Raw genomic sequence first — 90,199 nt, 5'->3', positions numbered from 1 at the left:
ATGGACAAATTCCGATATCGGAAACGTTGCCGCCAATGGCGAGGCCTGTTTCGACAACGGTCGTTTCGAGGTCAAAGCCTCGGGCGCGGACATCTTTGGCAGTGCCGACGAGTTCCACTATGTCTATCAGGAACTACAGGGCGACGGGGAGATCATTGCACAGTTAATGAGCCTGGAACAGACCAACATTTGGGCCAAGGCAGGGGTGATGATGAGGAGCGACCTTGATGCGAACTCCGCAATGGCGATGATGATCATGGCTCCGAACCCGAACAATACAGGGGTACCGGCATATAGCTTCCAATACAGATCTACCAAAGGAGCCACCTTGGGCAGCGGTAACTACACCGCCCCTGCACCGGCTCCGGGAGGATTCCCACATTACCTCAGGTTGGTACGCTCGGGCAATACCTTCACGGCTTACGTATCCGAAACCAATGGAAGTTGGGTACAGGTAGGAAGTGCTTCCATACCTATGGGACAAAGCATCTTTGTAGGTCTGGCGACAACATCACATAACGATGGCGTACTTGCCAATGCAGTGTACGAGAATGTTCAGGTCATTGGCAACACAGAGGAAAACGAAGGCTTTGCCCTAAGAATAAATGCAGGTGGACCTGAATTGACCTTTGAAGGAAATGTATATGCTGCGGATCAGAACTTTACTGGTGGCAAGGTGTTTACAAACCCAAGTGCAACAGTGCCAACATTGTACCAGACCGAACGTAGTGCTCTACCGCCTACCTTTGGTTATAATATACCACTGGAAAACGGTGAATACAATGTAATCCTACATTTCGCCGAAATCTATTGGGGTGCAACTGGAGGCGGTGCAACTGGTACAGGAAAACGTGTCTTTGACGTTGTGATGGAAGGTACAACGGTGCTGAATAATTATGATATCAACGCAGAAGCTGGACCACAGACGACAGTAACCGAAACTTTTGCTGTCACCATTGTAGATGGAGTCTTAAATATGACCTTTGATGCAAGTGAAGGCGTGGATCAACCTAAGTTATCCGCGTTGGAAATCATTGCCATCCCCGGGTCTGGCACTTTAACATTGAAGGATTCCGACGAGGAAGTTACCGTGGCAGATTCCGTGGTCCCTTCCAACAAGTTCAGTATCACACCTAACCCTTCATCGGTCGAAACATCATTAAGTTTTGAATTGCCTACCACCATAGAAATAATACATATCTATGACATATCAGGCAAATTGGTTCAAACAATTAATGGAGGTGTCATTGATCAAAATGGTAGACCATTGAATGTACAAGAACTACCTGTTGGCGTCTATATTGTAAAAGCAAAGGATAAAAATGGAACCGAGTATCAACAAAAACTGCTCGTAACCAGAAATTAATTTTAATAACTGTTATTAATATGGGGCCGGCTGCAAAAATGTAGCCGGCCCTTTTATTTTAAACAATTAATTGAAGATTATCCCTTCCAAAGAAATGTCATTAATGTCTTGTTCAAAATTAGACCGTTAGACATGAATCTATTCGTTATTGTCCATTCATCCATCGGAAATATTAGAACAAGAGAACTTAGCATTCTATATAACAAATACTAACCGGCCACAACTCTCCTTTATTTTTATAACTTTGGCCGCATGGATAATATAACCCAAATTCCGGCTAGTTTTATAGAGCAAAACACCCATTTCCCCAGTCTTATCAATGTACTAAAGGCCGCATTTTCCGACCAGGATACCATGGTGCCCATGAGACATCATCACGATTTTCCAAATCCTGAAGTAAAAGAGGATTCAACCTTGTTATTGATGCCTGCTTGGAAGCCTGGAAAACAGGCAGGAGTAAAAATCGCTACTGTGAGTCCTAAAAATGGCCTGTTTAACCTTCCGGCCATTCAGGGTACGTATATTTATCTGGATGCACTAAAGGGCGGCATCCTTGGACTTTTGGAGGCCAAAAGCTTAACCGTAAAAAGAACGGCCGCTGCCTCTGCTTTGGCCTCACAATATTTATCAAGGGAAAATTCCAGCTCCTTATTAATGATCGGCACGGGAGCCCTTTCTCCCAATTTAATATTGGCCCATGCCAGTGTACGTCCAATAAAAACGGTCTATATATGGGGAAGGGATTATTCAAAGGCCATGAGCATATGCGAGAAACTAAAGAATGTACCCTTCCATATTCAACCCATAAAAGCAATTGAGGATAAAATTACTGAAGTCGATATTATATCCTCGGCCACCTTATCCAAAACACCCCTTGTTTTGGGAAAATATCTACAACCCGGGCAACATGTGGATTTGGTAGGAGCATATAAGGTAGATATGCGGGAGGCTGATGATGAAACGGTTACAAAAGCGGAGGTGTATTTAGATACTTATCAAGGCGGTTTAAAAGAAAGTGGGGACATTGTTATTCCATTAAAAAGTGGAGTTTTGAAAGAGACGGATATCAAGGCCGATTTGTTTGAACTCACTTCCCAAAAAAAACATGGCAGGAAGAACGATGAGGAAATTACGATGTTTAAGTCGGTAGGGCATGCCTTGGAAGATTTGGCCGCTGCCACCTATTATTACAATATGTTCCAAAATAAACAATAATGGCATAGGCAAGAGTTCGCAAACATTAAAATTGATCAAACTTGAAATATGTGAGAGGTTTTGGAACCTAAAAATTTAGAGAAAACAAACTCGTAAATACGACTATCCAGAAATGAACAACCCTTCTTATTCGGCATTAAACAAGTCAGCCGTCATGCTTTTACTTTTAGCAATGGGCGTTTCGGGGATACTTAAGGCTCAAAAACTACCCCTTCCCCCTCGTGCCAATGATGCCATTGCCGGTAGCACTTTTAAAAATTGGATAGAAACCCTAAGCGTGGAGGACAGGGAAAAACAGATTTACCAAGAGGTTTTGAAGGGAAATGTCCCCAATTTTTTAGGTGAACTGACTCCCATTTCATTTTCAAAAAGCATCAAGGATTCCACTTATGTTGTAACTTATTTTGTTCTTCCGGATTATTTGGCTGTTGGCTCCGATGCCGATTATTTCCTGATGCCAATGACCCCTATTTTAGCCCAGAAAATTGCGAAGGCTATCGGTTTCACCCTTCCAACCAAACAAATGGCAGATCAAATATGGAGCAACGCTTCATTAAAATTGGCCCCCTCCCCCATTCCTCCTAGCCCCAAAATGACCACAATTCCTGTTATGTGGGAACATAATATGCTACTACAAAGGCAAAGGAAGAAAGCCCTTAAGCAGGCGTCTTTGGGAGTTTTGGTGGCCGGACATAAAAAGGATGTTATTATCTCCAACAAAATCTATGAAAATTCGTCCAAGCCGGTTGTAATCTATGGCTGGCATTACCAAAATGGAACCCCAATCCAGCCTGTTTACGCTCGTCACAGCGAAACATACGCCGATTACAGCCACGGTATCCGGTTAGTTCAGGATAGTGCCTTGATCAATCATAAAGTCCATCTTATAACATCGGTGCTTCAAGATGCTGATAAATCTGCTTTATTCAGTGATGAAGGAGTAATAGACAAACCGTTCTACCCTTTGGATTAAGAACAGCAAGGAATTTGCAAAATTCCACTTATCCGCAAAAACTGGATTATTGGACACTTCTTAAAACGAAAAAAACCCTCAACTTGCGTTGAAGGCTTTTAGCGGTCAGGACGGGACTCGAACCCGCGACCCCCTGCGTGACAGACGATTAAAATTGCATTTCATTTAACGCTTTTAACTTTCATTTAGATTGATTATCAGTTAGTTATAATTTGTAGTTTTATATCGGTCGTCATCAAATATGGTTCTAAAATCCAATTTGTTGTACCTATGTTGTACCCATTAAACTAAATGCCATGTCCAGTATCAAGATTGTTTTGAGGAAAAAAGGCCTTGCCGATGGCACTTATCCTGTCTGCCTAAGAATCACTAAAGATAGAAAAACAAAATATTTCAACACCATTTTTAAAAGCTCTAAAAGGGAATGGGATTCCCCTTCAGGTTGTTTTAATAAAAACAATGCCAACTACATCCAAAACAATAGGCTGCTGTTGAAGATAAAAGCACGTGCATTAAAGGTCTATGCAGATCTTGAATTTGAAAAGGAATCTTTCAACCTTGCTGAATTTGGTCAGCGCTTCCGGGTGGACAGCAATCCTTCAAACGATGCTGTTTTTTCTTTTTGGGAAGAAATAGTTTCTGAATTGAAACTCGCAGGAAGAATGGGAAATGCTGCGATGTATGAAGAGACCATGAAATCGGTCAAAAACTTTTGCGGACATAGAAAAATAACGTTTCAAGACATAACAAATACCTTTTTGAATAAATATGAGGCATGGCTAAGATCCAGGGGCGGAACGGATGGAGGAATCAGCATTAAGCAACGCACTTTGAGAGCTATGTACAATAAGGCCATAGAACGCAACATCATAAAGGACAACGACCATCCTTTCAAAACCTATAAGATATCAAAGCTAAAAGGTCAGGGTATTAAAAAGGCCTTGGACTTTGATCAAGTATCCAAAATCATCAACTTCAATATATCCAAATTTCCCCACCTAGCAGATGCCAGAAATTATTTTATATTCAGCTTTTATACGAGGGGAATGAATTATACCGATATGATGGTACTCAAATGGCAGGATGTCGATGCAAAAACGATTTCTTACATTCGAAACAAAACCAAGGGTAGGTTTGTTATAACCATACTTCCACCGGTACGTGAAATTTTAAACTATTACCAAAAACATTCGTTGCCTACCAAATATGTATTCCCCATACTTTTAAGGGATGGACTTACCCCTTCCCAAATCGCTAATCGCAAAAAGAAGACCTTGGCTAAATATAACCGGGACCTAAAGGAAATTGCTGGCATATGCGGCATAAAAAAATCGTTGTCCAGTTATGTAGCCCGACATAGTTTTGCCAATTGTTTAAAACAAAAAGGTGTTGCGACGGATGTTATCGGCGAATCTTTGGGGCATAAAGATTTGACCACGACCCAAGTGTACTTAAAGGAGCTAGGAAGCAATGTCTTGGATAAAGCTGTCGAACTTCTGCTATAAGAACTTATGGTTGACCCTACCTTTAAAATTTGAGGTAATTAAAGCGAAAAATCAATTTGGTACCACGTTCTCCTGACAATTTCAGTTTTTATATAAGCATTATTATGTTCAATGTCCCAATTATATTGATTTTTGGGAAGAGTCCATATAATCCTGCCAGATTACCAGAATATACTTATCCTTTCCATTATGCCTTTTATTCAAAAAACCATACTCGTAAACAAAGAGGTAGACATCGCCCTTTTGGTTCTTCCAATAATGGGTGAAAAATTGGGGGTCAAATCCCTCCATGATCAATTCAGATTTTCTTATGGTAGTAATCCCGGACCTATTATATTTCTTGAGTAGTTTTCTGTTTATTTCCAATTACCTATCCACCCTAATATAAAAAGTTTCGGTTTCCTGACGTTGTTCATATTGGCCTATAGATCTGCATTTTGGAGAACAAAATATCTTGTCAGATCATCCTTTTACCACTATACCACATACGGGACACGTTCTATCATTATTCATTTGTAAACGAATATTACAGGTATAATATACCGTTTAAATCGAATTCTACACTAAACTTGTTATATGAATCCGGTTAAATCCATAACGCTTTACCATTTGATGATCAGGAATGAAAAAATGATCGGCATTAAATTTTTGCCGGATAAGCTCATACAAGGACTGGTCAGGGGCCTTCCTGATCCAAAATGGAGCAAGGAACATAATATGGCCTATATCCCCAATACCAAGAACAATCTCGGTATAATTTTCAATACTTTCAAAGGAACCGTATGGATCAATTATAATAGGTTTTTGTCGAATAAACCTATAAACACCCATAATGATGCCGTAGATGTCGAGTGGTTCAGGAAAAGAAATCCTATACCGCAATACAGACTATGTCCTGAGTTGCTTTGCAAACAACTTTTTCAAGGGTTTTAAGCTAAGTTTATTTTTTAGATAATCCACAAGGTAACGGTCGTGTGGATGGGTTGCGCATCCCTTTGTGCCTGTTTCATTTCCAAACGTATTTCATAGGTTCCAGGCATAAGTTTCCCTTTATTGCCATTGATAGCATTTTGAAGGAGCGGACTAAAATCAAAGGCTTCCACGGGCACATTCATATCGCCCGGAAACCACGGCCGATCGGAATGTTGGCGGCTCCCTATGGTTTTTCCGTTGTGAACAAGGGTCGTTTTCATCTGGAACAGCATAATGTCCTTATCTCCTGAGTTGTTCTTTAATCAAAACGGGATCTTGTGTTTGCCATCCCTAAAGTTTTTGAAAGGGAATACCGGTTCCTGTGATTTTAACCCGGTGACCCTATTCCATCATTCCCCTCTCAATTTTCGCGAAAGGGATTGGCAGATATCGTTGGAAACAGCAAAGCAACATATAAAGAACAAGATACAACCAAAAAATTTTATGTGTATTTATATTGTTCAAGTTTCCTGTGTCTCCTCGCGACCCAACAGGCCATATCATGACCGTGTTCAATCCAAAAACATCTGCCAAATCAAAAATAAGGTCATTTTCATTTGGGCAGATGCTTTCTTCCAATTTTACTCCACCGCGGTCACGGTGAAGGTATAGGGCGTGATCCAAGTGTCCGGCAAAGGTTCGCCAAGGTTGATGTCCGCTGTTTTGCCATTGTTCATAAAAGTACGTGCCCGAACATAGTACGTGCCCGCTTCAAGCGTGGAATTGGTGATCTTAGAGTACAGTGCCCCATCTTCCTTATCTCCCGGCATACCTGAAATGGGTGTCAACGTGGTCACGATCTCTCCTCTGCCTTCCCTGTATAAATTGAGGTCGATGAAATCATCGGAAGGGCTTTGCAGCAATTGTACCTGTAATCTGGCAGGTCGGAACAAAACCACCTTGTAATAATCATCCTGTTCTTCCTGGATACCGTAGCCCTCATTGTTCTTGTTCGCAAAGGCCTCAATGACTTCATCCTTTGGAATGAACTTGGCCTCATCAAAATTGTCATTAGGTTCATAGCAGTCCATGATGCCCAAATATTCCCATGATATTTTATACGGTTCAGGATAAACATCCGATGATGGTGATGCATTGTAAAAAGGTTTTGCCATGACGTCATAGGCAATGCCGGGATGCGCCGAAAAGGCCACTTTTCTTGTAAGGGGGGTATCGGTTCCAGCGGACGTTCCGTTGATGACGGGCACCTCTTCGCCAGAAACCGAAATATCTATCCACGGTTGGGAAGGTAGGGGCCCTGTTGATTCCAAGGTAACGATATAATATCCCCCCGCCGGATCCGTCGATGCCGGGAGTAATCCGGGAAACTCATCCTCTTCGCCGGCCTCCACCCATAGGTCATCCTTTCCCATTGAAAAAGCATCTGGTTCATAAGGCTCACATTCGTGCAGTTCGGCAATGGGAGCGATAAATGTCCTAACCCATTTTTGAACATTGCCAGCACCGGGGCTATTGACCCTGATCCTCAAGGTGTCGTCAGAGCCCAATTCCATGAACCCGTTGTAATAATTTTGATCAGAACCCAGCTCGCCGTGTTCATAATTGGTTTCCCCAGTAGCCTCAATGTCCTTCCATTTGATGTTGTCCACCTGTAAGCTGGTGTTCGCCGGGTCGGTCAGCACACCCTGATCATTTGTGACAGTGACTTCCATACCGTTGGCATCTAGGTTGTTGCCGCCTACCCTGTACCATTTTCCCTGCAGCGCATCTAGGTTATATTGCGGTTGCGGGTCATCATTCCCGTCAGATGAACAACTGCCCACTATCAAGGCCAAGGTGAACAAATACATGATTTTTGTTGAGGTTTTCATAGATATACTAATTAGTGATGTTTCCGTTGTGATAAAAATTGGCATCCACATGATGGTAATACTGGGATGCTTTAAATGTTAAATGGATCAGTCCGAAAGGCCCAATATTTCCTTGACCTCGTCATAGCCCATTTGTTGCAATGTTTTTGCATCCATAAACTCTTTTTCCCCCGCTTTGGCAACAGTTATCTGGGTACCGGCGGGAATGAGCACATAGCGAATTTTTTTGCCGTTGGACAAGTCTATTAGGGATGGCGTTAGAGGTGTGGAGTCAAGGGATTGTAAAGCAAAATAGAAAGTATTATAGTTCCCATTTCTGATAAACCAGAAAACCTGATAGTCACCATCACTTCCGATAAATGGTGTTGGGATTTGATTAAACCCATTCTCATTGGTGAAATATACCAAGAATACACCTCCATCGGTCAGCATGTTCCCCAATGAACTATACCCAACAGCATTCAGTATTGGCGCTGGAATATCATACGCCGCTGAATAATAGGAATTTTGACCAAGTATAGTGTCCCATGTTTTCCAATCCATCCAAGTACTGGCCACTACATTGGCCGTGCCCTTGAGGTTGATGGGAGTGCCCCACCCGGAAGCCGACTTTGGACCAAAAAGATCACCGGATTCTTGGTTGAGGAAGTAATCCCCCTCGGCGCCTTGTCCAGTTGAGGGATCGACCGCACCACTGAGAAACTGGCTCCCCGGCTCCCCGGCATCGCCCTGATCGCCTTTTTCCCCTGTCAATGGGAGCGGTGTACCCCAACCGGTATCGTTTTTGGGCCCGTATAGTTCACTGCCCGCCCTGTCCAGGTACATATCGCCGTCTTTGCCCAAACTTTCCGTGGGAGCACCATTGCCAAATAGGATGAGTGACCCATCCTTTCCGGGAATGCCCTGGGGGCCCATGGGACCTGTTTCCCCGGTTTCCCCTTTGGGACCTGTCACAGTTTCTTCGCTACATGATAAAAGGAGCAATACAGCCATACACATAAATAGGGTGTAAAATCGTATTATTTTCATGTTAAGTTTTTTTGAAATGCCTAAGTGAAAACAAACTTAGCGGTTCACACTTTCCTTAAAAACCCAGATTTAGAATTTGGTCGGTTCGACTTAGAATTTGGTAAGGCGCCTTAAATACCAAATTCTAGTTCATAATTGTCAAACCCTAATTTTTGGTGCAGGACACAAAATCATTTTATATATTGGAGGAATCATTGGAGGTCTTGGCAATCGGTTCTTTCGTGCCGATGCGATTTCAAACATGGAAAAATGAAAAAAATAGCTTCGGTCATTGTTTTTCTCCTTGTGGGGCTGTGTTCCCTTTCAGCCCAGATCAGGGCCGATTCCCTTCCTACCCCAGTGGATCTTGTGAGCCATCCGGAAGTACAAGCTATGCGGAGCAGTCGGGATGAATCCCTTGAAAATATCATGAAAACCGATGGTTGGAAAGCGTATGATTCCTCTTTTGCCACCACCTCGGAATCGGCGATATGGATCAAGTTTCCGCTTGAAAACACTACTCCAGACACGCTTAGCACCTACCTCTTTTACAGTGGTTTCCACATGGATTTGTACCTACACAATGATTGGGAATTCGAAAGTTTTCAAAATGGTTACCTAGTGCCCTTGGGAAAACGTTCCGAGCCCAAATGGTATTTTTTCTCAGAGCTGGAACTATTGCCCTTGCAACAGTACCAATGTTATATACGCATCACCAATGATTACACATCAGGCCGCTCCAATGCCCCGACCTTATATTCCAGGCTCGACTATTTGAATTTCATGGACAGGGTTAGGGCAAAGGAAGCCTCATCCATTGCCTTTATTTATACCTACCTTATAACACTCTGCTGTATTCTTGTATTTGCCTTGGTGTTTTGTTTTCACTTGCGCAGCCCTGTTTATCTGTATTATCTCGGCTATCTGTTTTTTCAAATTTTATATGCTTTTGTGATATTAAGAACTACTTTGGCAAAGGTAGGGAATCTAGCTGCCCATGTACCTTACCTTTCATTAGTGGCTACTGAAACTATACAGTTTTGCTTTATCGGTTTTTACATTTTTTTTATCCTGCATTTGTTGGAAATTAAAACATTTAGCCAGCGTCTATCTAATGTACTGGTAGGGTTCGGGATATTTTGTTTTGTATATGCCTCGTCTAAATTTATTTTCAGTTATTATGAAGGTTTATATAGTGATAATAGAGTTTTGATATCCTATATTATTCGAATTATTGTGCTGCCTCTGAACATGGCCCTGTTCATTTGGATACTGGTAAAGGTGAGACATCCGCTCATGAAATATTTTATAGTGGGACATAGTTTGTTTTTTGTAGGGGCATTTCTTTCCTCATACATTTTTTATACCAATTTGCATTTGGTCCCGGACGGCATTTTCAATTTTCCATACGCACAACATATTATTTTCCAGGTAGGGCTTTTGGGCGAAGTATTCTGTTTTTCCATAGCGATTGGAGAAAAAATGTTCCTCATCCAGCGAGAAAAGGATATGGCTAACCATAAATTGATCGAACAATTGCATCGGAACCAGATCATGGAGGAAAATATGCGCAAGGAACTGGACTATCAGGTACAGCATAAAACAGAAGAACTGGTCAGGCTTTATTCTGAAATGGAAAAGCAAAAGGAAGAACAGATCAAAAAATCTTTCGCAGAACGCCTCCGTGACATGAAAATGCTCGCCTTGCGCTCCCAGATGAACCCTCATTTCATTTTCAACAGCCTAAATGCCCTCAAAAATCTTGTTATGTTGTCACGAGAGGAGGATGCCATCCAATATTTAGATAATTTTTCGATTCTACTCCGCACCATATTACAGAACAGCGGCAAAAACATTATTTCCGTGGAAGAGGAACTGGAAATGTTGGAACTTTACCTCTCCTTGGAAAAAAGTCGTTTGGGCGATGATTTCTCCTATACCATCCAGTATGACTCGCGCGAGGCGCTCTCACAATTTACCATCCCTCCCCTATTGTTGCAGCCTTTTGTGGAAAATGCCATTTGGCATGGGTTGCATCCAAGCGGAAAGCCAGAAAAAAAACTTTCGGTCACGTTCGACACCTCAAAGCAACTTCAAATCATCATAGAGGACAATGGTGTTGGGCGAAAGGAAAGTGGCAAAGCCAAAAAGACACATCCATCTGCGGGGACACGAATCACCCAAGAGCGATTGTTCCTCTATAACCATATTAGTGAGGCCAAAATGCACATGAGTGTTTTGGATCTTGAAAATGAAAAGGGAGTGCCGGAAGGTACGCGCATAACTATAAAATATAACGGATAACTATGGCCAATATTATTATAATCGATGACGAAATGCACTGCGTGAACGTATTGAAAAACCTGATCAAGAAAATAAGCCCCGACTACAAGATAATGGGGACATTCTGCAATTCCATCCAAGGTTTGGACTATCTTCAGGCCCATTCACCCGATCTTTTGTTCCTGGACATTGAGATGCCCAACCTGAACGGTTTTGCGCTACTTGACAAAATCCTGCCCATCGACTTTGATATTATTTTTACGACGGCCTATGACCAGTATGCCATTCGGGCGTTTCAGTACAGTGCCACTAATTATCTGTTAAAGCCCATTACCGAAAAAAGTATAGTGCAATCATTGTCTAATTGGGAAAAACGCCGCAAAAAAACCAATCCTGAACAGTGGGACCTTTTGCGGCACAATTTAAAGGGCACGGTCAAAGATCTGCCAAGGATTGCTCTACCCACTAGTGCCGGCTACCATATTGTTGAAATCAAGGACATTGTACGCTGTGAATCCGACAACAACTACACGAACTTTTTCTTCGATGATGGGAACAAACTGCTCATTTGTAGGACACTAAAGGAAATCGAGGAAATGTTACGGGATTATAGTTTCCTGAGAATGCACCAATCCCATTTGATCAATCCCCAATTTGTCAAGGGCATTTTGAAAAGGGACGGGGGTACGGTTATGATGAAAGACGATAAGGAAATCCCAGTCTCTAGACAGAAAAAGAACGAAATAAATAACATCCTGGAGTCCATGTTGCGGTTTAAATAAGTCACTTTTGGTTTTTATAAGATTAATGAGTTGCACAGGTCTTATATTGCTAGATTAGGTGTGATTTTCCTCTTGCTATATAAGAAAATAAGAAATCAATTGAACAAAAACATAATGGCATAAAGGTCCAATGGAGGGCTGTTTAGTTATATTTAGATTGTTTTTGTAGCCAAAAAAATAATCTCGATTATAGCCCGATGGTCCAAAAGTGGATGCTTAATGTTTAAAGAATAAAAACCTTTAGCGATTCCCACAAATCGCTATTAAAGGAGATAATTTTTTTTAGATATATTATTGGGCAATCCAGTGAAGTTCAGAACCATCAAAAATTGGTCAGGTAAAGAATACAACAACCTTTACTTTGTTACAAAAAAGTCTAAAATCATCCCTTACTTTGTTACAAACAATGATACATTTATCCATGATTTATTATAAACATCCAGCCAGTTAAAGTGATGATTATTGGAATCACAACGAAAATAGAGTATGAAAGGTAAAAGCAATAATTAATAAAGAGGCTAACGAAAAAGTTTTATTAGATTAGACCTCTAAGAAAATAGTTAATAAAAATACCCAATTGTAACCAATTTTAACAAATGAACTCAAGAATACTTTTTATAGTGCTATTTACAATCTTTATTTCTTACTCCACAACAAAAGGAATTAAAGAAAATGAAACTTCCAAAAACACATTAAACGGAATTGTAACAGAATTCCATGAGAATGGAGATTTAAAATTTGAATGGAATTTCAAAAACAACCAGTTGAATGGAATTTCAAAAGAATACCATACATGTAGCCTTACCCTTTTTGTAGCCTTCCCTAAAAATAGGTCGGTATAAAAATAGAGCCTATCAATATTATCGTATCCAAACCCAAATCTTACAAGAACTTTGCGCACGGATCCTGATTCGATTTTATAGTGTTCGGGTTGATAAGCGTAAAGTAAAATCGAATCAGGGCGCAACCTACTTTCGATTTGGAACGTTATCCTTTTCTTTGAGCCAATTCCGGTAGGTTAGATAATGTTTGGGATATTGGTCAAAATACCCCTTCAGCTCCGAGATTGCAGTTTGCTTCCCTCTCAAGAATGCCCTCTCCTTGTGTACTTCCATTTGGGATCCCTGGAATCCCAAATAGCCGATAACTAGAAGGAAAAAAGTCCAAATAGCATACTGGACCCATAGCTGTAGCTTAGGTGTCACCTTGGCTTTGGACAGCTCTTTTTCTATCTTCTCCAATGCTCCTCGGATCCTTGAACTTTTATATTCTTCAGCATTTAAGTGCTCTTTTAATAAATGTTCGATCCCTGAAGTGTCGGGCATTATTTTTATATTCTCAACATTGCTTGTAAGTTCCCGTAGTTTGGCCAATGCCTTATTGAACCCGTCCAGCTCATCATGGAGCAGTTCCATTACTTCATCCAATTTTTTATATCCCATGGTTTTACTTTTAATATCCGATTCCTGTATCGATTGCTCTACTCATTACTTTTTTCAATGCGTTCTTGGCCAAACTCGCCGCTAGGTTGGCGCTCATTTCTACGGTCTTCCCCAATAATTGGACCGAATTGCCACCTGTGATTTGTGTTCCAACACCCCTATTCTGGGAAAGCTGACCAATAATCTTTCCCCCGGACATGGAGCGGTGCACTTCGCTTGCCTTGAAGCTCTGGCCCCTATATTCGAACCGGAAGCCCTGTAACCTATTGGCCTTGTTGATACATGGAACAACCTTTACCTCTTCGGCTTTCATAAACTTTATGTAACCGTCAAGTGTTTTCGGTGATCGATCGTTCATTACCTTGTGGTGTATGGACATAATTTCCATTCGCAGATGAATGGAATCCAATTCCTTTTCCAATTGTACTTCCCTTACCGTGGTCAGGCCCATTTCCTTGGCTACATTTTCAGCGGCCAATTGGCTGCGTTTTCCAATGAAACTATCGTTGTACGCCCTGCCATCAAAACCGATCCTATTGGCGTAAAGGTGCACATGGGTGTGCGCCCTGTCCCTGTGCACAAAAGCAATGGCCTGTTGCTCCTTCAAATGCATTTCCTTGACGAACCTTTCGGTCAGCTCTTTTAGTTGCTCTTTGTTCAGCCTCTTGCCCTCTTCGGGGGTCGGACTTAGGACAAAGCTCAGGGTATTGTTAGTACACCTGGCATTCTGTTCCTGGATGATCTTGAATTCCTCCGTAATCTGTTCGGGGGTTTCCCCTGCCAGATGTTGGGAGAATACGATCTCGGCATCCTTCTCCTGGTTCCAGCCATATGCCATACTCGCGCCAGTGTGTGCTATCGACTTGCCCTTGCCTATCATTTTCCAAAATTGTTAAGGTGCTGCCTTATGTCCTCCGCCAGTAGTGCTACCTCCTTCGCAAGGGAAGGGTTACGTTTTTTGAACATGTTCCCGATATGGGTAAAGTTGTTCTTATACTTCACCAAAGTTTTATAACACTCCAATTGTTCCGCTGTCAGTCTTTCGACAATAGCATTTTCAAAGGCCGAACTCCTACAATATTCCGAAAGGGAAATACCGGCCCTCTGTGCCCTTTTTTTCAGCAGCTTTTTCTCGTAGATGGAACACCTGAATCTGATATAGGTCCTTTTCATTTTTTATTTTCTTTGCAACCATCGGGAGCAAAGCAAGATCGTTTTTTTGGCAACAAAAACACATCTTGAATTTGCTGCCCACCTAAATCCTTTGATCCCGAAATGAGCCATTCGTTCATATCCTTAAATCCTGTGTACAAACCAGATCTATCCACAATGTTCTTGGAATGGCCGATTAAGGTTTGGGCTATCTTTTTACCGTTCCTGTCATTGTCCAAATACAGTTCTATATGGTCATACCCATCCAAGATCTTCTTCGCCCGTTCAACAAATGCGATCGAGTTCAATACTAAAAAATCAAGCCCGTCCTCTAACTTTTTATTGATCTCCGCAATAGACAATAGGTCGAACATGCCCTCGGTAACTATAAGTTTGGCACTACCATTATTGATATGTGTGACATCTTTGGGTGAACTCGAATTCTTCATATAACGGTTCCGAAGTTCCCAACCGCCCGAATCGTTTTTCAATCCAATGGCAAAGTATTTCCTCCCTTTAAATAGGTAATGAACCTCCTTGCAATACAACATTGCTGTGGCAATGGATATTTTCCTTTTATATAAATAGTTGACCAACCCGGGATGACAAATAGTGACTGCATAGTGGATCATAACCCTGGACCGGGCCTCCTTTTTAAAAGATGGTTGCTGTTGAAAAGAAAAAAAGATTTGGCCCTGTTGGATGAGGCTCAGTGCTTCTTTGACGGTCCCATCGGTCAATAGGCATATCAGATCGATCACATTGCCCCCTTTCCCCGCCCCATGGTCGTACCATCTATTGAGTTCTTTGGATACCTTGAAAGAGGCTTGGGCCTCTGGCCTGAAAGGACTCAGGAACCAAGCTTCTTTCTCCGTTGATCTGGTCGGAAAGTGCCCGAGTTTTGCCAGCGCTTTCTCGATGGGAAAGGCTCGGGCTCTTTCGCACGATAGTTTATGGAATCTTTTTCTTTTCATTAGCAATACTTTTTAACCATTTTTTTGATGTTTTGATGACAATCCGTCCCAAAGCCCCTATTCACGGTGCTTTTCCGGTCATCAAAACATTCATCGATTCATCACTATTATGGTTTTAGGTTTTCCTGGTCGTCATCACTTTTTATTTTGATGAACAAATGATGATATAATGATGAGCGCACCAACATCGACGGGCATTGACCTCCCATCAATCTGTCATCGATTCATCAAAATTTTCCAGCAGAAAGGATTTGTCCACCGTAAAATAGCGTCCCTTGGCTTCCATCAAATGCATGGTGGCATCCTGCCAGATTACCAATTTGTAGTAGCTGAGGGTATTGTCCTTGTTCTCCAGTTTCCAATCTTTTTTCAGCATTCTTCTTAAATGGGTAATATCGGTCTTGATTCGTGTACGGCTCAATAACTGAAGTGCATCCAAGGGACATATGTTTATTTCCGTAATATCAAAATGCTCCATGGCTCCCAGTAACAGTGAGGCCAATTCCTTTTCCACCCGGTTACGGTTGTGCCTCACCAGGTTCCTCAGGGCAGGTGTTTTGATCTGCCCGGGAGAGAACCACATGCGGGTGATATGCCGTGTGGTCAGATTACGACCCTTCAGAAAATATAGGAAAGCGGGAATTTCTTCAATAAGGGCTTCTAAAAAATGGGTATTCTCTTTCTGCAGATGGGGTATCTTCAATACCCAGAACCTGGTCTCGTTCCCATCTATCTTAATAAAGTTGTTCTCATTGTTGCTGCAAAGGATAAACTTGCCAAAGAATTCCACTTCCCTTTTGTCCTTCCCCTTGGCCTCCAACTTATTGATATTGGTGGTGCTCAGGTATTTGATCCGTTCGGTAAGCTCTTCCTTATTGAACAGCACTTCGTCGATACAGATTAGTAGTTTGTTGGCCCAATCGGCATTGAACTGGCTACCAAAACTGTCATTGGTCAGATAGGTAAGGTTGTTCTCAAAAATAGCCTTTAACCATTTCAAAAAGGTACTCTTCCCAGTGGACCGCTCCTTGGAGACCAGGCACAGTATGGGCAACATCTGAACCGGTTTGGTGTAGAGCAATTGAAAATAGTCCAATCCCAGCTCATAGTGCCTCCCGAAAATATGACGGATAAATCCCAGGGAGGTTGGGATGCCCCCCTCTTTCGGTTCTTTGCCCAATGGGGAGTAGGTATTATAAAATTTTTGGTATTCCTGTTTGAAGTCGATGTGGTTCGGTATACAGGTGAACCCATCGTACTTGGGCACCTTGCTCAGGTAATCCTTGCCATGGTCTTGGCGAATGGTCTCAATGTTCCAGTGGGTGAGCACTTCATTGAAATGGCCGGAGATGGTGGGCACCTTGACCATTTTATAATACGCAGTGCCCACCCGGATGTAGGGTATATCCATCATAATAAACAGTTTAAGAAAGATGGGGCGGGTTAACGCCTTCTGTTTTTCAAGAGCTGCTCATTGAATTTTTGTTCCAGATATTCATCCGAAACGTCAGGTTTCCCCAATAACCAATCATCTATCCTATCCTTTTCAAAGAAGAGTTTGCGAATTTCCCTATTATCGCCCTTGGGGATCAAATTCAGCCTGGAAAGTTTGTAGATGGTGCTTTCGGACATCCCTGTGTATTGCACCAGGTCCTCCAGATTAAGGACCTTTTTATTGAAGGCCATCAGACCCTTTATTTCTTTTAACAGTTCAACGACCGTTTTGTCCGCGTCTGGATCGGACATAACATTTATTGGCTCATTCATGATTTCAGGTTTTAGAAATTAATGATGAGTAAAAGGCCCTTTACAATTTTGAATTCGAAGACCAATATAGCTGGATGACAGGCAAAGACAAAACAAAAGGGGACATGCACCCCTACAATTTGCAAACACACCCTTGTTTACTTTGGAAAACAGTTATCGATCTTATCAGTGAAGTATTTGGCCGGGTGCTTTCTTAGACCATTGTTGGACAGTTTCCTGGCAGTAACGGGCTTTCCCTCCAGGAACAATTTATTGGATCTCTCAAAAGTTGAATATTCCACACCACATTTTTCCTTGAACTTTTCCAATAGGTATCGTACCTCCGCCCAGCTCATATCCGTGAAATGTATTTCCGAGTCCGTCTCCTCAAATCGCTGGGTAAGCACGGAATGGAAATTATCGATTCCGGTCTTTTCAACATCGATTTTTTCATAGCCCCTAAGGACATAGTAAATATTGTCCAGAACCATCCGGTTAAAATCCAGCCCAATGGTTTTAATGGGTTCTACGGCCACCGTTCCAATATTTTTCCTTTCCTTTTTGGTAAACCGGACTAACAAATAAAATATACCAATACATAATGAGCAAACAAAGATCAGGGACCAATACCAGGGAAGGCCTACATCGAAAATAAAATAAAGGACTGCTCCGATCAGGATCAAAAACAGAACGATCGCCAGTGCTACTTGGGTATCTCTGAAGAAATACCAGGTTTTGACCCGCTCTTTAAATTTATCCAAAGCGTCCAGCCGATCTATTATTTCATCTATTATGTTCAAACCTGAAGAAGTGTATGCCTGAACTAAATTTAATAAATTAAAAATAATATTGTTGTACCTATGTTGTACCCGTAAAAAAGAAAAAGCTTTCCAATTTCTTGAAAAGCTTATCTTTGTTGGCGGTCCGGACGGGACTCGAACCCGCGACCCCCTGCGTGACAGGCAGGTATTCTAACCAACTGAACTACCGAACCGTGGCGTTTAGCGAGTGCAAATATACACCCCTTATTTAATTGCACAAACAATTTTTTAAAAATAATGCAAGTTTCTACATAAATTTTTGGCGCTCCACCATAAACGTGTTCATTATCAGGGAGAAACTATCTTTTACATCTACCTCCACATATTTAATTTTATATTGGGCACATTTTAGTCGCAATTCAGCAAAATAAGACCCCACCTCTTTTTTATAGGCCTCTTTTACAGAATCGGCATAAAGATCAATATGGGTCCCTGTCTCCACATCCAGAAAACGCTTGGGGGTATTTTCAAAATCAAAGGAGTATTCTGTTTCTTTGTCCATGATATGAAAAAGAATTACTTCATGTTTATTGTACTTTAAATGCCGTAAGGCCTCGAACAACTGCCCATCTTCACCAGAAGATTGAAACATGTCCGTAAAAAGTACAATTAAACTTCTTCTTTTTATTTTTTCGGCAATCAGGTGCAAATAGGTATAGGTCTCGGTCTGCTTGGCAGGTTTTGTTTCCTGACTAATCTCACTTAATTTGGCCAACAACATCTGGTGATGCCTTTCACTACTCTTTTCCGAAGAATAGAAATTATATTGGTCGCTATAAACACTTAAGCCAACTGCATCCCGCTGTCTTTTGAGTATATTCATCAACGAGGCAATGGCCAAGACCCCAAAACCAATTTTATTTAGGTTGTCAAGACTTAGGGTACCAACCTCCGGATAATACATGGAGGCCGAATTATCCAAGATCATATGACATCGCAAATTGGTCTCCTCTTCGTATCGCTTGGTATATAACTTGTCCGTCTTGGCAAACAGCTTCCAATCTATATGCTTGGTACTTTCCCCATTATTATAGATCTTATGCTCTGCAAATTCCGCGGAAAATCCATGAAAGGGACTTTTATGAATGCCACTGATAAATCCTTCCACCACCTGACCTGCCAATAATTCCAAGTTTTGGAACAAACTTGCCTTATGTAATTCCGATTGTAGCTCCATAGTGCTAAGATAATGAAGATATGGTCGGGTTAAAAAATAGAAATGCCAAAAAAAGGGAGGCCAAATAAAATAAGCTGCAATCAACCTCTATTTTTAGAGTTTTGCTATATACTTCATTAAAAATTAGGCATAAAAAAATCCCGCTAAAAGCAGGATCTTTTTATCTTTTATATTCCCCTTCGGGAATCAGTGAAGGCTATAGTAATGCATCAATTGCATCGGTATACACCTTTTTAGGGGAAACACCAACCTGTCTGTTAACGATTTCACCATTTTTAAACACCAATACCGTAGGAATATTTCTTACGCCATATTTCGCGGCAAATTCTTGATTGGCGTCCACGTCTACCTTACCAACAACGGCTTTACCATCATACTCGGTACTTACCTCATCGATAATAGGACCTACCATTCTACAAGGACCACACCACGCTGCCCAAAAATCCACTACTACTGGTTTATCACTTTTTAAAACTACCTCATCAAAAGTAGCATCTGTTATTTCTAATGCCATGTTTCGTTATTTTTAAATATTATACAAATTTAGACAATTATTTTGCCTTTTCCTTACTAAGATTATATTCGTTTTGACTATGGCTAAATTGATAAAACCTATTCTTTTAACACATTTGACTCTCGTGGGACTCCCAACCATTTAACCCACTCCATAACAATTAGTTCAACTTGTAATGTACGTCTTTTTCATTGAGCTGAAGGAGTAATTCACTCGATATTTGAATTTTTTGTTTTCTAGAGGTCATGTTTACTTTTATCTGCTCTTCCATCTCATATACCACAAAACTTAAGGGATGATTGCCCTGATGCGAAACCAAAGTATCCTTAAGGTCCAATATACTTTCCTCCTTCAATTGGGATATATCCAATTTAATGGTGAGTTTTTTGGCAAAGGTTTCCATAACGTCCTGCAACATCATGATCATATTAAACTGCATCCTGGGCTCTCCTTTTTTTCCGGTATCACGGTTTACCCAGCCTTCGCGCACAAACACCTTGACATAGGCAAAAGAATTGATCATCAGGAAATGACGGTACTTTAAATACTCTTCCCCGAACATTCTAAACTCAAAGGTATCCGTATAATCTTCCATGGTGAACATGGCCCATCCCTTGCCATTTTTAGAAACCCTATGCTGCACATCGGTAATTACCCCTGCAAAGGACACCTCTCTATTTACAATTGCCTCCAAATCATTTAAATTGGAAAGGCTCGCATTACAGAAAGCCTTTATCTCTGCATTAAAATCGTCCAGGGGATGACCGGAAATGTAGATTCCGACCACTTCCTTTTCCCTGCGCAATTTTCCCATAGTACCCCATTCCTCACAGGGAGGCACCACAGGTTCCGGAATCTGCACATCACTGGCTTCACCAAACAAACTTACTTGTGAAGAATTTTCATTCTCCTGAAATTTGGCCCCATACTTCATGGCTTTTTCCAAGAAGGTAATTCCGTCCCCTTCATCATAAAAATACTGGGCTCTATGGGTATCCCCAAAGGAATCGAAGCCACCGGCCACTGCCAGATTCTCAAAAGCCTTTTTATTGGCTGCCCTTAGGTCGATGCGTTTGGCCAGATCAAAAACAGATTTAAATGGTCCGTCTTTCTTTCTATTCTCAACAATGGTCTCCACCGCGCCACGTCCAACCCCTTTTACGGCTCCCATACCAAAGCGCACTGCGCCGGCATCGTTTACCGCAAACTTATAGTAGGATTCGTTAACATCTGGCCCCAATACTTCCAGTCCCATACGTTTACACTCTTCCATAAAGAAGGTGACCTGCTTTATGTCGTTCATGTTATTCGAAAGTACTGCCGCCATATATTCTGCCGGGTAATGTGCTTTGCAATATGCGGTCTGGTAAGCAATCCAAGCGTAACAGGTAGAGTGCGACTTATTAAATGCATAGGCTGCAAATGCCTCCCAGTCTTTCCAAATTTTCTCCAGCTTGTCAACGTCATGACCTTTTTCCGAAGCCTGCTTTATAAACTGCGGCTTCATTTTATCCAGGACATACTTCTGCTTTTTCCCCATCGCCTTACGCAAAACGTCGGCCTCACCCTTGGTGAAATCTGCCAGTTTTTGCGAAAGTAGCATCACCTGCTCCTGATACACCGTAATCCCGTAAGTTTCCGCTAAATACTCTTCACAGGCATCAAGGTCATATATAATTTCTTCCGTACCATGTTTACGGGCAATGAAACTGGGAATATATTCCATTGGACCGGGACGGTACAAAGCGTTCATGGCAATAAGATCGGCAAAAACGGTAGGTTTTAACGCCCGCATGTGTTTTTGCATCCCGGGAGATTCATATTGAAACACCCCAACGGTTTCCCCACGCTGGAACAGCTCGTAAGTCTTTTCATCGTCCAAGGGAAAATTCTCCGGATCCAATTCTATACCGTGTTTGGCCTTTACTATTTTTACGGTATCCTTGATCAGGGTCAAGGTTTTTAACCCCAAGAAATCCATTTTTAGCAAGCCTGCACTTTCCACCACAGAGTTGTCGAACTGAGTGCAATACATCTCGGAATCCTTTGCCAAGGCTACCGGGACAAACTTGGTAATATCATCGGGCGTAATGATTACCCCACAGGCATGTATCCCGGTGTTACGCACAGAGCCTTCCAAAATATAAGCCTGGTTAAGGGTTTCCGATTCCAGGCCATCGCCTTCGGAAATAGCCAGCAACTCGTTGATCTTGATCAGTTCCTCGCTATTGAATTTTTCTTTTAAGGTTTTTTCATCGACCCCAATAATCTTTTTCAACTTGGACATATTGGGAATCAGCTTGGCCATACGATCCGCATCCCCCAGGGGTAGATCCAACGCCCGTGCCGTATCCCTGATCGATGACTTTGCCGCCATGGTACCATAGGTGATGATCTGGGCCACCTGGTTGGCACCGTATTTATCGATTACATAATCCATTACCCTACCACGGCCTTCATCATCAAAATCAATATCGATATCGGGCATGGACACACGGTCCGGATTCAAGAATCTCTCAAAAAGTAGATCGTACTTAATAGGATCCAAATTGGTTATCCACAAACAATAGGCAACTGCAGAACCTGCTGCGGAACCCCGACCAGGACCAACCGACACATCCATACTCCGTGCCGCCCTAATAAAATCCTCTACAATTAAGAAATAACCCGGATATCCGGTCTTCTCAATTACCTTAAGCTCAAAATCGAGTCGCTCATCAATTTCAGGGGTAATTTCGCCATATCTCTTTTTCGCCCCTTCATAGGTTATATGGCGTAGATATTTATTCTCACCCCGTTTACCGCCATCCAATTTATCCTCTTCGAACCTAAACTCCTCCGGAATATCAAAAGCAGGCAATAACACGTCACGGGCAAGGGTAAAAGTTTCTACCTTGTCTATAACTTCCTGAATGTTGGTAATGGCATCCGGAATATCCTTAAAAAGGTCCTTCATTTCATCTGAGGACTTAAAGTAATATTCCTGGTTTGGCAAGCCATATCGGTATCCACGACCACGACCTATAGGCGTGGCCTGTTTTTCACCATCTTTTACACACAGTAAAATATCATGTGCATGCGCATTCTCCTTTTCCAGGTAATACGTATTATTGGTAGCAACCAATTTTACATTGTGTTTTTTGGCGAATTGTATCAATACTTGATTGACCCGGTCTTCATCCTCCTGACCGTGACGCATAATTTCCATATACAGGTCATCACCAAAAGTCTCTTTCCACCAAAGCAAGGCTTCCTCTGCCTGGTTTTCCCCCACATTCAAAACCTTACTGGGCACTTCCCCGTATAGATTGCCGGTAAGCACAATGATATCCTCCTTGTATTGCTCTATGACCTTCTTATCTATACGCGGAACATAGTACTTCCCATCCACGAAGGCTATGGACGACATTTTTGCCAAATTTAAATACCCATTTTTGTTTTTGGCAAGCATTACTATTTGATACCCGTTATCTTTCTGGGATTTATTGGTATGATCTTCACAAACTTGAAATTCACAACCTATAATCGGCGTAATCTCCACCTCCGGCTCTGGAAGTTCCTGCAAGGGCTCCTGCCCTTCTTCCAAGGTTCCGTTTATGGTGGCCTCATAGCGCTTTAAATTTTCTTCGTTCCTGGATACAACTCCCTTGTTATGGTTAATGACCCCATTAACAAAATGAAACGCTCCCATCATATTCGCGTGGTCCGTCATGGCTACCGCTGGCATTTTAGCCTTTGCAGTGGCCGAGATCAAGGCAGGAATACTAATGGTCGACTGCAGAATGGAAAACTGTGTATGGTTATGGAGATGGGCAAAATTTGCCGTTTCCAAAGTGGCCAGATTTTCCTTTATTTCCTCCTTGGAAATCCCACCTGTATCCTTCTCCCACAAGGCATCGGCTATTTTTTTTGATGCCTTTTTTAGGTTGATATGCTTTAGACCTATTAATTGTATTTCTTGCGGATTGGCCTCGGAGAAATTCTTAAAATAATCGGGCTTAACATCCAATTGCTCGGCCGTATATTCCTTTTTACGGACCAATTCCAAGAAGCAACGCGTAGTGGCCTCAACATCGGCAGTGGCATTGTGTGCTTCTCCGAAAGGCTCGCCAAACAAGTATTGATGCAGCTCCGTTAAGGTCGGTAATTTAAACTTGCCACCACGTCCACCAGGAATCTGGCATAATTGCGCCGTATGTTCGGTACAGGTATCCAACACTGGCAATTCCTGTAACGAATTTTCAACTTGGTACCGATGGAATTCAGCCCCCATAATATTAAGGTCGAAACCCACATTCTGTCCTACTACAAATTTTGTTTTGGAAAGTGCTGCATTGAATTTTTCCAATACCTCCCCAATTGGAACCCCTTTTTGCTGGGCCAGCTCCGTAGATATGCCATGAATTTGTTCCGCATCATAAGGAATATTAAATCCGTCCGGCTGCACCAAATAATCCTGACTCTCCACCAAGTTGCCCATGGCATCGTGCAATTGCCAAGCTATTTGTATACAGCGCGGCCAATTGTCGGTATCCGTATAAGGTGCATCCCAACGTTTGGGTAATCCTGTGGTTTCCGTATCAAAAATAAGGTACATAGAGCGGGTTTAGGTGATGGGATTGGAAGTGGTAAAAATAAGGAAATAGCACATAAAGGGAAAGGGCTTTTATTAGGAGTTATCAACGTTCCAAAAGCAAAGAACCATATGCTTCCATCTAGTTCTTTTATTTTATCAATAAACTATTGGGTCCTATGCTATTCGCTCATGGATATTGGCCACGGTCAAAGACGATTTTATAGCATCCCTATGCCTTTTCAGCATACTTTCCGTAGATGGCGGAAGTACAACGTTCTTATCATATAAAATCTCATTATACTCCTCAAGACTTGCCTTTTCCCCTCGCTCTACTTCTTCAAGTAGTTGTTCCTTTTCATTGGAGGCCACGGCCGCTTTAAGATTCATCCATGCTCTGTGCATATCTCCTTTTAAGCTTCCGTCCTTTTCTGGCAATTCCCCATATTGCAATATTTCACTTTTAAGCTCTTGGGCAAATTCTCCACGTTGTGCGGCCCTATCCTTTAGAAATGTATTGATCGTTGGATTGTCTATTTTATCCATTGCCAATTTAAATCCTTTTTCGGCATCATAATTCTTTACCAATAGATTGTTCAATCCGTTTGAAATTTTTTCTGAATACTTCATGTTATCTCTCTTCATTTTTAATTAGTTATTATGGGTAGCGACTTTCGCCAACCCTAGTAATAAACTATAATAATTGTACATAACTCCAAATCCGAAGGCGGTTTTAGCCCAAGTTTAACAGCTTTTCTTAAGAAATGTTAAGCCATTTGCACACAATAATTGAATTTTAGTCCAAATATTTGATAACCACATAAAAAGAAATATTATATTTGCACCCGCTTAGGAAGAACCTAGCGAAAAAAGAATTAATAACCAAGGGTCGGGCACCCTACAAATTAATGTGATATGCCAGTTAGAATTAGATTACAAAGACACGGAAAAAAAGGAAAACCTTTTTATTGGGTAGTAGCTGCGGATTCCCGCGCTAAAAGAGACGGTAAATACTTGGAAAAATTAGGTATTTACAATCCAAATACCAATCCTGCAACCATAGAATTGGATGTTGACAGTTCTGTAAAATGGTTAGAGAACGGTGCACAGCCTTCTGAAACTGCAAAAAGAATTTTATCTTACAAAGGAGTACTTTTGAAGCACCATTTATTGGGTGGTGTTCGTAAAGGTGCCTTGACCGAAGAGCAAGTTGAAGAAAAATTCAACGCTTGGTTGGAAGAAAAAGCAAGTATTGTTGGCTCTAAGGTGGATGGTTTGGCTAAGGCAGAAGCCGATGCTAAAGCTAAGGCCCTAAAAGCTGAGAAAGAGGTAAACGAAAAACGTATGGCCGCTGCTGCCGAAGCAGAAGCCCCTGCTGCTGAAGAAGTAATTGAAGAAGCTGCTCCTATAGTAGAAGAAGCCGCTCCTGACGCAACAGCAGAGGATGCTGCTGCTCCAGCTGAAGCTCCTGAAGAGACTAAAGAAACAGAATAGCTAATAAGAAACGATGACAAAGGAAGAGTGTTTCTACCTCGGTAAAATCGTTTCTAAACATAGCTTTAAGGGTGAGGTACTCATTAAATTGGATACCGACGAACCCGAATTGTACGAAAAATTGGAATCAGTATTCGTTTCCCTCGGAAACAATCTGGTTCCTTTTTTTATTGAAAAAAGCCAACTTCACAAATCCAGTCTATTACGAGTGCGATTTGAGGAAGTTGCCAATGAATCGGACGCAGACAAGGTAATGGGCTCCGAAATATATCTCCCCCTTGAATTTTTGCCCAAACTAAAAGGCAACAAATTTTATTACCACGAGGTAATTGGTTTTACCATGGAAGATAAGGTCCATGGAAATATAGGAATTATCCAAAGTATTAACGACACTACTTCCCAAGCTTTATTTGAGGTTGAAAAAGGCGATAAACAATTGCTTATTCCGGTCAGGGATGAGCTAATAGTTAAGGTAGACCGAGAAAACAAAACTATTTTTGTTGACACACCCGAGGGATTGGTCGACCTCTACTTATCCTAAAACACCCCATTTATATTTTTTATCCCGCTATAAAACGGATGATAATTTTACCTATCTTTCTTTATTGCATTTCTTATTGATCGGGGTCAAATCCAAAAACACTTTAGCCACTATTTTTAGCTAGGCTAGTTGTTTATAAGATGTTACTCTTAAAGGCATTATGACATGTAAATGGAAATAACTATTCAGTATTCACGAGATTATTTTATGCGTTAAAATGATTCATCCTAAAACAGAATTACAATTCATCAATAAGGAGGTCGGCTATGGCGTAGTAGCCACAGAATTTATTCCTGCCGGAACCATAACCTGGGTATTGGATAAGTTGGACCGCGAATTTACTCCGGCCGAACTTGAATCCCTGGAACCCCTTTATCAGTCCATATTGGACACTTATACCTTTAGGGACAATAAGGGGAGATTTATACTTTGTTGGGACAATGCCAGATACGTAAACCACAGTTTTAACTCCAACTGCCTTACCACAGCCTATGACTTTGAGGTAGCCATACGGGATATCCATGTAGGGGAACAACTAACGGACGACTATGGATATCTGAACATTCCACAACCCTTCAGGGGAATTGATGAAGGCACAAAGCGAAAGGTTGTATACCCGGATGACCTATTAAAATATCACAAAGTCTGGGACAAAAAACTGCAACTCGTATTTCCAAAAATCCCAAAGTTGGATCAACCATTAAAACCATTGTTTTCCGATAATCAATGGAGCATGGTTACCTCCATTTCCGAAGGTAAAAAAATGATGGATTCCATTAAGAACAACTATTACAACGGGAATTAGCGGAAACAACAACCCAACCTAGCGGTGCAGTACAAAATTTTGGTTATGGCACTTTCAACTATTAGACCATAACATTTCAAAATATTATTTTAGCTTTATCAAAATCTGTACTACGGACTTACATCAAAAACTAAAATAATGCTCAGAAATCTACCCTTGCTACTCCTTTCATTGGTTTTATTTTCCTGTGCTGAAAAGAAAAAAGAATCAAAACCCGAAATTTCACCCAATGTAATTTTGATTTTTACCGATGATCAGGGATATCAGGATGTAGGTACTTTTGGTTCGCCCAATATTGAAACCCCCCATTTGGACCAAATGGCAAAAGAGGGGGTAAAACTCACCAGCTTTTACTCAGCACAACCCATATGTTCCGCTTCAAGGGCAGGTATATTGACCGGCTGCTACCCCAACCGAATTGGCATACACAACGCCTTGGGACCAGGTAGTCCCATAGGAATAAATGCATCCGAGATGACTATAGCGGAAATGCTAAAAAACATTGGGTATAAAACCGCCATTTTTGGAAAATGGCATTTGGGAGATAGCCCAAATTTCTTACCTACGAGACATGGTTTTGATGAATTCTTTGGCATCCCCTACTCTAACGATATGTGGCCCTACCATCCTCAGCAAGGCCCAGTATTCAATTTTGGGCCCCTGCCGCTTTATGAAAATGAGACGGTTCTGGATACCCTTACGGAACAATCACAACTTACCACCCAAATAACGGAAAGGAGCGTGGATTTTATCAATAGAAATAAAAACAATCCTTTCTTTCTATATGTACCCCATCCACAGCCACATGTACCGCTATTTGTATCCGATAAATTTAGAGGGAAATCAAAGAGAGGATTATACGGCGATGTTATCATGGAGATCGACTGGTCCGTGGGCCAAATATTGGCTGCCCTGAAAAAGAACGGCCTAGAGGACAACACCGTGGTAATCTTTACTTCGGACAATGGACCCTGGCTTTCCTATGGCAACCACGCGGGTAGTGCACTGCCCTTTAGGGAAGGTAAGGGAACGGCTTGGGAGGGGGCACAGCGCGAGCCTTTCATTATGAGGTACCCCAACAAGATAATCCCCGGAAAAACCATAGATATACCCGTCATGGCCATAGATATTTTACCTACCATCGCTGAAATAACAGGAGCCCGTTTGCCCAATTTAACTATCGACGGAAAAAGCGCCTTGTCCCTGCTCACTGGGGAAAGCCAAGAGAGTCCGCAAGAAGCTTATTTCTTTTACTATAGAATAAACGAACTCATGGGGGTACGCTATGGAAAATGGAAAATGTACTTCCCCCACACTTACAGAACCATGGACGGACAAGAGCCTGGCAAGGATGGGCTTCCAGGGGAATACCGAATGGTCGAAATGGAAGAAATAGAACTTTATGATGTTACTACGGATATAAGTGAGACCAACAACGTGGCCGAAGAATACCCGGAAGTGGTAGACCAAATAAAGATTTTAGCCAATGAGATGCGCCATGAACTAGGGGATTCCCTACTAGACCTGGAAGGCACCAAAAATAGGGAGGCAGGAAAAGCGGAGTAAGAATAGTTATCTCCTTTAAGCAAAAGCAAGATTTATCATGAGCAAACCCTTCCTATTTAAACAATTCCAAATACATCAGGATCGCTGTGCCATGAAAATTGGTACCGATGGAGTTTTATTGGGAGCTTGGATCTCTCTAGAGCACCAACCCCCGTCCATTCTGGATATCGGGGCGGGAACGGGAGTGGTTGCTTTGATGCTGGCACAAAGGAGTGATGCTGAAACCATAGACGGCATAGAGATAGATGAAGATGCCTATGAGCAATGTGTAGAGAATTTTGAAGCCTCTGACTGGGCCGATCGATTATTCTGTTACCACGCATCCCTAGATGAATTTGTAGCCGAAATAGACGACAAATACGATCTCATCGTATCCAATCCACCATTTTACGCTGAAATTGTACCTAGTGGCAATGAATCCAGGGATATCGCTAGACAGAGTCAATCCTTGCCCTTTGAGGACCTTTTGAGCGGCGTTGCGAAACTCTTGGCGAAAAATGGCACCTTTTCCACCATCATCCCGTTTAAAGAAGAGGAAAGATTTTTGGATTTGGCTGCCGCAATTAACCTTTATCCCAAGCGGCTTATGCGCATTAAAGGGAACCCTAATTCTGAGATTAAGCGAAGCTTGTTGGAATTAAACATTGGGAAGACTTCTGTTGAAATTGAAAATCTCACTATAGAATTAGCCCGACACCAATACACCAAGGAATATATAGGTCTGACAAAAGATTTTTATTTAAAAATGTAACAATCATACTTTCTTGTGTTATATTTTTAAACAAATCCTTAATTTGTTTATTTTTGAATCTAAAATTAATTCTATGCGACCCGATTTGTTTGAAGCACCTGATTATTACAATTTAGACGACCTTTTATCCGAAGAACATAAATTGGTACGCGATGCTGCCAGACAATGGGTAAAGCGGGATATCTCCCCGATCATAGAAGAATATGCCCAAAAAGCAGAGTTTCCAAAACAGATCATCAAAGGCCTTTCTGAAATTGGGGCCTTCGGACCCTATATCCCCGAGGAATATGGAGGTGCCGGATTGGACCAGATAAGCTACGGGTTAATAATGCAGGAAATAGAACGGGGCGATAGCGGGGTACGTTCCACTGCCTCGGTACAATCATCTTTAGTAATGTATCCTATTTTCGCCTATGGCAGTGAGGAACAGCGAAAGAAATACTTGCCTAAATTGGCCTCCGGCGAATTTATGGGCTGTTTTGGGTTAACAGAACCCAATCATGGCTCCAACCCCAGTGGTATGGAAACAAAGTTTAAGGATAAAGGCGATCATTTTCTACTAAACGGCGCCAAACTTTGGATTTCCAATTCGCCTTTTGCGGATATAGCGGTGGTCTGGGCCAAGAACGAAGAAGGACGTATCCACGGACTAATAGTAGAACGGGGCATGGAAGGCTTTTCCACGCCGGAAACCCATAATAAATGGTCCTTACGGGCCTCGGCGACAGGCGAATTAATCTTTGATAATGTAAAGGTTCCCAAAGAAAATCTACTGCCGGGTAAAAATGGGCTTGGTGCACCCTTGGGCTGTTTGGATTCGGCACGCTATGGAATTGCTTGGGGTGCCATAGGCGCTGCAATGGATTGTTATGATACCGCCTTGAGATATGCCAAGGAACGCATCCAATTTGGAAAACCTATTGCTGCCACCCAATTACAACAAAAAAAATTGGCGGAGATGATTACAGAAATCACCAAAGCACAATTATTGGCCTTCCGATTGGGGCAATTGAAAAACGAAGGAAGGGCCACTACGGCTCAAATTTCAATGGCCAAGCGCAATAACGTGGAAATGGCGATCAAGATAGCCCGGGAAGCCAGACAGGTTTTGGGAGGTATGGGCATAACCGGCGAATATAGTATTATGCGCCATATGATGAATCTCGAAAGCGTCATCACCTATGAAGGAACACATGACATCCACTTATTGATTACAGGTGCCGACATTACCGGACTACCAGCTTTTCAATAAACATCCTTAATATCCCTAACTGAAAAAGCACCAAAGAGAGCACTAGAATTCCTTAATGTGTTCTTTTATGCTACGCTTCAATCTACATATATTCAGAGCGCAACAGCCTTTAAATAATATTTCTGGTCAGACCATTAGGGGGTACTATGTCCAACCTTAGCGTATTCACTAAATTTTGAAAATGTAGAATTAGAAAAATCTACAGTGTTTTGAATATATTTTTTTTAGATTCAAAATTTTAAGTATATTAACATACTATATAGATAATATTTACCTGCATATATTGATTTATTAACAATGAAGCAACTTTGAATACTCACCTTTTTAGTTCCTTGCACGAATTATAGAACCTGGACAATCGCCCCCTAATGACCAATGCAGATCGCAATACCTTAGTTTTAGTTGAACATCTCATCGCAGGAGAAGAGAAAGCATTTGAACAGGTGATGGAAGCCTACTACAAAAAACTCTTGATCTACGCCTATAGCTTTACCAATGATTACCCCCAGGCCCAGGATATTGTTCAAAACGTATTTTTACGATTATGGGAACGCAGACAAAATATTAATATCAGGGAATCCTTTCAAGGGCTTTTGTACAAATCGGTTTACAATGAATATATTGACGATTACAGAAGAAATAAATCTTCTATAATCATCAATGAAGCCTATAAGCACGCTTTGAATTATGCCGTGGAGGATACCAACTACCAATTAGTGGAAGATAAGATCGCTTTGATAAAAAAGGAAGTGGAACATTTACCCCCAAGATGCAAACAAATTTTTTTATTGAGCAAACAAGATGGCCTGACCAACTCCGAAATAGCGACCTATTTAAATATTTCCATTAAAACCGTGGAATACCAAATTGCCCAAGCCTATAGTGCAATTAGAAAAAAAACTGAGGTCAAAATAAAGAAATTAGCCATGATTCTCTTTTCTTATATTAAATTAAAGTAACCCAAGAGCAATTCTTCTTTTATTATTGATTAAAGGAAAATCGTTACCCAACCTAAGGATAAATCTGCACCAAGGTTTATTAAATAATCCAATAGTCTTTACCATCAATAAAAATAATTTACAAAAAAACCAGACCTGTATGCGCACGGCAAACAGGTCTGGAAAAAAATCTCAAGCGAATTAGATTTAGATTATTGCAGCAACCACATTTTAGACCACTGATCGTTCTCAGCAGGCTGCAATTTACCTATGGCTTGCAACATATTCTCTTCATTAAAAGGATCATCATAATAAAACCTAACAGGTATCTCTTGTCCCTTAGTCCCCGCTATAATATTGACGCTTAAATTAGGAAGTCCTGTTCTACGCCAATCGAACCATGATTCAGGAGTAAGCCATTGAGAAATCCATTTTTGGTGCATAATAGGCTCCATTTTATCTGTGGCATCATTAAAGATCTGTTGCGCCTGTGCCATATACACTCCTTGATCAAAAGGAACAAGGGTGTTGTTCGCTTTATCATACACCGTAGATGGATCTCCGTCCGAAATTCCATACTGCCCCATTGACAATTGAATGCCATTATTGTAATAATCCATAGCGCTATTGGATATCCACCCTCGTACACTTGCTTCAGCCAAAATAAATTGTACCTCAGCAGCATTCATTAGTACTGCCTTTACCATTGGATTGGCATCCTCCGCATACATTTCAGTTAAATAAGAAGCATGAGGGTTGGATGCCGCAGCAAGATAAACGCTTCCATCTAGAGACGCAATTACCTCATTAGCATTGATACCATCCGCAAATTTCTGAAATTGGTTAGGATCCGTTAAGGCAACTGGCAAACCAACAAAAAGGGAGGTATCAATATTATTCTCCTTATTTTCATCATTATTTATTGCGTTAACATCTAGAGTGGTATATCGTTTTATTACGCCATCTTCCTCTACAAATTCATCGGTGGCACCCTCAAAAATTTGAACATCTACTGGTCGCACCCAAGTAGTTAGTCTTGGATCGCCCAGGGCAGTCAAATCATTAACAATGGTAGCTGATGGTTTCCTACGATAAAATTCAGAGCGGTTACTATTTCTTAATGGGCCCCCGTACCAACTGTTGTCGCTATTGGTACCCACAAATGCAATGGCCGCATTGTCGTCATTATTTACTAAAATAGGATATTCCGCACTATTCCCTACTATAGCTAAAATTTCTGCAGCTGGATTAATATCAATACCTCCCTTTTCTGATAAACGCATATAATACCTAAGGCGTAAGGAATTCGCAAGTTTACGCCACTTTAAGGCATCCCCTTGATACACAATGTCTGCATCCGCAACTTCTTGTATAACCCCAGCTCCTGTTAGAAGAGTATTCGCTTGTGCCAAATCGTTTATTATTCCCTTAAAAATGGTCAGTTGATCATCATATGCCGGTTTAAAAAATTGATCTCCTCCCTTTTCTGCTTGGAGGGCATTCGTATAAGGTAGATCCCCAAAAACAGACGTTAACATCCCATACCAATAAGATTTCATGATTAGTGCAACCCCCTGATAGTAATCCTTTACCTTCCCGGTTTTTTCGTTCTCTGCCCTTTCGAAGATATAGTCACTATCTTTTAAAGGTTCGTAATAGCCAGCATAACTCGCTGCCTGCCAGTTAAAATTAAATCGGTCATAACTCGTAAAGTCACGTTGTAAATATTGGGTCGTAGCAGTAATCTCAGCCGCACCCATATTAAGGTCAGCAGTTATAGTTGCAGATTGGGACAAAATACCTGTCAACACAAATTTAATGTCTATCTCAGTATCTGGTAAACTATTGGGGCTTACATTTATCTCCTCCAAAGATTCGGAGCACGATGTAGCAAAAAGTACTACCATTGGCAGTAACATTGCAATTATGTTTTTCTTTATTACAGTCATCTTATATTATTTTTAGAAACTTATGTTAAGTCGAAGGCCTACAGGAATAGTCCAAGGGGCCACATTCCATTTTTCAAACCCTTGGGTTCCCTGATCATAGGCAAGTTCAGGATCGATTCCGATACCGGCTGCGGTCCAAAGCATAACATTCTTGGCATATACGGATATGGCTACATTATCTGCCGAAATAAACTTGGCAACCTCAGCTGGTAGTGCATAGGTCATGGTGATGTCTCTTAATTTAACAAAGGATGCGTCGTACATAAAAGCATAACCGGTTCTCCAATAACTACCGCTAGATTCAACCACTCTATAGGCGTCAAATAATTTTGTGCCAACATCTCCAAAATTTTCGGTATAGGTACCATCACCATTGTCTATTACCCCAGGAAAGAAAGCTCCGTTGTAATTCCCGTTAAATTCAAACCCACCTAATTCTTCATTTCGTCCACCCACCCAGACATCGTTGTCTCTATAAATTGGGTTAGATTTAATTTCATTGGCTAATGCAGCCCTATCAGGATAAGAATTAGCATTTAGGATTCCCGAAAAGGTACTTGAGCTGATTCCATTTTGCCAGTCCTCTATTTTTCCAGAACGTGCCATTCTCTTCATGGATTCGGAGAAGAAATCCCCGCCTTGCCTCCAGTCGAAACTAGCAGAAAGGGTAAAGTTTTTATATCGAATAGAAGTGTTCATCCCAACAGCAAAATCGTTGTTGAAATTTCCAACTTTAATCTGGTTCTCCCGAGCCCTATCATCTACCCATCTTCCATTAGAATCCAATAGATTCCATCCTGCATACTCACCTTCTTCTACTTTCTTTATATAAGGAGAATACATGTCTCCAATGATTCCTCCTACTCTTGTAAAAGCACCACCATCTGTTCCTCCACCAAAATCAACACGGTCAATACCGTCAACCAATTCTACCAATTTACTTTCCTGTGTGGTGAAATTAAAATTCATGTTCCATTCAAGATCTTCCGTTCTAATAGGAACCATATTCAATCCAAATTCAAACCCGTAATTTTCCACATTCCCTGCATTAATGGTGGTACTGGTATACCCCGTAAGTGGTGAAACGTTCACATTTAAGATTTGGTTTTTGTTTTGAGTCTTATAATAGGTAGCCTCCAACCCCAGTCTGCCCTTAAAGAAACCTAAATCAGTACCTACCTCATAAGAAGTAGCTATTTCTGGCTTTAGTTTGGTATTTGGCATACTGCTTGGTAGTGAATAGGTAAAATCATCGCCCCAAAATCCTTGGGATAAAGTAGGGTGGATTAAATAAGGATCGGTATCTTTTCCTACCTCAGCCCATCCAGAGCGTATTTTAAGTAACGAAATCCAAGATGGCATTTGGAACATTTCAGAAACCAAAACACTTCCAGAAGCGGAAGGGTAAAAGTAAGAACTGTTCTCCGTAGGAAGGGTGCTGGACCAATCGTTACGTGCTGTTAAATCCAAGTAGAGCATATTTTTATAGCTCAATGTAGCCATTCCATAAACACTGTATACCGCCTTTTTAAAGGTTCCACTACTGTATTCCAATCCTCCTCTGGTTACATTGGAAAGGGTAAACAAGCCAGGAAGCACCAAATTGTCACCACCAGAACTATAGGTGTTAACTTCGCTATTCAATATATTTCCACCTACAGAAGGGGATATACGAAAATCTCCAAATTTCTTATCATAGGAAAACAAAACATCTACGTTAGTTTCCTTAGAATTACTATTATCTAGGTTATACGCCCCAGTTGGTTTGGTGGTTCCCCCACCAAATCCTTGAAAGGACCATGGTTTTAAAGTTTCCACTTTATTGTAATTACCACTGTAGGCTACACGAGCCATTGCATTAAAATTTGAGGTAATTTCCCAGTCCAGCTTAATATTTCCAAAACCACTTAGCTTGTCAAATTTGTTTTTCCTTTCATTGGCGGAAAACCAAGGGTTGTTATACCCATCCGTAACATTGCGTTGCTCTACGTTCGGTGTTTCCCAATAGTCTCCTTTTAGGTCATTGATATTTATATGTGGCGCGATATTGAATAAATCAAAATACTGATCATCACCACCTAGAACTTTAACTGGATTATTGTCAGAATTCGGGTTAGAAACATCAAAATTCGTGGAAACGGTTACATTATCCGTTATTTTATAGGTCGTATTTAGTCGGAAACCAAGCTTTTGAAGCTCAGTGCCTGGGGAGTAGCCTTCTCCTTTCAAATGGGATACTGCCAATCTAAAGCTACCCTTGTCATAATTCCCACTTATACTGGCATCATTTATTGTGGTAACCCCTGTCCTAAAGTAATCTTTCTGTGGGTCCTTATAAAACTTTAATGGCACTGCTTCACCATTGCTATTCCATTGTACCGCAGAGCCGCCTTCTCCTGGACCGTACCAGTGTTGCCATGTGGCTTCATCAAAAATACCTCTTTGCCCGTTGGTAAATTGATCCTGAGTTTCAAAATATTTATAGGGCGTATTTAAAGTGACTGTTGAGGAGAATGAAACCCCAACCCCCTTTTTAAGACCTTCTCCAGATTTAGTAGTAACAAGAATTACCCCATTACCTGCTCTGGAACCGTAAAGTGCAGCTGCACTTGCTCCTTTTAATATGGAAACACTCTGAATGTTCATAGCGCTTATATTACCCAAAACAGCAGTACTCCCAACAGGTGAACCATCTACAACAACCAAAGGCTCATCATTTCCAGACAAAGAAGTTCTACCCCTGATATAGACATAGGTTTCCGCATTTAAGTCGTTACCAGACCTTCGAATGTCCAACCCGGAAACCCTACTGGACAAACCGCCCAACGCATTTTCCTGGGGAACAAGGTTTATTTTTTCACTGTCAACCTCGCCTACGGAATAGCCCAAGGCTCTCTTTTCTCGCTTCATTCCTAGAGCGGTCACCACTACTTCGTCCATTTTTTGGGCAGAAGGGTTCATCACAACATCTAAATTAGTGTTGTTACCCACAGCAACCTCTTTCGTCTCCATTCCAATATAGGAGAAGACAAGAACGGTTTGCGAATTAGGTACGGCAATACTAAAATAGCCATCAAAATCAGTAACCACCCCTTTGGCAGTTCCCTTTATGACGACATTGGCCCCAGCTAAAATCATCCCATCGCTGTCCTTAACAATCCCTTGAACTTCCGATTGTATCGGAGTATCATCGGTTTTAAGGGGAACACTTTTAATGTCTATGTTCTCGATTCTTTTTAGGATAATATGTTTCTCCAATACCTCATAAGACACATTGGTATTGAGAAAAAGCGTATTCAATATACTCCTAACCTTTTCTTTGTTCACCTTAAGGGTAACAATTTTACTAATATCCACATCCTTTAAATTGTACAGAAATTTAAACTCTGTATGGGATTCAATCTCATTTAGCACCTTTTCAATAGAGACCTCTTTAAGATCCAGGCTTATCCGAGTGTTTTGCGCATAATTATTGGCTCTTATATTAAATAAGGCAATGAACAGCAAAAGGGTGGTTAATTTCATTTTTAAGCTCAATTCCGGAGGACATAGAAGCCTACTCCTAATTTTAAGAAGGATTTTCATATTTTTGTATTGATTATTTAGATGAGTATTTATTTGCTCATTGGTATTTAGCTGGGAGATGTTCGCGCATCTTCCAGTTTTTTTTAAACTTGATTTTTGGTTTTTTTCTTTTAATTCATATAATAATCCAGTTTTAGTTTATAGTTATTTTTTCATTTTCAATCGTATAGGTAAACCTATAGCTGGTCCTAAAGGAAGCGAAAATTTGCTCCATTAGCTCGTCCTTGTCAAAACTGGCACTAAAATATTGTTCGCCCAGTTCTTTATTATTGTTTACAATACTAACATTGTAAGTGCGCTCCAATTTATTAATGATATTTTTAAACTGCATACTTCTGAAAACCAGTTTCCCCGATTTCCAACTGGTATACAAACTAGTGTCCACTTCGTCCAAAGAGATGTTACCACTGCTATGATCATACACCCCCCTAAAACCAGGCTTCATAAAAGTGGTAGTCTCAGGCCCATAAACATCGCCGCTGTAAAGGCCAACGGACCCATTGACCAAAACTGCAGTAACCTGACTATCTTCGGGATAGGAAGAAAGATTGAATTCCGTACCTAGGACACGCACCTTTAAATCGGCAACATTGACAATAAATGGATCAATACTATCTTTTGCTATTTCGAAATAAGCTTCACCGTTCAAGAATACCTCCCTGGTCTTGCCCGGTAAAAATTTCACTGGGTACTTTATAGAAGACCCTGAATTAAGAAATACGCTACTGCCATCGGACAGTACCAATTCAAACCGTTTGCCATTGGGAATATTTAGTTGATTATGGATTAGTTTTTCCGGATCACCGCCTTCATTGTAGTTAAGTGTATTTCCTTTTTGCATTCCGACCTCATTTCCTTCTGCATCAATTATCTTTCGTTTTCCATCTTCACTTATGACCTCTATGTTTCCATTATCCAACTGAAGTGTAATCTGGTTGGGATCAACTAGTTCCTTTACATTGGCTTCATCGAATTTTTGATTGAAAAAATAACCAAATCCTAGAAGCAAAAGCAATACTGCAGCAATTTTAAGTAGGCTTTGTGGAAACAATCTATTAATGCTGGGTTTCTCTTTCTGGATTTTGCGGATCAATTCTTTCTTCATCGGCTGATCATCCATTTTATTGAGGCCCATATTAATTGCATAATGCATAAGCACGTAATCATTGAAGAGCTCCTTGTTCAAAGGATCTTCCAGCCAATCTTCCAACTCTTGTAGTTGTATAGCCGTGGCCGTTTTATCGAGGTATTTAAGTATACCTATTTCTATATTGGATGGAATCATGCTACGTGTTATATTATTTACGACGTAGCCTAATCGGAATACCCTAGGTTTTTAATAAAAAAAAGAAATTTATTTTTCCACTATAGCTCGGACATAAAATTATGGTCACTGCTTTTCTGCAGTGACCATAACGTTGCCCTTGTTAAAAAAGGACTAAGATTTCAAAATATTAATTTATTTCAATTGAAGAAATGTTGGGTGACCCTTAATTCAAATTATAGATGACTCCAATGCTACTTACTACAGACACACCGGGATTATCTACGGACAAAGGGCGCCCATTAAGGCCGCGTCCTTAATTTTTATTTTGAAGGGGATTTCCCCGGCCTTTTCTTCCTCACCAAACTATCTGCAGGATAAGTAGCCTTTAAATATGCCATTTGGGCCTTGGACCAATCCAAAATCTGGTCCTGTTGTTCCTGGGTAAGGTTAGCCTCAGGATGAAGTCCGAAATAAGTATAAGAAGGTATTGGCATTTCTTTTTCTTCCACCATTTCCACAATCTCTTCGAATTTGTGATATTGAATAGCCAAAGGTAATTTTGTGAAGTTGGAAAAATTTAAATGTTTTTTGCCGTCTACCACATGATCATTTAAAAACCAGGCTACAGGCTGAACATTGGAGTACCATGGATATTCCGTTTTATTGGAATGACAATCATTACAGGAAACCTTCAATAAATGGTTTACATCCTCAGGAACCTTATATTTAGTGGAAAGGCTATTCGTATTATCATTAGATTCATTTTTTTCGGGTCGGAAAAACTGGATCAAGATCAATACTACACCCAGTCCTAACAAAATTTTTTTTAGCATAATAATAAATATTGGTTAATGACAAATACAGCGAATTATAAGTTATAGGCCGTGTACTAAGGTAATATTTTTTTGGTTTTGACACTCATTTTTGAAAATGGTTTAATAATTAATATTAAACTAACTTATTGACTATCTTATGATAACACCGGAAACAACCTTAAAATATAATTTTACTGCAACCTAATAAAGGATACGTTCTTATAATTTGATTTGAGTTAGCTACTCTAAACCGATGGTCTCATCGGTTTTTTTGTTTATAACAATTTGACCCTTGTCTTTGGTCGAAAAAACTACCTAGTGCCCAAAAAATGGCTGAACCATTTTCCGGATGACTTTATAATTCTTTGTTGATTTTCAAAATCAATGTAAACCAAACCAAATCTTGGATAATACCCTTCCGCCCATTCAAAATTGTCGGTAAATGTCCATACGAAATACCCATCCACCTTTAGTCCTTCCCTTTTCGCCCTGTGTACCTGCTTCAAATAAGCCTGTAAATAGGAAAGCCTTTCCTTATCGTGCACCCCACCTTTGTTGATTTCATCTTCAAAAGCAGCTCCGTTTTCCGTAATTATTATTTTTTTTACACCCTCGTAGCCGTTAAATCTTTTTATCATATTAAAAATGCTGGGCGGATAGACTTCCCAGTCCATTAGGGTAGCCCTAACTTTACGTTTGCTTGCCTTTACAATTTTAGCCTTTATATAAGGCACCAGATAGGAATGCTTAACCTTTTCACGTGTATAATTTTGGATTCCCACAAAATCGAAATCAAATACGGCGTTTTCGGCGTCCCCTGGTAATATATAAGATTGTATTCGTTTTAAAACTGGAATCGTGTCCCAAGGGTACCCCATTCCCAAAGAAGGTTCTATAAAGAGTCGGTTTAGCATGGCATCTGCCCTTTCCGCGGCCTTAAGGTCCCGGCGATTGTTCCTATAAGGTGATATCTGGGAACAGGAGAAGGTAGTACCAATATTGGCATTGGCCACCAAATTACGCAAAATCCTACCTCCTGCGGCCTGACACAATACCGCGTGGTGCACTGAGGGCAAAAAATTTCTTAAACCTTTCCTACCTGGTGCATGTACGCCTAGAAAATACCCCGCACCCGTAAAGACCATAGGTTCGTTCAATACCATCCAATTTTTGACCCTATCCCCAAAATTATTGGCACAAAGTGTTACATATTCCTGGAACCATCCTAGAATTTCCCTATTGGTCCACCCCCCTTTTTCTTCCAGCACAAGCGGCAGATCCCAGTGATATAAAGTCACCCAAGGCGTTATACCACATTCCAGACAAAAGTTGATAACATCATTATAAAACTGAATTCCTTTAGCGCTTACAGCTCCTGTTCCCTTTGGCAGTATCCGGGACCAGGACAAGGAGAACCTAAAGTGATCAATATTCATTTTCTTCATCAAGAGGATATCCTCTTGAAACTTGTGATAAAATTCACACGCATCATTGCCGTGCTGATTTTGGTAGGTATTCCCCTTCTTTGAGGTAAAATCGTCCCAGATGGAAGGTCCTTTATCATCCACATCGTGCGCACCCTCTATCTGATATGCCGCCGTAGATACACCCCAAATAAAATTTTTACCAAAGTCATTTACTTGCAAATCAAAATGTTCTGAATTTTTCGACATAAGCACTAAGATTGCTTAACCAGAAAAGGCCCCTTCAAGCAACTGGTCTATAATCTGTTCCGTGATATCCGGATAGTTTACTTCTATTTTGGCATCACTATCTACCCACAGTCTCAATTTATCCAAATGTTTATTTTTCAGGGATTTGATTACGGGAACCCCCAATTCTTTCAATGCCGCTGAATTGCACTGTTGTTCATATTGTCCTTTCATTGGGATTACCATCAACTTCTTGCCCAGGTACAAAGCTTCGGCAGGAGTTTCAAAACCTGCACCGCACAATATTCCCTTGGAAGTGACCATGCTGTGCACAAATGCCTCGTTGGTTATAGGCCTAATACTAATATTCTTGCCTAAAAATTCTACCTTATTATGCTTGGAAAAAACTTCCCACTTTACATTGGAAACCTCTGAAAGGGTTTTCAATATCCTACCATCACTATAAGACGGCAGATACACGGTATAATGATTCCCTTCCTTGACCTCCGCAGTTCTAATATCCTTTCTTATAATAGGAGTATAGATCTTATCCCCATAGGCTTTAAAATGCAGGCCAAACTGTTGGGTTGTGGGCGCATAGTTCTTTAAGATAAATTTTCCCATAAGGTCATTCTTGTCCGGTTTGGGGGAATTGGGAGACAGTACTGCTGCCTGATGGCTAAAACTTATGGAAGGCTTATTTTTTAGTTTACATGCCCAAGCAGATACGGGCTCAAAATCATTTATGATCAGGTCATAATCTTCAATGGGTATACTTTTTATCTCCTTCTGCAGTCTAGCTGCATTGGACTTGAGATAGGTCCTCCATAAATTAACATTTCCTTGTTTGCCAAAAATAAAACTAAGTCCTTTGAGCTGATACTTGACCGGATGGGGAATCTGAATATCAGCCTGTATTCCGCTTACAAGGATGTCCAATTCCAATCCTTTTTCCTGTAGTGCCGGAATAACATCGCGCGCCCTACTTAAATGACCATTGCCAGTACCCTGGATGGCATATAGTACTTTCATATTATAACTGTTTTAAGAGAGTAAATGAACAGGACGATCATTTGTTCTCGGCCGAGGTCAAAAATTGAAATTCCCTCACCAAATTTTGAAAAAGTTCGTTTTTATCAAGAATTTCCATTGGCTCCATAATATTTTCATCATCATTGAGAACCTTAACATCCTCTAAATAGTGGTATAATTTCCACTCCCCATTATTATATTCCAAACTTGTTAAATTCTCTATCCAGTCGCCAGAATTAAGATACATAACAGACCCCTTGGAGGTAGCTATTTCCCTCATCTCGGGCTGGTGAATATGCCCACAAACCACATAATCATATTCATTTTCTATTGCGATATCTGCCGCGATCTGTTCAAAATCGTTTATAAACTTAATGGCCGATTTAACACTGTTTTTTATCTTCTTGGACATGGAAACCGGACCTTTTCCCATTTTTTTACTACAATAATTTATGGCACTGTTCAACAAAATCAGCATATCATAACCTGTAGCGCCCAGCCTTGCGATCCATTTGGAATGTTGCATGGTAACATCAAAAACATCTCCATGAAACATCCAAGCTTTGCCACCATTTACCTCCAAGACCACTTTGTTGACAATATTGAAAGAACCCAATTTAAAGCCTAGGAATTTCCTTAACATTTCGTCATGGTTGCCGGCCACATAGTGCACAGGGATTCCTTCCGCCACCCATTGCATAATGATCTTTATCACCTTCATATGGGATTTTGGCCAATAGCGCTTGCTAAATTGCCATATATCAATAATATCGCCGTTCAAAACCACCTCCCTGGGTTTTATCGATTTTAGATATTTGACTAATTCCTTGGCATGGCATCCGTAGGTACCCAAATGCACATCGGACAAAACCACTAGTTCCACAGGTCTTTTTTTCATGAAGTAATATTTGGTAGGTTAATTATTCGAAACTTGAAAGGAGAGCAAAAGGACTTTGACCCAAGGTTTAAGAATTTGACCAAAACGGTCAATATTGAATTAGAAATAATTTTCATGCACAGAAAATCAATGTAAATTCAAAGATTGATATTTAGGTCGACAATAAACTAAATACGACTTTAAAATTAGGTTATATGATTGTTAACAGACTGTTTTCCAAGGCTGCGGAAAGTCTAATTAGGTTTTGTGATTATCAAAGAAGAGTAAACACCTACTAAAGTTTAAGAATGACTAAAAATAGCCCAGGGCAAAGGAATGGGGATCCAAGAATACTATACCCGAACAAGGTATTTGGATAAATTCTGTCTAAGTTTATCAAATGTAATGGGTTTGGTAAAATAATCGTTCATACCAACCTCTTTGGCTCCTTGGATCGTCTCTTTGGTGACATCCGCCGAGAAACCAATAATGACAAGGTCTTTCTGGGTTTTCCTTATTTCCACTGTAGCCTCAAAACCGTCCATTTCCGGCATATGGATATCCATGAAGACCAAATCGTATTGGTTTTCGGCCACCGCTGTTACAGCCTCTTTTCCATTTCCTACCCAATAGGTATTTATACCAAATGCATCCAAGGTCTTTTTGAGTACCACAACATTTACCTTATTGTCGTCTACGATCAAAACCTTAAACCCTGTCAAATCTATACTATTGGAAATGGGCGCCTTTGTTTCTGGTTGCATCTCCGTAATAGGAAACGTAAGCGAAATCTTAAATTCCGTACCAACATTTTCTGTGCTATCTACCTCAATATGACCCTCCAACAACTCTATTAGCAGATATGTAATGTACAATCCAAGTCCACTACCTTCATGCCTTTTGGTAATACCTGAATCTATTTGTGTAAACCTATCAAAAATGGTTTTAAGTTTACTTTTCGGAATTCCTATTCCAGTATCCTTAATGCCAATGCTAATATTTAAGTCACTATTGTGTATGGTCTCTTCATAGGTGATATCTATTCCTCCCTCGTCCGTAAACTTTAGGGCATTCCTCAAAAGATTGGTGAGTATCTGGCCAAACTTTCCTATGTCCGCAATAACATGGGTTTTGGAGTCCGAGACAATATCCAATTTTGCGTAAAGCCCTTTAGCCTCAATACTGGGCCTATAAATACTAATAATATTCTCCAGCTCTTCCGATGGGGAAAAGACATCCTTTTTAAAGCTTATTTGGCCAGATTCTATTTTATCTATTTCCAGAATATCGTTCACCAGTAGAAGCAATTTTTTGGAAGAGACATCCATCAAAGAAAGATATTCCATGAGGGAACTATCTATTTTGGACTCCTTTAGAACCTCAATAAAGCCCATAATAGCATTTAAAGGGGTCCTGATTTCATGGCTCATGTTGGAGACAAACTCCGTTTTTGCCTTGGAAGCTTTTTCTGCCTTGGTCCGTTCTTCCCTCAAACTTCTATTAGCTACCCGAAGCTTAATATTTAAATCCCTAAAACGTAAGTTTTCATTTCTGGAAGATTGATAAAAGTACGTCAACAAACTCATAAGTAGGGATATTAGGATCCCAAAAATTAAAATGATTGAAGAAGACTTATTCCTTTCGGCCAATACCTCCTTATTGCGGGGCATTAGATAAAAGGTCCACACCTGTTTGTCATCCTGATCTACCTCATAAGACCTAACATAGACCAAATCATCGCTAAAGTCGCTGGGCGAGGGGTCATTGAGTCTATAAAAAGTAGTTCCCTTGTCATCCTTTATTTCAATGGCATAATTGTCCATTCCCGTAGCCAACATATCAAAAGTGGTCGTAAAATCCATTCCAGCGGTTATGGTTCCCTGGAATTTACCCCCGAAAAAAACAGGAACATCTATTAAAAAGGCATTCCCTCCCTGTATTAAGGTGGTCCAAGCCGTTAAGTTGGTCGAAGAATCCCGCACATGCCTTAGCCATTCATCACGTCTTGGGTGTTTGGAAAGATCAGCACCAATCACTGCCTCGTTCCCCTTAAGGGGCACAATCCTTTGAATTACCTGGGAACTATCTATCCATTCCACGAATTTAAAAGATTGATCTTCCTTAAGGATAAGTCTGGCGTCATCTTCCAAATATTGAAAAAAATCTCCATCGGTCATCACCAAACGCTCCATTAAATTCTCGAGGACAATAATGCTTTTTTGGCCAGAAGACAAGAATCCCTGCGACTGGATTTGCCCATTCACCTCTATGTCTTTCTTGATCAGCTCCCTATTGGAATTCAAAGAATTCTTCCAAAGCGCAACTACAACAATCATCAATACGACAAAAACAGAAAAAGGATATATTATTTCTTTCTTTGGAATCTTAAAGGACATATTAGGGGTGCTAAAAAGCTGAATTAGTTCAATTAGTGGTTGATACAGTCAAAGATATCACAATAAATAAAAAGCACCTCGTTTTATTAGGCTTATAATACAGGGGTATTAAAAACACGGTTTCCCCAATATAGAAATTAATAAAAGAAATCGGCCAATTACACATTAAACCCTGTTAATTAGCTGATTACAACTATTTTTAAAAGACAAAAACAATGTCACCATAGTCTTTTTGCAATCATGTTTTTACGAAGTTCCAGGTAAAAAAGTACAGATCGGTTGGTTAAATATCCTGGTCACCTAAACGGATGGGACAAACTGTTCTTAAAAACCTACCTTTTATACTCTTGCCCCTATGGCCAGAACCTTGGGAAAGGATACCCCAGTGAAATAATTAAAGAAATTTATAAATAAACTTTTCTAAAAATTTATCTTTGCCCAAATAAAAATCATGAATATGTCTTATGTAGATTTATATAGTGGTGGAGCACATAGAAGAAATTTAGCGCATTTTGCATCCATTGCTACTTTGGCCGCCATTGACGGTGAAATAAACTCTCAGGAAAAGGAATTATTGGATCGTTTTGCCAATAAGCTTGATATTACGGAGGACGAGTATAAAGAGGTTATGAAATCGGAAAACAAATATCCTATTAACCCACCTGCCAGTTCCGAAGAACGTTTGGAAAGGTTATACGATCTGTTCAGAATTATTTTCGTTGACAATGTAATTGATGAAGAGGAAAGAGCCCTTATAACCAAATACGCCATAGGTTTGGGGTACAGGTCGGAAAGTGCCAATCTGATTATTAAAAGATCTATAGATATTTTTTCTGGAAGAATAGGTTTTGAGGACTATCTGTACCTTTTGAAACACTAGGTTTCCGTATTGTTAAAACTAAGAAAAGGAGCTTTTGGCTCCTTTTTCTATTTTGTGGCCTGCATAAATTCCTCGGCCTTTTCTACCATTTTTTTGCTTCCACAGAAAAAGGGTACCCTTTGATGCAGTTCTGTAGGCTTAATATCCATAATGGGACCAAACCCATTACTAGCCTTCCCTTTTGCCTGTTCGGCTATAAATGCCATTGGATTGCATTCGTAGAGCAATCGCAATTTACCCTCGGCTGCAACACTGCTCTTAGGATATAAATAAATTCCGCCCTTGATCATATTCCTATGGAAATCAGAAACCAGAGAACCAATATATCTTGAGGTATAGGGTCTATCCCCTTCTTCCTTCTGACAATATTTGATGTAATCCTTGACACCTTGGGGGAAATGCACATAATTACCTTCGTTTACAGAGTAAATTTTACCTGTTTCAGGAAACTCCATATTGGGATGGGAAAGGTAAAAAGTTCCCAAGGCCGGGTTTAGGGTAAATCCGTTTACCCCATCACCAGTGGTATATACCAACATGGTTGAAGTACCATAAACAATATAACCAGCCGCTATTTGCGCCCTGCCAGGTTGTAAAAAATCTTCTAGGGCAACAGGGGTGCCAATAGGGGTAACCCTTCTATAGATAGAAAATATGGTTCCTACCGAAACATTCACGTCTATATTGGAAGACCCATCCAAGGGATCTATCAGCACAATGTATTTATTTTGGTGCTGGTTATCACTACTATTAATACTGATAAAATCATCTTCTTCCTCAGAGGCGATCCCGCAGACTATTTCCCGATTTATTAAGGTCTGAATAAATTTTTCGTTGGCCAAAACATCCAGTTTTTGTTGGTCCTCCCCCTGGATATTGGTATCCCCGGCCGCCCCAATAATATCTACCAGCCCTGCCTTATTAACCTCGTGGTTTACTACTTTTGCCGCCAATCTAATAGCGTTTATAAGTTTTGAAAGTTCCCCGGAGGAATATTGGAAAGACGATTGGTTTTCAATGATGAATTCACCCAGGGTCGTATTTTTTCTTTGCATTACAAAAGCTTTGTTTATTTGAGCACAAATATCGGTTAATTTGTGAAACTACAACGTTTTCGTAAAATAATGATTTTTTAAATTTATAACTTTGTGTTTTATTTGTAACAATTATGGAGTACAGTATTCGAGATGCCGAAGCCAAGGATATGGCCCAGGTACATAAATTGATCAAGGAGTTGGCCGTTTTCGAAAAAGAGGAAAATGCCGTGGAGATTACCGTCGAAGATTTAAAACGGGATGGTTTTGGCACCGACAAATTATTCCATTGCTATGTAGCGGAAGTTAATGACGATGTGGTAGGAATGGCACTGTTGTACAAGAGGTATTCCACTTGGAAAGGCCCTATTATACACCTTGAAGATTTGATCGTTACAGAAGCGATGAGAGGTAGCGGTCTTGGTGCAGCCTTGTTGGGAAAAGTAGTGGAGTACGGATACCAACTTGGAGTTAAACGTATTAGCTGGGAGGTATTGGACTGGAACGAACCGGCCATTTTATTTTACGAAAGTAGGGGCGCCAAGGTTTTAAGGGATTGGAATGTTGTGCATTTGGACGAAAAAGGAATTAAAACATTTTTAAATAAGTTATGAGGGTTTTTAAATTCGGAGGAGCATCTGTAAAAGATGCAGGTAGTGTAAAAAACGTTGTTAAGGTTTTAGAGGAAGTTGGTCACGATAATACCCTTTTGGTAGTATCCGCCATGGGAAAGACTACCAATGCCATGGAAGATATTGTAAATGCCTATTTTAAGGACAAATCCTTATTGGCGTCGGCAGTTCATGAAGTTGTTCAATATCATGACAACATTCTGCATGACTTATTTTCCAATGACAAACACCCAGTTTTTGCCAAGGTCAAAACTCTTTTTGATGAAGTACAAGGGTTTTTGGTCTGGAACAAATCTCCTAAATACGGTTTTGTATATGATCAAGTTGTGGGTTATGGCGAGTTGGTTTCCACTACCATTCTAAGTGCCTATTTAAATGAAATAGGAATAGCCAATCAATGGTTGGACGTGCGCTCATTGATCAAGACCAACGATGATTATCGTGATGCCATTGTAAATTGGGAGAAGACACAAAAAAACGTCACTGAAAAAGTGGACAAGCGCAAGCTAAATATTACTCAAGGCTTTTTAGGCAGTGATGATAACAACTTCACCACTACTTTGGGCCGCGAGGGTTCCGACTACACTGCTGCCATTTTAGCCTATTGTCTAAATGCGGAAGAGGTTACGATATGGAAGGATGTTCCCGGGGTTTTGAACGCGGATCCCAGATATTTTGAAAAAACAGAATTATTGAACAAAATCTCATATCGAGAAGCCATTGAACTGGCCTTTTATGGGGCTTCCGTAATTCACCCAAAAACTTTGCAACCCTTACAGAGAAAGGAAATACCCCTACACGTTAAATCCTTCATTAATCCTAAGGACAAAGGCACAACAGTTGGTAAAGGCATAGGGATAGAACCTAAGGTTCCCTGTTTTATTGTAAAAAAGAACCTTGTACTAATGAAACTTTCCTCCTTGGATTTTTCGTTCATTGTGGAAGATAGTATCAGCGAACTATTTAAATTATTGCACGATCATCAGATGAAAGTAGACCTGATCCAAAATTCTGCCATTAGTTTTTCTGTTTGCGTTGATAATAAATTTGACAAATTACAGGAGCTTTTAAACCTATTAAAAAGCAGGTTCAAGGTAGTGCACCAAGAGGGCGTTTCCCTATATACCATTAGACATTTCGATACGGATGCTTTAACAAGCCTACAAAAAGACAAGGAAATCCTGCTTGAACAACGCGGCAAGGAAACAGTGCAATTGGTAGTACAATAGGGCTACGAAATAATTTGTTGGAAACTATAAATAAGGATAGCTGTAGCGATTTTCCTATCTTAGCGGTTACCAAATTACACTAAGGCATGGGTTTAGTAACCGCAAAGGAAGTAGCCAAGGCTATTAATCTGGATAAATACGGCTTTCTGGGAACGTTCATTGGATGGGTGCTCATGAAAGTAACCAAAATTTCCAGCATTAACCAATTTTACGACCAACACAAGCATTTGGACGGGATGGACTTTCTGGATGCCATTTTGGAGCATTATGAAATAAAATTCGAAATTCCAGAGGAGGATTTTAAACGCTTGCCCAAACAAGGTTGCTACATTACTATTTCCAATCATCCACTTGGCGGGATAGACGGGGTACTCCTTTTAAAATTACTTTTAAACCATAGATCTGATTTTAAGATAATAGCCAACTTCCTATTGAACAGGATAGAACCTATGGCTCCCTATATTCTACCCGTAAATCCTTTTGAGACCCATAAGGATGCCAAGAGCAGTATTTCCGGATTTAAGAATGCCATGAAGCATTTGCAGGACGGCCACCCTTTGGGAATTTTTCCAGCAGGGGAAGTTTCTACCTACAGGGATGGTAAATTAATTGTGGACAGACCTTGGGAAGAGGCTGCCTTAAAATTAATACGACGGGCAGAGGTACCTGTGGTCCCCATCTATTTTCACGCTAAAAACAGTAGGTTGTTTTATCGCCTCTCCAAAATAAGCGATGTATTCCGCACGGCCAAACTACCTTCTGAAGTAACCACGCAAAAGAACAGGATCATTAAGGTACGTATTGGGCAACCTATTTCCGTTCAAACACAGAACGAACAGGAAAATTTAGCAGAATTTGCAGACCTTTTAAGGCGTAAGACCTACATGCTATCCAATGCCTATGAGAAAGAAAGGCTCTTGGACCAGATTCCAACAAGTTTAAAAATACCTAAGGCCCCAAGAAAAATAGCCACAGCGGTACGCACAGAAGTTATACAGGAAGAAATTGAACGCTTAAGGGAAAAAGACTGTAGGCTGTTGCAGAGCAAAAATTATGAGGTCTTTTTGGCCAAGGCTGCGGACATGCCCTTTATTCTTAAGGAAATCGGCAGACAGCGTGAAGTAACTTTTAGGGCTATAGGCGAAGGCACCAATAATGCCATTGACCTGGATAAGTTTGATAATTATTACCGACACCTCTTCTTATGGGACGATGAGGACAAAATAATCGTTGGGGCCTACCGGATGGGCATGGGTTCGGAAATATTTGAAGAGTACGGAATAGATGGGTTTTACTTACAAGACCTTTTTAGATTTGAACCAGAACTGTACGGTATGATGTCCAAATCCATAGAAATGGGCAGGGCCTACATCATCAAGGAGTATCAACAAAAACCAATGCCATTATTCCTTTTATGGAAAGGCATTGTGCATACTACCCTGCGATTCCCGGACCACAAATTTTTAATCGGAGGGGTAAGTATCAGCAACCAGTTTTCCAACTTTTCAAAATCCTTGATGATAGAATTTATGAAAAGTAATTATTGGGATCCCTATGTAGCCCAATACATTAGGCCCAAAAAAGAATTTAAGGTTAAACTAAATGATGCCGACAAGGACTTTATTTTTGATGAAACCGAAGCAGATCTTAACAAATTTGACAGGCTTATTGAAGAAGTGGAACCTGGAAGTTTAAGATTGCCCGTATTGATCAAAAAATATATTAAACAGAATGCCAAAGTGGTTGCCTTTAACGTAGATCCCTTGTTCAATAACTCGGTGGATGGTTTAATGTACATTAAAATAGCCGACTTACCTGAAAGCACTGTAAAGCCCGTTATGGAAGAGTTTCAGGCAGAATTGGAAAGAAAATTGGCCGAAGGGCAACAGGATGAAGGCAACCCCGCTTAGGATTTCCTCCCTGAGGCAATCTTAAAGCGGCCACAAGGCACTAATCCACGCCTACAACAGTACTTCTTCTTTCAAAGAGAAGATTGTCCTTCCAGACATTGTCCCGTTTGCCTACGCGCTCCCTTTTACCTATAAAACGGAATCCCATTTTTAGATGTAATTCCACACTCCCCTCATTTTCCGGAAATATTCCCGATTGCAGGGTCCATAAACCTGCTTTTTCACTTTCAACAATCAACTCCTGCATAAGCATTTTCCCTACACCTTGGCCTCTATTGCCCTGTCCTATATAAACACTCACTTCCGCCACTCCACCGTAAACACATCGGCTTGATACCGGGGAAAGAGCAGCCCAGCCCAAAATGCTATCCCCTTTGGCTGCCACCAATCTTCCTATCTGTAGATGACCTGCATCCCAAACCTCAAAGGAAGGGACCACTTTCTCGAAGGTAGCAAAACCAGTATCCATTCCCTGCTGGTATATTTGGGCTACCGATGGCCAATCCCTATTTTTCATTTTCCGAATCTCCATGAAAATACTTTTTAGAACAAACCTCAGTTGTATACAGACCCTTGGATTACCTTTCCAATTTATCGTAATATTACGATTAATATTGATAAAAATAAAGTCAGACCATAAAAATCTGACTTCATATTATTCTTAGAACCAAGGTTTCTTACCCACTTGATAGGTATTGTAAAAATCCTCATCGCTTTTGGTAAGATAAATAATGCCTTCTATTAGACCCACAATAGCGACGGCCATTACAATAAAACTCCCTATAATAAAACACATAGTTGCATAGCCTATTACGGCTGCTACCAACATGATGATACCTTCTTTTTGATACCCAAGGATAAACTTATGTACCCCAAATTGCCCAAAGACAATGGCAAGAACCCCAGCCAGAATTTTTTTATTATCCCCTCCAGCACTGGCCAGACCTTCTTTAAATTCACTGGCTGTTTTCTTGGCTTCCTCTTTAAAATCCTTGGCAGCTTCCTTAGTGTCTTCGGTAAATTCCTTGGCAGCCTCTTTGGTATCATCCGCAAATTCCTTTGCCGATTCCTTAGCTTCTTTGGCAAACTCTTTGGCAGATTCCTTGGCCCCTTTTGCAGCGTCTTTGGCCTTATCTCCTAAATCTTTATTTTCTTCTGACATGGTTGTATTTTAGTTGATTAATAATAGTACTAAATGTAATAATTATTTCTTAATCAAAGAAACGCTTTATCATTGGGTTCCCATAACTCCAGCTTATTACCATCAGGGTCCAAAATCCAGCCGAATTTACCGTAATTGTACTCCTCAATTTCCCCAATAACGGTAACCCCTTCTTCCTTTAAAACTTTGAGCAGTTCCTTCAAATTCTCTACCCGGAAATTCATCATAAAAGGGGAATTGCTAGGTTCAAAGTAATTGGTGTCCTTTTTCATGGGGCTCCATTGGGTAGTGCAGTCCTCCCCTTCCTTGTCCTTCCACCAAAAAGTACAGCCATATTGATCGGTATTAAGTCCGAGATGTTTATTGTACCATTGTTTAATTGCATTGGGGTCTTTGGTCTTAAAGAAAAATCCGCCCAGTCCTGTAACTCTATTTTTCATGATCTTCTATTTTAATTATCTCAACTTTGAAGGGCGAGTGCCCAGTACAATAACAAAATGACCCTATGGCTTAAAAGATCAAAATCTGAGGTTGCAGGCCGTGTTTAGCAGAATTTCCCCTTGATCTTGTCTACCACCGTCTGTGCCAATTTTATTTTACTCTCCACGGTCCAACCTGCTACGTGGGGAGTAAGAAGCACATTATTGGCATTGATCAAATAGGTAAAGGCCTCTGGCAATTCTGACCCGCTAAACATATCTTCAAAAGATTTTTTTTCATATTCCAGTACATCCAAACCAGCTCCGAGCACCTTGCCCTCTTTCATTGCGGCCACAAGGTCCTCTGTTACCACACATTTCCCCCTTGCGGTATTGATCAACCAAAGCGGATTCTTGAAATCTTTTAGAAAATCAGCATTGATCATATTTTTGGTAAGGTCTGTCTGCGGTACATGAAGACTAAGTACCTCTGCCTTTTGCTTTAATTCCATTATCCCTACTTGCCTTGCGTTTTCATCGCCTACACCCCCCACAATATCGTAACAAATAACTTCCACATCAAAGCCCCTTAGCTTTTTGGCAAAGGCCTTGCCCATATTGCCATAACCAACAATCCCCACGGTTCTGCCATCCAATTCTATTCCACGGTTACCTTCCCGGTCCCACTTTCCATTTCTTACCTCCTGGTCCGCCTTGTTCAATTTATTGAAGAGAGACAATAACATTCCCAAGGCGTGTTCCCCAACAGCATTCCGATTCCCCTCTGGGGCGGCAGCTAAAAAGATTCCCAGTCGCCTGGCATGATCGGTATCTATATTTTCCAAACCGGCTCCCAAGCGACCTATAAACTTTAGGTTGACGGCCTTATCCAAAAAGGCCTCATCTATAGTAAACCTGCTTCTGATGATGACACCATCATAGTCACCTATTTTATTTTCAATTTCCTCCTTGGAGGAGGTATAATCTTCATCATTTTGAAACCCCAGGGCATTAAACTGCTCAATGATCAGTGGGTGATTTACATCTAAATGGAGAACTTTCATAAACTAAATATTAAATGGCAAAGATACACGACCGCTGGGCTAATATAAACATGAAACCGGACTATTTTCAGGTTTAAATACAGGGACAAATCATAAAATACATCTATTTGTTTCCAAAAACACTAATTAGAAAGTGTTTATTTGGACATAGCAAAGTATGAGTGAAAAGAAACCGGACAAAAAGCAATCCCCTCCACAACTTCATCATTTTCTTATGAAATTAATCCTGGGATAATACCTGACCTCTTTATCCCTGGCAATTAAGACGGTATTGAAAATTACAAATACGAGATTAAACAAATACATAAAAATTAGAAAGAACATATTGAACCTCACACTGGAAAGTATGCTACTTGCGGAAACAACTCCATTTGTTTCCCAATAATAGGCCATGTAAACTGCATTTAACAGAAACCCAAGAAAAAGCAATACTGTCCAAGTAATTTCAAAATTGATAATATCCCTGCCTATCTTATTGAGGTCCTTTAATTTGTCCTTTTTGGAAATCCACATTATTAATGGCACCAATATTCCAAGTAAGGGAAAGAACAGGAAAGTAAGTGCGGACAAATTAAGGGCTTTCAAAAAACCCTTGTCTTCCACAATTGTCCAATCCACTAGTTCATTGGGTGTAATATTTAGTGCCTTGGCAATTCTTTTGAGGGTGTCACCGGTCGGTTGGGTTTCTCCATTCTCAATGCGCTGAATTGTTCTTAAACTCAATCCTGAATTTTCAGTCAGTGCCTCTTGGGACAAGCCATTTCTTTTTCTTAATTCCTTTACCCTATTTGCTAAATTTCCATTTTTCATTCTTGGTGTTTTAATAATTTAAAACAAAACTAAATCGGATCAGGTTTTGTGGTAACGTCATCTTTGCGCCAACTTTACGTCATCTGTGCCAATTGGTTGGTAACCGGGAAACAGGCTTTATAAATTAAACCAAGATCTTGCACTAGGGATTGCAGCCGGCTACCATGTAGCGCGGAAAGCCCGCCGCCGCCGAAGAAGGCGGAGTGCCCTAAATGCCCAAAATAACCTTGGCGATGGAAAAATAGATCAAAATCCCAAAAATATCATTGCTTGTTGTAATAAACGGTCCCGTGGCTATGGCGGGATCTATGCCCCTTTTGTGCAGAAACAGCGGTATAAAGGTCCCTATAATCCCTGCCACCACGGTTACGGTGATCAAGGAGATGGAAATGGCCAGGGAGGTAAGAAAACTACCTTTCCAAAGCCAGGTAAAGAATAATAGTATAGATGCCAAAACGGTCCCATTTAGCAAGGCCAATAACATTTCCTTTATAAGTCTCCCACCAATACTCCCTTTTAGATCATCATTGGCCAATCCCTGCACCATTATAGCGCTGGATTGCACCCCAACATTACCGGCCATTGCAGCTATTAGCGGGGTGAAAAAGAATAGTACTCCATAATCGCTCATTAGTGTCTCGAATCCCCCCATGATGGCCGCAGCCCCAACACCTCCCAAAAGGCCTAGAAACAACCAGGGCAATCTTGCACGGGTCAGGTCCCAAATACTGTCATCTGCCTCCACATCCTGGGAAATACCGGCCGCCAATTGATAATCCTTTTCTGCCTCTTCCCTAATAACATCCACAATATCGTCTATGGTAATACGGCCAACCAGTCTTCCAATTTCATCGACCACTGGGATGGCTTCCAAATCGTATTTGGACATGATTTTGGCAACTTCCTCTGGTTTTTCATTTACGTTAACGGCATCTACCTTGGGAATATATACTTCACTGATATGGGTCTTGGTGGAGGTGGTAAGCAAATCCTTTAGGGAAAGTCGCCCCTTAAGTTTACCTTCATCATCTACCACATAAATAGAGTGAACCCTGGTAACATTTTCCGCTTGCGCCCTCATTTCCTTTACGCAGGTAAGTACGTTCCAATTCTCATTGACCTTTACCAGCTCTTTGGCCATAAGTCCACCTGCAGAATTTTCATCATAGCGCAACAGATCCACAATATGCTTGGCATGCTCCCTATCTTCCAATTCGGAGATAACTTCTTGGACCATATTTTTAGGGAGTTCCCCTATGATATCCGCAGCATCATCCGTATCCAACTCGTCCAATTCCCCTGCAATTTCCTTGGCGGAAAGATTGGCAAGGATGGCCTCCCTAACATCTACATCCAACTCCGTAAGGGTTTCCGATGTTTTTTCGCTGTCCAGAAGTTTAATTAGATAGGTGGCATGGTCCTCGTCCAATTCGTTGATAATCTCCGCCACATCCGCATAATGCACCTCAGCCAACAATACGGACAATTGTCCGTCCTGCTGGTTGTCTATTAGCTGTTCTATTTCAGCTAAATATTCCTCGGTGAGTTTAAATGGTATCATTTGCTATCTTCTGTGTCAACGAAATGAAGTCCGCAACACTCAATTGCTCCGGACGCAGGCCAAATATAGCATCTTCTTTGAGAACATCGGAAAGATTGAATGTTTTTAAACTGTTACGAATGGTCTTTCTGCGCTGGTTAAACGCTGCCTTTACCACCTGTCTGAACAGCCTTTCATCCACGTCCAAATGGAAATTTTCTTTTCTGGTAAGTCGCAACACTCCCGACTGCACTTTGGGAGGCGGATCAAAAACTTGGGGCGAAACCGTAAATAAATATTCCGCGTCGTAAAATGCCTGTACCAAAACGGAAAGTATCCCATAGGCCTTGCTCCCTTCCCTTTCACAAATCCTTTCGGCCACCTCTTTTTGGAACATCCCGGTGAATTCCGGAATCTGATCTTTAAATTCCAACATCTTAAAAACAATCTGAGTGGAAATATTATACGGGAAATTCCCGGTAATGGCGAACTGCTCTTCCCCAAAAAGGGTCCATAGGTCATACTTTAAAAAATCGGCCTCCAAAACCTTGAACTCGCCCTTGCGCTGCATTAATTTATTGTGTTCCAAAGGGAAACTGTGGTTAAGGTAGATGATAGATTCCTCATCCAGATCCATAGCCACCAAATCGATATCCTTTTCCAATAAATACTTGGTGAGCACCCCGGTACCGGGCCCTATTTCCAAAACATTGCGATATCCGTTCAACCTTAGGGTTTCCCCGATTTTTTGGGCAACGGCCTCATCTTTCAAAAAATGCTGCCCTAAATGTTTTTTCGCTTTTACCGGACTTTCCTCCTGCCAAGGCCTATTGAACTTTTCCTTCTTGGTCTGAAAGGCCTTTTTCCCTTTTTTACTCATGGCGCTGCGTATTTAATTAATGTTCGCTAATGATCGCCAACTCTGTCCTAAAGGCAACAAACTTACCTGCAAAGAGTTCCATCACTTTTTTACGCAGTCTTTCTGCATCTTCGTCGTAATATTTTTGAAGGGTTTCTTTGGAATCTGTGGTATATTGTATGGAATATGTAATTCCTCCCATCTGCTCTTCCACCAGCACTTTGGTCATCAAGGCCCTGGTAAACTTACCAGTTTCCAACATCTCAGGGATATGCACCTCCTTCATCCAGGACAACCACTGTCCTTGGATCGATTCTTCAATATTCATGGTAACATTGTAAATATACATGCTATTTCTTTACTTTCCCGAAAGGGAATATTTATATTCATTTATGGACAGGCCAAGGTATTGGACACTAATTAATACTGTCTCCCCTCAACATCCTGAAATTTCTTCTTGCTAGTGGAAAAAAGTAACTATCCTGATAGTTATAGATAATTTTCTCATAATGTGCCTTGGCCTTTTCCGGCTGATCCAGGATATTGCGATACAGTTCCGCCAGGGCAAAATTGGCATCATCGGCTAAAATATCATTGGCATAGAATTCCACTATTTTAAGGTAGTTAAATTCGGCCTTTTCATAATCCTTTAATTCTATTAAAATTTCGGCCTGTTTCAAAAGTGCCTCATCCTCTATTTTTTCCCCTTTATGATTTTGGAGAATATCTTCCAACAGGTCCACTGCATCCTTCTTTTTATTTTGGTAGGCCAAAAAATCGGCACGGGCATATTTTTTTAATGCGGTCTGTGTGGAATCTTCCAATGAGTTATCGGATATCAATAGGCTTAACTGCATGGCATCATTGGCAATCAATTGTGAGGTAGATCCTCTCAGTATCTTTAATTGCGTCAATGCCCAATCGAAATCCCCTTTGTAAAAACTAGTTTGCGCCACCTTAAAGCGGGCATCCTGACCAAGGACATCATTTTTTAAATCTTTCTGAATCTGGGAAAAATAGATCAAGGCCTGGTTAAACTGCCGGTCATAGACCAAAATATCGCCTAAAGTACTTTTAATATAGGATTTGCTATAATTATTTAGGGGCAGCTCCAAACTTTGACGTAATATCCCTATAGCCGGCTCGGGGTTATTCTTATTGAAGGTTAAAAATTTGGCGTAGGCTATCTGTAGCTGCAAGGTCTCCATTTCGTAACCGTAAACGCCCAATAAGTCATCAAATTTCTTTTGGACCTTGTCCAACACCTTATCATCCGCTTCCAATAAATCTATTTCAATAAGATTTAACTGGGCATCCAGGGCCACTACGGCGTCCGCACTATTTTCGGATATATACATAAATACTTCCTTTGCCGTATCTATGTCCTGTTCCTCCATAGCCAGTTTTCCCAATCCCTGCAAACGTTGTAAAGAGGTCTCTCCTCCTCTTTTATAAATGGCCTTTTCTTGGTTAAAGGCACTCTTAAATTGTTTTTGTTGTACAAAAAGCCAACTCAACAATTCGTTCCATATGATATCCGGGCTTCTTTGTGCATTCTGAAGCAATACCTTTTTGAATTTAATGTTATTTGGGTTCTCGGCCTCCGAACTGATAAAATCGTTGATATTACGAAGTACATTTGCCTGTGAGGCCTTGCCTTCACTTATTAATTTTAAATAGGATTCGTACATCTGCTCTATGTTTCCCTGCTCCCCGTAGATCCTAGCTTTTTGAAAATTATAATCCAATTTGGGATTTAGCTCCATTGCCACGGAATACGCCTTTATGGCATAATCCAACAAGGCATATTTCTGAAACCTATAACCAAGACCATAACCAAAATTAGGGTTCTCGTTTATTTTTTGGAGCGCTGCATTGTAATACTCTGTAGCCTTTTCCGGTTGGTCCTGTAACGCATAATTGTACCCCAGCTCTATGAGCATGGTAGGATAAATATTTTGCTCGTTCACCGCCTTCAACAAAAATTCCTGGGCCTTATCATACTGTTCCAATTGTTGGTAGCAGGCCACCAGGCCTTCGCCATAATCTGTCCGCATCGGATTTTTGGCGACCAACTTTTCATAGAACACCAAAGCCTTATCAAAGGCGCCATCCTCAAAATACTGTTTAGCCAAAAAATCTTCTTGGGAAACCAGCAGTTGGCAACAAGAAAATATTAGTATGAATATAAGTAGTCGCAAAGATTCTTTTTTTCAAAGATACGTAGAATGTACAAAGTGGATGTTAAGTCCAATATAAAGAATTATAAGTAGGCCCAACTTTAAATTCAGCTTAGATTTAAGATGTAACTTTGTATATATTTTTTTTGATGAAACTATTAATTGCAGAGGACGAAATTTCCCTACAACAATCCATTGTCACCTATTTGGAGAAGGATGGGAATGTTTGCGAATGGGCTTCCAACTATGAGGAGGCCATTTACAAAGTATCCCTATACGACTATGATATAATTATCCTGGACATTAATTTGGTTACCGGAAGTGGTTTGGAAGTCCTAAAGCAATTAAAAAAGGAGAAGAAAAAAGCGGGTGTAATCATTATTTCGGCCAATAATTCCTTGAGCGACAAACTTGAAGGACTGGATTTGGGAGCAGATGATTATATAACCAAGCCCTTTCATTTGGCAGAGCTTAATTCGCGTATAAAAGCCGTTTTGAGAAGGGGCAAATTTGGCGGTGACGAAAACATCGTATTTAATGAAATACGTGTAGATACCGGAGCAAAATCGGCCTATATCCAAGACAAACCCATGACCTTGACCAGAAAGGAATACGATTTATTGCTTTTCTTTATTACCAATAAGAATAGGGTCCTATCCAAAGAAATTATTGCGGAACATCTTTGGGGCGACAATAGTGATCTGGCCGATAATTTCGATTTTATATATGTCCATATCAACAACCTACGGAAAAAATTAACGTCTGAAGGAGCAAAATACATAAAGACCGCCTACGGAAGTGGTTATAAATTTACAGAAGAGTAAGACTTGGCCAAAAAGAACATTAAAATACCTCTATTGCGAAAAGCATCCAAATCATTTCTTTGGGCAAGCATGCTATTGATGGTCCTTAGTACCATTGCACTATTCTTTTATGTACGATGGTTGCTTGAACAGGAAGTAGAAGAGGAATTATTTTCCGCAGAGGCAAGAATAGAAAGTGCGCTAATGGCAGGGCAACATCCCAGCTCCTTGGCCCCCATAATAGAGATTAAGGAGGTAAACGAATTAAAAACACCTTTTACCAAGGATACGGTTATCTACGATCCTTCCCAGGATGAAATGGAATTGTTCCGGGAACTCTCTACCTATAAAAGAATCAACAATAAATCGTATAAGATATCTGTACGCGTTCTTGTTGTGGAAACCAACCAAATTTTATGGGCCATAATTCTTTCCTATATAGTCATAATATTCCTGGTCTTTGTTTTCCAATTCTACCTTAACAAATCCAGTAACAAGAAAATATGGAATCCGTTCTTTCATAATTTGGAACAAATGAAAAAGTTTTCATTGTTGTCCAAGGAACCGATTCAGCTATTGGACAGTGAAATCCTGGAGTTTTCCGAACTAAACAAAGAGATTGCCTTATTAACGGGCAAAGTCCGTGACGATTATGAAAACTTAAAGCAATATACAGAGGATGTTTCCCATGAACTACAGACCCCTCTGGCCATTATACAGGCCAAAATTGAAAATATAATTAACGACCAAACGGTAACGGAGGTACAATTTAACCAGTTGGCGTCCATACAAAAAGACATACAGCGCTTAACACAATTAAATAAACGCTTGGCATTGTTGACCAAGTTGGAGAACCTCCAATTTACACACAGGGAGAATATTGACATTACGGACTTAGTAGCACAGATCATTGCCAATTTTAATGAGATATCTACCATTAGCTTAACCTTCGGGAAAACCAACGACATCATAGCCACTATGGATCCTTATTTGGCGGAAATATTGTGCAACAACATCATTTCCAATGCTATAAAACACAGTGCCCATAAAAAACCTATAAACATAGAAGCGAAAGACATGGTTCTTTCCGTGTCCAATTTTGGCCTTAAGCCCATTACCAATCCACAACATCTATTTACACGATTTTATAGGGAAACCAAGGAAATAAAATCGACCGGACTGGGTCTCGCCATTGTAAAAAAGATATGTGACCTTTACGGATACAACATTTCCTATACCTACATAAACGACCATCACTGTTTTTCAATAGACTTTGGCCCCACCAAGCCTGCAAGGGAATAAACCGCACTTAATGGTTGGCTTTAAATTCTCTTTAGATTATTCCCCTACTTTTCGTTCAAAATTGAATTCTTACTGCCAAAATGAACAAGAATACCTCCCTCTTACTAGTATTTATACTCTTTAGCCTTTCTATTGTTTCTGCCCAAAAATCCATAAGCATCACCGGACTATTGGTAGACGCCTCCACCAACGAACCAATGCCATTTGCAAATGTGGCTGTTACCCAATTTCCGGACAATTCTTTGGTAACGGGAGGTATAACGGAAGATGATGGGAAGTTTTTTATTGAAAATATCCCCGTGGGAACCTACACCATTTATTTTACCTATATAGGATATGCCTCAACCTCACAAAAAATTACGACTAGTGGCCTTAACACCGTTTTCGATCTGGGACGGATAGAATTATCCCCGGACGCCGAAATGTTGAAGGAAATAGAAGTTACGGGAAAACAGGCCACCACCAATTCTGAACTGAATAAAAAATCCTTTAATCTAAGCGATAATATTGCCCAATCCGGGGGTTCTGTACTGGATGCCATGAAAACTATGCCCGGGGTAACCTTTGACCAGGACGGAAAGGTAATACTTCGGGGAAGTGACAAGGTCGTTATTTTAATAGACGGAAAACAATCCAGTCTCACAGGATTTGGCAATCAGAAGGGATTGGGCAATATCCCCGCGGCCAATATTGAAAAAATAGAAATAATCAATAATCCATCGGCCAAATACGATGCCAACGGTTTCGCAGGAATCGTCAATATCATATATAAAAAGGAAAAAAAGACCGGATTTAATGGCGATGCCGGACTTTCCTTTGGCATAGGGGCTTTGGGCAAAAAGAAGGAAGATACCAGAACCGATCTTGGATCCTACACCTTTAACCCCAAACTTATTCCCAGCTTAAATTTCAATTACAAGAGTAATAAATTGAACTATTTTTTACTGTCGGAATTTATTTTACAAGAGGCCCTACCAAATAACGAATTTACTACGAGACACTATGACGACGGCAGAAATACCATCTCGCAGGTACCGGAAAACCGCAGGCAGTTCCGCGCCATTATAAATGGGGGCATAGACTGGGAATTAAATAACAATGATGCCATTACGGTTTCGGGCATGTACGACCGTGAAAAGCACATAGACACCTCACAAGTTGCCTTTATAAATTTGAACACCAATAGCCGGGAAAGGTATTACAATTGGCAGGAGGAAGAAGTTACAAGTTATATAAATGTGGCTGTAAATTACAAGCATAAATTTTCGAAGATAGGCCACACCCTTAGCGCAAATGCCCAATACACAAGAGGGCTGGAGGATGAAAGCTATTTCCTGAACGACAGTTCCGCCATAAGGGTCGGGCGGGATGCCACCAATATTTTGGCAATTGAGCACACAACAAGCCTATCGGCAGATTACTCCAGAGCCCTAAAGCATGGGAAAATAGAATTGGGATCCAAAGTAAGAATTAGAAGGTTGCCGGTGGAGTACACTATAACTCCAGGCAACAATAGTATTATATATCCCGATATGGGTACCTATTCCGACTGGGGCGAAAACCTCTACGCCCTTTATACCAACTATTTGCTTGAGAAAGAAAAATTTGACATAGAAGCAGGCCTGCGAGCAGAACATACCGATGTATTTTATGACATAGACCCGGCAAACAGCTATTACCAGAACAATGACGCCTATAATTATTTTGAACTTTTCCCCAGCTTGCGTTTTACCTATAAATTAAATGATTACAATAGGCTATCCATGTTTTACAATAGACGGGTAGACAGACCAGGCGAACCCGAACTGCGTATTTTTCCCAAATACGATGATCCAGAACTCTTAAAAGTGGGCAATCCGTATTTACGTCCACAATTTACGGACGCCGTTGAACTGGCCCATAAATACAGCTGGGGGACCGGTTCCCTTTTTTCTGCCCTTTATCACAGAATGATAAAAGATCAATATATGCGTATTTTTAGCATAGACGATTCCAATCCTGACTATGATATTGTAAACAAAATATATCAGAATACAGGTAATGCTACCAATACCGGTATTGAATTACTGATGAGTCAGAATATTACCAGAAATTGGAAACTGTCCGCAAGTATAAATTGGTATGTAAACAGCATAGACAATTATACCGGCACTTTGTTATTCCCTTATGTACGGCCATTTTATATTGAAAAATCATCGGATAATGCAGGCGATTTTAAAATTAACAATGAAATTACCTTGCCCGCCAATTGGGCTCTGCAGCTTACGGGACTATATTACTCCGACAAGAATATTCCACAAGGCAAACAACTATCTCGATCCTCGATTGATGCCGGTATAAAGAAAATAGTTTGGGATGGCCATGGAGAGTTTACCCTCTCCGCCTCGGACATTTTTAACACCTTTGGCCTGCGGCAAGAAGTTGTAAGTGACGGCTTTACCGCTATGTATGAAAACTATTTTGAAACGCAGATAATAAGGGCCGGATTGAAGTATAAGTTTTAATTAGTACAAAGACCCAAGTCCTTGATACTTTAAAATTTCTTTAGAATGTTATCCTAATATTGATTTATAATTATACATTTAAAATGTGGCAAAAACTTTTCCCCGACCGATTTGCACTGCTAAAAACCTTTATCTGCATTTTCCTAATACTGTCCTTCTTAGTTAGGACCGTATTTTTATTTTGGAGCTTTGGGGAAATTGACACCTCGATCACAACACTACTCTCCACCTTTGCTATCGGGTTTTTATTCGATGTAGGCACTGTTTCCTTCTTTGCTCTGCCCTACTCTTTATATTTACTGCTGATGCCCCAAAAATTTTACGGAAGTATCGTAGACAAATCAATCACCTATTTTGCTTATACCATAGGCCTAATAATATTCCTGTTTTCGTTCTTTGCAGAAATCACTTTTTGGGACGAATTTAAAAATAGGTTCAATTTTATTGCGGTAGATTATTTGGTCTATTCCTACGAGGTGGTCAAAAACATAAACGAATCCTACCCCATCCCCTATTTGGTCGGCCTGATTTTAATCGCAGTTGGGGTATTGATATTTATTACCTACAAAAAAGCGGCATTCAACAAAACATTTAAAAGCACCACCCCCTTTAAAGCCAAGTTATTACCCTTCTTTGCCGTTCTATTTATTGCTATTATTTCTGGATTATTTATTAAGAATAAACAGGCAGAACAGTTTGCCAACAGGTACAACAACGAATTGTCCAAGGCCGGAATCTATTCCTTTTTTGCCGCATTCAGGAACAACGAACTTTCTTTCGACGATTTTTATAAGACTATAAATACCGATAAGGCTTTTGATCTGGTGAAAGCATCCTACAAAAATGAAAAGGCAACTTTCCTAAAACCAAAAGACCATTCCATACTTAGAACAATTCAAAATACAGATTCATTAGCCAAGTCCATTAAGCCGAACATTATTTTCATTTGTATAGAAAGTTTGAGCGGCAAATATTTGAACACCCTTGGTGGCGATTACAACATTACCCCGACCCTGGACAGTTTGGCATCTAACGGCATATTTTTCACCAATCTGTATGCCACTGGAACAAGAACAGTCCGTGGTATGGAAGCCATAACCCTATCCATTCCTCCTACACAGGGAAGAAGTATTGTGAAAAGAACAGACAATATCGGACTATTTACTATTGGGGAAGTATTTAAAAACATGGGGTATAGCCGTAATTTCTTTTACGGGGGGGATGGTTATTTCGATAATATGAACACCTACTTTGGTGGCAACGGATTTAATATCGTAGACCGTGGCAGAGGTTTTCTACTGGACAAGGAAATAAAAACCACAAGAACCAACATTGAGGATGACGAAGTAACATTTGAAAATGCTTGGGGCGTATGTGATGAGGACATTTATAGAAAGGTGATAAAGGAAGCCGATATGGCCCACGAAAACAACAAACCCTTTTTCGATTTTGTGATGACCACCTCCAATCACAAACCCTACACTTATCCTGAAGGTTCAATAGATATCCCATCTGGGACCAGCAGACAAGGGGCAGTAAAGTATACCGATTACGCTATAGCCCAATTCTTGAAAATTGCCAAGACAAGGCCATGGTTTAAGAACACTGTTCTGGTTATTATGAGCGATCATTGTGCCAGCAGTGCCGGAAGAGGGGAACTGGATATCAACAATTACCACATCCCGGCCATGATTTGCAATCTTCAGGATACTGCACCGCAAAAAATAAATAAGCTTTGTTCCCAAATAGATATGTTTCCCACTGTATTTTCGTTATTAAACTGGGATTACACCAGTAATTTGTTCGGAAAAAATATCTTTACCATGAAACAGGAGGACGAAAGGGCGTTTATTGGCAATTACAGGAAATTGGGCCTTTTAAAAGGAAATAAAGTAATGGTTTTGGGAGATCAAAAGAAGTTTAACTTTTACGAATGGAATTCCACCAATAATAACCTAACCCTAATTCCTACAGACAAAAATTATTTGGACACCACCATAGCATTTTACCAGGCAGCCAATTATTTGTACGCCCACAACGGGCTAAAGACACAGCAATAAATATTTTGAGAAATATTCATTTTATAATCAATCCAAAAGCCGGTTCCGGTAACAATTTTTTGGAAAAGGAATTCCTTAGATCTTACTTTAAGGAAACTGAATATCTCCTTTCCGTTAAATACTCCAAATATAAAAAACAGGCTATTTCACTTACCAAAGATTCCATCAAAGAAGGTGCCCAAACCATTGTAGCTTGTGGAGGGGACGGTACCATCAATGAGGTTGCCTCTTGTCTGGTTGGCACAAATATAATGCTGGGAATTATTCCTATAGGATCGGGAAACGGACTGGCTTCCAATCTTATGATTCCCTCAATAATTGAAAAAGCTATTGAAATAATTAAAAAGAACGATATAGTAACTATAGATGTTGGAAAAGTAAATGAATCCTATTTTTTCAGTAATACGGGAATGGGTTTCGATGCCAATGTCATAAAAAACTATGAAGCTTTAAAAAAGAGAACCCTTATTGGGTACCTAAAGGCCTCGCTTAGATCCTTTAACGAGTTTAAAAAAGGACGGGAAGTAAGAATATCCATAGATGAGGACCATACCATATATAACCCATTTTTAGTATTCGTTTCCAACTCCAATGAACTGGGATTCAACATTAGTTTAACCCCTAAAGCCTCTTTAATGGATGGCCAGTTGGACGTACTAATAGTTCCCGAACTAAGTAAATTAAAAATGTTGTTGTTCGGCGCATTAATGTTGGTCCGTAAGTACCATTGGCTAAAGGAGATCAAAACCTATCAAACCAAAACATTACAAATTTACAGGAATGACGGGTTATTTTTGGATTCGCAAATAGATGGGGAATTCCACAAAATGGAAGACAAACATATTAATATTTCCATATTGGAAAAATCCTTGGACATTCTTGCCCCTAAGAACATTGAACTCCGGCTTTAGTTTATCCTTAGATTCATTCATTTAATTCGGTTATTTGGTATGCCCAGAAAATCCCATTCTTTTTAACGCTCATAAAACATGGCTTCCAACTTAAGTCGGGGAATATTAAAACTCCATCACCATTTCAAAACCCTGTTATTTTTGCTGGCAATACTATTCAGCACTTTGCTGAAGGCCCAGGACAAAACAATTACTACATTGGGGGATGTTTTAATATTTACCATGCCCGCCACGGCCTTGGGCTCTTCTATAATCATCGGAGATCAAAAGGGAGCATGGCAATTTACCAAGGGCTTCCTCCTGAACCAGGCACTGACCATTGGTCTAAAAACAGCCATAGATAAGCCCAGACCGGATTTAAGCAATAATTCCTCCTTTCCCTCAGGCCATACCTCCATCACTTTTCAAAGTGCAGCTTTCATCCAAAAACGCTATGGTTGGAAATATGGTGCTGCAGCCTATGCGCTGGCCGGTTTTACCGGTTATTCCAGGATACAGGCCGATAAACACGATGGTTGGGATGTTTTGGCAGGAGCCATAATAGGGGTTGGTAGCTCCTATATTTTCACTACCCCATATCAAAAGGAACATATGGAGATCACCTTTAACAGCAGTGATGAGAACTATCTCCTAGGCTTTAAATACAAATTTTAGTCCCGTTAATATTAGCCGATTTTATCAAAACCGGTATAAGGTATAAGGACTTCAGGAATTTGGATTCCATCCTCTGTCTGATAATTTTCCAATATTCCGGCCAATACCCTGGGCAAGGCCAATGAGCTACCATTTAAGGTATGTGCCAATTGACTTTTTCCATTTTCGTCCTTATAGCGCAATTTTAATCTATTGGCCTGGAAGGTTTCAAAATTGGAGACCGAACTAATTTCCAACCAGCGATCTTGGGCCGTTGAAAAGACCTCAAAATCATAGGTAAGGGCAGAAGTAAAGCCCAAATCCCCTCCACAAAGACGCAAGATCCTGTAGGGCAATTTTAGTTCCCTAAGTATATTTTTCACATGCTCTACCATACCATCCAAGGCTTCGTATGATTTAGCGGGATGCTCCACCCGTACAATTTCTACCTTGTCAAATTGATGCAAGCGGTTCAGTCCGCGCACATGGGCACCGTAACTCCCGGCCTCCCTCCTAAAACAAGGAGTATATGCCGTGTGGGTAATGGGAAAATCGGCCTCGTTTAGAATAACATCCCTAAAAATATTGGTTACCGGCACCTCGGCCGTTGGAATCAGATAAAGATCGTCCTCACCTACGTGATACATTTGTCCTTCTTTATCGGGCAACTGGCCCGTACCATAACCTGATGCCTCATTTACCAAATGGGGCACTTGAATTTCATTATATCCAGCAGCGGCATTCCTATCCAAAAAGTAAGAAATAAGGGCTCTTTGCAATCGGGCACCTTTTCCCTTGTACACCGGAAATCCGGCGCCAGCAATCTTTACTCCCAGTTCAAAATCAATAATATCATATTTCTTTGCCAATTCCCAATGTGGCAGCGCACCCTCTTTTAAGGTTGGGATATCCCCTTCCCTGAACACCTCTTCATTATCCTCCTCAGTGCTACCGGCAGGTACTGATGTATGTGGAACATTTGGAATTTGGTACAGTAAATTTTGTAGTTCGGTTGCAGTTTCGGTCAAGGCCTCGTTCAATTCCTTGGACTCCTCCTTCAAACTACCGGTTCTTTCCTTTAAAACGTTGGCTTCCGCGGCCTTACCGCTTTTATAAAGTTGGCCTATTTCCTTTGAAATACTATTGGATTCCGCAAGTGTATTATCCAGGCGTGTCTGCAGGGACCGTCGTTTTTCATCCAATTGAAGTACGCTTTCAATAAGTGGAAGGGCATCAATATTACGCTTTTTTAAAGCTTCGACAATTTGTTCCTTATCCTCACGGATAGCCTGTAACTGCAACATTTTTTTGATTTTTATCGTGCAAATTTAACCTAATCTTCGGATTTTCGGCATAAATTTAGGCTAGATATAGCTAGCAAAATTAAATTTCATGGTTTTTGAACACATCGCCTTGAACGTAAAAAACATCAAGGACATTAAGGAATGGTATGTTGCCAATGTGGGATTAAAAGTAGTTTTTGAACAAACTGAAGCTCCTTTTATGACCTTTTTGGAAGATTCAACGGGACGTGTAATCCTAGAACTTTACCATAGACCTGATGAAGAAATTACAGATTTCAAAACAAAGCATCCTCTAACTTTTCATATGGCATTTGTGTCCAAAAATGCCGAAAAAGATAAGATAAGGCTATTGGATAAAGGAGCCAGTTTTGTTGAGGAAATAACAAAGGAAGACGGCAGCCATTTGGTAATGCTTCGTGACCCATGGGGCATGCCCCTGCAACTTTGCCATAGGGCCAAACCATTTTAGAAAGCCATAGGGCAATCCTATTCCACTAATTTTTGGATGGGGAAGGCAAAATCCAATCGTTATGCCCAAAATAGTTCCAGGACACATTGCCAAGGTCTATTTTTGGGTCTATAAATTCTTGATACGGTTTTCCATTTACACTCACCCTGGAATTTACAAAAACCGAGATGTCCTCCCCTTTTTCATTGTATTCCCGTTTTAAGCGTTGGGCAAACTGCCACATAAAATCCGGATAGGATTTAATTTTACTTTTCTGTCCCCTTGTTAAATAATCGTCCAAATTTACCAGATACGAATTCCCGTTGGTATGGTTCACTATTCTAAAAGTAGTAATTCCGGTCCTACTCCGCAACATCATTCTCCAACTCAACCTATGCCCCTCTTCTGTCCATAACACATCGTCCTTTATAAAATAATGACGGATCGGCAGGGCCAATTGGATCAAAAAATAAAGGGACAAAATTCCCAAAACCAATTCTCTTTGGGGCGGAACAATAATGGCACCTCCTTGGTAGGGTGCCTTCTTTTTAAAAAACAATTTCCGGATGGTTTCCGGTTCAAAAAAGAATACCGTAAACGCCAATGCCAAATAAGGAAAAATTCCGATTTGAAAGACTATGGAATTGAACAAATGAAAGAATATGGAAGCAAAAAAAGCCCATTTACGGGTCGGTTTCCACAAGAGAGCTGGTACAATAAAAAAATCGAAAAGAATACCCGAAACACCAACTACCCTATGTACCAAAGGTTCCTGAAGAAGGCCTCCAATGATGGGATAGGACTTTTTATTTTTAAACAGAATCTCTATAATACTGAAATCCAACCAATCACCATACATCTTGGCCAAGGAGGCATAAGTGTAGACAATGAACAACTGAAAAACAATTGCCCATTTGATATAGGCGGACATGTGATTGGCCTTTATGGAAGGGTTTCTCTTGGCATCCAGAGAATAATCCCTGTTTGCCGGTAAAAAAGTCATTATCAGCGCAATCAATACCAGCAGGTAATAATGATTATTGTAGGCTGTTTTTTGCATAAGATAAACGCCGGTCCAGAGCAGGGCAAAGGCCGCAGCGCTAAATCGGTACCTATAACCCAGCGCTATACAAATCCCCAGGGTGCCCATTGCAATAAAATACAAATACATGCCTATTCCGGGCAATGGCTGCAACCAGTCGAAACCAATAAAATTAAAGGTAAATTCCGGATCTATCAGATTTTTCCTGACCCAACCCGTGGCAATGGCCCCATAGCATTCCAGGCTTACCAAAATGCCAAAAAATACCCTGAAAATTAGAAGCGGACTATTATCGATTTGCTTAAAAAGAAACCGATCCAACATTTACTTGGAAATTATGGAAAGGGAGGTCTCCCGATCTTTTTTCAATTGCGCCTGTAGGCCTTCCAAGGAATTGAACTTTTTCTCATCCCTTAAACGATCAATAATGTCGATCTGAATTTTTTTTCCATAAAGATCCTGATCAAAATCGAAGAAATTAATTTCTATGCTTTTTGTCTTGCCCTCCACCGTAGGATTAAAACCGATATTCATCATTCCAAATACCGTTTTGTCCTCTATTACACTGCTCACCACATAGACCCCGTTCTTGGGAATTAGCTTGTATTCCTCCGGAATGGATAAATTGGCAGTTGGAAAGTTTAATTTTCTACCTATTCCTTTTCCTTTTACAATGCTCCCTGTTAGCATATAATTATATCCCAAATACATATTGGCCGTTTTCATGTCCCCCTCTTCCAAGGCTTTCCTGATTTTGGTGGAACTAACGGAAACATCATCCACTTCTTGGGCGGATATCTCTTCCACCTCAAAGTCCAACGCATTTCCAAATGCCATTAGATCATTTATGTTGGCATTCCTATTTCTGCCAAACCTATGGTCGTAACCTATAATAATTTTTTTGGTCTTTAAATCATTGACCAATATATCCCTAACGAACTGTGTTGCCGATAAGCGGGAAAACTCTTTGGTAAAAGGATGTACAATTAAATAATCGATTCCTAATTCCTCCAAAATTTTGATCTTCTCATCAATGGTATTTAAAAGTTTGATAGAGACATCTTTTTGTAGCACCATCCTGGGATGTGGGAAAAAAGTAAGTACCGTAGATTTCAACTCCAGTACTTTGGCATTATTTATGAGACGTTCCAATATTTTACGGTGACCAATATGCACACCATCAAAAGTGCCAATAGTAATGGCAGTAGGGTGCGCTTTATCGTAATTGGAGATGCTTTGAACTGTTATCACAAATTCGAATAATAAAAAAACTTATCTTTGAGTTTGTACAAAAACCCGCTTGATGGTTGTAAAATTACGTCTTGTTTTTTCAATATCCATATTTTTTCTTTGCTATTGCGGATTTGGGCAAGCTAATTATTGGCAAAAAACCGATTCTAGGAGCAAGAAGTCCCAAAGGCAATCGGAGAATTTGGAGATAAATCACGGCCTTACTTTTTCTTTGAAAAAAGATGTTTTTGTCAATGAACTAAAGGCGACGAAAATCCAAAAGTCTTCAAAAATAGTGAGTTTTCCAGACGAAGACGGGGACTTGATACCATTCGTTGTTCAAGAAGCTTCCGTACTTTCTCCAGAACTTTCCAAGAAATACCCCCAGATAAAGTCATATGTCGGTAGAGGTTTAAAGAATGAAAAGGACAGGGTAAGATTTAGTGTTTCCCAAAACGGCATACAAAGCATGATCGTGTACGGTGAAAGCAAAAATGCCACCTACATGCAAAAAGTATCGGATTCCGAAAATGAATATATAGTGTACAATAGGAAAGACACCTATATGATGAACACCAATTTCATTTGCGAGACAACTTCCATTATCGAAAAGGACAAAGGACCCTCCGCTTTAAAATTGGTAGATGGCCAAGTATTAAGAAAATTCAGGGTGGCCATCTCGGCTACAGGAGAGTATACCGAGTTCCACGGCGGAACCGTTCCGGATGCCCTAGCGGCCATAAATGCTACCATTACACGGGTAAATGAAATATTTGAAACCGATTTGGGAATTAGTTTAGAGATTGTTGCCAATACCGATCAGGTAATCTACACGGACAAGGACACTGATCCTTATGGAACTAATCTTAATTCTGAAGTACAAAATACCTTAACGACGGTTATTGGTGCTGATAACTACGATGTAGGCCATTTGTTTCAAAAGGACGAAAATGGAGGGAATGCCGGATTTATTGCCTCTGTTTGTATAGATTCCAGAAAAGGGAGCGCCTATTCCTCTGCCTTAATTCCTCAAGGGGACATTTTTGACCTGGATTTTGTAGCACATGAAATGGGACATCAGTTTGGCGCCAACCACACCTGGTCCTTTGAATCCGAAGGAACTCTGGTACAGGCCGAACCAGGAAGCGGTACAACAATTATGGGATATGCAGGTATTTCCGGCAATAATAATGTGGCCTTGAATGGAGATGACTATTTTCATTACTACAGCATCTTTCAGATATTGGAATATATAAAAACTACGAGTTGTGCCCAGGAAATCTCCTTACTCAACAATCCACCCGAAATAGTGCCCACCGGCAACTTTACCATTCCAAAATCTACTGCCTTTAGGCTTAAAGGGAATGCAACGGATTTGGATGAAGATGATATACTTACATACAATTGGGAACAAATAAATGACGGCATAGTAACCCATAATACCTTTGGGCCAACAAATCTCAGTGGAGCCAATTTTAGATCCCTAAAGCCAACGGTAACACCAACCAGATATTTTCCCAGGCTAAGCAGCATCGTATCGGGCAATCTTACCCAAACCAATCCCAATGTAAATACCACTTGGGAAACCGTTTCCGCTGTAGAACGTGAACTGGACTTTGCCCTAACTGTCAGGGACAATTCCCTTGGTGGAGGACAGGTTACATCGGACTTGGTCAAAGTTATGGTCATAGACAATGCAGGGCCCTTTGTGATAACGTCACAATCCACCAATGAGATTTATACGGCAGGTACTCGACAAGAAGTTGTCTGGGATGTAGCAAAAACAAATCAGGGTCCGGTAAACGCTCAAAAAGTAGACATCTATTTTTCCGCCAATGGAGGCGCTTCCTTTCCCATAAAATTAGCGGATAGCGTACCCAATGACGGACAACAGGACATATTGATCCCAGGATTTGCCACTCCTACAGGCCGAATAATGGTCAGCGCACACGACAATATCTTCTTAGCGGTAAACGCTTCCAATTTTACGATAACACCATCAGATATAGTATTGAACTTCGCCCAATTGCAGCATGAAGTTTGCCAAGGAAATGATTTAATTGTGCCCTTCAACTACCAAACATATAATGGTTTTTCCGAGGAGGCCACCTTTTCTGCCACTGGTATGCCCCCAGGATTGACGGTCGATTTTTCGCCTACCTCCACCATAGTGAACGACACTCTGGTGAATATTACCTTTTCCAATACGGATTTGGTAACTCCCGGCAATTACCCCATAAGCATAGTGGCCACTTCAGAAAATGCCACCAAGGAAGTTGTAATAGATGTGAAAATATTGGAAACTGCATTTACGGATGTGGTCCTGCAATTGCCCACCAATGGCTCTACAAGTGCACGTATAACATCACAATTGGAATGGGAATCCAATTCCTCTTATACCTCCTATGATGTTGAGATTGCCGATGACGCAGCCTTCACCAATATTATTGATTCGGCCACTGTTATTTTCAACTACTATTTAGCCACCGATCTCGCAGAGGAAACCACTTATTATTGGCACGTTAAACCCAAAAATAGCTGTGGAGAGGGAACCTTTGGCCCGGCCTTTAGCTTTACTACCTTGGAACTAAACTGTACTTTGGAATCAGCCAAAGATTTGCCCATTACCATATCAACAACCGGGGCACCCACAATAACTTCCACCATTACCCTTTTGAACGACCTGCCTGTGGCCGATATAAATGTTAATTTGGATCTGACCCATTCCTTTCTTGCCGATCTGGAAGTAACCCTTATATCCCCTGCCGGCACTCGGGTAATTCTCGTATCCAATTCCTGTGGAGGAAATCAGGATATACTGGCGACATTTGATGATAGCGCAGAAGGATTCATATGCGGAACAACTCCGGCCATACAGGGCACCGTAAGGCCCTTAGGCTCTTTGACAGCTTTTAACGGGGAATCTACCTATGGGGATTGGATATTGGAGGTCAAGGACATTGCGGCCTCGGATGGAGGATCCTTAAATGGGTTTTCTATGGATATTTGTGTAGAAGGCACCTTTAGGGCAGATGAGGATAAAGATGGTGTTTTTGATGATGGCGACGATCTATGCCTAAACACGCCCATGGGGGCTACGGTGGATTTAAACGGATGTGCCGTTTATATTTTGCCTGCGGATAATTTTGAAGTGGAAATCAACAGTGAATCCTGTAGCAATCAAAATAATGGTTCTATACGTATCGTAGCCGGCATCAATATGGACTACGACCTTACACTTATCGGTAATGGAATAAATGAGAGCAATAATTTTACCAATTTCTTATTTAAAGAAGGCCTTGCGGCCGGTACTTATGAAATATGTATTATTGGAACGGAAGATGACAAGGTATACGAACCCTATTGTTTTAAAGCCATCATTACAGAACCTCCACCTTTAACCGTTACTTCCAAGCTCACCGCCTCGGGGAACCAGGCCATATTGAACCTGGAAGGTGGTGATTTGTACAATGTTGAGTTAAATGGTATTGTTACGCAAACCAAATCTTCCAGCCTTACATTGGACCTTAAACAAGGTTCCAATCAAATTAAGGTGTCGACCAATCTGCCATGTCAAGGTGTCTTCGAAGAACAATTGTTCCTCATGGACGAACCTTTGGTGTTCCCCAACCCCTTTGAGGAGGAAGTCAATATTTTAATCAATAATGGACCGGATACCGTAAATGCCCAAATTTTTAATTATGCAGGGCAATTGATAAGCCATAAGGATTATACCCTGAATAGTAATGAAATTAGAATTAATTTTACTGGCTTGCCCTCGGGTATCTATATCCTTAAGGTAAAGGGAGAAGGTATAAATAGTAATTTTAAGGTAGTAAAAAAATAAACGGATGAAACCAATAGCCATAATTTTATGTTTTTTGGCCCTAGTGGGATGCGGAGGGAAAGACTCTCCCAAACCACCCTTGTCCGCCCAGCTGGTCTTTCCGCAAAAAAACTCGGAATGCACAACCGGCATAAACGTAACTGGAACCAACAATTCTACGGTACAATTTAGATGGCAAACATCGGACCACACGGAATCCTATGAATTAAGGGCTACCAATTTGAATACCAACACTACACAAACCATTGTGGTTAGCGGCACTTCGGCAAATTTGAATATTGAAAGGGGAGCCCCATATTCTTGGTTGGTAGTTTCCAAAAACACCAAAGTTTCGGAAACGGCACGTAGTGAAACATGGCGGTTTTTTAATGCGGGTGTAGAAACCACCCATGCACCTTTTCCCGCAGAGGTTATATCTCCCAAAACAGGAGCGAACATAGCCAGGGATATCAATAATGAGGTTCGTTTGGAATGGGAGGGCGCAGATGTGGATAATGATCTGGAAGGATACCAGGTATACTTTTCAACCGAAAGCCCACCAACTACTCTAATAAGCACACTAACGTCCGGGAAATCCGATCTAAAGGTAAGTGTTGAAGCCAACACCGTTTATTACTGGAGAATAATTACCATGGATAGGGAAGGAAACACCGCTACAAATAGCATTTCCGAGTTTAAAGTACGCTAACAGCTGTTAGGTTCCGTTGTATTCGTTCATTGTCCTATTTACACCAGAAAGCACAAATGAACGGATAAGGGCATTGACTCTTTCATATCGTTCAACCAAGGCTTCCTTTTCCTCTTGGTTCCATTCTCCCAAGACATAATCTATTTGTTTGCCTTTTCCAAAATCGGATCCAACGCCAAATCTCAATCTATTGTAATTGGTAGTAAGAAGATACTGCTGAACATCCTTCAATCCATTATGGCCTCCATCACTTCCTTTGGTCTTTAAACGGATGGTTCCGAAAGAAAGATTAATATCATCTGTGATGATAAGCACATTTTCAAGAGGGATATTCTCCTTGTCCATCCAATATTTTACAGCTTTTCCACTTCTGTTCATATAGGTAGATGGTTTAAGACATAATATACTTCTACCCTTGACCTTAAAAGTGCCCACATCTCCCAACTTTGCCGTTTCAAAGGTAAAATCTTCCTCTGTGGATAGGGAATCCAATATTTTAAAACCAATATTATGACGGGTTTCAACGTATTCCTCCCCAATATTACCCAGTCCTACAACTAAAAATTTCTTCATGGCGTCTTTTTCATCCAACCATGTCCCCTTCAATTTAAAAAAAGATTCTAAAAACTGGAACATAGCACTAATTTTGAAATTGATAAAAATACAAAAGCATCCCGCAGATACGGGATGCTTTTACACTTATTTTAGATAAAATCTATTCGTTACCGCCTTCAGCTGGTGCTTCTGCAGCAGCTTCTGCTCCTTCTTCTCCTTCTTCATCCTCTTCATCTGTCAAGACTGCATTACGTGCAGCTTTAACCTGAACAACCACAGTGTTTTCTGGGTGAAGGATAGTAAACTCATCTTTCAACAATGTAGATACGGAAATATTTCCTCCGATTTTCAATTTAGAGATATCCACATCAAAGAAATCTGGCAAATTGTCTGGCAATGCCTTAATAGCAAGCTTTCTTTTTCTGAACAATAATCTACCACCATTTCTAACCCCTGGAGAGTTACCCAACAACCTTACTGGAATGTCCATAGTAACTTCTTTATCCTTGAACAACTGATAAAAGTCTACATGTAAAATACTATCGGTTACAGGGTGAAATTGAATATCCTGCATTACCGCATCGTACTTTTTACCATCTTCCAAATCAACCACAACAGTGTGTGCGTTTGGAGTGTACACTAAATCCTTGAACGATAGTTCTTCTGCTGCAAAGTGTAATGGTTTTTCCCCTCCGTAAATAACGCAAGGAACCTTTCCAGCATTACGTAAGGCCTTTGTTGCTTTTTTGCCCACGCTTTCTCTTTCTGATCCTTTAATTGTAATTGACTTCATTGTATTTATTAAATATTAATTAAATTACTTTCTTATAATATACTTCTACATTAGAAACTTGGAACTAATTGAAGTATTGTGATGTACCCTGTGCATTACATCGGCAAACAATTCGGCACAGCTTATTACCCTTATTTTTTTGCTTTCCTTTTTTAATGGAATGGAATCGGTTACAATAAGTTCCGATAATTTTGACTTTTCAATTTTCTCATATGCATCGCCTGATAGTAGTGCATGTGTGGTAATTGCCCTTACACTTACAGCTCCCCTGGCCATCATTAAATCTGCCGCTTTGGTCAAAGTTCCGGCCGTATCGACCATGTCATCAACCAAAACTACATTTTTCCCCTCTACATCACCAATAAGTTCCATATGCGAAATTACATTGGCCTGTGCCCTTTGTTTGTAACAAATAACAACATCGCAACCAAGCGCCTTAGAATAGGCATAGGCCCTTTTGGATCCACCCATATCCGGTGAGGCTATGGTTAGGTCTTTAAGGTTAAGACTGTCCAAATAGGGTAAAAACAAAGTGGACGCAAATAAATGGTCTACCGGCTTTTCAAAAAAGCCTTGTATTTGATCGGCATGCAGGTCCATTGTAATAATGCGGGTAGCACCTGCTGCCTCCAACATTTTGGCTACCAATTTGGCAGCTATCGGAACCCTAGGCTTGTCTTTTCTATCCTGTCTGGCCCAGCCAAAATAAGGCATTACTGCAGTTATGTGCCTTGCAGACGCCCTTTTTGCAGCATCCAACATCAACAACATTTCCATTAAGTTTTCAGGACCAGGATTCGTAGAACCAATAATAAATACACGCATACCACGTATAGATTCCTCAAATGATGGCTGAAACTCTCCATCGCTGTATCTGGAAAAAATAACATTGCCTAAATTGGAACCAAAGTGTTCCGCTATTTTTTCGGATAGCTTGGTACTTTGGGTACAGGTAAAAATTTTAGGCTCCGGTACTTGATATGGCATTGTTAATGTATTGTTTATTAGTTTATTGGAACTCCTTTTCATAAGGAGGTGCAAATTTAGAAATTAATTTGGGTTGCTAAAGTATAAATGTTGTTATTTTTTTGGTGATATAAAGAAAATATTTTTTAGTTTTGCAGTCTCAAATGAATCAGAGGTTATAAAAAACAGCTGAGAAAATTGAAATTTGCTCGAGTGGCGGAACTGGTAGACGCGCTGGATTCAAAATCCAGTTCTTCGGAGTGTGGGTTCGATTCCCACCTCGAGTACTTAAAGGCCTTGACAGAAATGTTGAGGCCTTTTTTATTGCCCAGGTACAACATAGGTACAACAATTGAACTGGAATTATTTCTGGATGATTTAATGTGAATAAATTTTTTTAGAAAAAAGTGACTAATTACCAAGTTGTCCTAGTTCGAGCCCAAGTGACCACTTAATTACCTATCAGTCACAGTGAAATTATTGGAATTGTAGGCAATTCGGAATTAAGATGGGGATGCCACCTACATTACGAAATCCTAAAATTTGACAACCATTTTGACCATTAAACTTTGTTTTAGCTTTGGACTGATTTTAAAAATCCAGGGAACATTGCTTATTGATCTTTCATTTTGAAAGTTGCCTTTCCACCCTATAAAATGAACTTTTACTTATTTTAGCCTTGATACATGCAATACCAATCGCTACATCCATATGGTCGTAAAGATGCTTGGCATAATGGTATTTTTCGATAGTTTCCTGATTTGATCCAGTAGGCCTACCCAAAAGCTTATTACGTTTACGGGCATTGTTCAAGCCAACTTTTGTTCTCTCACTTATAAGATTACGCTCGAATTCGGCAACAGCCGCAAAAATTTGAAGTAAAAATTTACCGTTGGCGGAATTAGTATTGAATTCGGGTTCGCTAAGACTTTTAAAATGCACTCCAGATTCATTGAACCGGTCGATAAGTTGTACCATGTTTTTTAGGGAACGGAATACCCTATCATTTTTATAGGTCAAGATAGTATCCCCTTTTCTCATATACTTCAGCATTTCATTCAAGCCCTTTCTATCGTCCCGAGTTCCACTTGCTATATCCGAATAGATTATTTCGCATCCGTTATTTTTCAACAGATCTATTTGAGATTCCAATTTTTGTTCCGGGGTGGAAACCCTCGCATATCCTATTACCATATTTAGTGCCGTAAAAGGTTAATTAACGAAACTACTAAAAAAGACCAGAAATGGGACAATACCGTCCAAGATTTTTCCCTCCGTGAAAAGTGTCACGTAAATCGGCCCTTTTACGGAACTGTGGATTTTGACAAATAGCCATTACCCAACAAAACCACCTTCTAAAACATCTGACAATCTTTATCGCCCTGAGAAACATTATTTACTGTAAAACTACATTGCTAATAAAAAATTTGAGCATACCAAAAATAGAAGTGTTTTTCAGTGGCGTACCATTAATCCTGTTTTGTAAGCGTATGCAAGCATTATTTAATTTTTTGTAATTATCTTTAATGATATCAATCTGCTTATGAAATTTTACCAACGCAGGTTGAGTTATCTAAATGAGTATGAAAAATTGGTTGACTTTTTTGGTATTATGGTTTGTGTTGCCCTTTTACTCCCAAACTTCGGAAATTACCATTTCGGGAAGTGTGACGGATGTATGGGAAACTCCCATTCCAAATGTAAATATACTGCTCAAAGGTACCCAACGTGGAACACAAACGGATGAAGGCGGATTGTTCTCCTTAAAAGCACATGCCAATGAGGTTTTAGTATTCTCTTCCCTGGGATTTGGCAATTATGAACTTGTCGTTCCCGAAACGGGAGAGGAACTTAAAATAGTCCTATCCCCAATGGTAACCGAATTGGATGAAGTGACTTTGAATAAAAGGAGACGAAAAACACAAAAAGATATTTTGGCCGAATTTCCCGAAAACACAAATCTGGTCAAGACCTCAAGGGGCCTTTTAAACAAGGACCGTTCTTCATCGGCCTTTCAGGTTATCAGCGGTAAGGATCTGGTGGCAACAGGCCCAGATTTTTTATCCTCTTTGATAAACTTTAATCCTAGTATGAGGGTTGTTCGAGTTCCTGAAGTAAAGGTTTATTTGCGAAGGATTGCTTATTCATTATATGATTCCGTCAGAACACCTCCGAAGGCTATTTTTGATGTGGACGGGTTCATACAGGAGACGGCACCTACGTATTTATCAGCACATGATATTGACCGTGTGGCCATTCTCGAGCGTAATGCGGCGATATCCAGATATGGGCCAATGGGTGTTGGAGGGGTTATTGTAATCAATACCAAGGCCACGGCCCAAATGGATTACAATGAAGTTGACAAATGGTATGATAATTCCACTTTGAGGGACAGCCTAAATCAATTGTTTGTAGACGAGGGAGGCTATGCCCCAAAACCTCCTGATTACATGGAAGCTTTTGGCGAGACCACTACCGCTGTGGAAGCCGAGGCGCTATTTCAAAGGAACAAAGAACTTTTGTCGGAAAACCCAACCTTTTTTTTGGACTTGGCCGATTATTTTAGGGAACGTTGGAAAGATGACAATACTTCTAATATGGTTCTTAAGGAGGTTCGTCAACGTTTTCCTGATAATATTACAGTATTAAGGTCGCTGGCATACAGATATGATATTTTGGGAAGGAAGAATGAGGCTTTGGATTTGTTCCTTACTATTTTAGAGCTTGATCCCTCGGCTGCACAATCCTATTGTGATATAGCGGATGTATATGCCGAAAAAGGGAATGATAAAAAGGCCTCAGAAGTCTACGCTCGCTATCAGCAGCTTCGGAATATGGACAGTCTTCCCTTTGATAAATTTGGAGCGGACCTATTTATGACCGTAGAATCCCTTAACAACATGCAGTCCCGAAAAGAAAAGGCAAGTTGGGAAAAATTAGAGAGTGAGGCTGGGGTTGAAATTTCACGCACACGTATCGTCGCAACGTGGAGCAACCCCAACATTGATATAGGGTTTCAATTGGTAAGCCCTGAATTGTCCTACGATACCTGGGAAAATACCGGAATGCAAAATGGAGAATCGCTTAGGGGCTATGCCTGCACCCAATTTTTTCTAGACGATGACCTAAAAGGGAAGTGGCAGTTGAACCTACAGCATTATGAAAGTCCTGTCCAGGAGCCCGCCTATTTACGGGTATTAATTTTTTTCGACTTTGGACTTCCTACACAACTCAGGGTATTACGATTGTTAAAGTTGACGCCGGAATATGAAGGTATCGGCCTCCTCACCATCAACACCCTAACGGATACTGTTATCGATCAATAAGGTGCGTTTTGGAGTAGGCTAGGGGAGGAACTCTTTCTATTATAGCTTATACCATAAGATTATAATTAGGGTTTTTGGAACAGTAGATCTTCCCTCTTTATAAATTAAAGTTGTTTATTGTACTAAAGCAAAATTGTCAATTTTTAATTTTGCTTTTATCCGGTCGTTCCATTTGACCAAGTCCTCGTAGTCACTACCGTTACGGGTTTCCTTTTCTATTTTTTTCACTTCGGATGAGGCCGCCTTGTACATTTCATCATAAATCGATTTTACCTTATCAAAAGTCATATCCTCCCTTATACGGGAAGCGGCCAATTGTCTATAAACCTCATAAATATCAAAAATAATATTGAAATATACCAGCTTGTTTTTTGTTCGCTCATAACTGAATTGAGAGGAATTGATATCCAGCAAAGTTCGGCTCACTATTTTTGTAATCCCGTTTTCTCCTTTATAACTGTCCACCATATAAGAGATGTTGATATTGTCCTTGCCTTTTTGGGAGTTCTGGTCCTTTAATTGTTCAAAAGGAGAATCGAATGCTTTGCCACTTGGTAGTCCTTTGCCACGGTTGTTGCCCATTACAACGTTCCCGTCTCCTTCGGTAGGCCTGTCATGTAAATACTCCCACTTAAGCCTTCTCCCTTGTTGCCATGAAAGCACCGTGGGCCTTGTATATTTTAGGTCATCCAGGGGGATGTAATTGTTGAAATTGATTAAGAATCCATTTTTTTTCATGAAATCCATAGACTTGTTTTCGTTGATACTTTTGGGAAATTGGTAGTTGATTTCCCAAAAATCGTCGGATGCCTGCAAGGCGATCATTTTGTCATAATCGTTGTTAAAGGCGATCTTCTTGGTAAAATAGGGTTCTTCAAAAAAAGTGTCGTAATCAAAGAAATATAGAAAAGTTCTGGAATCGATGATCTCCGAAACATTTTTAGATCTGTAACCCATTTGGAAGGAAAGGTCCAGATACTGGACCATTTCAAGGTCCATAGGATTAAAAACAATGTTGAGCTTAATCTCCTTGGGGGTCAGTATAACATCTTCGTTGATGGAGGTCAATGTATTTGTTATGGGATCGTTGGCCCAAAGCTCTATTTTTTTGACGACCAACAGTTCAGTATCCACCAGCATTTTTCCATAAAACAATCTACCATTGGCCTCTTTAGGGGAAAAGGAAATGAGTGTTTCATCTCCCCTACAATTGATGCAATCATCAATTTTAACATCGTATTTTCTTTCTATGGCATTATAGGTCAAATTCCCGGGATAATCGGGCAATATTTGGTTAGAGGTCCCAAAAAATTGAAAGTCGCTTAAAATTTTGGAATTGTCCAAGCTATAGTAGGGGAATGATCTATTTTGGCCAAACCGTCCACTTTTGACCCTGAGGTCCAAAATACCTTTTTCTAAATTTTGCTCGCTGTTGTAAAAGCCTTCTACTTGCTCGATCGGAACATTTCTTGTGGAGGAATTCATGGTAAGAAAGGCCTTGCTGACCGTTGAATTTTTGCTCTTTCGGTATATGTCTATAACCCTGCCCAATAGTTTATAGGGGTACTCCTTGTCTTCGCCCGCGGTCAACACAACTTCGTCCAAAACGGAAACATCCATTTCCAAATAAAGTTTGGGTTCTTTCTCAAAATAAGATACTACCGTTTTTTTTGTTTTGAACCCTAAGTATCTTACTTCTAGAGAATCCGTAGAAAAAACGTTATCGACAGCGAACTTCCCATCCTCGTTTGTTATTGTATAATGGGTTTCTGCGCCGTAAACCCTGATCGTGCAATAGGGAAGTGGATCATTTGACACGCCGTCATAAATAAAGCCCTCTATTTTTGACTGTGCCAAACTTGTTGTGCAAGTAATCATGATCAATAGGAAAATGATTTTTTTCATACCGCTTATTTCTCCCTTAAAATTATTTTCACACTAAGTTAACCGTTTTATTTTTAAAGTGTGATTTGATCGGAGGTTTAATGCTAAGCTTTTTTCAAAAGAATATGCACAAATTATTGTTGTGATGGTTTTTCCTGAATTTGGCTTCTTCCTATTTGCTACAGTTCTCTAAATGGAACCTTTTTTGGGACTTAAAAATGTTTATCCCATTTTTAAGTTTGGTTTAAATTTTGCCCATTAAATTCCCTGGGGGAACAGTTATTTGCAGTAACCTTGATATTAGTTAAATTTTATATAATAGGGCGGAGGTTATTTCAAATTAAGCTTAGATTAGTTTCTACAAAATAAAAATAAGCTTACTAGGAACTAAATACAAATGTTCGCAACAGCCTTAAAAAATCACGCTGTCAAATTATGAAAAGCATAAAAACCTCTTTAATGTGTTTGGCCATTATAGCCTTCTGTTCAAAGGCTTTTGCTCAACAAAAGTATAATTTGGATTTTGATAATTTTGACTCTGAAAAGGAGGTAATGCCAGAAGGTTGGTTTAAATGGGGCAGTTATAAAAATTTAAATGGTGAGAATGTATCTGGAGAAAAACTAAATGATAAAAATTATGTTGGAAAAGTAGTATCAAATGAAAAGGGGAAGTTCGGTTGTATTACCTATAAAGTTCCAGCTGATTATGTTGGTGACACTATCCGACTTTCAGGGCGAATAAAGTATGAAAATGTCAAAGGATTTGTTGGGCTGTTGATGCGTATCGATGGTAGTGGTAAAAATAAATCATTGGCATTTGAAAGTATGCAAAGACTAAAAATTAAAGGAACCAATGATTGGAAAGAATATTCTATACAAATTCCCTTCCCAAATGGTGCCGAGAACATTTATGTCGGAGGCATTTTAGGTGGAAAAGGAACGGCTTGGTTTGATGATTTTAAAATTACTATGGACGGTAAAGACATTGAAACCATTAAAGAAACGTCAAAAATATATTTGAAAAATTATAATCCCGACAAACTTAATTCAGCCATCCACAAATCATCGGTCCCAATAGACTTATCAACCGACGACATTATACTCAAAAGCTTAAATCCGTTAATAGAAAAATTGTCGAATAAAAGAATAGTTTCTATTGGCGAAAGTACCCATGGAACATCTGAATTTTACCGTCTCAGAGAAATTATTTCCAAAAAACTTATTGAAGAAAATGGTTTTAACCTAGTTGTTTTAGAAAGTCCGTATGACGATATTGAACTTTTAAATAAAGAGTTGTCAGAAAGTTCATTGGATAGCTTAATGCGAAAACACTTACTCCCAATTTACCAGACTCAAGAGATGAAGTCTTTTCTTCAGTGGTATAAAGATAATCGGTTGCGATATGGGCTAAAGTTTAAAGGTTGTGATGATTCCTTTTGGACTTTTTATCAGCTATTAATTTACAACATTGGGCCTCTCAATGATAAAAAATTGGATAAACTTCTCTCGGAATTAAAATCTAATATTAGTAAAAGCACTAATGAAAATTTAAAAAATGAACAAAAAATCAGCACTTCCATTTATGATAATATTTCAGAGATAGAAAAGCACTTGAAATTAACAGATAATCTAACTGACCCCCTACAGGAGATTCTATTCAATGGAAAAAATACATACATCAACTACATAAACATTAAGAACAAAAAACGAATTCAAAGTCGTGATGAAATAATGGCCGATAGAATTTCCTATTTTGCAAAAGATAAGAGTAAAAAAATAATTGTTTGGGCGCATAATGCACATATTTCAAACGAAATTATTGTGGACAACGAGATAGGACTAATGGGCAAGGATTTAAAACAGGAATTTGGAAATGACTATCATTCTATTGGACTTGCTACTTTACAAGGGAGCTATTCATTTATAGAGGAAAAATTTATCAATGGTGACCATTCTTATAATGATAGACTTAAAAAAGTTGACCTTCTATCAATTGAAACTCCTCTTTGGGAAAACTCCCTCGCCTTAAACGGAAATGCCTATTATCTTAATTTCTCAAAATTGAAAAAAGAATTGGAAACTGATGAAATTATCGGATCAACAAGATTTATCGGATACCGTAAAGAGACCAATGAAGATATTTATCGGCTTCCTCTTGCCAAATATTTTGATTCACTGATTTTTATTAAAAACACCAATGCTACGACGCCACTTTTAGATTGAAATGGCATTTCATCACCACTAACCGTCGCAGAACTATATTGGCCAAACTCCTTATTCTGATTGTTGACTTCTAGTTTTCAAGTACAAAAGCTTTAAAATGTTGATATTTTGGATAGTTCCTTAAAAAGAACAATTTTTGGCGCTACACCAACTTTATTCATTCTCACTTTTTATGGGCCGTTTTAAAGAACTATTTTTTTACATAAAAGCTTAAATTCGAACAAAGAAAGAAATATTTGGACATTTGATATAAATATTGTACTTTTACTTGTACATTTTTTTGTACGTAAAAATATATTATTATGAAAGCTATAACAATATCGACTTTAAGAAAGAGTATGAAAAAGCAATTTGATTATGTTTCTAAATCAATGGAAGTTATAATCGTTCCAAGAACTAAAGGAGATGATGCGGTTGTAATAATGTCTATTAGCGAATATAATTCACTGAAAGAAACAGAGCATTTATTGTCTACAAATGCTAATAGAAAACGACTTGCAGAATCAATTGAACAAATTTCCAATGGAGAGTTAGTTCCTTATAATGAGGATGAAATTCAACTGGCACAATAATGAACATTGATTTCACCGCACACGCTTGGGATGACTTTACATATTGGTTAGAAAATGATGCTGATACAGCTCTTAAAATAAAGGAGTTGATAAAGGCAATTAAACAAAACCCCTTTAAAGGATTAGGAAAGCCTGAACCACTAAAACACGGACTTAAGGGGTTTTGGTCAAGGAGAATTACTGGAGAGCACAGACTTGTTTACCGTGTTTCTGGTAAAAAGGGAATTGACCAGAAATGTACAATTATTCAATGTCGATTTCATTATGACGACAAATAAAAACAGTTGGCTACTTATCTTATGAAAAGCCCCAGCCTAGTTTCTTAAACGGAACCTTTCTTGGGATTATAATATAATTTTAGAAGCTTGTTGAATTAGAAAGTAATTACCCGTTCCTCAACTGAAGATCCACGTTTGAATTTCGAACATATTTGGTTTTTAACCAGTGCTTATAGATGGAGTTCAAAATCCTGTCTCTGACCTAATATGCGGACAACAAAAATGCCCTTTTCCGTAGGTTCGTAAAAAATTGTATGGGCTTTGTAATTGTATCTTTTTAGGAGCGGTGCATATTCGGCGGCACTTCTGCCAAGATCTGGTTTATCCGCCAAAGATTGAAAACATTGAACGAATCCGGTAAGATAATCCCGTGTCTGGTTTTCCCCCCAAATCTCCAAAGTATAATCCGTTATATCATCAAGGTCATTGTCAGCCCTATAGGATAAAGCATATCTATGCATTCTGTATTCCTTGCGTTTTGTCCTTTCGACGATCAATTGCGGCTTTCATAATCTCGTCAACGGTTCTGACCTTGGGGCTTACACCGCTATCATAGCCCGCCCGTATAGCTGCTTTGGTAATTGAAAATTCCCTATTGCGTTCCTCGTCCAAACGTATAAGATGCCGCATATATTCGCTATCGTTGGCGAAACCTCCATTTTCTATTTGCAGTTTGATCCATTGCTCTTGGGCTTCTGTAATGGTCAATGATTTTCGGACTGTAGCCATAATTCTATTCTTTTAAACATATAGTATACGCAATATAGCATATTATCAGCGTATTTTTAAAAGAATTAGGTATTAATAAAGAAAATCACTCCATTTTCAACCGAGTTTAGGTGTTAAGGATAACTTTTATTACGATGCGTCTCATGCCCTATTACACCTTCTAGGAGGTATTTATATAATTGATGGTATTGGTAAAAACAATTAACTCCATTAAACGTAACTTTTAATCGACTATTTATCCAACCAAATACTCTCAAGTTTAAACGTCAATAGGAATATCCAATCCTAAACTTATTTGGACTTTCTTTAAGGATCCATACTTGCAAAATTAATATGTTTGCCCAAGCCACGGCGGAAGTCGGTCAACCCTTCCACTCCGATCCTCCCCTTGCGGACACGCTTCACCTGTCCGCAAGTAAAGTCTTTCCCTTCCAGTTTTGCCCGACCCCCTCTCGGCCACTGAAAAGCACAAGGGGAGAAAAACCCCTTGACCTTTCTTCCCCTCTCCACAAAAAACTTGGATATTTCCATGATTCCCTAATTTTTTAAACACCAAATTGGACCATATAAATTATATACGTGTACCCATATAGTCCTATATGATTCCATATGATTTATAGGGTTAAATAATTGATTATTAGATTTTTATAATCCATTTTGACTAGCTATATTTATCTTCGAAGAAGATAGCAAGTTGTATTCTAAGTTACTTAGAATTGTCTACTTCTGACGAAGTGTTTTGCTTTAAAAAGCAACGAAAATGGAACAAAATAAAAGAGGCCGGAAACGATTGCGAAACAGGAAGCGCCATCATAATGTAATGCTCCGGTTCAACGATGCGGAATATGCTAAATTGAGGCTGATCTGCGAATCGTATAATATGGATATATCCGAAAGGGGCGTTATAAGTCCACTTCTTAGAAGATTGGTTTTGAACGGTGAGACTGAAGAAAAGGATATGCTCCCTGACACTTCAAATCTTGCCTACCATATCAATCAGATCGGCAACAACATCAACCAATTGGTCAAACTGGCCCACTACAAGACTTTGAGAAGTCCGAACAGCAGTTTGGAGTACGAGATACAAAAGGTCAACGGATTGCTGTGCACACTTATCGAAATTACAATGGAAGGACGAACGGGATGATAGGAAGGATATTATATAGGGAAAGCTGCCAGGGAATGTTGAACTATGTGTTCGGCAAGGAGGGCATGCGCATACTCGGTTATGGGAACATGTACTCACAGCACATATCACAGAAATTCTTCGGGAACGTACTCCACTTTCAGGGACAGCGCAATGCCACCAATAACCGCTATGCCCATATAACCATGAATCTTCCCCATGGGGAACACCTTGATGACAGGACCTTCCATGAGGTCTCAAAGGAATACATGCAACAAATGGGCTATGGGGAACAGCCCTATGTAGTGGTAAGGCACAACGACACCGAACACGAGCATGTCCATATCATAACGACCAACGTAACCGGTTCGGGAAAGGTCCTCGGAATCTTCAACAGCTATCGAAGGAACATTGCCACCCAGCAATACCTTGAAGAAAAGTTCGGCCTATCGCCCTCGCCACGTACCAAGCAGCAAAGGGAACTTCCGCTATACCGGTTGCCCGGGCAACAGTTCGGGATGGACCCTGCACAAGGGACGAAGTTCTATTTGCAGGACGTACTGAACAGCATCCTGCAAAAACATAAGGTGCGGAGCTTTCAAGAACTGGCAAAACTGGTCAGGCCCTATCACATCGAAATAAAGCAAACTAAAAATCAATCGGGAAGGATAGGGGTCGCCTTTGGCCTGGACAATCAAAAAGGATACCGGACAAGGTTCATCAACGGCTCCATCGTACACCCAAGCTTAAGCGGTCCGAAACTGCAAAAGGTATTTGGTGCGAATTCAAAATCCAAGCTCTTGCCGATGCACCGCAAACGCCTGCTGAAACAGATAGGGACCACCTATGGACTTTTTAAGGCCATAAGGCCGCACGACCTCCCAGAAGTACTTAAGGAATATCAGGGCATCGATATAAAACTGGACATAAAAGGGGATGCCGTCAAGGGATATACCATCCATGACAAATCGGGATATGTGTTCAAGGAAAGCGAGCTGAGTCCAAAAATAGGGATGGAGAAACGTCCCAATATTTTCGGGAATAGCGACCAGCCTACAGAGATCGATACCGACAGCAAACAGTTCAAACTTGAAATCCGAAAACTGATAAAAGAAGCATTCATGACATCCTATCTGAAGTCCCCGGACCGCAACGGACTGTTCTCGGAGAACATGGTGGCCAAGAACCCAATGGATATCCTTCCGCATATAACAACATCCAAAGATTACATTTTTCTTGAACGCTACCTTCCAAGAAATCAAAAAAAATTGTTGATGGAAGCACTTAAAAAAGAGTTCCCCATAGTGAGGGACAGGCTATTCCAATTGGAGCAAAAAAAGGAAAAAGAAACCTTGGAAAGCAAGTTCCGGCTTATCGGCAGGATATTGGAAAACGGTATTTTCGATGTCGGGACGGAAAAAGGGAGTGTCCATCGACTGTTCCGGTCCTTGGGAGTAAAGTACCAGGATAACCGATTGTCCTTTTCCGGTTCCAACAAACATACGGTCCCCGTTCGATTGGGCGACCTTCCCTTGCCCAAGGCCATGGACGCGTATGTATCCACCGGTTTCGTCCGTCAAAACTATTCCGTGCTGGAAATGTTGACGGCACAGAATTCCGATACCGGCCATGAACTAACGGCATCCGCCTTTTTTCTGCCTATGGTCTTTCCGAAGCTGTACGGGACCATGGAAATCGGATATAGGCAAGAATTCGAGAAGGCCGCACTGGGCCGTTATGTAAAATATGCCGAACGGATGCACGCGCCTTATGAAAAATCCCCGAAGGACTATATGGCCCTTTTCAACGCCAAGGGATTCTATTTTGAAAAAGGGAAGGACGGATTCGAGGTCAGATCTATTTATACGGACCATAGGACAAGTTGTAAGTTGCCCAAAAGAACAGACCTTTATTTGAATTCCATTCCCGATGTCACCGCAACATTATTGGAACAGCAGACCGTTATCAACGGCCTGATCAAAGATGGCAGGAACGATCTCA

The 90,199-nt window shown here is 40.3% G+C and carries 77 protein-coding genes and 2 tRNA genes; 35 read left to right on the top strand and 44 right to left on the bottom strand.

What is annotated here, in order from left to right; genetic code table 11:
• From MWU82_RS19085 to MWU82_RS19070, 4 genes are all read left to right on the top strand, one after another.
• A partial coding sequence (locus MWU82_RS19085; protein ID WP_247097592.1) for a malectin domain-containing carbohydrate-binding protein occupies window positions 1–1,366 on the top strand: 1,366 nt, incomplete at its 5' end.
• A gap of 252 nt (window positions 1,367–1,618) precedes the next feature.
• Entirely contained in the window at window positions 1,619–2,581 is a 963-nt protein-coding gene (locus MWU82_RS19080; protein WP_247097591.1) for an ornithine cyclodeaminase family protein, read from the top strand.
• A 154-nt stretch (window positions 2,582–2,735) separates the two neighbouring features.
• Complete coding sequence (locus MWU82_RS19075) at window positions 2,736–3,554, top strand: hypothetical protein (RefSeq protein WP_247097590.1); 819 nt, start codon at window positions 2,736–2,738, stop codon at window positions 3,552–3,554.
• Between the two features lie 296 nt (window positions 3,555–3,850).
• Window positions 3,851–5,059, top strand: a complete 1,209-nt coding sequence (locus tag MWU82_RS19070; RefSeq protein WP_247097589.1) for a site-specific integrase — start codon at window positions 3,851–3,853, stop codon at window positions 5,057–5,059.
• Between the two features lie 120 nt (window positions 5,060–5,179).
• Here MWU82_RS19070 and MWU82_RS24400 read toward each other — a convergent pair whose 3' ends face one another.
• Window positions 5,180–5,350, bottom strand: a complete 171-nt coding sequence (locus MWU82_RS24400; RefSeq protein ID WP_348647002.1) for a hypothetical protein — start codon at window positions 5,348–5,350, stop codon at window positions 5,180–5,182.
• 285 nt (window positions 5,351–5,635) lie between these two features.
• Between MWU82_RS24400 and MWU82_RS19060 the strand changes: the two genes are divergently transcribed.
• The gene (locus MWU82_RS19060; RefSeq protein ID WP_247097588.1) at window positions 5,636–5,992 is read left to right on the top strand and encodes a hypothetical protein; all 357 of its coding nucleotides are present in this window, start codon (window positions 5,636–5,638) and stop codon (window positions 5,990–5,992) included.
• Window positions 5,993–6,006: 14 nt separating this feature from the next.
• On the opposite strand, the gene MWU82_RS19055 is transcribed toward MWU82_RS19060, so the two are convergent.
• The 3 genes from MWU82_RS19055 to MWU82_RS19045 all read right to left on the bottom strand — a co-directional run bounded on the left by MWU82_RS19055 (window position 6,007) and on the right by MWU82_RS19045 (window position 8,892).
• Window positions 6,007–6,252 (bottom strand): hypothetical protein, encoded by a 246-nt coding sequence (locus MWU82_RS19055; RefSeq protein ID WP_232514036.1) that lies wholly within the window; start codon window positions 6,250–6,252, stop codon window positions 6,007–6,009.
• A 360-nt stretch (window positions 6,253–6,612) separates the two neighbouring features.
• Window positions 6,613–7,863 (bottom strand): hypothetical protein, encoded by a 1,251-nt coding sequence (locus MWU82_RS19050; protein WP_247097587.1) that lies wholly within the window; start codon window positions 7,861–7,863, stop codon window positions 6,613–6,615.
• Window positions 7,864–7,950: 87 nt separating this feature from the next.
• Window positions 7,951–8,892 (bottom strand): hypothetical protein, encoded by a 942-nt coding sequence (locus tag MWU82_RS19045; RefSeq protein ID WP_247097586.1) that lies wholly within the window; start codon window positions 8,890–8,892, stop codon window positions 7,951–7,953.
• 249 nt (window positions 8,893–9,141) lie between these two features.
• Here MWU82_RS19045 and MWU82_RS19040 point away from each other — a divergent pair, with 249 nt between their 5' ends.
• The 3 genes from MWU82_RS19040 to MWU82_RS19030 all read left to right on the top strand — a co-directional run bounded on the left by MWU82_RS19040 (window position 9,142) and on the right by MWU82_RS19030 (window position 12,778).
• A complete protein-coding gene (locus tag MWU82_RS19040; RefSeq protein ID WP_247097585.1) occupies window positions 9,142–11,175 on the top strand; it encodes a histidine kinase in 2,034 nt (677 codons plus the stop codon).
• A 2-nt stretch (window positions 11,176–11,177) separates the two neighbouring features.
• Window positions 11,178–11,936, top strand: coding sequence for a LytTR family DNA-binding domain-containing protein (locus MWU82_RS19035; RefSeq protein WP_093977074.1), 759 nt, complete (start codon window positions 11,178–11,180; stop codon window positions 11,934–11,936).
• Between the two features lie 596 nt (window positions 11,937–12,532).
• On the top strand, window positions 12,533–12,778 hold the full coding sequence (locus tag MWU82_RS19030; RefSeq protein WP_247097584.1) for a hypothetical protein: 246 nt from the start codon (window positions 12,533–12,535) through the stop codon (window positions 12,776–12,778).
• A gap of 126 nt (window positions 12,779–12,904) precedes the next feature.
• On the opposite strand, the gene MWU82_RS19025 is transcribed toward MWU82_RS19030, so the two are convergent.
• The 12 genes from MWU82_RS19025 to MWU82_RS18970 all read right to left on the bottom strand — a co-directional run bounded on the left by MWU82_RS19025 (window position 12,905) and on the right by MWU82_RS18970 (window position 24,980).
• A complete protein-coding gene (locus tag MWU82_RS19025; RefSeq protein WP_093977075.1) occupies window positions 12,905–13,378 on the bottom strand; it encodes a DUF6730 family protein in 474 nt (157 codons plus the stop codon).
• 10 nt (window positions 13,379–13,388) lie between these two features.
• Window positions 13,389–14,258 (bottom strand): relaxase/mobilization nuclease domain-containing protein, encoded by an 870-nt coding sequence (locus MWU82_RS19020; RefSeq protein WP_247097583.1) that lies wholly within the window; start codon window positions 14,256–14,258, stop codon window positions 13,389–13,391.
• Window positions 14,255–14,551, bottom strand: a complete 297-nt coding sequence (gene mbpA, locus MWU82_RS19015) for a mobilization protein MbpA (RefSeq protein ID WP_093977077.1) — start codon at window positions 14,549–14,551, stop codon at window positions 14,255–14,257. Before mbpA ends, MWU82_RS19020 begins: the two co-directional genes overlap by 4 nt.
• Complete coding sequence (locus MWU82_RS19010; protein ID WP_247097582.1) at window positions 14,548–15,504, bottom strand: toprim domain-containing protein; 957 nt, start codon at window positions 15,502–15,504, stop codon at window positions 14,548–14,550. The genes mbpA and MWU82_RS19010 overlap by 4 nt, the downstream gene beginning before the upstream one ends.
• 208 nt (window positions 15,505–15,712) lie before the next feature.
• Window positions 15,713–16,918, bottom strand: a complete 1,206-nt coding sequence (locus MWU82_RS19005) for a primase-helicase family protein (RefSeq protein WP_093977079.1) — start codon at window positions 16,916–16,918, stop codon at window positions 15,713–15,715.
• Between the two features lie 29 nt (window positions 16,919–16,947).
• On the bottom strand, window positions 16,948–17,271 hold the full coding sequence (locus MWU82_RS19000) for an AlpA family phage regulatory protein (protein WP_093977080.1): 324 nt from the start codon (window positions 17,269–17,271) through the stop codon (window positions 16,948–16,950).
• Window positions 17,272–17,408: 137 nt separating this feature from the next.
• Window positions 17,409–18,050: a hypothetical protein gene (locus tag MWU82_RS18995; RefSeq protein ID WP_247097581.1), complete on the bottom strand. Its 642-nt coding sequence runs from the start codon at window positions 18,048–18,050 to the stop codon at window positions 17,409–17,411.
• Between the two features lie 117 nt (window positions 18,051–18,167).
• A tRNA-Asp gene (locus tag MWU82_RS18990) sits at window positions 18,168–18,244 on the bottom strand.
• 74 nt (window positions 18,245–18,318) lie between these two features.
• Window positions 18,319–19,248: a DUF58 domain-containing protein gene (locus tag MWU82_RS18985; protein ID WP_247097580.1), complete on the bottom strand. Its 930-nt coding sequence runs from the start codon at window positions 19,246–19,248 to the stop codon at window positions 18,319–18,321.
• A 196-nt stretch (window positions 19,249–19,444) separates the two neighbouring features.
• Window positions 19,445–19,762, bottom strand: a complete 318-nt coding sequence (gene trxA / locus MWU82_RS18980; protein WP_031442126.1) for a thioredoxin — start codon at window positions 19,760–19,762, stop codon at window positions 19,445–19,447.
• A 160-nt stretch (window positions 19,763–19,922) separates the two neighbouring features.
• Entirely contained in the window at window positions 19,923–24,359 is a 4,437-nt protein-coding gene (dnaE, locus tag MWU82_RS18975; protein ID WP_247097579.1) for a DNA polymerase III subunit alpha, read from the bottom strand.
• A gap of 153 nt (window positions 24,360–24,512) precedes the next feature.
• Complete coding sequence (locus tag MWU82_RS18970) at window positions 24,513–24,980, bottom strand: PA2169 family four-helix-bundle protein (protein WP_247097578.1); 468 nt, start codon at window positions 24,978–24,980, stop codon at window positions 24,513–24,515.
• A gap of 270 nt (window positions 24,981–25,250) precedes the next feature.
• On the opposite strand from MWU82_RS18970, the gene MWU82_RS18965 reads away from it, so the two are divergent.
• The 7 genes from MWU82_RS18965 to MWU82_RS18935 all read left to right on the top strand — a co-directional run bounded on the left by MWU82_RS18965 (window position 25,251) and on the right by MWU82_RS18935 (window position 31,703).
• Window positions 25,251–25,829 (top strand): 30S ribosomal protein S16, encoded by a 579-nt coding sequence (locus tag MWU82_RS18965; RefSeq protein WP_247097577.1) that lies wholly within the window; start codon window positions 25,251–25,253, stop codon window positions 25,827–25,829.
• A 13-nt stretch (window positions 25,830–25,842) separates the two neighbouring features.
• On the top strand, window positions 25,843–26,370 hold the full coding sequence (rimM, locus tag MWU82_RS18960) for a ribosome maturation factor RimM (protein ID WP_215947920.1): 528 nt from the start codon (window positions 25,843–25,845) through the stop codon (window positions 26,368–26,370).
• A gap of 217 nt (window positions 26,371–26,587) precedes the next feature.
• A complete protein-coding gene (locus tag MWU82_RS18955) occupies window positions 26,588–27,175 on the top strand; it encodes an SET domain-containing protein (RefSeq protein WP_215947919.1) in 588 nt (195 codons plus the stop codon).
• A gap of 138 nt (window positions 27,176–27,313) precedes the next feature.
• A complete protein-coding gene (locus tag MWU82_RS18950; protein ID WP_247097576.1) occupies window positions 27,314–28,741 on the top strand; it encodes a sulfatase in 1,428 nt (475 codons plus the stop codon).
• Between the two features lie 37 nt (window positions 28,742–28,778).
• Window positions 28,779–29,492: a methyltransferase gene (locus MWU82_RS18945; RefSeq protein WP_247097575.1), complete on the top strand. Its 714-nt coding sequence runs from the start codon at window positions 28,779–28,781 to the stop codon at window positions 29,490–29,492.
• Window positions 29,493–29,565: 73 nt separating this feature from the next.
• Window positions 29,566–30,744 (top strand): acyl-CoA dehydrogenase family protein, encoded by a 1,179-nt coding sequence (locus tag MWU82_RS18940; RefSeq protein WP_247097574.1) that lies wholly within the window; start codon window positions 29,566–29,568, stop codon window positions 30,742–30,744.
• A 368-nt stretch (window positions 30,745–31,112) separates the two neighbouring features.
• A complete protein-coding gene (locus tag MWU82_RS18935; RefSeq protein WP_247097573.1) occupies window positions 31,113–31,703 on the top strand; it encodes an RNA polymerase sigma-70 factor in 591 nt (196 codons plus the stop codon).
• 191 nt (window positions 31,704–31,894) lie between these two features.
• Here MWU82_RS18935 and MWU82_RS18930 read toward each other — a convergent pair whose 3' ends face one another.
• The 8 genes from MWU82_RS18930 to MWU82_RS18895 all read right to left on the bottom strand — a co-directional run bounded on the left by MWU82_RS18930 (window position 31,895) and on the right by MWU82_RS18895 (window position 45,255).
• The gene (locus MWU82_RS18930; RefSeq protein WP_247097572.1) at window positions 31,895–33,631 is read right to left on the bottom strand and encodes a SusD/RagB family nutrient-binding outer membrane lipoprotein; all 1,737 of its coding nucleotides are present in this window, start codon (window positions 33,629–33,631) and stop codon (window positions 31,895–31,897) included.
• A 12-nt stretch (window positions 33,632–33,643) separates the two neighbouring features.
• Entirely contained in the window at window positions 33,644–37,156 is a 3,513-nt protein-coding gene (locus MWU82_RS18925) for a SusC/RagA family TonB-linked outer membrane protein (protein WP_247097571.1), read from the bottom strand.
• Between the two features lie 193 nt (window positions 37,157–37,349).
• The gene (locus MWU82_RS18920) at window positions 37,350–38,501 is read right to left on the bottom strand and encodes a FecR domain-containing protein (protein ID WP_247097570.1); all 1,152 of its coding nucleotides are present in this window, start codon (window positions 38,499–38,501) and stop codon (window positions 37,350–37,352) included.
• A 302-nt stretch (window positions 38,502–38,803) separates the two neighbouring features.
• Window positions 38,804–39,316, bottom strand: a complete 513-nt coding sequence (locus MWU82_RS18915) for a heme-binding domain-containing protein (RefSeq protein ID WP_247097569.1) — start codon at window positions 39,314–39,316, stop codon at window positions 38,804–38,806.
• A 293-nt stretch (window positions 39,317–39,609) separates the two neighbouring features.
• Entirely contained in the window at window positions 39,610–40,971 is a 1,362-nt protein-coding gene (locus MWU82_RS18910) for a GH1 family beta-glucosidase (RefSeq protein ID WP_247097568.1), read from the bottom strand.
• Between the two features lie 15 nt (window positions 40,972–40,986).
• Window positions 40,987–41,982: a glycosyltransferase family protein gene (locus MWU82_RS18905; protein WP_247097567.1), complete on the bottom strand. Its 996-nt coding sequence runs from the start codon at window positions 41,980–41,982 to the stop codon at window positions 40,987–40,989.
• 37 nt (window positions 41,983–42,019) lie between these two features.
• Window positions 42,020–42,880 (bottom strand): UDP-2,3-diacylglucosamine diphosphatase, encoded by an 861-nt coding sequence (locus MWU82_RS18900; RefSeq protein ID WP_247097566.1) that lies wholly within the window; start codon window positions 42,878–42,880, stop codon window positions 42,020–42,022.
• A gap of 332 nt (window positions 42,881–43,212) precedes the next feature.
• On the bottom strand, window positions 43,213–45,255 hold the full coding sequence (locus tag MWU82_RS18895; protein ID WP_247097565.1) for a response regulator: 2,043 nt from the start codon (window positions 45,253–45,255) through the stop codon (window positions 43,213–43,215).
• A gap of 457 nt (window positions 45,256–45,712) precedes the next feature.
• Between MWU82_RS18895 and MWU82_RS18890 the strand changes: the two genes are divergently transcribed.
• Entirely contained in the window at window positions 45,713–46,135 is a 423-nt protein-coding gene (locus MWU82_RS18890; RefSeq protein ID WP_215947910.1) for a TerB family tellurite resistance protein, read from the top strand.
• 47 nt (window positions 46,136–46,182) lie between these two features.
• Here the strand turns inward: MWU82_RS18890 and fbp are convergent, their stop codons facing one another.
• Complete coding sequence (gene fbp / locus MWU82_RS18885; RefSeq protein WP_215947909.1) at window positions 46,183–47,190, bottom strand: class 1 fructose-bisphosphatase; 1,008 nt, start codon at window positions 47,188–47,190, stop codon at window positions 46,183–46,185.
• Between the two features lie 113 nt (window positions 47,191–47,303).
• Between fbp and MWU82_RS18880 the strand changes: the two genes are divergently transcribed.
• The 3 genes from MWU82_RS18880 (at window position 47,304) to MWU82_RS18870 (ending at window position 50,940) form a co-directional block, all read left to right on the top strand.
• Complete coding sequence (locus MWU82_RS18880; protein WP_247097564.1) at window positions 47,304–47,783, top strand: GNAT family N-acetyltransferase; 480 nt, start codon at window positions 47,304–47,306, stop codon at window positions 47,781–47,783.
• Complete coding sequence (locus MWU82_RS18875; RefSeq protein ID WP_247097563.1) at window positions 47,780–49,030, top strand: aspartate kinase; 1,251 nt, start codon at window positions 47,780–47,782, stop codon at window positions 49,028–49,030. The genes MWU82_RS18880 and MWU82_RS18875 overlap by 4 nt, the downstream gene beginning before the upstream one ends.
• A gap of 86 nt (window positions 49,031–49,116) precedes the next feature.
• A complete protein-coding gene (locus MWU82_RS18870; protein ID WP_247097562.1) occupies window positions 49,117–50,940 on the top strand; it encodes a lysophospholipid acyltransferase family protein in 1,824 nt (607 codons plus the stop codon).
• 40 nt (window positions 50,941–50,980) lie between these two features.
• Here the strand turns inward: MWU82_RS18870 and MWU82_RS18865 are convergent, their stop codons facing one another.
• From MWU82_RS18865 to MWU82_RS18825, 9 genes are all read right to left on the bottom strand, one after another.
• Window positions 50,981–51,472 (bottom strand): GNAT family N-acetyltransferase, encoded by a 492-nt coding sequence (locus tag MWU82_RS18865; RefSeq protein WP_247097561.1) that lies wholly within the window; start codon window positions 51,470–51,472, stop codon window positions 50,981–50,983.
• Window positions 51,473–51,601: 129 nt separating this feature from the next.
• Window positions 51,602–52,102 (bottom strand): TM2 domain-containing protein, encoded by a 501-nt coding sequence (locus MWU82_RS18860; RefSeq protein ID WP_247097560.1) that lies wholly within the window; start codon window positions 52,100–52,102, stop codon window positions 51,602–51,604.
• A gap of 53 nt (window positions 52,103–52,155) precedes the next feature.
• The gene (locus MWU82_RS18855; RefSeq protein WP_215947904.1) at window positions 52,156–52,542 is read right to left on the bottom strand and encodes a VOC family protein; all 387 of its coding nucleotides are present in this window, start codon (window positions 52,540–52,542) and stop codon (window positions 52,156–52,158) included.
• A 104-nt stretch (window positions 52,543–52,646) separates the two neighbouring features.
• Window positions 52,647–53,585, bottom strand: a complete 939-nt coding sequence (locus MWU82_RS18850) for a 2-hydroxyacid dehydrogenase (protein ID WP_247097559.1) — start codon at window positions 53,583–53,585, stop codon at window positions 52,647–52,649.
• A 204-nt stretch (window positions 53,586–53,789) separates the two neighbouring features.
• Complete coding sequence (locus MWU82_RS18845; RefSeq protein ID WP_215947902.1) at window positions 53,790–54,395, bottom strand: helix-turn-helix domain-containing protein; 606 nt, start codon at window positions 54,393–54,395, stop codon at window positions 53,790–53,792.
• A gap of 208 nt (window positions 54,396–54,603) precedes the next feature.
• Complete coding sequence (gene mgtE / locus MWU82_RS18840; protein WP_215947901.1) at window positions 54,604–55,956, bottom strand: magnesium transporter; 1,353 nt, start codon at window positions 55,954–55,956, stop codon at window positions 54,604–54,606.
• On the bottom strand, window positions 55,943–56,815 hold the full coding sequence (gene rsmA / locus MWU82_RS18835) for a 16S rRNA (adenine(1518)-N(6)/adenine(1519)-N(6))-dimethyltransferase RsmA (RefSeq protein ID WP_215947900.1): 873 nt from the start codon (window positions 56,813–56,815) through the stop codon (window positions 55,943–55,945). The genes mgtE and rsmA overlap by 14 nt, the downstream gene beginning before the upstream one ends.
• Before the next feature lie 16 nt (window positions 56,816–56,831).
• Window positions 56,832–57,143: a DUF4286 family protein gene (locus MWU82_RS18830; RefSeq protein WP_215947899.1), complete on the bottom strand. Its 312-nt coding sequence runs from the start codon at window positions 57,141–57,143 to the stop codon at window positions 56,832–56,834.
• A 67-nt stretch (window positions 57,144–57,210) separates the two neighbouring features.
• Window positions 57,211–58,929, bottom strand: a complete 1,719-nt coding sequence (locus MWU82_RS18825; RefSeq protein WP_348647001.1) for a tetratricopeptide repeat protein — start codon at window positions 58,927–58,929, stop codon at window positions 57,211–57,213.
• A gap of 194 nt (window positions 58,930–59,123) precedes the next feature.
• Between MWU82_RS18825 and MWU82_RS18820 the strand changes: the two genes are divergently transcribed.
• From MWU82_RS18820 to MWU82_RS18795, 6 genes are all read left to right on the top strand, one after another.
• Window positions 59,124–59,798 carry a response regulator transcription factor gene (locus tag MWU82_RS18820; RefSeq protein ID WP_247097557.1) on the top strand — a complete coding sequence of 225 codons (675 nt, stop codon included), beginning with the start codon at window positions 59,124–59,126 and terminating at the stop codon, window positions 59,796–59,798.
• A gap of 33 nt (window positions 59,799–59,831) precedes the next feature.
• On the top strand, window positions 59,832–61,079 hold the full coding sequence (locus tag MWU82_RS18815) for a HAMP domain-containing sensor histidine kinase (RefSeq protein ID WP_247097556.1): 1,248 nt from the start codon (window positions 59,832–59,834) through the stop codon (window positions 61,077–61,079).
• Window positions 61,080–61,159: 80 nt separating this feature from the next.
• A complete protein-coding gene (locus tag MWU82_RS18810; protein ID WP_247097555.1) occupies window positions 61,160–63,583 on the top strand; it encodes an outer membrane beta-barrel family protein in 2,424 nt (807 codons plus the stop codon).
• Between the two features lie 83 nt (window positions 63,584–63,666).
• A complete protein-coding gene (locus MWU82_RS18805; RefSeq protein WP_247097554.1) occupies window positions 63,667–65,643 on the top strand; it encodes an alkaline phosphatase family protein in 1,977 nt (658 codons plus the stop codon).
• A 5-nt stretch (window positions 65,644–65,648) separates the two neighbouring features.
• Window positions 65,649–66,554 (top strand): diacylglycerol kinase family protein, encoded by a 906-nt coding sequence (locus MWU82_RS18800; RefSeq protein WP_111623939.1) that lies wholly within the window; start codon window positions 65,649–65,651, stop codon window positions 66,552–66,554.
• Between the two features lie 141 nt (window positions 66,555–66,695).
• On the top strand, window positions 66,696–67,208 hold the full coding sequence (locus tag MWU82_RS18795; RefSeq protein WP_247097553.1) for a phosphatase PAP2 family protein: 513 nt from the start codon (window positions 66,696–66,698) through the stop codon (window positions 67,206–67,208).
• A gap of 11 nt (window positions 67,209–67,219) precedes the next feature.
• Here the strand turns inward: MWU82_RS18795 and serS are convergent, their stop codons facing one another.
• Window positions 67,220–68,491, bottom strand: coding sequence for a serine--tRNA ligase (gene serS / locus MWU82_RS18790; protein ID WP_215947893.1), 1,272 nt, complete (start codon window positions 68,489–68,491; stop codon window positions 67,220–67,222).
• 88 nt (window positions 68,492–68,579) lie between these two features.
• Between serS and MWU82_RS18785 the strand changes: the two genes are divergently transcribed.
• Entirely contained in the window at window positions 68,580–68,960 is a 381-nt protein-coding gene (locus MWU82_RS18785; protein ID WP_247097552.1) for a VOC family protein, read from the top strand.
• 25 nt (window positions 68,961–68,985) lie between these two features.
• Here MWU82_RS18785 and MWU82_RS18780 read toward each other — a convergent pair whose 3' ends face one another.
• Both MWU82_RS18780 and MWU82_RS18775 read right to left on the bottom strand, forming a co-directional pair.
• On the bottom strand, window positions 68,986–70,305 hold the full coding sequence (locus MWU82_RS18780) for an HTTM domain-containing protein (protein WP_247097551.1): 1,320 nt from the start codon (window positions 70,303–70,305) through the stop codon (window positions 68,986–68,988).
• Window positions 70,306–71,232 carry a bifunctional riboflavin kinase/FAD synthetase gene (locus tag MWU82_RS18775; RefSeq protein ID WP_215947890.1) on the bottom strand — a complete coding sequence of 309 codons (927 nt, stop codon included), beginning with the start codon at window positions 71,230–71,232 and terminating at the stop codon, window positions 70,306–70,308. It abuts the gene before it with no gap.
• A gap of 52 nt (window positions 71,233–71,284) precedes the next feature.
• Here MWU82_RS18775 and MWU82_RS18770 point away from each other — a divergent pair, with 52 nt between their 5' ends.
• Entirely contained in the window at window positions 71,285–75,058 is a 3,774-nt protein-coding gene (locus tag MWU82_RS18770) for a reprolysin-like metallopeptidase (RefSeq protein WP_247097550.1), read from the top strand.
• 4 nt (window positions 75,059–75,062) lie between these two features.
• Complete coding sequence (locus MWU82_RS18765; protein WP_215947888.1) at window positions 75,063–75,746, top strand: hypothetical protein; 684 nt, start codon at window positions 75,063–75,065, stop codon at window positions 75,744–75,746.
• Window positions 75,747–75,752: 6 nt separating this feature from the next.
• On the opposite strand, the gene pth is transcribed toward MWU82_RS18765, so the two are convergent.
• The 3 genes from pth to MWU82_RS18750 all read right to left on the bottom strand — a co-directional run bounded on the left by pth (window position 75,753) and on the right by MWU82_RS18750 (window position 78,081).
• Complete coding sequence (gene pth / locus MWU82_RS18760; RefSeq protein WP_215947887.1) at window positions 75,753–76,382, bottom strand: aminoacyl-tRNA hydrolase; 630 nt, start codon at window positions 76,380–76,382, stop codon at window positions 75,753–75,755.
• Between the two features lie 79 nt (window positions 76,383–76,461).
• Entirely contained in the window at window positions 76,462–77,094 is a 633-nt protein-coding gene (locus MWU82_RS18755) for a 50S ribosomal protein L25/general stress protein Ctc (protein ID WP_215947886.1), read from the bottom strand.
• Window positions 77,095–77,139: 45 nt separating this feature from the next.
• Window positions 77,140–78,081 carry a ribose-phosphate pyrophosphokinase gene (locus tag MWU82_RS18750; protein ID WP_215947885.1) on the bottom strand — a complete coding sequence of 314 codons (942 nt, stop codon included), beginning with the start codon at window positions 78,079–78,081 and terminating at the stop codon, window positions 77,140–77,142.
• Window positions 78,082–78,267: 186 nt separating this feature from the next.
• Here MWU82_RS18750 and MWU82_RS18745 point away from each other — a divergent pair.
• A tRNA-Leu gene (locus tag MWU82_RS18745) sits at window positions 78,268–78,347 on the top strand.
• Between the two features lie 337 nt (window positions 78,348–78,684).
• Here the strand turns inward: MWU82_RS18745 and MWU82_RS18740 are convergent.
• A complete protein-coding gene (locus tag MWU82_RS18740) occupies window positions 78,685–79,254 on the bottom strand; it encodes a recombinase family protein (RefSeq protein ID WP_247097549.1) in 570 nt (189 codons plus the stop codon).
• Between the two features lie 389 nt (window positions 79,255–79,643).
• On the opposite strand from MWU82_RS18740, the gene MWU82_RS18735 reads away from it, so the two are divergent.
• Window positions 79,644–81,386 carry a tetratricopeptide repeat protein gene (locus MWU82_RS18735; protein WP_247097548.1) on the top strand — a complete coding sequence of 581 codons (1,743 nt, stop codon included), beginning with the start codon at window positions 79,644–79,646 and terminating at the stop codon, window positions 81,384–81,386.
• A 114-nt stretch (window positions 81,387–81,500) separates the two neighbouring features.
• On the opposite strand, the gene MWU82_RS18730 is transcribed toward MWU82_RS18735, so the two are convergent.
• Window positions 81,501–83,291, bottom strand: a complete 1,791-nt coding sequence (locus MWU82_RS18730) for a carboxypeptidase-like regulatory domain-containing protein (protein ID WP_247097547.1) — start codon at window positions 83,289–83,291, stop codon at window positions 81,501–81,503.
• Between the two features lie 414 nt (window positions 83,292–83,705).
• Between MWU82_RS18730 and MWU82_RS18725 the strand changes: the two genes are divergently transcribed.
• From MWU82_RS18725 to MWU82_RS18715, 3 genes are all read left to right on the top strand, one after another.
• Window positions 83,706–85,493: an erythromycin esterase family protein gene (locus MWU82_RS18725; protein ID WP_247097546.1), complete on the top strand. Its 1,788-nt coding sequence runs from the start codon at window positions 83,706–83,708 to the stop codon at window positions 85,491–85,493.
• Between the two features lie 302 nt (window positions 85,494–85,795).
• Window positions 85,796–86,065 (top strand): type II toxin-antitoxin system Phd/YefM family antitoxin, encoded by a 270-nt coding sequence (locus MWU82_RS18720; RefSeq protein ID WP_247097545.1) that lies wholly within the window; start codon window positions 85,796–85,798, stop codon window positions 86,063–86,065.
• The gene (locus tag MWU82_RS18715; RefSeq protein ID WP_247097544.1) at window positions 86,065–86,343 is read left to right on the top strand and encodes a Txe/YoeB family addiction module toxin; all 279 of its coding nucleotides are present in this window, start codon (window positions 86,065–86,067) and stop codon (window positions 86,341–86,343) included. Before MWU82_RS18720 ends, MWU82_RS18715 begins: the two co-directional genes overlap by 1 nt.
• Before the next feature lie 170 nt (window positions 86,344–86,513).
• Here MWU82_RS18715 and MWU82_RS18710 read toward each other — a convergent pair whose 3' ends face one another.
• On the bottom strand, window positions 86,514–86,804 hold the full coding sequence (locus MWU82_RS18710; RefSeq protein ID WP_247097543.1) for a type II toxin-antitoxin system RelE/ParE family toxin: 291 nt from the start codon (window positions 86,802–86,804) through the stop codon (window positions 86,514–86,516).
• The gene (locus tag MWU82_RS18705; RefSeq protein WP_247097542.1) at window positions 86,797–87,072 is read right to left on the bottom strand and encodes a type II toxin-antitoxin system ParD family antitoxin; all 276 of its coding nucleotides are present in this window, start codon (window positions 87,070–87,072) and stop codon (window positions 86,797–86,799) included. Before MWU82_RS18705 ends, MWU82_RS18710 begins: the two co-directional genes overlap by 8 nt.
• Before the next feature lie 760 nt (window positions 87,073–87,832).
• On the opposite strand from MWU82_RS18705, the gene MWU82_RS18700 reads away from it, so the two are divergent.
• Entirely contained in the window at window positions 87,833–88,219 is a 387-nt protein-coding gene (locus MWU82_RS18700) for a hypothetical protein (RefSeq protein ID WP_247097541.1), read from the top strand.
• Window positions 88,216–90,199: relaxase/mobilization nuclease domain-containing protein (locus MWU82_RS18695; protein ID WP_247097540.1), on the top strand; the 1,984-nt coding region annotated here is incomplete at its 3' end. The genes MWU82_RS18700 and MWU82_RS18695, both read left to right, overlap by 4 nt.

This window comes from Arenibacter sp. S6351L (assembly GCF_023016025.1).
GTDB classification, from domain to species: Bacteria; Bacteroidota; Bacteroidia; order Flavobacteriales; family Flavobacteriaceae; genus Arenibacter; species Arenibacter algicola_B.
Note: the sequence above shows the minus strand (reverse complement) of the source record. Positions and strands in the feature narration are given on the sequence as shown.

Excerpts from the sequence above, each read along its gene's own strand:
- rimM (WP_215947920.1), top strand. The coding sequence starts at position 25,843 with ATGACAAAGGAAGAGTGTTTCTACCTCGGTAAAATCGTTTCTAAACAT.
- MWU82_RS18950 (WP_247097576.1), top strand. The coding sequence starts at position 27,314 with ATGCTCAGAAATCTACCCTTGCTACTCCTTTCATTGGTTTTATTTTCC.
- MWU82_RS19070 (WP_247097589.1), top strand. The coding sequence starts at position 3,851 with ATGTCCAGTATCAAGATTGTTTTGAGGAAAAAAGGCCTTGCCGATGGC.
- MWU82_RS18750 (WP_215947885.1), bottom strand. The coding sequence starts at position 78,081 with ATGCCATATCAAGTACCGGAGCCTAAAATTTTTACCTGTACCCAAAGT.
- MWU82_RS18965 (WP_247097577.1), top strand. The coding sequence starts at position 25,251 with ATGCCAGTTAGAATTAGATTACAAAGACACGGAAAAAAAGGAAAACCT.
- MWU82_RS18910 (WP_247097568.1), bottom strand. The coding sequence starts at position 40,971 with ATGTCGAAAAATTCAGAACATTTTGATTTGCAAGTAAATGACTTTGGT.
- MWU82_RS18945 (WP_247097575.1), top strand. The coding sequence starts at position 28,779 with ATGAGCAAACCCTTCCTATTTAAACAATTCCAAATACATCAGGATCGC.
- MWU82_RS18920 (WP_247097570.1), bottom strand. The coding sequence starts at position 38,501 with ATGATTCCATCCAATATAGAAATAGGTATACTTAAATACCTCGATAAA.
- MWU82_RS18870 (WP_247097562.1), top strand. The coding sequence starts at position 49,117 with ATGGGTTTAGTAACCGCAAAGGAAGTAGCCAAGGCTATTAATCTGGAT.
- MWU82_RS19020 (WP_247097583.1), bottom strand. The coding sequence starts at position 14,258 with ATGATAGGCAAGGGCAAGTCGATAGCACACACTGGCGCGAGTATGGCA.
- MWU82_RS19005 (WP_093977079.1), bottom strand. The coding sequence starts at position 16,918 with ATGATGGATATACCCTACATCCGGGTGGGCACTGCGTATTATAAAATG.
- MWU82_RS18710 (WP_247097543.1), bottom strand. The coding sequence starts at position 86,804 with ATGCATAGATATGCTTTATCCTATAGGGCTGACAATGACCTTGATGAT.
- MWU82_RS18765 (WP_215947888.1), top strand. The coding sequence starts at position 75,063 with ATGAAACCAATAGCCATAATTTTATGTTTTTTGGCCCTAGTGGGATGC.
- MWU82_RS18770 (WP_247097550.1), top strand. The coding sequence starts at position 71,285 with ATGGTTGTAAAATTACGTCTTGTTTTTTCAATATCCATATTTTTTCTT.
- MWU82_RS19050 (WP_247097587.1), bottom strand. The coding sequence starts at position 7,863 with ATGAAAACCTCAACAAAAATCATGTATTTGTTCACCTTGGCCTTGATA.
- rsmA (WP_215947900.1), bottom strand. The coding sequence starts at position 56,815 with ATGAGTAAAAAAGGGAAAAAGGCCTTTCAGACCAAGAAGGAAAAGTTC.
- MWU82_RS18905 (WP_247097567.1), bottom strand. The coding sequence starts at position 41,982 with ATGAAAGTACTATATGCCATCCAGGGTACTGGCAATGGTCATTTAAGT.
- MWU82_RS18875 (WP_247097563.1), top strand. The coding sequence starts at position 47,780 with ATGAGGGTTTTTAAATTCGGAGGAGCATCTGTAAAAGATGCAGGTAGT.
- MWU82_RS19030 (WP_247097584.1), top strand. The coding sequence starts at position 12,533 with ATGAACTCAAGAATACTTTTTATAGTGCTATTTACAATCTTTATTTCT.
- MWU82_RS18935 (WP_247097573.1), top strand. The coding sequence starts at position 31,113 with ATGACCAATGCAGATCGCAATACCTTAGTTTTAGTTGAACATCTCATC.
- MWU82_RS18715 (WP_247097544.1), top strand. The coding sequence starts at position 86,065 with ATGAACATTGATTTCACCGCACACGCTTGGGATGACTTTACATATTGG.
- MWU82_RS18955 (WP_215947919.1), top strand. The coding sequence starts at position 26,588 with ATGATTCATCCTAAAACAGAATTACAATTCATCAATAAGGAGGTCGGC.
- dnaE (WP_247097579.1), bottom strand. The coding sequence starts at position 24,359 with ATGTACCTTATTTTTGATACGGAAACCACAGGATTACCCAAACGTTGG.
- MWU82_RS18900 (WP_247097566.1), bottom strand. The coding sequence starts at position 42,880 with ATGAAAAAAAGACCTGTGGAACTAGTGGTTTTGTCCGATGTGCATTTG.
- MWU82_RS18930 (WP_247097572.1), bottom strand. The coding sequence starts at position 33,631 with ATGACTGTAATAAAGAAAAACATAATTGCAATGTTACTGCCAATGGTA.
- MWU82_RS18810 (WP_247097555.1), top strand. The coding sequence starts at position 61,160 with ATGAACAAGAATACCTCCCTCTTACTAGTATTTATACTCTTTAGCCTT.
- MWU82_RS19055 (WP_232514036.1), bottom strand. The coding sequence starts at position 6,252 with ATGAAAACGACCCTTGTTCACAACGGAAAAACCATAGGGAGCCGCCAA.
- MWU82_RS18845 (WP_215947902.1), bottom strand. The coding sequence starts at position 54,395 with ATGAAAAATGGAAATTTAGCAAATAGGGTAAAGGAATTAAGAAAAAGA.
- MWU82_RS19040 (WP_247097585.1), top strand. The coding sequence starts at position 9,142 with ATGAAAAAAATAGCTTCGGTCATTGTTTTTCTCCTTGTGGGGCTGTGT.
- MWU82_RS19045 (WP_247097586.1), bottom strand. The coding sequence starts at position 8,892 with ATGAAAATAATACGATTTTACACCCTATTTATGTGTATGGCTGTATTG.
- MWU82_RS19000 (WP_093977080.1), bottom strand. The coding sequence starts at position 17,271 with ATGAATGAGCCAATAAATGTTATGTCCGATCCAGACGCGGACAAAACG.
- MWU82_RS19075 (WP_247097590.1), top strand. The coding sequence starts at position 2,736 with ATGCTTTTACTTTTAGCAATGGGCGTTTCGGGGATACTTAAGGCTCAA.
- MWU82_RS18895 (WP_247097565.1), bottom strand. The coding sequence starts at position 45,255 with ATGTCCTTTAAGATTCCAAAGAAAGAAATAATATATCCTTTTTCTGTT.
- MWU82_RS18850 (WP_247097559.1), bottom strand. The coding sequence starts at position 53,585 with ATGAAAGTTCTCCATTTAGATGTAAATCACCCACTGATCATTGAGCAG.
- MWU82_RS19025 (WP_093977075.1), bottom strand. The coding sequence starts at position 13,378 with ATGGGATATAAAAAATTGGATGAAGTAATGGAACTGCTCCATGATGAG.
- MWU82_RS18725 (WP_247097546.1), top strand. The coding sequence starts at position 83,706 with ATGAAAAGCATAAAAACCTCTTTAATGTGTTTGGCCATTATAGCCTTC.
- MWU82_RS24400 (WP_348647002.1), bottom strand. The coding sequence starts at position 5,350 with ATGGAGGGATTTGACCCCCAATTTTTCACCCATTATTGGAAGAACCAA.
- MWU82_RS18820 (WP_247097557.1), top strand. The coding sequence starts at position 59,124 with ATGAAACTATTAATTGCAGAGGACGAAATTTCCCTACAACAATCCATT.
- MWU82_RS19080 (WP_247097591.1), top strand. The coding sequence starts at position 1,619 with ATGGATAATATAACCCAAATTCCGGCTAGTTTTATAGAGCAAAACACC.
- MWU82_RS18925 (WP_247097571.1), bottom strand. The coding sequence starts at position 37,156 with ATGAAATTAACCACCCTTTTGCTGTTCATTGCCTTATTTAATATAAGA.
- MWU82_RS18970 (WP_247097578.1), bottom strand. The coding sequence starts at position 24,980 with ATGAAGAGAGATAACATGAAGTATTCAGAAAAAATTTCAAACGGATTG.
- MWU82_RS18860 (WP_247097560.1), bottom strand. The coding sequence starts at position 52,102 with ATGTCAGAAGAAAATAAAGATTTAGGAGATAAGGCCAAAGACGCTGCA.
- mbpA (WP_093977077.1), bottom strand. The coding sequence starts at position 14,551 with ATGAAAAGGACCTATATCAGATTCAGGTGTTCCATCTACGAGAAAAAG.
- mgtE (WP_215947901.1), bottom strand. The coding sequence starts at position 55,956 with ATGATACCATTTAAACTCACCGAGGAATATTTAGCTGAAATAGAACAG.
- MWU82_RS18735 (WP_247097548.1), top strand. The coding sequence starts at position 79,644 with ATGAAAAATTGGTTGACTTTTTTGGTATTATGGTTTGTGTTGCCCTTT.
- MWU82_RS18705 (WP_247097542.1), bottom strand. The coding sequence starts at position 87,072 with ATGGCTACAGTCCGAAAATCATTGACCATTACAGAAGCCCAAGAGCAA.
- MWU82_RS18880 (WP_247097564.1), top strand. The coding sequence starts at position 47,304 with ATGGAGTACAGTATTCGAGATGCCGAAGCCAAGGATATGGCCCAGGTA.
- trxA (WP_031442126.1), bottom strand. The coding sequence starts at position 19,762 with ATGGCATTAGAAATAACAGATGCTACTTTTGATGAGGTAGTTTTAAAA.
- MWU82_RS18890 (WP_215947910.1), top strand. The coding sequence starts at position 45,713 with ATGTCTTATGTAGATTTATATAGTGGTGGAGCACATAGAAGAAATTTA.
- MWU82_RS18830 (WP_215947899.1), bottom strand. The coding sequence starts at position 57,143 with ATGTATATTTACAATGTTACCATGAATATTGAAGAATCGATCCAAGGA.
- MWU82_RS18940 (WP_247097574.1), top strand. The coding sequence starts at position 29,566 with ATGCGACCCGATTTGTTTGAAGCACCTGATTATTACAATTTAGACGAC.
- MWU82_RS18720 (WP_247097545.1), top strand. The coding sequence starts at position 85,796 with ATGAAAGCTATAACAATATCGACTTTAAGAAAGAGTATGAAAAAGCAA.
- fbp (WP_215947909.1), bottom strand. The coding sequence starts at position 47,190 with ATGCAAAGAAAAAATACGACCCTGGGTGAATTCATCATTGAAAACCAA.
- MWU82_RS19060 (WP_247097588.1), top strand. The coding sequence starts at position 5,636 with ATGAATCCGGTTAAATCCATAACGCTTTACCATTTGATGATCAGGAAT.
- MWU82_RS18985 (WP_247097580.1), bottom strand. The coding sequence starts at position 19,248 with ATGGAGCTACAATCGGAATTACATAAGGCAAGTTTGTTCCAAAACTTG.
- MWU82_RS18755 (WP_215947886.1), bottom strand. The coding sequence starts at position 77,094 with ATGAAGTCAATTACAATTAAAGGATCAGAAAGAGAAAGCGTGGGCAAA.
- MWU82_RS19010 (WP_247097582.1), bottom strand. The coding sequence starts at position 15,504 with ATGAAAAGAAAAAGATTCCATAAACTATCGTGCGAAAGAGCCCGAGCC.
- MWU82_RS18780 (WP_247097551.1), bottom strand. The coding sequence starts at position 70,305 with ATGTTGGATCGGTTTCTTTTTAAGCAAATCGATAATAGTCCGCTTCTA.
- MWU82_RS18805 (WP_247097554.1), top strand. The coding sequence starts at position 63,667 with ATGTGGCAAAAACTTTTCCCCGACCGATTTGCACTGCTAAAAACCTTT.
- MWU82_RS19035 (WP_093977074.1), top strand. The coding sequence starts at position 11,178 with ATGGCCAATATTATTATAATCGATGACGAAATGCACTGCGTGAACGTA.
- MWU82_RS18865 (WP_247097561.1), bottom strand. The coding sequence starts at position 51,472 with ATGGAGATTCGGAAAATGAAAAATAGGGATTGGCCATCGGTAGCCCAA.
- MWU82_RS18785 (WP_247097552.1), top strand. The coding sequence starts at position 68,580 with ATGGTTTTTGAACACATCGCCTTGAACGTAAAAAACATCAAGGACATT.
- MWU82_RS18915 (WP_247097569.1), bottom strand. The coding sequence starts at position 39,316 with ATGCTAAAAAAAATTTTGTTAGGACTGGGTGTAGTATTGATCTTGATC.
- MWU82_RS18730 (WP_247097547.1), bottom strand. The coding sequence starts at position 83,291 with ATGAAAAAAATCATTTTCCTATTGATCATGATTACTTGCACAACAAGT.
- MWU82_RS18700 (WP_247097541.1), top strand. The coding sequence starts at position 87,833 with ATGGAACAAAATAAAAGAGGCCGGAAACGATTGCGAAACAGGAAGCGC.
- serS (WP_215947893.1), bottom strand. The coding sequence starts at position 68,491 with ATGTTGCAGTTACAGGCTATCCGTGAGGATAAGGAACAAATTGTCGAA.
- pth (WP_215947887.1), bottom strand. The coding sequence starts at position 76,382 with ATGTTCCAGTTTTTAGAATCTTTTTTTAAATTGAAGGGGACATGGTTG.
- MWU82_RS18855 (WP_215947904.1), bottom strand. The coding sequence starts at position 52,542 with ATGAAAAATAGAGTTACAGGACTGGGCGGATTTTTCTTTAAGACCAAA.
- MWU82_RS18740 (WP_247097549.1), bottom strand. The coding sequence starts at position 79,254 with ATGGTAATAGGATATGCGAGGGTTTCCACCCCGGAACAAAAATTGGAA.